Origin of the sequence: Wolbachia endosymbiont (group A) of Beris morrisii (genome assembly GCF_964028185.1) — a bacterium.
Lineage (GTDB): Bacteria > Pseudomonadota > Alphaproteobacteria > Rickettsiales > Anaplasmataceae > Wolbachia.
The window spans coordinates 516,867-632,209 of sequence record NZ_OZ034760.1 but is presented as its reverse complement, the minus strand read 5'-3'; the positions used below and the strand labels follow the sequence as shown (position 1 = coordinate 632,209).

Here is a 115,343-nt window from a genome sequence, read left to right as displayed (position 1 = left end):
AAAATTGTTGATTTTGGCGAATCATTATTTTCAACAAGTGGAGTTGACGAAACAATAGACTGTAAAGGGCTTGTTCTAATGCCAGGCCTTATTGACATTCACGTACATTTTCGTGAACCAGGTCAGGAGCATAAAGAGACTATATATACAGGCAGCAAATCTGCAGTTGCGGGGGGAGTTACAACTGTAGTTTGTCAGCCGAACACTGCTCCAGCAATTGATAGCGTTGTTTTGGCTAAATATTTGAAATATAGAGCACTTGAAACTTCACATGTAAACGTTGAATTTTACGCTAAAATCACCACTTCGGAAGAAAAGTTGACTGAAATGGCACTTTTAAAGGAAGCAGGTGCGGTTGGGTTCACCGATGATGGCATGCCAGTTATGAACCCAATGATTATGAGACAGGCGCTGCTTTATTCAAGCATGCTGGGTGTTCCTATTGCTCAACATGCAGAAGATTTAAATTTATCAGCAGGTGGTGCAATCAACGAAGGTAAAATTTCTGAAGAATTGGGAGTAAAGGGGATCTTAAGTGCGTCAGAATCGGTCATGGTAAGTCGCGATATACTGCTCATGAAAGATATGGAGAATGTGCACTACCATATTTTACATGTCTCTTCAAAAGATTCACTTGATGCTATTAAACGTGCAAAAGATTTGGGATTAAATGTTACGTGCGAAGTAACCCCTCATCACTTCACTTTGACTGAAGATATAGTAAAACAACATGGGGCAATTGCAAAAATGAACCCGCCACTTCGCACTGAAGAAGATCGTTTAGCTATGGTTGAAGGTTTAAAGACAGGTGTGATTGATTGCATTGCAACCGATCACGCTCCGCATGATCGTAGTTCTAAAGATCTGCCACTTGAAAATGCTGCATTTGGTATTGTTGGCCTTGAAACAATGCTACCCCTTTCACTTGAACTCTATCACAGTGGGCAAATGGGTCTACTTGATGTGCTTGCAAAATTGACATATAAGCCTGCAGATATAATACACATACCACGTGGTCGTATACAAAAAAACCTTGCTGCAGACTTAATTTTAGTTGACCTCAATCATGAATGGGAAATTAAAACTGACAACTTTGCTAGTAAATCAAAGAATTCTCCTTTCGATGGTCGCAAAGTAAAAGGACACGTAGTACGCACTGTTGTGTCTGGCAAAACTATATACTCACAGAAAAGTTAGTTATCATATCTTATCCATCCCAATTTGTTATCACCAGAATGGGCTAAGTGCACCTAAATTTAAATTAAGAAATCTCAGTCAATTCCACTGTCTTCGAATAAATGCATCCTCTTACTTTTTCAACTATCGGTTCTATGATGCAGTGATTTACTTTCGCAGCTATAGGCATTATTACATAATTCGTTGTAGAGAAGCTTATAACTGGTACTATACCCCCCTAGCATTAAAGCTCCTGACACCATTGCATCAGGCGAAATAGCATTTGTAGATGCACTAAGACCAACTCTGATTCCAGCGCTAGCAGCCCAGAAGCTCAAAAAAAACAAAATTGCTCCACAGTAGCCATCACCAAATTTAGATAACATTTCTTCGTGCACTTACCCCCATATTCAGTTGCAAGTTAAGTATTAACATTTTGCCTAAATTGCAAGATTTTTTATATCAACCTGATTCCAAAACAGCAAAATTGTTGTATAATGTTACTTTGAAGTTTTATTTTCAATGCACAAGTTTGCAATACTCTTTTCTATACTGCTTGCAATAGTTGCTTACTATTTAAACAGTGAGATTATATTTGAAATAGCAAAGCTGTTTAGTGACATATTTGTTAGTTTGTTGAAATTAATAAGTTTACCTTTAGTTTTTCTATCAATAGTTTCCACAATTTCAGGACTCAAAGACTCAATTGAAATTAAAACCTTAGTTAAGAAAACACTATTTTATACGCTGCTTACAACTATTATAGCTGCGTTTGTTGCATTATCGTTTTACCTGCTAATAGATCCAGCAAGAAAAAATTTCATAAGTAATACGATAGGGAGTATTAACAGCAATAACCACAGTTATTTTTCATATTTAAAATCACTCATTCCTTCGAATTTTGTGCAAGTTTTTCTTGAAAATAATATGATTGGTAGCATATTAATCGCTTTTTTGATGGGTGGAGCTATTGTTTCACTTTCAAAAGAAAAGCAGGACATATTACATCAAATATTCTCTGCACTTTTCGATACGTTACTTAAAATTGCTCAAGGGTTATTGAGATTTATTCCGCTTGCTGTGTGGTCTTTTATTACATGTTTTTTGCACGAATTAAAAGGTGGTAGCGAGTTCTACAGTCTTTTATGGTATTTTGTTTGCATAATGTCTGCAAATTTTGTGCAGGCATTTCTGATTTTACCGCTACTTATGTGGTATAAAGGCATATCACCAATTCAAACGCTAAGGGGGGTTATGCCAGCGTTGACGCTCGCATTTTTCTCTAAGTCATCCAGTGCAACGCTGCCCACAACCATAGATTGTGTGCAAAATAAGCTAAAGGTGCCAAAGAAATTGTCGTCTTTTATTTTACCAATATGCACAACAATTAATATGAATGCATGTGCTGCATTTATACTAATCACTGTAATGTTTGTTGCAGAAATGAACGGATACGTATTTTCCTTGAGCGAAATGTTTATATGGATTTTTTTAGCTACAGGGGCTGCAATTGGCAATGCTGGAGTGCCGATGGGGTGCTATTTTATGGCAACCAGTTATCTCATGTCGATGAATGTTCCTCTGCATATTATGGGACTGATTTTGCCTATTTATACAATCATCGATATGTTTGAAACTGCAATAAACGTGTGGTCTGATATTTGTATCACTCAGATAATTAATAAAGAATGTAATAGTGAAACTTAAAAAATGATATTAGACGAAAATAATCTAATAATAAAAGAATTTAAAAAAGCAGAAGCAATTTTGCATGGGCATTTTGTTTTATCATCCGGACTGCATAGTGACACATACATACAGTGTGCGAAGATTTTTGAAAATCCAAGCAGAGCCATGAAAGTTTGCGCATTATTAGCAGATAAAATAAAAAAAGAATTAAATAGCTCCATAGATTTAATATTATCTCCTGCAATTGGTGGAATAATTGTGGGTTATGAGATTGGCAGGCAGCTTGGAATAAAGACAATGTTTTGCGAGCGCGTTAACGGCAAGTTTGAATTACGCCGTGGATTTAAGATCAAAAAGGGTGAGAAAATATTACTTATCGAGGATGTAATAACCACAGGCAAATCTTCACTTGAAGCAGTGGAATGTGCAGAAGGGAAAGGAGGTAAAGTTGTTGCTGAAGCTTCTTTGATAAAGAGAAATAGTGAAACGAAACTGCCTTTTCCTGTCATATCTTTGATTGAACTGAACATCAAAAACTACAGCGAGGAAGAACTTCCAAGTGAATTAAAACAACTACCCATAACAAAACCTGGGAGTAGAGAATATTTAACAAAGTAATCCTATAATATCTTGGAAACACAGCATTTATACACAGCTTTAGTTATTTACTCTAAGTGTATTTTATGTATACTTATTACTAAATTAATTTTGAAATGATAGAAAATGAACGAATTTAAATCGATCCGAAATATAGCAATAATCGCACACGTTGACCACGGTAAAACTACTTTACTTGATAACATGTTAAAACAAAGTGGCACGTTCCGCGAGAATCAAGAAGTTCAAGAACGAGTGATGGATAGTGGTGACCAAGAGCGTGAACGCGGAATTACAATACTTGCAAAATGTACATCAATAATGTGGGGCGATGAAAAGATCAATATTATTGATACGCCAGGGCACGCGGACTTTGGTGGAGAAGTAGAAAGGGTATTGTGCATGGCAGATGGTGTGTTGCTGCTGGTTGATGCTGCAGAAGGTCCCATGCCACAAACTAAGTTTGTGTTGTCAAAAGCACTAAAAGCAAATTTGAAGCCAATTGTGATAATCAATAAGGTCGACCGACCAGACAGCAGAATTGACGAAGTATTAAATGAAATATATGAGTTATTTTTTAACCTTGATGCAACCAACGAGCAGCTAGATTTTCCAGTGTTGTATGCTTCAGGTAGAAATGGCTGGTGTGCTAAGGAGCTTTCTGATGAAAGAAAAGATTTAAGCCCATTATTTTCAACGGTTATAGATTATATAAAACCTTCTGTTTATGATCAAAATGCACCTTTTGCTATGTTGGTCACTCTACTTGAGTCTGATAAGTTTCTTGGCAGAATATTGACAGGAAAGGTTTATCAGGGTGTTGCAAAAGTCAATTCAGATCTTAAGGTGCTTGACCTCGATGGCAAAGTAATTGAACGAGGAAGATTAACTAAATTGCTCTCATTTTCTGGCTTGAAACGCATTCCAGTAGAGCAGGCTGTAGCGGGAGACATAATTGCAATTGCAGGGCTTGAAAAAGCTTCGGTTTCAGATACCATTTCTGTGCCAGAAATGACAACTGCAGTAAGCTCAACTCCAGTTGATCCGCCAACAATGGCGATTACTCTGAGCGTTAATGATTCGCCTTTTGCTGGACAAGAAGGTACAAAGCTTACTTCAACTGCTATAAAGGATCGCTTATATGCGGAGGCAGAAACAAATGTTGCAATTACTGTGACTTTGGCACCAAGCGGTGAAGCGTTTGAAGTAGGTGGACGCGGTGAGTTGCAGCTTGGAGTGTTAATTGAAAATATGAGAAGGGAGGGTTTTGAGCTTTCGGTATCACGCCCTCGCGTGTTATTTAAAGAAGAAGGCGGTAAAAAACTTGAACCTATAGAGGAAGTAGTAATTGATGTAGATGATGAATATAGTGGAATCATCATGGAAAAACTCAGCTTCCGAAAAGGTGAAGTGACTGACATGAGACCTTCTGGTAATGGCAGGACAAGATTAACGTTTTTAGTGCCATCAAGAGGATTAATTGGTTATCAAGGAGAGTTTTTAACTGATTCTCGGGGCACAGGCATAATTAACCGTTTATTTCACAGTTATGCTCCACATAAAGGTCCAATTTCTGGAAGGCGCAATGGAGTTTTAATTTCTACAGATAAGGGTGAGGCTGTGGCGTATGCAATTTTCAATTTGCAAGACAGGGGAATTATGTTTATTAAGCCACAGGATAAGGTATATTGTGGCATGGTTGTCGGCCAGCATAGCCGTGACAATGATTTGGAGATAAACGTGCTAAAAGGTAAGCAATTAACAAACGTAAGAGCTTCAGGTAGTGATGAAGCCATAAAACTCACTCCTCCAAAGATGATGACACTGGAGGATATGATAGCGTATATAGACGATGATGAATTGGTGGAAGTAACTCCAAAATCTATACGTTTACGCAAGAAATTCCTTGATCCAAATGAACGTAAGCGTGCAGGAAGGGCGAAGAATAAGGAGTAGAGGTTTCTTTTTGCAGGTAGCAGATTCCAGCGCATGATGCACAATTGTACAAACATTGTAGCCAAGTAGCCCGCAGAAACGAAAAAACTTGCTTGACACCCTTTGCCAGCCCTCTTATCATGAAACTGAAGCTATTGTATTTGCTTTCGCCAATCTGCAGATTAAAAGGTAAGGATTACTTAATGTATCGGCGTCTTATGTTCAATTTTTTGCAGTATATAGATACTGTATGTCTTTACAAAACTTCATCTACATCTAGATTTTTATCTAAATAAGCTGAACGCGCTTATAAAGCGTTACAAGACATCAAAAAATGCCAATACTCGACAGAGATAGTAAAAGACTAGCTAACTCGGGGATTCTTTGTCTTTTTTTCTGCTTGGTAAATTTCTTAAACATTTGCAGCGTAAGTTAGTTGCAATTAAAAGCAGCTGAATTTCGCTTGTCAAGCGTTTAAAACATAAAAAACGCCAATATTTTAAAGCGGATAATAACCACGGGGCTTCTTTTGCCTTTTTTTTTATTTGGTAAATTTCTTAACGTTTGTAGCTAACATGAAGCTAAGTACGAACTTTGTTAAACACAACAAATGGTGTCATCCCAGTGCTCCTTTTTTTGTCATCCCAGTGTCTGGGCACTGGGATGACACCCTGACAATCGTCATCCCGCTGCTTGTTAGCAGGATCTAGAGATACCGCGGCGGTATGACGTAGATTGCTGTCATTCCAGTGCTTGGCACTGGAATCCAGCCTTTATTATGCAGCCACTTGGTTGAAATTAAGTCTTCTGGATTCCAGTGTCAAGCACTGGAATGACACCGAAGGAGCTACTGGGATGACAGGGGAAGCTGACAACCGTCATCCCGCTGCTTGTTAGCGGGATCTAGAGATACCGCGGCGGTATGACGTAGATTGCTGTCATTCCAGTGCTTGGCACTGGAATCCAGCCTTTATTATGCAGCCACTTGGTTGAAATTAAGTCTTCTGGATCCCAGTGTCAAGCACTGGAATGACACCGAAGGAGCTACTGGGATGACAGGGGAAGCTGACAACCGTCATCCCGCTGCTTGTTAGCGGGATCTAGAGATACCGCGGCGGTATGACGTAGATTGCTGTCATTCCAGTGCTTGGCACTGGAATCCAGCCTTTATTATGCAGCCACTTGGTTGAAATTAAGTCTTCTGGATCCCAGTGTCAAGCACTGGGATGACAAGAAGAGGGCACTGGGATGACATCTTTCAACATTATATCATGAACAAAATCAACTTTCTCAAATTCATTGAGTTATGCTTTCAAACGGTGGTGCCGGGGTGTGAGTATAATGATTATCAGTACACTAGCAACTTTAGCGTCTGCACTACCTGGGCAAAAACAGACAACAAATTCTATTTACTTGATGTATATCGCGCAAAGCTTGAGTATCCAAAGCTTAAAGAGCAAGTTTTGTCCTTAGCAGCAAGATGGACACCACACGCAATTTTAATCGAAGCAAAAACAAGTGGTCAGCAATTGGTGCAAGAGCTAAAAACAAACAGTGATTTACCAATTATCGAAATAGTACCACATGATGACAAACTCACTCGATTTTATCAAATTGTTCCGATTATAGAGTCTGGTAAGGTTTTTCTGCCGCACCAAGCAGTATGGCTCAGCGATTTTGAGTATGAGATTTTAATGTTCCCAGAAACGCGCCACGACGACCAAGTGGATAGTACCGTGCAATATTTGCAGTGGATGAGAAAAACTAACACCAGCGTTTTCAGGGTCAGGGATTTTACCTCCGACCCTGTTTAAGTGTCACGCTACTTGGCTTGTGTTCTAGGCAAAACCTGCTATAACATTTAACATACTGTTTTCGAAACAAATGTTCCGCACTGGGATCTGCTATGTAAGAGGTCTAATGATCAACGAAGAAATTGTAAAAGAGAGCTTAAAAAAAGTCATAGAGCAAAAAAGCGGTAAAGATGTGATCGCTCTTGGCATAATATCCTCAATCATTATTAAAGGCGGGGACATTGGTTTTGTGCTTGAAGTTGCCGGTAACACGCAAGCAAACGAAGAATTAAGAAGAAATTGTGAGCAAGCTGTTAAAGCTATACCGGGGGTGACAAAAGTGATCGTGGTTGCTACTGGTCAAAAACAAACTGGGCAACAAAAAGCTAAATTACATATCGAAGGAGTGAAAAATATAATCGTTGTGGCCTCTGGTAAAGGCGGTGTGGGCAAGTCCACAGTTGCGCTAAATCTTGCTCTCTCATTAGCAAAGTTGAAACATAAAGTTGCGCTGGTTGATGCAGATATATATGGTCCTTCAATTCCTCAAATGCTTGGCACTGAAAAATTAAAGCCAGAAATACAGGGTGGAAAAGCAATACCTATAGAAAAGTATGGACTGCATACTATTTCAATCGGCTATTTTGTTGACAAGGATCGTGCAGCAATATGGCGCGGACCTATGATCACAAAAGCACTTTATAATCTGCTCATGGGAACAAAATGGTCCGATATAGAGTATTTGATAGTTGATACACCACCTGGAACTGGCGATGTGCATTTAAGTCTTATGGAAAATTTTAACTTAACCGGGGCGATAATAGTTTCAACTCCACAGGAGCTCTCTTTAATCGATGCTCGCAAAATTTATGATATGCTTAAAAAGCTCAGCGTACCGGTTATTGGAATTGTGGAAAATATGAGTTATTTCATTCAAAATGACTCAGAAATATACATATTTGGAAAAGACGGCGCAAAAAAAATGTCTGAGGAGCTGGGCATCAAACTCCTAGGCAGGATTCCTCTAGATCCACAAATATGTCATGCTTCTGATTGCGGAAATCCTTTAATGTTAAGTGAAGATTTAGCAGAGATTTATGAAGACATTGCTCAAAGTATAGTTAAACAATAGAATAAGCGTGAGAAACATGCGAATCAAAGTCCTCTTTTGTTAGTTACAAAATAGACTGCTTGCATAACCATTACTTACATGAAAAATTAGCAGCTTTTGTCATTCCAGCGCGTGACGCTGGAATCCAGAAAAAAAGAAGAATGGATCCCAGTGTCAAGCACTGGGATGACACCTTTGTGTTTGAGGCAAAACCGGCCATAGCATTTAACACACTGCCTTCGCAAAATGTTCGTACAGTTGTTCGTTACGTGCTGGAATGACAAGGTGGAGTGTCTTTAGATGTCATCCAAGTAGCTGACACTGGGATCTAAAAAATTTAATTTATATATAAAGTTTGTTTAAACTATTTTTAAAATAGATAGAATATAATTTTAGATAAATAAAATGAATTACGATGTAATCATTTCAGGTGGTGGGTTGCTTGGTCTTATTACTGCCATTGGCCTCAGTTGTGACTCTGTGTCTGTAGCTGTGATTGAAAAAAATAGTCTACCACGTGTAGTAGATGACAACCGAGCATTTGCTATTTCTCAAGGTTCGAAAAAAATATTGGAAAAGTTAGGGATTTGGCAGTTTGTGGAGAGTGAAGCTGAGCCAATACTTGATATATGCATATTAGATGCGGTTACTGTGCATTACAATCATAAAATGGTTAGCGAAGAGCCAATGGGTTATGTTATCAACAATTCTACTATATGGAATGCAATCAACAATAATTTTCTGAATAAACTAAATATATACTCCCCACATTCCTATAAAACAATTGCTTGTGATTCAGGATATGTGGAAGTTATTCTTGATAATAACCAGGAATTAATATCATCGCTACTTATCTGCGCTGAAGGCAAAAACTCTAAACTACCAGAGTTATTTTCTATACCGACAGTGAAATTTGATTATAAACAAAGTAGCATAGTATTTAATGTAAAGCATGAACTGCATCACCAAAACTTAGCTGTGGAGCGTTTTTTTCCTGGCGGTCCATTTGCAATTCTACCGATGAAGGGTGGCTATACTTCTTCGATAGTTTGGACAGAAAAATCTGAAATTTCAAAAATGCTAATGGATCTGTCTGAAGAAGAATTTATTATAGAGCTTAAAAAAAGATTTGGTTCTTATTTAGGAGAGATAAAATTAGAGGGTGAAAGAAAACTTTATCCTTTAAGTTTTGCTTTCGCAAAAAAGTTATATAAGGATAGAATTTTGCTTATCGGCGATGCAGCACATTCAATTCATCCTGTTGCAGGTCAAGGGCTTAATCTTGGAATTAGAGATGTAGAAAGTGTTATAAAGCACGTAGTTGCCGCAAAAGCGGCTGGTATTGATGTTGGCAGTAGTTATTTATTAAAGAAAATTTCACGTAATAGATACTTTGATAATTTTACAATGGCGCTTGCAACTGATGGATTAAATAGGATGTTCTCCAACAGAATATTCTGCGCTAAAGCACTAAGAAATCTTGGCTTGATTGCAGTTGAAAATTCAAATTTTCTCAAAAAAAGCTTCATTCGGCATGCTATGGGATTTATATAAACCACTATTTTATAGCTAATGCAAGTCATACCGCCACGAACCGTCATACCGCCGCGGTATCTCTTAGCCGCTAACACGTAGCGGGATGACGAATGTATCTGTTCAGGGAAGTGGCTAATGTGCAAATATTGAAGCAAAAATTCCAGTGCTCCCTTTCTTGTCATCCCAGTGCTTGACACTGGGATCCAGATTGGGCACTAAGTTGGTAAACACGAAAGCCTTTACAACGTTTTTGATGGAACTGCGCGAAAAGACTGGATGCCAGTGTCACGCACTGGCATGACACCCATTTGTTCCTATAGTTGTCTTTTCTCGTCTACCTTATTTTGCCACTCTGCTGAACGGATACATATAAACCACTATTTTAGCATTAAGCACGATAAAGAAAATCATTTATAATCGCTATAGCAACTAGTGTAGACACTTGACGTTCCTTGTGATTTGATAAATAGAGGTTTTTATCTGACTTCACAACAAGGGCTTCTGGATGACTTTGAAAGTGAACATTACCATGCTTATCTTCAATAGCCTCTATTACCCCATCACTGGAAAATGCTGCAACTTTATATCCAAGTAACTCCAATTTTCTTCTATTTTCTGGTGTATTACTTACTGCTCCTGAATGAGCATCTGGAAAATATGTTGAAAACCAGCCATTTTCATTAGGTATTAAGAATTTAGCTACTAATTCCGCTAAACGACTGTTTGGAATGATCTTTATCTGCTGGAGAGGTGCATAATCTTTATGTGGATCAGGTGCTGATTCTAAATGAGATCTTTGCTTCTCTTCATCGCTCACAAGATCTGCCACACTCACTACTTCAATTCCCTTTGCATTCATTATGCCTTGCAAACCACCACATATGCCAAGTAAATGAATTGCAGGGTTATCATCAACTATTTTTACAATTGCTTCAGTAACAAGCTGGCGATAAGGGGTGGGGGGAAAAGGTTCTGAGTGTAAATTATAATAGTTCCCAGGAATAAATATTCTATTTATTTTGTGCTCTTTAATAAACTTTGCAACTTCAACTTTTATTCGGTCTAATGTCAGCTTCTTTGCCAATGTTTCATCTTGTTTTGCGAGATTAAGTGACTCTGTCTGAATTTTTTTAAGGCTAGTTATCTTATTATAATCAATCAGTATAGTCTTAACCCCAAAGTTATTAAACATCTCGTAAATATTTTGAGATAGCCCAAACTCATGTGGGTATGTCTCTTCTTCCGTTTTCAACAAACCAACAACCACGTCATTATTTACTGTATTTTCTACTGTCAAGACAGTTGACGCTGGTTCTTCTTTTCTGGTTACATGTTGAGATGCCGGTTTTTCACTAACGCCAGCATAAGTAATATTGCTTAATAATAGAACTATAATTAATAAGATATTAAATATTCTGCTATAATATCTATACATATAGTTTACCCTCTCAACACTTATATCAATATCATAACATATTATAGAACGTTTTACAACAAAAAGGTAAATTTGGTAAGAAAGAGAAGGTGGCCTGAGCAGGAATCGAACCAGCGACACAAGGATTTTCAGTCCTTTGCTCTACCAACTGAGCTATCAGGCCAACTGTATACTTTTATTTTTAGATAAAAAATGTTATTATGTCTATCAAAAGTTTTTAAAGTAGTTTATATAAAAATAAAGGATGAACATTAATGACAGAATAGGAATCTACCCTGGCACATTTGACCCTATAACTTTTGGGCATCTTGACATAATCAAAAGGGCGTGTAAACTAGTCGATAAATTAATAATAGGAGTTGCAGAAAACGTTAATAAGCATGTTGCCTTTGACACAAAGCTACGCACAAGCATGGCTGAAAATGAAATTAAAGGACTAGGAATTGATGCAGATGTTATATCTTTTAATGGGTTGCTAGTGAAGTTTGCCAAAGAGCAGAATGCTTCTGTTATTATTAGAGGATTAAGAGCAGTATCGGATTTTGATTACGAGTTTCAAATGAGTTGGGTAAATTATAAACTTCTTCCTGAAATCGAAACCATATTTCTTCCTGCTTCTGAAGATACTCAATTTATCTCATCAAGTTTTGTAAAGGAAATAGCAAGATTAGGAGAAGATGTTAGCAAATTTGTATCAAAAGGCGTTCAAAACGAATTGATTAACCTGAATAGGATAAAAAATGGAGAATAGCGTGTGTTGTTTTTTATTTATAAATGGGTATATTTAATATAGAAAATGTTATAAGCTAAAGGAGTAGCATGTCAAAAGTGAGGGTTAATAAAAGAAAAGTTTGTTGTCATGGTGATGAGAATGATGAGGGTTCTGGCCATCCATTAATATATTTAGATATGGGAGAAGAAGAGGAAATAGCCTGCCCTTATTGTGAAAAGACGTTTGTCCATGACTGTACTGTAGAAGCGGTTGGGGAGCTGACTAGGGATGACCTCTAATGGCACTTTATTTCTTCTGCAGACTTAGCCTATGTAAATAGCAATAAGAGGGGCAGTAAAAATGAAACTATCCATACGATCGAGCACTCCCCCATGGCCAGGTATCATACTTCCACTATCTTTAACACCGTAAGCTCTTTTAACAAGCGACTCAGTGAAATCGCCAAGTTGCGCTAGAATAGCAATTGCAAGGCCAATGATTGGAGAATAAAAAATTGAAAATAGACCAAAAAATATTGATCCAAAAATTGTGCACACTACTCCAGCTAAAATCGCACCAAGAAGTCCTGTCCAAGTTTTTCCAGGGCTAAGAATTGGGCAAATTTTAGCTCCACCAAAATTCTTACCAAATAGGTAGGCAGTAATGTCAATTCCCCAAATGGTTAAGACGAACCATACTAATGCGTATTTTCCCTGTGGTAGATTATATAAATATATTAATGAGGCGCTTGGTAGTGCAATCAATAATAATGCAAAAATGTATAAAATTTTGTTTCCTTGGGTTAGATTATACCATTCAAAAGAAGATAAAACTGCTATTGAAAAAATCAATAGGTAAAACGATAAATCACTGAAATATGTAGCAAAGGAAAATATGAATAATATTACTATTGAGGACAACATTCTAATTATAAAATTATTATCTACCATATTTTTTCTCTCTTTTTGTATAATCTTCTAATGCTTTACTCAAATCTTGACAAGAAAAATCAGGCCATAAAGTATCACAAAAATACAATTCAGCATAAGCTGCTTGCCATAATAAAAAGTTGCTTAACCTTTTTTCGCCGCCAGTGCGAATTAATAAATCCAATTTTGGCAGATCTTTAGTATACAGAAATTTTTCAAATTCCTCTTCTGATACATAAGCAATATTTTCTTTTATAATATTGCTTATAGCTTGTGTAATTTCTTGCTTTGCTCCGTAACTGACTGCCACAGTGAGTAATAAACCATCGTTCTTATGTGTCATTTCTTCTGCTTTTTTAATTTGATCCAATATTTTACTGGGTAACAGACTTAAATTGCCAATAAAATTCAACTTAATGTTACAGTTGCAAATGAAATTGACTTTATCTTCATTAGTTAAAACGGAGTAAAATAAATCAAATAGACAGTCAGTTTCGTTTTTGGGTCTAAGCCAATTCTCCATAGAGAATGCATACAAAGTTAAGTAGGGTATGGTTAGGTCCGTACAATACTTGGCAATATCGTATGCAACTTCACTGCCCTTTTTATAACCATCAATTTTTACTCTTCCTTGATTGTTTGCCCATCTACCATTACCATCCATAATAATTGCTAAATGTTTCGGTAAAGATTCTTGATTCAACATTTAAAGTTCACCCGATGTCATAAAAGTAACTGACACACAGCTATACGAACATTGTGCTACCAGGAGGGTGTCATTCCAGTGTCCCAACACTGGAATCCAGAAATTTGATTGCAAGTGAGCACACTGAGCTGATAAGCATAAAAATAGCTGTCTTATGCTAAAACAAACGTTTTTGACGAGATTGTATGAAAAGCTGGATCCCAGTGTCACGCACTGGGATGACAGGGAAAAAAGGCACTGGGATGACAAAAAAGAGGGCACTGGAATGACATCATTTACTGTATAATACTGTGCAATATTGCAACGTTCATACAGCTGTGTGTCGACTACCTCCATGGCACCCTTGCATGTAATTTTTTCTTTTTCACTACTGAAGGCTTCTTTCATATTACCTTAGTGATGCAATATATCCTTTTCTTTGATGGACAATTCACCATCAATCTTTTTTATATTATCATTAGTAATTTTTTGTACTTCATCGTGAAGGTTATGGTAATCATCTTCCGAAATTTCTTTATTTTTTTCCATATTTTTTAATTCTTCTATTATATCCCTGCGTATATTCCGAATTGCAATTCGTGCATTTTCAGCAAATTGGTGTAATAGCTTCACTAATTTTTCACGGGTTTCTTGTGTTAAGTCCGGAAGAGCTATACGTATGGTATTGCCCTCAACAACAGGATTTAAATTCAAGTTGGCATTTAATATAGCATTTTTCACTTCACCTACAACATTAATATCCCAAACTTTAATTGATAGGGTTTTGTTATCTATAACCGAAACGCCTGCAACCTGATTTAACTTTTGATGTCCACCATAGATATTTACAACTATACCATCAAGCAACGATGCGCTAGCTCTACCAGTGCGTACGCCTTTAATATCATCATGAAAGGACTGAATAGTTTTTAGCATTCTTTCTTTTGTTTTAGCTTTTATTTCATTTAACATAAATTACCTAATGTTTACAATCTGAAACTATAGTATAAGTACCTTGACCCTTAATAATATTGACTATTTTTTCTCCCTTCAAAGAAAAAACTATAATTGGAATAGAATTCTCACGAGCAAGTGAAATTGCTGATGCATCCATAACTTTTAAATCACGAGTCAATAAATCCGTGTAAGAAAGCCTATCATATATTACAGCATCCTCATTTTTTTTCGGATCAGCGGAGTATACACCATTTACTTGCGTACCCTTTAGAATAACATCACAATTCATTTCAACAGCACGTAAAGCTGCAGCTGTATCTGTAGTAAAAAATGGATTGCCTGTGCCTGCTGCAAAAATTACCACTCTACCTTTTTCTAAATGACGAATAGCTTTCCTTCTGATGTAAGGTTCGCATACAGTGGCCATGGGTATTGCAGATAATACCCTAGAAGCTACTAAATTTTTTTCTAAAAAGTTTTGTAAAATTAAAGCATTGATTATAGTTGCAAGCATTCCAATATAATCACTGCTTGCTCTTTCACAACCACTTAAAGACGCAGATGTGCCACGAAAGACATTACCACCACCAACAACAATACATACCTGAACTCCAAGATTACAAACTTCAACTATGCCTTTAGATAACTCACCTATAGTCTCCATATCGTGACCAAATTGCTTTGATCCCATCAAAGCCTCACCAGAGATTTTAAATAACACCCTGGAATATTTTATTTCGCTTTTTTCATTTGTTGAGGGAAACATTTTTTACCATTTAGTTTGCACCACCCAAAACAAGTAACTTGTAATTAGAGAGTTTAACAGCACTCAACTCGCTTGATTTTATAAAATCAGAAACCTTCATTTTATCATCCTTTATGAACTTTTGTTCTAGCAAAACAACTTCTTCATAGTACTTAGCCATTCGTCCATCTACTATTTTTTTTGCTACTTCTTCAGGTTTATTTAAGCTCCTTACTTGCTCTTCAATTATAGAACGTTCATTTTTCAACTTCATTTGATCTAAATCATCTATAGACAAAGCTTCAGGCTTCATAGCAACTACATGCATAGCTATTTGTTTCCCAATCTCTTGTAGCTTCGCCTTATCACCAGATGATTGCAATGCAATTAAAGCACCAATCTTACCTAAGCCACACACATCACCATGTACGTAGCCAGCAATAACTCCATCCTTAGCTTCTAAGTAACAAAGCTTGCTTAACTCTAGCTTCTCACCAAGAACTGATGTACCATTCATAATAGCTTCCTGCACTGTGCCAATGCTTTCATACTTGGCATTTTTTAACTCATCAACGCTAGTACAGCGTTCTTGATGAGCAATTGATGCTAAATTTGAAACTAACTCTATAAATTTCTCATTTCTTGCAACAAAATCTGTTTCGCAATTGAGTTCAACCAATGCACCATAATTTTCAGTCAAACACATAGCAACGAGCCCATCTGAAGCTACTCTATCAGATTTTTTGTCAGCTTTAGCAAGCCCTATTGTACGTAACTTATTAACGGCTTTCTTAATGTCACCATCACATTCTTCTAATGCTTTTTTACAGTCACTTAAGCCAAGCCCTGTTCTATCACGTAATTCTCTTATATCATCTGGATTCATCTTCATTTGTTACTACCTCCCTTTCTTCTTCTTTGTAAACTTTACTACGTCTCCTTTTAGTTTGCACAATACCATCTTCTTTTTCTTGAATAAACTCATCACCCCTTATATCATCAATCTTAACTCCAGATCTTGCTAGACTAGACTCTATTCCAGCTAATATAGAGTCGGTAGCTAATTTACAATAGAGCTCTATTGATTTTCTTGAGTCATCATTTCCAGGTATTAGATAAGTAATACCATCTGGATCAGAATTAGTATCAAGTATTGCAACTATTGGAATTCCTAACTTCTTAGCTTCCTTAACCGCTATATGCTCTTTATTAGTATCAATGATGAATAATATATCAGGAATTGCTCCCATTTCTCTAATACCGCCTAACACCTTATCAAGCTTTTGCTTTTTCTTTTCAATGTTCCCCAATTCTTTCTTTGTTAAAATGCTATCTTCATCATTTAATATTTTCTCATATTGCATCAAGGTTTTTATCGAAGAAGAAACAGTGCCCCAATTAGTAAGCATACCACCGAGCCATCGATGATTCACATAATATTGACCACAACGAATCGCTTCACTTGCAATAATATCAAAAGCTTGAAACTTTGTACCAACAAATAGAATGCGACCACCTTGAGATGCAACGTCATATAAAGCCTTCATGGCCACCTGTAGCAATGGTAATGTTTTTCGCAAGTCAATTATATGTATACGATTTTCTTGATGCACTCCATATATGTATGGAGCCATTTTTGCGTTCCAGCGACTAATTTTGTGACCAAAATGTACACCAGATTCGGCTAAATCACGTACAGTGACTTCAGGCAAATTTGTCATATATCATTCCTCCAAATAGTTTATCTTCCATGGCATAACCCTAATGGGACTACTTGTACAAGCCATGTGTGAAATTAAATTATTTACATAGTAATAGAAAAGACAGCAAAGTGCAAACAAAAAATATTGACAAAGGGCAACATGTTTATTAGCTTTAAAGTCGAAGCTCGAAAACGCTAAAAAGAAATTAGGGGGGTGTAGCTCAGTTGGTTAGAGCGCATGCCTGTCACGCATGAGGTCGTGAGTTCAAGTCTCATCACTCCCGCCATATTAGTTTTAGCATGACCTAAAATCCGCAACCGGTATTTAGAAACGCTTTCACCAAACTTGACATGGTATGGTATTGTAATTAATACTTAAATAGGTTTATTTTTATCATTAACAATTAGGATTAAATATGTTCATTTCTGAAGTTTTTGCAGCAGATGCAACTAACAATGCATCAAGTATCGGCGCATCTTTTACTAGTTTTATTCCATTGATTTTAATATCTGCAGTAATTTATTTTCTTATAATTCGCCCACAACAAAAAAAACTAAAAGAACATAGAAAAATTATAGATCAAATAAAGCGTGGTGATACAGTCGTTACTTCTGGCGGGATAATAGGTGAAGTTAACAAAGTTGATGGAGCAAATGCACAATTTATAATAGAAATAGCACCAAAAGTTGAGATAAAAGTCCTAAAGTCCGCTATATCTGAAGTTTTAAACAAAGAAGCTCAGAAAGTAGCAGCTAAACCAATTGAAAAAGGCAAAATCGAAAAGAGTGATAAAAAGAATAAAAATCAACCACCAGAGGAAAGTAAAAAGGGAAAAGATGATAAAGGCAAAAATGCTGCATAACTTTAAAAGAAAGTTCATTTGGTGATCCATTTGTGTGCGGAATATTTGGTGTAGTAAGTAGCGGTGATTCAGTAATACCAACTTTACTAACTGGGTTGCAAAAATTGGAATATAGGGGATATGATTCCTCAGGTATAGCAATCATAAATAACGAAGGTAAGATAGAAGTCAAAAAATCAGAAGGTAAAGTCGAAAGGTTATGTGAAGTTGTTGATGACAGCAAGATGTCTAGCAGTACAATTGGCATAGCACATACTCGCTGGGCTACACATGGAGCTCCAGACCTTAAAAATGCTCATCCCATTCATACAAATAACGTTGTTGTTGCTCATAACGGCATAATTGAGAATTACAATCTGCTAAAAAAGGGTCTAGAAGAAAGGGGAATATCGTTCCATACTGACACTGACACAGAGATCATACCAAATATGCTAACCTTATATCTTGATGAAGGATTGTCGCCAGTTGATTCTCTATTTAAGTGTTTAAACAACTTACATGGCTCATTTGCCTTGGTCTTATTATTTGCAGAATATCCAGACGCCTTATTTGTTGCGAAGAGAAATTTGCCTTTAGCAATAGGCTATAACTGTAACACAGTGTTTGCTGCATCTGACTCTAATGCTTTAAGTGCATTTGTGGAAAGAATATCGCATTTAGAAGATGATGACATTGCAGTGATAAAATCTAGTGGAGTTAGTATATACAACAATGGTACACAAGTTAAACGCAGTATAGAAAATAGTAGTCCAAGTGATTTTCTAATTAGCAAAAATGGTTACCCTAGCTTCATGTTAAAAGAGATTTTTGAGCAACCGCGTGCATTAAACAAAACAATAAATCAATTTTACAAGCAATATAAAGAGGTCAACAAAAAACTCTTCTCTGAACTGAATCACATTACTATAGTTGGATGCGGATCATCTTATTTTGCTGGGCTAATAGCGAAGTATTGGCTGGAAAGTATTGCTCAAGTTCGAGTATATCTAGAAATCTCATCAGAATTTAGGTATAGCAACGTCAAGCTGGAAGAAGGCAGTATTGGGTTATTCATCTCCCAATCTGGCGAAACTGCAGATACCATAGAAGCGCTGCGTTATGCGAAATCACAGAAGCAAACAATCATTAGTATAACTAACACATTTAGCAGCAGCATCGAAAAGATCTCAGATATTATGTTACATACTCTTGCTGGGCCAGAAATTGGTGTTGCTTCAACAAAAACCTTCTCTGCGCAACTTGCAACTTTAGCATGCTTTGCCGTGGAGCTTGGAAAAATAAAAGGTATACTGGGTGGAGAGAGAATAAAGCAGCTAAGTAGTGCTATCAACTCTATCCCCAAGTATATTGAGCATGTTTTAAATGTGATGAAAATACAACATATATCAGGTAGTATATTAGAGCACAATAACGTTATTTTAATTGGCAGAGGAAGTTCATACGGAGTTGCAATGGAAGGTGCATTGAAGATAAAAGAGCTTTCATACATCAATACAATTGGTATTGCAGCGGGAGAAATGAAGCACGGTTCTATTGCTTTAATAGACTCTACTGTGCTTGTTATAGCAATTATCCCTTATGATAGTTTATTCTTTAAAACGCTATCTAATATACAAGAGATTATTGCAAGAAAAGGCAAAGTAATTGCCTTCAGTGATAAGCAAGGAGCGCCATTCCTAAGGGAAGTTTGCATAGATGTGGTGCAACTTCCAGACGCTGATAATTTTATCTCTCCAATCATCTACAGTGTTGCTATGCAATTCCTTGCTTACTTTACTGCAGCAAAAAAAGGGTTAGACGTGGATTGTCCGAGAAATTTAGCTAAGTCTGTCACGGTTGAGTAGTCCATTTAAAGTTAAACTTCTAATTAAGAACTTTAATTATTAACTATAAGTCACTGAATTTCACTAGTAAATTTACTGCCATCATCCATATTGTACAATTGTATATAAGATATAGTATAACAATAGTGTCCGTTCAGCTAATACCAATTCCCACTGCACAACAAACGGATAGACAAGAATGGAAAAAAAGCCATACCATTGCCTCTCTTTCTCACTCCATAATTAAAAAACTCTGCAATCCCTCTTATTTGATTCACTAATAATGAGAATTGGTATAACTTTGCTATTTTTCTCTCTATAGCTAACCCAAGAAAGGTTTTCCTACGTCATACCGCCGCAGCGCTAACAAGTAGCGGAATGACAAATTTGTCGTTTTTCAAATTGTCGGTAAATCTAAGTCAGTTTAGCTATATAAAATATAGTATAAAAAGAGCTATTTCAGCAAAATTTTAAACAAATAAAGTTCATTAGCTTCACAATTGGCACTTTATGAGAAAAGTACACTTGATATATAAATTTAAAATACAAGTTAACGAATTATTATGATTTTTACCAAGATAATAATATAGTAAGGTTTGGTAGTGAGGTATCAAAATGGGAAAATACACTAACGCATGGTTTTATAAGAAGACTAACCCAAATCATCATGATTGTGCAAATGATGGCACTTGTGGACAATCTATACAAAATTGCAAAATTGGTAATACAGACATTTCTTTTTTTGATAGTAACAAAAACTTAATTGCCAAAGTACCTAAACTGCCAAAGTATTCTAGTGATAAATATGGGCATCAATTGTATAAGGAAGCTGAGTCAAAGCAGTTCAATTATTTTTCCACAAATATACATGATGTTTTGTCTAACAGCTTTACCGTTAAATACGGGTATATAAATTGTACTATAAAATACGACAACTTATCTGAGCAGGAACAAAACCAAATAGAAACAGACATTAAAACTGCCTATGAAGCATTTAAAGAAAAGTTTTGCTTGAAAAATAGTAATGCAAGTTACGATATAACGGTTTACATTTTTAATAATAGAAGCGATTATACAAAGTATAATGATCTTCTCGGCATAGATGAAGATGGTAGTCCAGGATATATTATACGAGGAGTAACAGATAGTCAGAATATTCTGACATATAAGCAAAGTGCCATGGATTTTGTTCTAGGTCATGAGCTAGGCCACATATTTCAATTGTGTTTTTCACCATCGGCAACAGTCAAAGCTTTGTATAATCTGGATACTGAACTCATAGCAAATGTTGTTGGACGAGAAGTGGAGGAAAAAAATTATAAAGCTATTTGCAAGCAGATGGGTGTAGATGAATATAAAAACCGTGGATCGGAGTTTATATTTAAATACAAAGGTATAACTGGTAGTATATACCGCGAGGACCTTTCAGAAGATGAAAAATTTCAAATTATACAACGTGTCAAGAATTCTGGACTGGATGAATATGAAGACCGTGGATGGATGTTTAAATTTAAATACAAAGGTACAACTGGTAGTATATACCGCAAGGACCTTTCAGAAGCAGAGAAATTTCAAATTATACAACGTGTCAAGAATTCTGGACTAGATGAATATGAAGATCGTGGATCGATGTTTAAATTTAAATATAAAGATACAACTAGTAGTATATACTTCAAGGATCTTTCAGAAGCAGAGAAATTTCAAATTATACAACGTGTCAAGAATTCTGGACTAGATGAATATGAAGACCGTGGATGGATATTTAGTTTTAAATACAAAGGCACCACTTATAACGTAAGATGCAAGGACTTTTCAGAAGATGAAAAATTTCAACTTATCAAAGACATTAAGAACTCTCATGAATCGCTCGTTAGTGAATGTGATGGATTGGGGAATGAGAACACAGCTTTATCGATTTACTTTGATGAAAATAAGGAGATAAGTCTAATGCTTTTTCGTAATCCAGACAAGAATATATCAAAATGGTTAGATAAGACACTCATAAGCAGAAGTAAGCCTGAACAAGATGTGGATGACACAGTAGGAAAAGAACCTGAACCAGAATCAGCCGAAGAGGATACTCAGCAACCCAGTAATTTCTTATCCAATATTTTTTCAACAATTAAATTCATTATTGGTTCTATCTCATCACTCTTTTCATGGTTATTTGGGTCTAAAGAGGAAGAACAATCTGATAACAACCTTTCTTCGCTTAACTTATCAGAAGAACAATCCGATGACAATCTTTCTTTGCTTAAACCTGATGTTAATCACGATGCTGAAGAAAACTACGTAGGCAATTACTCACTATGTAATCATGATTATCACCAACATGATGACCTAATATAGTAAAATAACGAACTTTTATCCCCTACCCTTCTAGTTGACTTTGCAGATATGGGGAGGCGATAAAGGGTACTTAAACAACTAGATAAAAAATTAGGCAGATCATTCTGAAATTCTTGCATTTTTGTCCACAATTTTGTTAAACAACTTCTCTTTTGGTCATATCGAACCAAATTTCTTTTTCACGCCACCTTTTAAGCCACTTTTGTTAGTTTTTGTCATAATGCGGTCAAACACTCCCAATAACCTCTTTAATAGGTTTGGAGTTAGCGAAGAGATAAGATCAACAGATACGTTATTGTTTTTGTCATCACCACTTGCTTTATAGTCTATTGAAACGATTCCCCTACTTTTCCCGCCAGTAAGAAGTTTCCCAATTATAGGAATTTTTAACAAAGATTTATTAATTGAATATGCCGGTATTACCTGCCCTTCAACCTGGAATTTATAATCTTTAATATCGAGCTTACCACCAGTGCTAATGCCTAATTCCGCTCCTTCAAGCCAAGATTCTTCAATTTCGACAGAGCCGTCTTTGTATGAGAAAGGTGCATTACATTTATAAAAGTATACACCTTCGTTCTTTATGGCATTTACGATACCAGGCAATGAAGACATCGACAATAAAGTAGTAAGTAGTGGAGCATCTTTGATGTAGAAATTGCTAATGGATAACGTACCATAATGTTCTCCACTTTCTCTCTGAGGAGAGAGATAAAAAGACAATTTGCCGTTTTTAATTGATTTACTAATGCCTAAGGAACGCGAAAGTATACCTGCATTATCCGCATATATTTCGAGCCCTATTCCACTGTATTCCGCTAGTATGTTGCTGCTATCTTCTAGAAACTGTCCTGTAAATTGACTTCCATTGCAATTACCTTTAGTACAGGTTACATTCAGCTTAGCATTTTTGATAACGATGCCTTCTTTCATAATTACATTGTCAACATTCATACTAATCTCTATATCTTTGTTTAATCCATTACTGTTTTTGCCAAGCAAGCCTAAAATATCACTTAAGTTAATTTCCTTACCATAAATAGTTATGGCATTTTTTTCCTTACCTGATTCAATTTCTATACTAAAATCATTATCAGGCAATTTAAAGCTACTAGAATTTAAATATAAATTTCCATTTTCTACTCTTCCGCTGAATTTTATATCTAGGTCATTTCCTACAACATCTAATTTGTCTATTAACAATTCACCTGCTCCTTTTAACCTTGTAGAAAACAAAATTTTATTGTGATCTTCAAAACGATTTTTCCACCCAAAATAACTTGAACGTGATTCAAGCTCTGATAAATCCATATTACCATTAACATGCCCCGTCTTATCTTGATTTATCACCGATTCTATATTTGTATTGACATAGCCACCTATATTTTCATCAAAATTAAGTATTTGAGCGGGTAAATCTCCGGTCAAATTCCAGGCGAAACTTTCATTCCTATTGCTACTTTTCAGGTCAAATAATAGCTGTGTGTTATTCACCATACCACTACCATTTAAATCTATAAAGTCACTGCCAAAACTAAGCTTAATGTCATATTTACCAAGACTTGCATTATAGACGGCCAAATTGTCAATTTCAGAATGAAAATTTGCTGAGAAGTCTACTTTTTTGTCATCAGCATTTAGATTAAAAATGCGAAAATTAAATACAGATTTTGCCATTCCACTTACTTTATCCCTTTCAACCTTCACCACATCATCCAGCTTAAATTTTATAGGCTCATATAAACCATAAGCATCACTTACAGCTTGGCCATTAATGGTTAGAACTGAATTTTCCTTATTGAGAGATTTCATTTCAATATCACCGCCATTAATAGTGAAATTCTGAAACTTAGCGCTATTTGCAGTAATTTTGAGATTGTTATTCTTGAAGGTTAAGTCACCGTTTAATTCCCTTGCTTGCTCAAAATCTTCATCAAATTTTACGCTACCGTTTTCTATATCAGCAACAACTACAATGTCTGACAGATCGTCATCAACCAAATTTTTAATTTTGCCATTGAAACTTACAATGGTATTTAAAACATCCCCATCAATATTATCACAATACCAGCTTTTAAATTTACTATTTACTACACTATCTGGTACATAAGTACATAAATCCTTTGCAGCAAACTTACTAATATTAATTCTAAGCAAAGCATGGCTTGTACTAAAGTTCATTTTGCCTATTAAAGAAAGATACATACCATTTAACTTAAAATGGAAGTTTTTTACACTAATAATTCCATCACTATATGTTAAATTTATATTTACATTAGTTAAGGCCAAATTTTTGTCCAAATAATTTTCTGTATTCAATACGTATATATTTCCATCTACAATTTCATCCTTTTTATTAATTTTCACTGAGAAGCTTCCTTTGAATCCTATATTTTTGTCCAAATTGTAGCTTTTAACTAATGTAGAAAACTCGCTCAATAGTCCCAATTTTAGATCATAAAATGTCCCGTACACATTTAGCAAATTGTTGCGATTTTTTATCGTAATTGATAAATCATCCAAAAATCCCTTTCCATCTTTTGTATTCACATGAATATCTAAAACATTAAAATCTTCCCCCTTCCCTATATATAATTTATCAATAAAAAATTCATCTTCTGTGCTTTTATCAATAGCGATGTTAGTAAATTCAATTTTTGAATCCGCATTTAAGTCAAAAAAAAATTCCCTTATTGTTTTTAATAGATTTTTTGCACTGCTTTCTGTCATCTTGAAATTCTTCCCTGTCATCCCAGTATCTTTTTTTCCTGTCATCCCAGTGCTTGACACTGGGATCCAGGTTTCTTTTTTTCTAGATTCCAGCGTCACGCGCTGGAATGACACCGAAGGAAGGCGGTTATTACTTAAATAATGATTATCCAAAAGGTCTAATGAGTTTTGCGGATTAACATTAGTTTCTTCTCTCTTGATATATACATGCACATTATCAGCTGAAACCTGAGAGAGATTTGTGCTAGCTTTAAATAAGGAACTTAACTTAAAATGTACAAAAAGCTCAGGAACTTTTATAGTAAAATTAGGATTTGCTATTGCTAAATCTGTAATGACTAAATACGCATCTTTCTGCCAAACAACTGAGGTATTCTCCATATTAACGCTTGAGCCAACAAATATTTTTGATATTTTATGTTTAACATAAAAATTAATATAATTAATATTGATTTCTAAAGGACTCTCACCCTTAAAAAAGACAAATAAGCAGAATACAAACAATAGAACTATGGAAAGTGATATAGTAATTTTTTTAAGCATTGATTATTGCTTTTCTTGCTAAACTATCAGCCTCCTCATTATACTTATCGCCACTGTGTGCTTTAACCCACTTCCAATCAATTTCGTGTTGTGAAGCAACGTTGTCTAGCTCTTTCCACAATTCCATATTTTTTACTGATTTTTTATTACTTGTTTTCCAGCCATTCATTTTCCACTTATTTATCCATTCTGTTATGCCATGCTTAACATAAAGACTATCCGTATATAGATTAATATTACAAGAAAATTTCAATACTTTCAGCCCATTGATCACCGCTGTTAACTCCATTTTATTGTTTGTGGTATTTTCTTCTCTACCATAAATGTCTTTTCTATAATCTTGAAATAATATGATAGCTGCCCATCCTCCCGCTCCAGGATTACCAGAACACGCCCCATCCGTGTATATTATCACTTCTTTTTTACTCATCTTTAACTGTAATGAATTAATAAAGTATATAGTTGCTTTTATGAAAGCACAATTTCTAAAGGTAGTTTAAGCTGCACCTTTAAATTTTATTATAGAAACAAAAAAAAGTGTGACAACGAGCATTACCAAAAGGAAAAGTAAAAAATAGTTTTTATGCTTCTGCCGTTCTTTCATAACTAAAATAAATCAATAGAACAAAAAATAATACTGGCGAATAGGGAAAATAGATAAGAAATTGAATAAGAAAACATTTTTTTCTGTGAGCTGTGATTCTTGAACTTCATAACAGATACAGCGTACCAAATAAAAACGCAACCTTCAAAGGTTGCCATGCTTAGATAAAGTAAAGCCTTTTTCAAAAATAGAGCCGGAAGCAAGCTAGTTAGCACCAGCAAAACACTATAAATTAATATATATTTTCTTGTTTTTTCCGGACCATAAACAATATTGAACATTGGAATTGATGCCTTTGCATAGTCTTCAGACTTATTTAAAGATAGGGCCCAAAAGTGTGGTGGAGTCCACATAAAAATTACTAAAAATAAAATGAAACTTTCCCAACTGACAGAATTAGTCACAGCTGCCCAGCCAATCATTGGAGGAAAAGCACCTGCTGCACCACCGATAACGATATTCTGCGGAGTACGCCTTTTTAGCCAAATTGTATATACGAAAACGTAAAACAATATGCTAACTGCAAGCAAAGCAGCAGAAATATAGTTTACTGCTATTGCCATGATAAATACTGATAATATTCCAAGAATTATACCAAATTCAAGCGCGCTTTCTGCAGAAATTCTACCTGAGGGTATAGGGCGGTTTTTTGTCCTTTCCATGAGCAGATCTATGTCTCTGTCATACCACATATTTATAGCACCTGCAGATCCTGAGCCAAGAGCAACACATATAAGAGATATTAGTGCTAGAAAAGGGTGCATACTACCTGGTGCAGTAACCATACCAGCAACTGCAGTAAATACCACAAGATACATTATCCTTGGCTTCAGCAAACGCCAAAAATCCAGTATTGTTGATTCAACATTTAGCAAAATACTTGTGTACATTCTATTTTACCACTGGTGGTTTTTCGAAAGTATGAAAAGGCGGTGGTGAAGATACCGTCCATTCCAAGGTGTCACCTTCCCAAGGATTATCTCCAGCTTTCTTGCCCCATTTAAAGAGATGTATAACTATAAACACAAAAAACATAACTGAAACAAAGGACATATATGAGCCAATTGAGGATATATAATTCCAAGGGATAAACGCATCAGGATAATCAGGTATACGCCTTGGCATACCAGCTAATCCTAAGAAATGTTGAGGTAAAAAAGTGATATTGGTGCTAATAAAAGTAAGCCAAAAGTGGATTTGACCTAAGCGCTCATTATATTGCCTACCCGACATTTTACCAATCCAATAATAAAAGCCAGCAAAAGTTCCAAACAATGCAGCAAGTGACATGACATAATGGAAGTGAGCAACAACATAATAGGTGTCGTGCAGGAGCTTATCTATTCCACCATGAGAGAGAATTATTCCCGTTATGCCACCGCCAACAAACATAAAAATAAAACCTAGTGCAAATAGCATAGGGGTTTTAAACTCAATCGCTCCGCCCCACATAGTTGCAATCCAGCTAAAGACTTTTACACCAGTTATAACACCGATAAAAATTGTGGTAGTACTAAAAAATGCAGCAGCGTCAGCACTAAGCCCAACAGTGAACATATGATGAGCCCAAACCATAAAGCCAAATACTGCTATACCTATCATTGCATAAACCATCCCTATGTAACCAAATACAGGTCTGTGAGAAAAAGTTGATACAACCTGACTTATGATGCCAAATGCAGGAAAAATAATTACGTAAACTTCTGGATGACCAAAAAACCAAAATAGATGTTGAAATAACACAGGATCGCCACCACCGGCAGGATCAAAAAAGGAAGTACCAACATTGCGATCAGTAAGAAGCATAGTTATAGCACCGGCAAGCACTGGTAAGGCAACAATCAACATAAATGCTGTTAACAAGACAGACCAAACAAACAGTGGCATCTTAGTTAATGACATTCCTTTTGCGCGCATGTTAAATATAGTAACTATAAAGTTGATCGCCCCAATAATTGACGACATACCAGCAACATGAAGTGCAAGTATAGCAAGGTCAACTCCTGCACTCGGGTGGGACATAATTTGTGATAAAGGCGGATATAAAGTCCAACCCGTACCTGGACCTTCACCAATAAACACTGAGAGAATGAGCAAAATAAAAGATGACACTAATAACCAAAAACTTAAATTATTCATACGAGGAAATGCCATATCTGGTGCGCCAATCATGAGAGGTACAAACCAGTTACCAAATCCTCCCATGAGGGCTGGCATTATCATAAAAAACACCATTATCAACGCATGCCCTGTAACCATTACGTTATATAATTGATAATTATTGTTAAGTATATTAATGTGCATTAGCTGAGTGCGAATAATCACCGATAATAATCCACCAATAATTCCAGCTAATATGGAAAAAATAATGTACAGTGTCCCTATGTCTTTATGATTAGTGGAAAACAACCAACGCTTTATGCCCTTTGGTACATCACTCATATCTATACTCCAAATTTAACTCACTAATTTTCTATTTTCGATCCACTTATTAAAATCTTCTTTGCTTACTGCTTCAACAACAATTGGCATAAATCCATGGCCTAGACCACACAATTCGTAGCACTGCCCATAATAAACACCTGGCTTTTTGACATTAAACCACGCCTCATTCAGCCTACCTGGTATCGCATCAATTTTTACACCGAAAGCTGGTACTCCCCAGCTGTGTATCACATCTCCTGCTGTAACTTGTAAACGAACGTTAGCATTAACGGGTAAAACGATGTTATTATCAACAGAGAATAGCTTTAAATCTCCTTCGATAAAGTCTTTTTCTCCCTTAATATAACTATCAAACGACACGCCTTGATATTCTGGATATTGGTAGCTCCAATACCATTGATGGCCAATAATTTTCAGTGTTATATCAGCTTTCGGTATTTCTTCCTGTAGCTTCAGTAATTTAGCGTTTTCAAAGGCTAATATTCCAACAATAATCGTTGGTATAACAAACCAAACAATTTCTAAAAGGACATTGTGATTAGTTTGGCTTACGTTTGCCACTTTGCTTTTACGAAAGCGAAATACTACATAAGCAAGCAGCGCCCACACAAAAAGCATTATTGCAACCATCACAACCATCACAAACGAATGTGACCTAACTACAGCCTCCATTACTTCAGTTGCAGGAGCAGGAAATCCAAATTGCCAGGAAGTAGGAGCAGAGGCAACAGATATATTTGAGTAAAATATTATCAATAGTGCAAGTAACTTCACCATATCTTTTGTTTGTTTGCTATAAAACTAAATGATATACTGTATAATAGTATATATAAACTTACTATGCAAATAGAGATTAGTGATGGTTAATAATTTTTTAGCATTCAACAAGTATAATAGTACAATACTAATTTGAGGAAAAAAGCATTTACATAAATCTATTGTAAGTAAAAATATTATAATATTTTAAATTAAGTATTTACTTTAAGTAAATTCTATAATAAGTTTAATAGTGTCTGTTACTGCTAATAACCCTCTAGCCTCACACCTAAAAGCAGTAACAGACACTATTAAACTTTATGACAAGTTTATAATCTGTAAGATCAAAATCTTACAAGTGTCTTTATCTCATTATACATTGCAGTTTGTTAATTAACTTTTAATGCCTATGGTAGCATTTACTGGACCAAAGGTTTATGCATTATAGAAAATAATTATAAAAAACACACTATTTGTATACCATACAAACTTTTTTCATTCTGCATAGCTGAGTTACTAGATTTTGTAAACGAAATCTTTAGAGAAGCCAAATGGGCAAAGTTTCATGAAGGTCTTTCGCCAAAACAAGGCAAAATACGCTAAAATTCCTGATTTCACCCAAAATCTTAGCATAGATCCCGCTAACAAGTAGCGGGATGACGAAGTTATCGTCATGCCGCCGCGAACCGTCATACCGTCACGGTATCTCTCAGCCGCTAACAAGCAGCGGGATGACGATTGTCAGGGTGTCATCCAAGTAGCCTCTTTCTTGTCATCCCAGTGCCCAGACACTGGGATCCAGAAAACTTAATTTTAACCAAGTGGCTGCATAATAAAGACTGGATCCCAGACTGGAATGACACCCTACTTAACCGTCATACCGCGATTCATTCGCGGTATCTCAGCCGCTAACAAGAGATCCCGCTAACAAGCAGCGGGATTGACGGTTGTCGTTTAGCCATAAATATTAAGAAATTTACCAAACAAAAAAAAGGCAAAAGAAGCCCCGTGGTGGTTGGCTATTTACTATGTACTAAAATATCGGCGTTTTTTTTATTCTAAAACGCTTGATTAAGAGCGATTTAGCTGCTTTTAACTTGCAACTAACCTACACCGCAAGTGTTTAAGAAATTTACTAAGCAGGAAAAAAGGCAAAGAAACCCCGTAGTAGCTAGCATTCAAATTCTCCCTTGTCAATTTGACGTTTTTTGCTGTCTTAAACGCTTTGTAAGCGCGTTTCGGCTTGTATAGGTAAAAACCCAGAAATTTTTAAAGACATGCGATGCACGTAGTGCGAAAAATTAAACATGAGACGCCAAATACCCTAAGTTTTTTGTCATTAACCTGCACAGATTGCGAAGATAAATAAATAGCTTCAGTTTCATGATAAGGGGGCTGGCGGAGTTTGTAAAGCAATTTTTCGTTTCTATTGAATGACACTGGGAGGTAGTGCAAGAAGCCTATTGTCTAACTATATACCTAAATTTTATTACGGCACTTTCACTACTACTTTAACGAGTGAGCTACCTTTCTATAAAAGACCTATCGACTGTTGCAATTATAGGCGTAAACAAGAATGATAAAAGAGTACGGGATTGAGTAACTATGTACACTTCTGCTGGCATACCAGGGTATAGGTATACATTTTTAAACTGAGCAAGCTCTGACTTTGGTATCACCACGCGCACTGAATAATAACGCCCTAGTCTTGGATCATCAAGAGCGTCAGGAGAAATATGGCTTACTATACCACTAATTAAACTTAAACGACGTGCACTGTAAGCACTTAACCGGACTTTAACCTTTAGTCCTTCTAGCCCATCAATAGAGACTATGTTGCTATCTTTCTTTTGTGCTGACAGTACCTCTTCTATGTTTCTGGTCTGAATTTTAGCATCTATTATTAAGTCATCATCCGATGGCACTACGCTCATGATCGGAACTCCAGATTGTATAACACCACCTTCAGTATGGTATCTTATATCTGTAACTATCCCATCTTGAGGGGATTTAATTATTGTACGTGCCAGTGAATCTTCAGCAACCATCAGCCTCTCTTTCAAGTCTGCAATAGACGTACTAACTTCCTTAAGTTCAGCGTTTGCTCTTTCTTGAGAATCATTTTTTACGTTTATAATTTCTAATTCGTTCTCTCCAATTTTTTGCTGCACTTGAGATATTGCAGAACGGTAATGTCCAACTCTGCCTTCAATTTCAGCAAACTGTTTTTCTAAAGCTAAAATGTGTGGTTTGCTTATATGGCCACTATCAAGTAATTGTCTTTTTGTTTCCAACTCCTCAGTTACCAAGTCATATTGCTTATGAGCTGCATTTAGTTGAAAGTTTAGCCCCGCTAATTCATCATTTAACTGCTTTATACGTTGTTGCAGTATGTCTGTTTTTCCCAATATGCTCTTTCTCTGAGAGTTGAACAACTTTACTTGATTCTTTATCGCTTTATTTACAAGTTCATCGTGAGATAATTTTTTAACCTCATCAGGAAACTCGAGCGTGTCCAAATCTACTCTGATTGCAAGAAGCCTTGCTTCTGTTGCTAAAAATGATAAGAGCTTCTCTTTGATAATACTTAAATTCGCCTTCTCGTTAACATCACTCAACAAAACTAGAGGCTCATCTTTTTTAACTGCTTGGCTCTCTTTTACTAAAATTTTGCTTATTATTCCTCCGCCCAAGTGTTGAACTATTTTCCTATTTGAAGATACAATAACTTCTCCACTTGCATGCACCGCACCGTCAATTGGAGCTATAGCCGACCAAATACCGCCTATTCCAAAAAAGATGAGTATCACTATCAGACCAAAAGATAGTGGCCCCCATGTTACTTTCAGGACTTCATTTACGTTATTACTTTCGCGTTTTAAAATAAAATTTATCACTGCATCAATCAATGCAAACGTCTTATCCAAAAATTTTGGGTACTTCTTCTTTTTATTTTTTGCTCCTTGCATATTTATATTATCACTATGGCCAATCAAGCCTGTCAAAGAAAATCCAGCGCTAAGCTTTTTTAACTTACTTATCATAATACTACTGTGAATTTGTGTTAACTCAAGATAACACACAAAAACAAAGAATCTATAATTTAAGCATTCCATTTAGACTGTAGAGCACCAGAATAAACTATTTAGTAACAATTCCTGCAACTATGTTTTTAAAATTTTTTGACGTTTAACTTTATTATAACTTTTTCTTTATTTTGTGAATATCTGAGTTACTTATATTATGTAAGAAATCTATTGCCAACCAGTCAATATTCTGTTAGGAATTAAGATAATATAAAGTTATTATGTTTAAATTGGAAAGCAGAAAGTTCCTGATCACTGGCGCATCAGGCGGAATAGGGCAAGCAATTGTAAAAATTATGCACAAAGCCGGAGCAACTTTATGTATTTCTGGCACAAAAAAAGAAGTGCTCGAAGAAGTTGCTAAACAATATGAAAAAAATATGCATATACTCCCTTGTGACTTATCAAATGCTGAGGAAGTAAATCAACTAGTAAATAGAGCAAGTGAGTTGATGGAAGGCTTTGACGGGCTTGTATGCAATGCGGGCATTACGCGAGACAGTTTATTATTGAGGATGACAGATGAAGCATGGCAAAAAGTAATTGATATTAACTTGAGCTCTACATTTAAGCTGAGTAGAGAAGCATGCAGGAAACTAATTAAGAATAATTGGGGAAGAATTATAAATATTTCCTCAATAATAGGGCTGACAGGAAACGCCGGGCAAGCAAATTATGCAGCGTCTAAAGCTGGAATAATAGCTATGAGCAAATCTATAGCAAAAGAAGTTGCAAGTCGTAATATAACAGTAAATTGTATTGCTCCTGGGTTTATAGATACTAAAATGACTGAAGTTTTAAATGAAGTACAAAAGGGAAAAATATTAGATAATATTCCAATGAAAAGAATGGGAACAGGGGAAGAAATAGCAGCAGGGGTCTTATTTTTAGCAAGTGATGAAGCAAAATATATAACAGGGCATGTGCTTAACATTAATGGTGGGTTATTTATGTAGCAACACTTATGTATGGACAAATTATAATTTTTACTTTAAAATAAAAATATGTGTAGGTTTAGGTTTGCGTTAGTTTATTATTTAGAGGCAAAAAATGAGCTCTATAATGGAATTTTTTAGTGTTTTTTGTGTAGTATTGCTTTTCTCTTTCTCAGGTTATGCAGCTGACCCTGATATGGATGATACAACTGAAGTAATATGCAATATTATTGGTTATGTTTGGGGAATAGGCGGTCCACTTATGACGGTAGTAATAATTGGTGCAGCTTTGCTTGCAATATTTGGCAGGATGCCGTGGCCAGCTCTCTTTGCTCTAGGCATGTTCTGTGGTGTATTTTTTGGCGCTAAGACGATTATAATGAAAGTTATGCCCAACGTAAGCAATGAAGCAAAAGCTATGTTGGAAAAGTGTGGACAAAAATAACCCATAAAAGTGCAGAAATGCTTTTTTGTTATCCATTAAATCGTTTCATATCTTCAACTTGCAACAAATAAGGGCTATCTTTTGGTAGAGTTTTAACAGCTAGCTCAGCATATTTTGTAAATTGCTTTAAATCACCTTCAATACAAGCCTTTTTTGTCAAGGCAAAATAATGCATTGCCGTATCAGCTTCACATTTATATGCAATGCTTAAATATTTCCAGACAAAGGCGTTATTTGGTTCTACATTCAAAATCTGCTCCAGGTAAAAAATCGCCTTTTTTGCATCACCGTGTAATAATAAAGTATGAGATAATGCGAGTTTTACTAAATAACTATTCTTCTCAGATAAATACCTAAGCGATTCTTCATACATTTTTATTGCTTCACTTAAATTTCCAGCCTTGTATAGCATTTCTGCTTTTAATTCATATAGGTATGAGTCATTGCGTGATTCTTGAATCAATGAATTAACTTTAGCTATAGCCTCTTCTATCTTTCCTTGCCTATAGTAAACTATAGCATTTACATACTCAGAATTACCTTCATATTTATTAGATAACACATGAATAGGAGTAAAGAAAGAGTCTAGCTTTGCAACCACACGCTCAAACTTTAGTAATTTATCCGCAAAAATTGGTTTTACATTGTTTTTAACCTTATAATTTTGCACAGCAAATATGCGTTTATCACTAAGTGGGTGAGTGCGGAAATATTCCTCGGTGTTCTCATGCTCAATACTTTTAAAATAGTCAAAAATCTCTTTCATACCTGAATTATCATAGCCAGATTCATCAAGATATCTTAAAGCATAGCTATCTGCTACACTTTCTTGCTCTTGAGAATAGTTAAAAAACAGCCTTGAACTAAGCGCTACACCACTAAGCAAAATTGCACCAGCAATCTGAGGATTAATGATAATACTAGAAACTAATCCTACCATATAACTAATCATTGCTATTGATTGAAAATAACCCATAGCACCACTCATTTGCAATATATGACCAGCAGATATATGAGCAATTTCATGTGCTAATATACCAAGCAGAACATAAGGTTTAGCCGAATATTGTAAAAGCCCTAAATGAATGAAAATACTATTATTGTTAATTACGAAAGCGTTAATCGAATTATCATTAATTATAAAAACCTTCATTCGGTCACTATCAACATCCGCAGCAGAAAATAAAGGTTGCGCTAGCTCTTTCACTATTGCTTCCACTTCACTATCTCTAATAATGTTAATAGAGTAAGCATTATTATAATATGCAAAAAAGAACAATAAAGTCAAAAACTTAGCAATTTTAAACATGAAAATTCTGTATTTGTACAACTTACAGGAATTTTATATTTTAACACTTAAATTATACAAATTTATAAACGCTAGTTTGATTTTTTGACGTAACTGATAAGTTTGTCGATGGTGGTTAACTTAATTTTATGATGTTCAGCAAATTCAAGCAGCTCAGGTAAGCGCATCATAGAGCCATCATCATTCACTAATTCACACCCTACAGCTGCATGATTAAAGCCAACTAACTTTGCTATTTCAACACTTGCTTCAGTATGACCATTGCGTGCTAAAACCCCACCATCATTTGCAATAATAGGAAAAACATGCCCAGGAGTAATAATATCATCTTTAGTACTCTTTTCATCAATAGCGGTAAGTATCGTATGCGTTCTATCATGAGCAGAAACACCTGTTGTAATGCCATAACGCGCATCAATTGACGTAGTAAATGCAGTATGAGGAGTAAGCTTTTCATCCACATTACTTCTTCTCATAAACTCAAGATTTAGTTTATTCATATGAAGCTTTGTCATAGCTAAAAACACAATGCCAGTACCGTACCTAACCATAAAAGCCATATGTTCTGGTTTTACTTTTTCAGCTAAGACAACCAAATCACCTTCATTCTCTCTATTTTCATCATCAACTAAAATGAATAATTTACCGGAACGAGCATCCTCTAATACATCTTCCACAGAAGAAATGCCGGGTAGACTCATTGAAGCATAAGTGGCCTGTACCATAATAATTTACTTAAATTCAATCTTAACTATTTTATACAATTTCTCTCCATTTGGCACTGTCACTTCCACATATTCACCGACTTTTTTGCCGATTAAGGCACTCCCGAGTGGTGAACTAGTAGATATTAACTGCTTTGAAACATCAGCTTCATATTCGCCTACAACCTTATAAACATATTCCACTTCACCGTTATTATCACTTAACATGCTTAATGTCACAGTTGCACCAAACATTACTGAATCACCAGACAAATTTTTTACTTCTATTACTTCCGCATGTGAGAGCTTACTTTCTATCTCCATTATACGGCCTTCAATAAAACCTAACCTTTCCCGTGCTGCATGATACTCTGCGTTTTCAGACAAATCACCTTGATCACGAGCATCAGAAATAGCCTGTATCACAGAAGGTTTTTCTTCCTTTAATTTTTCAAGTTCGGCTTGCATATTCTCAAAACCTTTACTCGTTATAGGAAATTTATTAATAATGGATGAAGCCATAATCACCACCTAAACGCAATTAAATTGAGTAACGAAATTACTCACAATGTTAAAAATATCACCTTTTATATCATCACTCATGTCATTTGACAACTTTTTTAAAACCCCAGGATGCACAGTATGAAAATAATTAATAAGATCATGTTCAAATTTATTAATGTAACTTATTTGTATTTTACTTAACTGATTATACAGGTTAGAAAAAATATACATCAGCACTACTTGCTCTTCTATTGACATAGGTAAATGTTGTTTTTGCTTTAATAACTCGACAAGATATTTACCCTTATTCAAGGATAATTGAACACTAGCATCAAGATCAGAACCAAATTTTGCGAAATCTTCCAATTCTCTATACTGAGCTAAGCTTAGCTTAATAGAACCAGCAACTTTCTTCACAGACTTTAGTTGTGCAGCAGAACCAACCCGTGAAACTGACAAACCTATATTTACTGCAGGTCGAAATCCTTTATAAAATAATTCAGACTCAAGAAAGATCTGCCCATCGGTAATTGAAATAACATTTGTTGGCACATATGCAGATACATCACCAGCTTGAGTTTCGACAATTGGCAAAGCAGTTAAAGACCCCTGCCCTTTTTTATCAGACATTTTAGCAGCTCTTTCAAGCAAGCGAGAATGTACATAGAATATATCTCCAGGGTAAGCTTCACGACCAGGAGGACGTCTGAGCAATAAAGACATCTGCCTATATGCCACAGCATGCTTAGATAAATCATCATATACAATCAAACAATGCATTCCATTGTCACGGAAAAATTCCCCAATAGTGCAACCAGCATAAGGTGCTAAAAATTGCATAGGCGCGCAGTCAGATGCACTAGCCACAACTACAGTTGTATACTCTAATGCTCCGCTTTCTTTCAGCTTATTTACCACTTTTGCTACTGTTGAAATTTTTTGTCCAATAGCAACATAAACACAGTAAACTTTTTGATTTTCGTTTACCTCATCGTTAATCTTTTTCTGATTGATAATAGTATCAAGCGCAATAGTAGTTTTACCAATTTGTCTATCACCAATAATTAATTCACGCTGCCCTCTACCTATTGGAATTAGCAAATCTATAATTTTAATTCCTGTTTGCAGTGGCTCATGCACAGACTTACGATCAATAATGCCTGGCGCTTTAGATTCTATATCCATTCTGTTTTTGGCTCTAATTTCCCCACCGTCGTCTATAGGATGGCCCAACGCATTTACAACTCTCCCTAACAATTCATGCCCTATAGGCACCTGCACAACATCACCACTACATTTTACAACGTCCCCTTCTTTCACATCACGGTCATTACCAAGTACAACTATTCCAGCCGTATCATGATCTAAATCAAGAACTATTCCTTCTACACCGCTTGCAAAAAATACCTTTTCACCGAATTTTGCTTTTTCCAGTCCATAAACCAATGCGATACCATCTGTTACTGAAATTACTTCACCTATATTTTCCCGCTTTATAGGATTATCAAACGTCTCAACCTTTTCTCTTATTATACTTGCTATCTCAGAGACATTCATACTGTTCTTCATACAAAATTCCTTACTTTTAATATTTCCATTTTACTTAATTCAACTAACCTATCCAAGCAACTTTTTAGCGAAGCATCGATCAAATTAAAACCATACCTAACTACGAAGCCACCTAGTATAGAAGGGTCAACCACATTGCTTACTTTTATTATTTTACCAAGAAAGCTCAAAGATTCAGTAATTATTTTTATATCAGATTCCTTTAAAGTTTCTGCTGACTTTATAGTAATCTCGAATTCATTTTCATTTTCTCTTGCAAGACTTAAGAATTTTTCTAATATAAGGATCAATAAACTAGAGCGTTTATTTGCAAATATAACCATAATAAATTTTACTAAATTCTCACTCAAGTGCTCATTTATAGAAAGCATCACTTCTTTTTTGTGTGCAAAAGAAATCATAGGATGAGATAGGTACACAAAAACATCACGTTGATCCTTAAAAAAAGCCAACAAAAATTCTACTTCTTTCCTTATAATACCTAACCTGCTTCCTGAGACATGAAACAGCACTCTAGCGTAAGATGAAACTAAATTATTGTATTGGGTCTTTTTCATATTAAATCCAGTAAATCTAAATTAATTCAGCTACAAATCTTTCATTCTTCAATCCAAGCATTTTTTATATAAACAGGTCTTCTCTTTAAGGAAAGAAAATATAAATCATATCTGACTGAATAATCTAAAAAACTAAGGTTTTTACTTAAGAAATACTTAGAAGAATTTATAATAGAATGACATTGAAGATGAGATATCGGTATTTCTTTTCCAAGTAAACTTGTTTTAACTTCTATAAAAATCAGCTCCTTTTTTTTAGATACAATTAAGTCAATTTCACCGAACTTACAACGGTAACGGCGTTTTATAACATTATACCATTTCAGTTTTAAATATACTAAAACTAATAACTCGCCAAAGTAACCTACAAAGTAGCGTAACCTACTTACCATAAGAAGAACAATTATGATAACAATTAACTTTGTGTAACTACTTTGCCTCCTTCTTTATTTTTACTATAAACCTTACCTCTTGCTGCAATATCCCTATCAACCAGTTCTATCACTGCCATTGAAGCGCAATCACCCTTTCGAGTGCTAAATTTTATTATTCTAGAATACCCACCTTTACGATCTTGATAACGGCTGGCTAAGACGTTTAATAACTTATCAACTGCTAACTTACTATTATGAAGGCGTGAAAGCAAAAGTCTTCTACCATGTAAAGTATTCTTATTCTTAGCAATTGTAATAAACTTTTCGACATATGGACGAAGTTCCTTAGCTTTTGGTAAAGTAGTTACAATCTGCTCATGGTTAATTAATGAGATAGATAGATTCTTTAACGTCGATAATCTATGTTCAGTGCAACGAGATAGTTTACGTTTTTTTATTCCATGTTTCATATATCACCTAATCTTCATCAGTATGTTGTTTAGCCAACTCATCTATATCCTTAGGCGGCCAATTTAGCACATTCATACCCAAAGACAAGCCAAAATTAGCCAAAACTGCCTTAATCTCATTCAAAGACTTTCTGCCAAAATTAGCAGTTCTTAACATTTCACCTTCTGTCTTTTGCACAAGATCACCTATATAAGTGATATTTTCGTTTTTCAGACAGTTATGAGATCTGACAGATAATTCCATTTCATCTACCTTACGCAATAAGACAGGGTCATAACCCAAATCTTTAGCACCACTAGACGAAGAAACCTGCGATTTTTTATAACTTACATCAGAACTAATAAAGGGCTGAAGTTGCTCCTGCAATATTCTTGCAGCAGAGTCAACAGCTTGACTCGGAGAGATTGTACCATCAGTTTCAATTGACAATATCAGCTTATCCTTATCAGTCACTTGGCCAACACGACTGTTCTCTACCCTGTACGAAACCCTGTTGACAGGGCTATACAAAGCATTAACTGGAATAAAGCCAATTAAATCCTGTTCACTCATAAGCTTCAAAAGTTCATTTTCTTTATACTTAATTACAGGAAGATAACCTTTTCCGCTAGCCACATATATGGTCATGTTAAGCTCTACATTTTGCCCCAGCGTACATATTAATAAATCTTTATTAACAATAGAGCATTGATCATCAGTTTCTATCATCCCAGCTAATACCTGGCAAGGCCCTTTAGCGTTTAAATTTAAGCATTTATTAGAAGCACCATTTAATTTACACCTCAACATGCCCATATTTAATACTATATCAGTTACGTCTTCTCTCACCCCTTGAACTGAAGTAAACTCATGAGTTACACCTTCAATTTTTATTCCATAAACAGCACTACCTTTAAGAGAAGATAACATTACACGTCTTAATGCATTACCTAATGTTAAAGCAAAACCACTTTCCAACGGTTCTAGCACTATATCACTTTTTTCACTGGAATCATCTGATATTACCTTAACTGAACTAGGTTTAATCAATTTATCTAAATTGCTACAGAGAGAAACATCATTATTATAATACATAAAACAACCTTTTCAAATATCCTATACTCTTCTTTTTTTTCTTAACCTGCACCCATTATGAGGAATTGCGGTTTTATCTGCAATTGAAGTCACAGTCAACCCACAGCTCTGAAGTGCTTTAACCGCAGCTTCGGTACCAAAGCCAGGACCACGAATTATTACAGAGACAACCTTCATACCAAATCTCTCCATTGCCTTCTTCGCAGCAGCCTCCGCAGCCTTACCTGCAGCATAAGGTGTGGATTTTCTCGAACCTGAAAAACCACATGCACCCACAGAAGTTTGACATAGCGTATTACCATGAACATCAGTTACATTTACAAAAGTATTATTAAAAGTTGCACGAATATGAACAACACCAGTAATAAACTCTTTTGTACTCTTACCAACCGTTTTGACTTTTTTCATTAAAACTCACAATAATAATAAATTTTATTTTTTCCCAGCAATAGGCAACCGAGATCTACCTTTACGAGTCTTAGCATTAGTATGAGTCCTTTGCCCTCTCACAGGTAAACCTTTTCTATGTCTCACTCCTCTATAGCATCCCATTTCCACTAAAGATTTTATGTTCATAGCCACTTCTTTTCTGAGCTCACCTTCTATAACATAATTTTGTCTAATGAAACTGCTGATCTTTTCTATATCTTCATCTCGTAATTCTGAAACACGTTTGCGCTTATCAACTTCGCAAGCGTGACAAATTACATTCGCAGTAGCAATACCTATACCATATATATAAGTTAATGCAAAAGGAACACATTTCCTCACTGGAATATTTATGCCTGCAATACGTGCCACTGGTACCTCGATACTTTATTAATAACAACTCTTAATTTATACCATAAAACAACTCAGAGTCAAACCAAATTACAAGAAATTTTACGTTCAATCTCTTGCGTTACCTCATCAACACTCAAATTAGCGTCAATTGTTAATAATTTGCCTTTATAATACTCGCGTAAACCTTTCATTTGAAGGTGATATTCACTTATTCTCTTATTAATTGCAGACATATCAGCATCATCAATTCTTTTCTCTAACTTCGTACTTTTACACTTAGCACAAGTAGTACTCTTAAAAGAAGATATACTATATATACTTTTACAGTCCAAACACGCAAGACGATTTTTTAATCTATCGATTGCAATATTATCGTCAAGCTGCAGCTCAATTACAATATCAACATCTGTACTATATTTCTCCTGCAAAATTTGAGTCAAGAAATGAGCTTGGTTTAAATTTCTCGGAAACCCGTCTAACAAGCAATTACCATCCATTGATGCAAGCTGGTCACGCAATAATCCACATATAATTTCATCTTGAATTAAATTACCAGATTCTACGGTACCCTTTATTTTTTCACCTAACTCACTACTGCTAGATATAATATTCCTTAATAAATCCCCTACTGAAATTAATTTTAAATTATATTTTGCTATTAACAAGCTTGACTGAGTACCTTTACCAGAACCTGGAGGACCAAAAATCGTAATGATCATCTTACTTTCCTCGTTTTAGACTCATATTTCTTTATCCAGCTGTCGTACCTATTCGAAAAAATATAAGATTGTATTTGCACAATAGTATCAGTAATAACGTTCACTATAATCAGCAAGCTCGTTCCACCAAAAATAAATGGTATATCATAATAATATCTCATAACTTCAGGTACGGTACATATAACTACCAAATACGCAGAGCCAATGAATGTCAACTTAAAAACTATATCTTGAAGGTAATCAGAAGTATGTTTCCCAGGCCTTCTACCAGGTATAAAACCACCATTTTTTTTAAGAAAATCTGCGTTTTCCTCTGGATTAAATATAAAATTGGTATAGAAAAAATTAAAAAATACTATCAGCACCAAATAGGCTACAATATATACTACTTTATTTGCCATAAAGTAATTCAAAATAAAATCGGAAAAAGCGTGCCCCTTATAGAAATTTGCAATTGAAATAGGTGTCAATAAAATTGCATTAGCAAAAATGGTTGGTACTACACCAGATAAATTAATCTTCAATGGAATATAAGTAAAATCGTCATTATGTAATCTTTTAAATTGCTTTTTAGGATGTTGAACAATAACCTTTCTATAAGAAGACTCTACAAAAATGACTAAGAGTAGCAGTAAAAAAAACAATATCAAAACAAAAAGGATAATAAATAACGATACGCTACCGTTTTTATTTAACGTTAACAAAGATGACAAAGCGCTGTGTAACTCTGATATTATGCCCGTGAAAATGATTAATGAGATACCATTGCCTATACCGCTAGCGCTGATTCGTTCACCAAGCCATATTAAAAGCATAGTTCCACCTAAAAGGCTAAAAACACCTATTGTACGAAACATAACACCAGGTTCGATTACAACCAATACCCCTTCCCTATTCATCCCTTCCAATCCAACCAAAATTGGAATTGATTGAAATACACAAATTACTATGGTCAGGTAGCGTATATAAGAATTCATCTTTCTACGGCCTGACTCTCCATCATTCTTAACTTCCTTCATTCCTTTAATCGCAGAAGAAAGCAACTGAATAATGATAGAAGCCATTATATATGGCATAACGTTCAATGCTAGAATTGTCATTCTAGCCAATGCACCACCAGAAAATAAATTAAATACTCCAAAAACGCCTGAGCCCTCTTTGGGAAATATATCATTAATTACATCAAGATTAATTCCAGGGATAGGCACATAAGTACCCAAGCGATAGCAAATTAAAGCTATTAGCGTAAAAAATATACGTTTTAATAAATCGCCTTTATATAACAACGTAGGATCCAAGCTATTAAATGCGGATTTATTGCCCATGATTTACGATAGTATTTCCACACTACCACCAACTGAAGCTACAGATTTTTTTGCAGCTTCTGACGCAAAATCAACATGAAACACAAATTTTTCGCTCAACTTACCTTTATTAAGAAGTTTAATTTTATTCTTAATAGACTTTATAAAACCTAATTTATACAGCCTCTCCTTATCTATAACAGAGTCTTTCACTATTTTTTTAGCTTCCATTAAGCGCTGTATATCGCCAACATTAATTATAGAGTATATGTTCCTACGTATAGGCTTAAAACCTCTTTTAGGCAAACGAGTATATATAGACTGTTGTCCACCCTCAAAACCATTTATGGAAACTCCACTTCTAGCCTTTTGCCCTTTATGCCCTCTACCGGATGTTTTACCTTTACCACAACCGATACCTCTACCCAGCAACTTAGGCTTCTTTTTCTTAGATAATTTAGTAAATATAGAGTTTAATTTTACAGCATTATTCATACTTTACCTGTTTCCAACTATCTCGCTAATCTTTTTGCCTCTTTTGCTTGCCACCTGACGAGGAGACAACATACTATCAAAAGCCTTAAACACCGCACATATAACGTTATGAGGATTATTTGATCTAGTAGATTTAGCTACCACATCCTTTATACCTAACACCTCAAAAACTGACCTAACCGCTCCACCAGCAATAATACCTGTTCCGGCTCTTGCGGTTCTTAAAACTATCTCACCAGAACAAAATTTAGCTTTAATATCATGATGCAAAGTTCTACCTTCACGCAAGTACACTCTAATCATCGATTTCTTTGCAGCATTTACAGCTTTGACTCTTGCTTCAGCAACTTCTGCGTGCTTACCTATTCCACATCCTACCCTACCCTTCTCATCGCCAACAACAACCAAAATTGAAAATGAAAATCTTCTACCACCTTTGGTAACCGTTGTTACTCTTCGTACCGAAACTAAAAGCTCTGATAAATCATTATTATTTTGTAAATTCTTTATAGCCATATTCAAACCCTTCTAAAATTCAAATCCAGAACTTCTTAAAGCCTCAGCAAATTGAGAAACTAATCCTGTATATTTATACGCTCCACGATCAAACACTAGCTCTTGTTCTAATTTCAGACCAGATAAGCGCTCAATCATTAAAGAAGAAACCTGTTTTATAGTTTCAGCGTTGACTTTCCCTTTACATACATCCTTAATTTTAGCATCCAAAGTAGAAGCTGAAGTGAGAGTTACTCCTTTTACATCATTAATTAACTGGACATAAAAATGCCTATTAGATTTAAATATGGATATACGCAAACGTTCAGCGCTCTTGTCAAGCTTCGCTCTATTACGCAACTTCCTTTTTTCAGCATTACTTAAAAAATTATATAACCTTCTCATCTTAATTACTTCTTTTTACTTACAACTTTACGCAACATAAATTTACCCTTTATTACAACACCCTTACCTTTATAAGGATCATATTTTCTAATTTTGCATATATCAGACGCCACCATATAGACCTTCTGCTTATCCATACCACTAACTACTAAGTGAGTTGGCTTTATACACTTAATCTCAACATCTTTAGGCACTTTATATTTAACATTATGGCTATAACCAAGATACAAAGTCAAATACTTACCATCACACTCTGCCTTATATCCAACACCGTTAATCTCAAGATTAACAGAAAAACCATCAATCATGCCGTTAATGATATTATTAATATTACTCCTATAAGTGCCCCACATAGGCTTTATTTCATCATAATCATCTTTATCTTGATCAACAGAAAGCAATAGCTGATTATCAACAATCCGGCACACAACATCACTGATTAAGCTAACTTCTTTTTCAGCCTTAGCGCTCTTTATTAACACACTACCATTATTATATTCAACTGAAACACCAGCAGGAATATTGATAGGAGCAGCACCTATACGAGACATGAATTTCTCCTATTATTTAAAACACACGACACAAAACTTCTCCACCAACCTTTAACTTATGTGCATTATAATCAGTCATCACTCCTTTGGGTGTCGATATAATAAAAACACCAAGACCATTATATGCTTTAGAAATGTCCTTATACTTAGAATAACGACGACAACCAGGCTTTGACACCCTAACTATGTCACTAATTACAGGTGACTTCTCATAATACTTCAATTTTACAATGAAAGAAGGTAAATTATCTACAACTTGCTTTTCATAATCAAGGATATACCCTTCATCTTTTAAAATCTTCAGTATAGAAGAATTCACTTTAGAAAACAACACTCTTGTTGTTCTATGCATTGCTAATTGAGCATTACGTATCCTTGTTAAAAAATCACCAATACTATCAGATAACGCCACAATATACTCCTTATATTATATTCACCAACTAGACTTTGTAACTCCTGGAACTTGCCCAAAAGAACATAAATCACGCAAAACAATTCTACATAAACCAAATTTTCTATATACTCCTCTTGGTCTCCCAGTTAAAGCACACCTATTTCTAATTTTGGTTTTAGAAGAATTTCTAGGCAATTTTTTAATTAATTTATTTTGAGCTGTAAACCTTTCTACAATAGACAAATTCTTATCATTTATTATAGATTTCAATTTTTCTCTTTTTTCTTTATATTGATCGCACAGCTTTATTCTGCGAAGATTTCTTTCTATCATAGATTTTTTTGCCATATATTTCTCCTCTCAATTAATCAAAAAAAGGAAATTTAAGAGCCAGTAATAATTCCTTTGCTTCCTTATCACTAACTGCACTTGTTATAATATTAATATCCATACCTCTAATTTTACTTATTTTATCATAGTCTATTTCTAAAAACGAGATATGTTCCTTTATACCAAAGGAAAAATTACCATTACCGTCAAATTGCTTCACACTAAATCCTCTAAAATCTTTTTCCCTTGGCAAAGCAATATATATCAATCTTTCTAAAAACTCATACATTTTATCTCTACGCAAAGTTACTTTGCAACCTACTGTAGCACCTTTTCTGATCTTGAAGCCAGAAATAGATTTTTTTGCAAAAGTTGATAAAGGCTTCTGCCCAGCAATCAAATATAGGCTATCAAGTGGTTCATTTATTGCTTTACTATCTGTAGCAGCATCTCCAACGCCCATATTGATACACACCTTGACAAGTTTAGGCACTTGCATTATATTGCCGTAATTAAACTTATCCTTTAAGGACTTTACTATGCTATCTTTATACAATTCTTTAAACATATCAACCTAATCTATCACTTCTCCAGAAACTTTTGCAAAACGCACTTTTCTACCGTCTATAACCTTAAACCCCACTCTAGTTGGAGTTTTATATTTAGGGTCCAATGTTGCAACGTTGGATATATCAATAGCTGACTCTTTATTTAATATACCACCACTACTACCAGCTTTTGGTTTAGTGTGTCTCTTATGTACATTTACCCCAGAAACAATTACCTTTCTTTTAGCATCACATGCCACAACTTTAATCACTTTACCAATTTTTCCCTTATCTCTACCAGTTAAAACTATAACGTCGTCACCACTTTTTATTTTAGCACTCATTATAAAACCTCAACAGCTAATGACATTATCTTCATAAAAGAACCAGATGATAACTTTTTTACCGGACCAAATACCCGAGTGCCAAGTGGTTCACCTTGATCGTTAATCAAAACTACAGCATTGCTAGAAAAACGAATTACAGAACCATCAGATTTTCTAATAGGGCTTTTCACCCTCACCACAACTGCTCTATATACTTTTCCCTTCTCAACCTTCCCTCTTGGAGTAATAGATTTAGTAGATACAATAACTGTGTCACCTATAGATGCAGACTTTCTACCACCCAATAAACCAATACAAAGCACTGCACGCGCACCAGAATTATCAGCTACTTCCAACAATGTATTTTTTTGAATCATATAAATATCCTATTCAATGTGAGCTATTAACAACAACCCATTTTTTAGTAATAGAAATAGGCTTGTGTTCTTGTATTAAAACCTTGTCCCCTTCTTTACAACTATTATTCTCATCATGTGCTGTATACTTCTTGTATTTTTTTATAACCTTTTTATACAGCTCATCCTTATACACTTGTAATACCGAAACCTTTACAGTTTTATCACATTTAGTCTTAATTACAGTACCACAAAAAACCTTCTTAGGCATTCTTTTCCTCTCCTTTTCTTTCATTTAATGCAGTTAGAATACGAGCTATGCTCTTTTTTATCAAACCAAAACGCGAAATATTGTTGCACTGGCCTAACTTTTTTTGAAAAACCAAATTAACAAACTCTTTTCTCAAATTTACAAGAATTTCATGCAATTCTTGTGAGGATTTTGACCTAATGTCAGCTATATCCATTGCAACTCCATTTAATTATGATTAGATACAAATTTACACTTCATAGGAAGCTTAGCGGTTGCCTTTTCAAGCGCCAATTTTGCTAAATGCATGGGAACATCACTGCTAATTTCAAACAACATTCTACCGGGCTTAGCTTTAAATACCCAAAATTCAACACTACCTTTCCCTTTACCCATACGCACATCTGCCGGCTTTTTACTAACAGGGGTATCAGGAAAAATTCTTATCCACACTTTACCAGAGCGTTTTAATGTTCTAGATATTACACGCCTTGCAGTTTCAATATGCTTAGACTGAACCCTACCAGCTTCCATAGCCTTTAGACCATAATCTCCAAAAGATAGCGTACTACCACCTTTCGTGTTACCCTTAATTCGTCCTTTAAATACTTTTTTATATTTACTTTTTTTGGGAACAAACATTTCAATATACCTAATTAGTTACCAATATAAACCCAGACCTTAACTCCTATGATGCCATATATAGTTTTTGCTTCACAAAAAGCATAATCTATATTAGCACGTAAAGTATGCAAAGGCAAACGACCTTCTTTATACCATTCAGTACGAGCTATCTCAGCTCCGCCAAGGCGCCCAGAACAACTTACTTTAATACCTCTAGCACCCATCCTCAAACAACTTTGAATAGCTTTTTTCATCGCTCTTCTAAATGAAACCCTTTTTTCTAACTGTTGTGCAATGCTGCTTGATATTAAAACTGCATCTATTTCAGACCTTTTAACCCCTACTACATTCACTTCTACATTATTTTTTACTTTTTCAGCTATTTTTTGCTTTATCTTCTCAATATCTGAGCCTTTCTTACCTATTATCACTCCAGGTCTAGAAGAATGTATTATTACAGACACCAAATCGATCGTACGCTCTATAATTACTTTAGAAACACCAGCATGCTTAAAAGATTCATTTATATAACTGCGAATAGATAAATCTTGATGCAACCCTTGTTTATAACCCTTCTCAGCATACCAAATAGATGACCAAGTATTAATTATTTTTAACCTAAATCCTTTAGGATTAACGTTTCCCATACTTTTGCACTTTCCTTATTAATTTTCTATTTTTATGAATCATATAATTTCCCCCAATTTTACAGTTATATTACTATAACGTTTACTAACTCTATTAGCTCTACCCATAGCTTTTGGACATACCCTACGCAAAGTAAGAGACTTACCTATTAAAATTTCTTTTATATATAAATTATCGATATCCAATCCATAATTATATTGAGCATTAGCAATCGCAGAATTTAATACCTTCCTTATAAGACCCGCAGCTTTCTTTTCACAAAATCTTAATTGCACAGTGGCAAAAGAAACTTTTTTATTACGTACTAAACCAGCAACCAAATTCAATTTACGAGGAGTTGATTTTAAAACCCTAGAACCAGCTTTAACTATTACATCTCTGTTTTTCATATCAATTACCTTCTTGTCGCCTTTTTATCACCACTATGCCCAGTAAATTTACGAGTGGGCGAAAATTCACCAAATTTATGACCTATCATATTCTGATCATTAACATTAACAGGAATGTAATCCTTACCATTATAAACAGCAAACTTTAAACCTAAACAATTAGGAAGAATTACAGAAGCCCTGGAATGAACTTTTATAGCCATGTTAACAAACCCCTTGTTTAAAGCATTATTCACCGACTTTAATATAGAAGGATGACAAAAAGGAGGCTTCCACGCAGATCTACTCATAAACTAACCTTTCAATTGTTTTATATACTTATCACTAGATTTATTTTTCCTCCGAGTTTTCTTTCCTTTTGTTGCAACACCCCAAGGAGTAACAGGATGACGACCACCAGAGGTTTTTCCTTCCCCACCTCCATGAGGATGGTCAACCGGATTCATCGCAACCCCACGCACAGTAGGTCTAATTCCAAGCCACCTACTTCTTCCAGCTTTACCCAGCTTTCTATTCTTATGGTCAGGGTTAGATACTACACCAATAGTAGCCTTGCAAGAAGATAAAATCAACCTAATTTGACCAGACCTGAGTCGTAATAAAACATATTGGCCATCACGACCAACGATTTGCGCATAACAACCAGCAGCTCTAGCAATCGCAGCACCATTACCTGGTTTCAGCTCAACATTATGAACGAAAGAACCAACAGGTATATACTTGAGTAGCAAACAATTCCCTGGTAAAATATCAGCATCATTTCCAGCTGTAACAACATCACCAGGCTTCATACCTTGAGGAGCTAATATATAAGACTTAATATCATCTTCCTTATATGATATTAACGCTAAAAACCCACTTCTATTTGGATCATACTCTATTTTTTCAACTATACCCTGACCACTTCTATTACGCTTAAAATCTATAACTCTATACTTCTTTTTGTGACCACCACCCCTATGACGAGTTGTAATTCTACCATAATTATTTCTTCCACCACTGGACTTTTTACCGGATGTAAGAGACTTTTCTGGCTCATCTTTTGATAAACCAACTTTACTTACTAACACAGTCCCACGAGAAGACGGAGTAACAGGATTAAAAAATTTCATACCCATATTAAACGCTCATTATATCTAATTTTTGACCATCTATCAAAGAAAAATAAACTTTCTTTTTCTGTTTTTCACAACCAATCACACCCCTGAAACGCCTATATTTAGGCTTAATTCTAACAACATTTATAGAAGAAATTTTAACATCAAATAGAGACTCTATTGCCAACTTTATTTGACGCTTATTTACATTTACAAAAACATACAAAGAATATTTATTAAACTTCTCCCTCAAAAAAGAGGCCTTTTCTGTAATTATAGGAGATTTTATTATATCATTATATTTGATCATAACAATCTACCTTCAAGATGCTTTAAAGTATCCTTTGTCAACATCACGCATTCGTGATTCAATATATCAAAGACATTTAACCCAATAGGTTTGATTAAGTCTACATAATGCAAGTTTCTAACAGCACGCAACAAATCATCTCCATAATCACCAACTATCAAAAAGGAAGAAAATTTAAAATTTTTAATACATTTACACATTTCAGACGTTTTCTTCACATCAATATTTAAATTATCCAGAATAATCACTTGATTATTTAAATACTTTAGAGATAAAGCAATTTTTAAACCAAATTTGCGTACCTTCTTATTAAGAGAATAACTATGACTCCTCACAACAGGGCCGAAAATAATCCCACCACCTCTAAATTGAGGAGATCGCAAGCTCCCTTGTCTTGCCCTACCGGTACGTTTTTGACCATAAGGTTTAGCTGTTGTACCAGAGACATCACTGATACCTTTTGTTTTATGAGTACCAGCTCTTCTCTTCGCTAATTGCCATCTCACTATATCATGCAAAATACTCAATTTTTGCTTAGCAGAAAATATCAAAGGATTGAGCTGAGCAGTACCTACATTATTATTAGATAGATTAACTAAATTACATTCCATAACTAACTCACCAAATTACTAGCATCATCATTTACATCTAACAGTAGACCTATCGGAAAAGGAACATCTTTATGTAAAGATTTTTTAACTGCATCTCTTACAAAAACATAGGAATTTTTAAACCCAGGAACATTATTACCCTTCACAGCAATTATACTATTTTCATGATCAATGGATAATATCTTCATATTTTGTGCAGTTATTCTGCTGTTACCTAAATGACCAGCCATTTTCTTTCCTTTAAATACTCTACCAGGATCCTGACATTGACCAGTAGAACCTTGTGATCTGTGAGCAATAGAAACACCATGAGATGCCCTAAGCCCACTGAAGTTATGCCGCTTCATCACACCAGCAAATCCTTTACCTATAGAATAACCCGTAATATCAAGATATTGACCAACCACAAAATGATTGATTCCCACTTTTTTACCACATTCTATTCCCGACAGGTCATTTAATCTACTTTCGTATAACTTACATTTATTATTTATACCCTTTTTCTTTAAATATTCCAACTGAGGTTTTGCTATATTTTTAAAATCTCCTGTGCCTAAAATGACTGAATTATAGCCACATTTATCTTGTCCTTTTATATCAATAATATAAGTTTCGCTGAGATGCAATAAAGTTACAGCCATGCGACTATTGTCAGAATACATAGCAGTATGACCAATATTCATCATTAGTAAACCAATTCTCCTCAGCGAATTTATTCTCTTCATTTCCTTCTCCTAAACCTTAACTTCCTTGACTTTTAAATCCACTTCTACGCCAGCAGAAAAAGATAAACCTGTAAGCATCTGCATCATAGTAGGAGTAAGATCATGTAAAACAATCAAACGCCTAGAAGTTCTTATTTCAAACTGTTCACGAGATTTTTTATCAACATGAGGAGATCTATTAACAATAAATTTAGAATCTTTTCTTGGCAACGCAATCGGACCAGATAATTTTGCACTGGACCGCTTTAATTCATCAACAAATTTTCGAACACACTCCTCCAATAAAGAACAATCGAAAGCCTTAATGTTAATATATATATCTTGCTTCATCTTAGTTACTACACTCACTCCAAAATCTCAGAAACAACACCAGAACCAACAGTTCTACCGCCTTCTCTTATCGCAAAACGCAATCCCTTATCCATTGCTATCGGTACTTGCAATTCTACTTCTACACTCACATTATCTCCTGGCATTACCATCTCCTTCCCATCTAGCAATTTTATGCTCCCAGTTACATCCGTTGTCCTTAAATAAAACTGTGGCTGGTAATTCGCAAAAAATGGTGTATGCCTTCCTCCTTCCTCTTTCTTTAATATATAAACCTCCGCCTTAAACTTTCTATGCGGCGTTATCGTCCCCGGTTTTGCTAATACTTGCCCTCTCTCCACTTCTTCTCTTTTTGTTCCTCTTAACAATATTCCTACATTGAGTCCTGCACTTCCCTTATCCAGCAACTTCTTAAACATTTCTACACCTGTGCATATCGTCTTTTGCGTCTCCTTCAGACCTATTATCTCTATCTCTTCTCCCGTCTTTATCTCTCCCTTCTCTATTCTTCCTGTTACCACCGTCCCTCGCCCCGATATCGAAAATACATCTTCGATTGGCAATAAAAATGGTAAATCCACAGGCCTTGGTGGAACCGCCACATATTCATCTAACTTTTCCATCAATTTGTCTATTGATTTCTTTCCATATTCGCCGCTGTCATCCTCCAGCGCCTTGAGTGCTGACCCAACTACCACAGGCACTTCATCCCCTGGAAATCCGTATTTACTCAGCAATTCCCTCACTTCCATTTCTACTAAATCTATCATATCAGCATCAGCAACATCAGCTTTATTTATATACACCACGATATATCCAACACCTACCTGCTTCGCCAGCAATATATGCTCTCTCGTTTGTGGCATTGGCCCATCAACTCCCGACACTACCAATATCGCTGCATCCATCTGTGCTGCACCTACTATCATATTCTTTACATAGTCAGCATGTCCAGGACAATCAACGTGTGCATAATGCCTTTTTTCCGTCTGATACTCAACATGCGCTGTTGCTATCGTTATCCCCCTCTTCCTTTCTTCTGGCGCTTTATCTATCTGATCGTACGCTACAAAATTTCCATAATGCTTTGTTATCGCCGCTGTTAACGTTGTCTTCCCATGATCCACATGTCCTATTGTTCCCACATTTACATGCGGCTTTCCAAATGCTTCCACTACTGCTGTCATAATTTAAACTTTTCTACCTAAAATACAAATACATCAATAAATAATATGTTGATTTTATAAAAATACAACAAAAAAAAGAGCGGATAGTGGGAATCGAACCCACGTCACTAGCTTGGAAGGCTAGAGCTCTACCATTGAGCTATACCCGCACAATGGAGGAGGTAGGATTCGAACCTACGTACGCAATGCGGACAGATTTACAGTCTGTTACCTTTAACCACTCGGTCACTCCTCCACAAAAATTTGTTAAGAGAACGCTATTTTAGTACCTTAACTCAAGCTTTTATTGTATTTAATACTAAACGCCTAAAATTAAAAAATCAAGCAATAAAACCTACCCTGATTAAAATCATGCAGATTTCATTTTATACAACACAATATTGTCAATAAAACGTCTAAACAAATAATGCGAATCATGCGTACCTGGCGCTTCTTCTGGATGATATTGCACAGAAAAGACTAGGTAATCCTTCATCATTATTCCCTCTACACTATTATCAAATAGAGAAATGTGAGTAATTTTAACATTACTTGGAAGAGAAGCTGAATCAACAACGAAACCATGATTTTGGCTAGTGATCTCAACTTTTCCACTACTTACATCATAAACTGGATGGTTACTCCCTCGGTGACCAATATCCATCTTGATGGTCTTTGCCCCCAAAGTAATCGCAAGTAATTGATGGCCCATGCATATGCCAAAAATTGGTATTTTAGATTTTATAATAATGTCTATTTCTGAAACTACACTTTCTCCTATTTCTTGCGGATCACCAGGACCATTTGAAAGCACTATACCATCTGGATTCATACTCAACACTTTTTGAGCAAAACCTGTGCTTGGTCTGATTAATTCAACTGTACAACCAAGTTCTATTAAGCGTGAAACTATACTGATTTTTACGCCAAAATCAACGATTACAACCCTATATTTTGCATTAAGGTCACTTTTAAAATTACTATGCAAGCTAACTTTATTGGTTATTTCCATCCCATTTACAGGTTTGTATTTCTTCAATTCATCCAACACATACGTCTCGCTTGACGGGCATATCATTCCATTTTGAGATCCATGTTCTCTCAAATGTCTCGTTAAAGCTCTAGTATCAACTCCTGATATCCCAATCACGTTATTTTTCTCTAACCAATCATTTAAACTGATATATGAAGAAGGGTGGGACATAGAAGAAAGTTCACGCATAACCACACCACTTGCAAAAATTTTCTTTCCTTCATTATCTTTATGGTTTATTCCAATGTTACCAATATGAGGAAAAGTGAACGTTATAATTTGATCAGCAAAAGAAGGATCAGTTATAGTATGCTGATAACCGGTCATACCAGTGGTAAAACAGACCTCACCTATGCACTTGCCTTTTTTACCTACTGATTTTCCCCAAAAGCACTTGCCATCTTGTAAAATTAAAACTGCGTCCTGCACTTCATTATCTATTTAACTGATTCAAAACAGTATACAAGAATTTTAAATAATACGTAACTCTTTCTAAAATTCCAAATTTAACCACGAGGCGGCGAAGAACAATATGAAAAAAATTTTTAACGCGCCCTTTCATAAAATATGTTGACTATCTCCGTATTTTATATTAGGTATACTCCGGCAGTTATGAAATGGAGGTTTATTATGTCAAATGAAATCCAACCTAAAAATAAGTTACTAATTGTAGGAGCTGGCTTACTATTCTTTGCAATGGTGTTCCCATCATTTTTTCTCTTAGCAAAAATAGCCATAGGATTAGCTATGATCGCAATTGCAACAATCGTGGTAAAAATTTTCTCAAAAACAATATCAAACGTTCTTGAAAAAGAAAAAGTAGATCAGAATCAGGCAGCACAACAAACAACACAAAGTAAAATTATAAACCTAGCTATTGGATTAACATTTATATTTGCAGGAGGATTATCAATGCTCATTATAGCAAAAACTGGCTTAATTGCAGCATGTGCAGCTATAACTGCTTTAGCTCTACACGAATATGTTAAAAATGAAGAAATAGGAAAAAAGATAAATGATAAATTCGATAAGGTAGCTGACGATACAATCAATTTTATTGTTAGCAGTGTTGAAAAACTTATTCCAACAAAGCCGCCAGGCATAACAGCCTAAACTGTCTCCGTTCAGCAGAGTGGTTTAAGAAACAATAGATAGAAGGTTTTGAAAAGGGGCTAGCTTCCTTTTTATGTCCATCTTGAGGAACTTCTTGTACAATTAATTTTCTTGCGAAATATTCTGTGATGAATCTAACATTATACCCCCTTTAATTTTTAGATAAAAATAACATATTTTAATATCAGTGTATTGTAAAGCTAAAATTTAGGTGTATTGAAAAATAATTAACCTAACTTATAACTTGCACCTTTATCAGCTTGTTAGGTAGAATTATTAAAGAACTAGTTGAACAGACGTTATCAACTCCATCCACAAGTTCTCCGTTTGTTACTCCAGTTGCAATGAACACTGATTCACCTCTTGCCATATCTTTTATGGTGTAGATTTTTTCTGGATCGTGAATGTTCAAATTTTTTGCTCTTTCTCTTAACTGATCCGTGTCAAGTACTAATCTTCCCTCCATCTGTCCGCCGATTGAGCTTAGCGCTGCAGCCGCAAGCACCCCTTCTGGTGCTCCTCCTATACCGATATACATATCGTGATTGCCATTTACTAGTGAAACTACGGCCGCAACATCACCATCATCTATTAGTTTAACTTTTGCTCCTAACTTCCTGATTTTCAATATTAATTCATCATGCCTTTCACGTTTAAGTACAGTTACCACGAGATCATTTACTTTGCATTTTTTTGCCTTGGCTAAATTGTCTAGATTCTTTTCAATGCTATTTTTTAGTGAGACTACACCCTCTGGAAGATTTTTTCCTACTGCTATCTTTTCCATATAAACATCAGGTGCATGTAAAAAATTACCTTTTTTCGTTGCAGCAAGAACGGACATTGCCCCCTGTTTGTAGTGAGCGCAAATTGTGGTACCCTCAAGTGGGTCAACAGCAATGTCGATTTCAGGACCATTTCCAGTGCCAACCTTCTCGCCAATATATAGCATCGGCGCTTCATCTCTCTCACCTTCACCAATTACGATAGTACCATTTATTTCCATTGAATTTAACACTGTTCGCATTGCATCAACTGCAACCTGATCAGCCTTTTTTTCATCCCCAAAGCCTGCTAGTTTATATGCAGCAAGCGCCGCAGCTTCGGTCACTTTAACTAATTTACAGGCTAAATCTTCCATCATTTGCTTCAAGAACTATAAATAAAGCATTCAATATATATCATGCTGCTTAAAACTGCAATATGTCTTGACTGATTTTGATGGAATTGGTATAATAAGTTATATTTATAGTAGTGGGATTGTAGTTATGTCATACAGTAAGGAAGGTATCAGGGAATTGTGTCTAGATGTAGATAGGATTTTGATAGATGGTGATAAGTACAACGATAAAGTTACCAGCATTGAAGATTTGCAAAATAGATTAAGAAGAAAAGCTAAATTTAAAGAAATTGATTTTCAAAGTAAGTGCGAAGGGGACAACTCGTTAGGAGATCTACTTCTAAAACATGCAACCGAAAATAACAACCCACGCGTTAAGGATTTTCTCCTCCAAAATGGGTATGAACCCCTTCAACAGGAGCAAATAACCGCAGCAATAAACAAGGAAGAAGAGGGGCAAAACACACCTGATGTGGAAGAGAATAGAGCAGACAGTAATGAAGTAGATTCTAGTAACTTCATAAACCTTGGTATGACTGCTGAAATGCGTTACGAACAGCTAATACAAGGAAAAGAAACAAGTCGGGCAATTTTTGACTCGTTTGCAAATGCTGTAAGAGAGTCCAATATTACTGGCGATCGTGGCGTATTTCTAGATGTTGTAAAATTGTTTACAGATTTAGATGCTGTAATCCATCTTACAGATACTGCTTCCAGAACTATATTGGGCATAGCTGCAATAACAAAACAAGCTGACGTTGTTAAGGTACTTTTGGGTAGTGGTAAGTTTAGTGAAGAAGAAAAATTTAACGCTCTGCGTTCTGCTATTGTTCAAGGTAATGTTCAAGAAGTTGAAGCATTTTTAGGTTATGTAAATGATGAAAGCAGACAAGCAGCTTTAGAGTTGGCTATGGATAATGCACAAGAAGAAATTACTCAGGTACTTTTAAACTTTATTACACCAGAAACACCCAATGCAGAAGAAAATATAGTACCAGCACCTCCTATAGTAACAGAAGCAAATGCTAACCAACCTGTGTCAAGTAGTGTTAATGGCCAATCAAATCATAATAACAAAAATAAAACGCCTGTAATACCAGAGACTAAGCAAACTGCCACACCAAATAATGATAATAAAGCTAACGGCTTTGTAGATGCTCAATTTTCTATGCCAAATGAAAAAGAAACTAAATATAAGGAAAATTTTCACAACTCATTAAAGAGAGATGTTGTTGGAGTTGTTGTTACAGGATTATTCATTGCTGCTGCTGTGATGGTTCCATCTGTGGCTGGTGCGGTGGTTTGCGGTATTGTAGATGCTTTAGTTGCAATAGTTACCGGGTGGCATATAAAAAGTTCTACGTTACCAAGTTATAGAGAAATGGAAGAAAATAAAGTTGAACACGTGAGTTCACAAGTTGTAAAAATATAGGATGTCATGCCAGTGCGTGACACTGGCATCCAGAAATTTTATTGTAAGAAGCACACTGAACTGGTGAGCGTAAAAGTAGTTGTCTTATACTCAAACAAATGTCTTTGCGAGATTGCATGGAAAACTGGATCCCAGTGTCTGGGCACGTATCCGTTCAGGATAGCGGCAAGGTAGTATAACCATAGAGTAAAAGTGAGTTTACAACAAATGGGTGTCATCCCAGTGCTTGACACTGGGATCCAGCTTTTGATCGAAAATGTTGTATAGTGCGTTTGTTTACAATCAATTTTTCTGGATCCCAGTGTCTGGGCACTGGGATGACACCTTTGTGTTTGAGGCAAAATCGGCTATAACACTTAACATACTGCCTTTGCAAACAAATGTTCGTACAGCTGTGTGTCACGCACTTTGCTTCAATATTTGCACATTAGCCACTCCCCTGAACAGATACCTGGGCACTGGGATGACATCCTCCCTTATGAAGATTGCTCTCAAATCACGATGTTCGTACAATTGTGATCTGGGCACTTGAATGACAGAGCTCCGCAAGGCGGTCCAATGTTTTTCGCTTACCTAACACACTTAGATTTTATGCTAAATTGTGCTGCTACTAACTTTGCAACCGGTACTCTATAGGGTGAGCATGAAACATAATCCACCCCTGATTCGATGAGAAACTCTATAGATTTTGGGTCTGCACCATGTTCTCCACATATACCCAGTTTTATTTCTTTTCGGGTTTTTTTGCCTCTTTCAATGGCTATCTTGATTAACTCCCCTACCCCTTCGATGTCCAGCACTTCAAACGGGTCGTTTTCGAATATGTTGCTTTCCTTATAAGAATCGAGGAAATTAACTGAATCATCTCTTGAAAGTCCCATGGTTGTTTGCGTTAAATCATTAGTGCCAAAACTAAAAAACTCTGCATGTTTTGCTAACTTATCAGCAATCAGTGCCGCTCGTGGCAGTTCTATCATAGTGCCGATTGAATAAGCCTTGTCTGATGTCATTCCAGCGCGTGACGCTGGAATCTGCATCTGGATCCCAGCTGAGATGACAGAGGATTCTTTCTTTGCTAGCTCGCATATCAGAACAAACTCTTTCTCACTCATGATAAAAGGAATCATGATTTCAGGCTCCACTTCTATCTTCTTTTCTTTCTTTAATTCACTTGCAGCACTAAGTATTGCCCTAATCTGCATGCTATATATTTCAGGATGAGAAATGGCAAGTCTACAACCTCGATGGCCAAGCATTGGGTTCTTTTCTGATAACTGTGCTATTTTATTTTTTACTGACTCAACTGACTTACTAAGTGATTTGGCGATTTTTTCTATAGTAGACTGATTATTGGGTAAAAATTCATGCAAAGGCGGATCAAGCAACCGTATAGTGACCTCCCTGCCCTCCATAATAGAAAATATTTCTTTGAAATCAGACTTTTGCATTCCTTCCAGTTTAATGAGCGCATCTGCCCTTTCATTTTCATCGTCAGCTATTATCAACTTTTGAATGAATTCGATTCTATCACTAGCGAAAAACATATGTTCTGTGCGACATAAGCCTATACCTTCTGCACCGAATTCTTTTGCAATTTTTGCATCTTTTGGAGTATCAGCGTTCGCTCTCACTTTGATCGTTTTGATTTCATCTATCCAGTTAATTATCGTTTTGAATTCTTGCGATAATTCAGGTAAAATTGTAGGGAGAATGCCAAGCATAACCTCCCCTGTTCCTCCGTTGATGGTAATTGGTTCACCTTTATTTACTTTTGTATCCCCTACAGAAAAGAAAATTCCATCTTTATCGATATAAAGTCCACTCACACTGCAAATGCATGGCTTACCCATTCCACGGGTTACAACAGCAGCATGCGAGGTCATCCCTCCCCGTGCTGTTACTATGCCACTTGCAGCATTCATTCCATTAATATCTTCAGGACTCGTTTCTGACCTTACTAAAATCACTTTTTTGCCCTGCTCTGCAGCTTTTTCAGCATCACTTGCACTAAACACTACATATCCAGAAGCAACCCCTGGAGAAGCCGGCAGTCCCTTCCCTATTACTTTTTGGTCACTCTTAACGTCAAGAACTGGATGCAATAAATTGTCAAAAGTTTTTGGATCAATTCTCAATATTCCTTCTTCTTTTGTAATCGTTCCTTCGTTTACCATATCAACTATTATGCGAATAGCAGCTTCAGCCGTGCGCTTGCCAGACCTAGTCTGCAAAATCCATAACTTACCGTCCTGTACAGTAAATTCGATATCCTGCATGTCTTTATAATGCCTTTCAAGTTTTTCACATACCACGCATAATTCTCGGTAGACACTTGGCAGCAACTTCTCCATGGTGTTTTTTTGCTCTCCGTCAATTGGCATAGGAGTATAAACACCAGAAACCACATCCTCACCCTGAGCATTAACCAAAAACTCACCAAAAAGCTTTTTTTCTCCAGTTGAAGGGTTTCGTGTAAATATCACACCAGTTGCAGAATTATCATTTAAATTACCAAAAACCATTGCTTGCACGTTGACTGCTGTTCCAAGGTTTTCAGAAATATTATGTATTCTTCTATAGGAAACAGCCCTATCATTTTTCCAAGAGGCAAATACTGCATTAACTGAGTTTAACAATTGCTCTTCAACGTTCTGCGGAAAATGTTTTCCTGTTTTTTCATGTACTATCCTTTTGAAATTGCTAACAATTCTCTTTAAAACATCAACATCAAGATCAGCTAAGCTTTTTGCTCCACTCTTTTGCTGTTCATTATCAACAACATCTTGAAATAGGTAATGGTCAAGCTGTAGTACAACATTGGAGTACATCATAATGAAACGGCAGTAGCTATCGTAAGCAAAACGTTCGCCACTTTTTTTTGCAAGCCCAACAACGGTTTCATCATTTAGACCAACATTTAAAATAGTATCAAGCATGCCCGGCATTGAGTTGACACTACCAGAGCGTATGGAAACTAATAAGGGGTTATTTAAATCCCCGAATTTACAACCGATGTCATTTTCGAGCATCGTCATGTAGTTTTTGATCTCGTTACGTAGGTCGTTAGACAATTCATTATCCTGACAGTAGGCCTGACAAACAGAGGTGGAAATTGTGAAACCAGGTGGAACAGGAATGCCAACATTGCACATTTCTGCTAAATTTGCTCCCTTCCCTCCCAGCAGATTTTTCATTTCTGCATTGCCTTCGCACTTGTTCTGGCTGAAGTAATGTATTAACTTTTCCCCCATCATTTTCTCCGGATTTTCACTGATAAACACATTGTACATATAGTTCCAATAAACCTGTGAGGACTTGAAACCTTAGGATAATAAATTTTACAAAATTTGGCAACAACGTTCCTTCTGGCAACATCAGTAAAGTTAACAAAAAAGATGACAAATTATTATCAATAAGAATATATAATATAAAGATACATTTAAAAATTTTTTTATGGCTCTTTATTTAAGAGATAGGGTCAATTTTTCTATGAGTAGCTACAATTTAAAGACCTTGCTTCATCAATGTAATGGAACAAAACCTTTTTAGTAAGTTCAAAACCTTCTAAAGTCTCTCCTTCGCATCTTGCTGTAATGCAGTTTTGCGTATTTGATACCCTAAGAAGCCACCAACCTTTATTATCGGTTACCTTAACACCATCAAGATCTGAAAATACAATATTTTGCTGCTCCAGTGTTTTCTTTATTGATTCAATTATTTGAAATTTTTTCTCATCTTTCACTATAATCTTTACTTCATGAGTGATATATAACTTCGGTAAATCCTCAATTACTTGAGATAGGCTTTGGTTTTTCTTAAGCAAAATGTCAACTGCTTTAACAGCAGAATATAGCCCATCATCAAAACCTAGCTCAGAAAAGAAGAAGTGCCCGCTTAATTCACCAGCAAACTTTGCCTCTTCCTCTACCATCTTCTTCTTAACTAGTGAGTGTCCAGTAGCGCAGGTAATAACTTGCCCTCCTAACTTACTAACAAAATCATGCACTTTCATACTCATTTTTACGTTGGCAATAACTTTGCTTTCTGGATATTCCTCCAACACTTCACGTGCAAAAATTATAAATAAATGGTCATTGGAAACAACGTTGCCTTTATTATCAATTAAGCGCACCCTATCGCTATCGCCATCTAGCGCAATGCCAAGATCACATCCATATTCCTTCACAATGTCAATTAATTGAGCGAGATTTTTTTCCTCTATGGGATCTGGATCATGCAGTGGAAATGCCCCATCTATAGAGTTATTGGTTACGATATGCGTATGACCAGGCAAGATCTTTTCAATATACCTTATAATTCCACTTGCTGGACTATTTCCACAATCCCAGGCTATTTTTAATTTCTGTGTAGCATTATTCTTCACTGCACCTTTTAATATGCGAATGTACTCACCATATATATTTATGTTAATTAAGCTTCCAATTCTTGTACTGTTTTTAATTGGACTGCTTATAATTTCCTTCATTTCTTGATCTGAGAAGACTTTTTTATTACTAAAAAATTTAAAGCCATTATATTCGCTGGGGTTATGAGAGGCAGTTATTATGATACCAAGATCCGCCTGCGTGATTTGTGTTGCAGCGTAGAGCATAGGTGAAGAGCATAGTCCAACGCGTATAACATTTGCACCGGATAAAGTTAAGCCCCTAATTAATTCTCTTTCTATACCTGGTGAATCTATTCTGCTGTCGTAGCCGACACAAACACTAGCTACGGTTTGGCCAAACTTTCTACCTATCTCGTACCCATCATTAATCTGCAAATCTTTGCCTACTATACCTCTAATATCGTATTTTCTTATAATGGTATTGTCCATACTGCACTGCTTAAGGAGTAACTACTATATAACATAATGGACAAGTGTTCAAATTTCTTCTTTATTTACCCACATAATTAGTTGATTTTTTAATTAAAATTGTTAGTATTATAGTATATTTTCTAAAAATGTAAAATTATGCCATGGGAGAACGAAAATGTATTTATAGCTGAGGGTCAAAGTTTAAATGTAGATGAACAGCAGAAAAAGGATATTTTAGATGTGATTGAATCTTGTAGCAGCTTTCAAGAGACTATAAAACAATTGGAGGAAAAAAATTTAATCTGGTATTTTATTGGCCCTTTACGCAAAGATGAGAACATTACAGGACAGATAAATTTAAAGTGGGAAAAGGAGTTCCAAAAATTTGAGCAATCAATAAATGAAACACATAGAGAATTTGAAGCATCTTTACCAAATCAAAATTTCTTAGTGTATTCAACAAAAGATAATGACTTCAAAATTAGATTTGAAAATGAAGAAAAACCAATAGAAATTAGCAATATTTTAAGGGCCAGCAGTGAAGGTAAGGTTTATAACATATCTTTGGGGGAAGGTAGTCAAATAACCGCAAGCAAGAAAAATGGCAATGAGAGGCACTATGATTTTACTGGTTCAAGCTCATGTGAAATGACCATTAATTGGCAGGCTAAGGATTCTGAAGGTAACAGCATAGACTGTAGCATGACCGTAAAATTGGATTCTGGTGGTATACAGAGTGTTATTGGTAAGCCAAAATTTGGTGATTTAAAGTTCACACCAGAGGAAACAAAAGATAAAATATTAAAATTAGTTGAGCAGAATAAAGAAGTTTTTATCAATGGAAAAACTCTGCATCAAGCTTTTACTAAGAGTGTGGACGATCAGCAAATACCTGAGAAAGAAACATTTACAAAAGATCCACATATATCACCACAGTCACCTACACCAAGCAGCAGTGGGTATTCCTCTCCTAGAACACCTTCTTCACGTAGAAGTTCTATATCCACTAGCAGTGAATTTAGTGATGAAGATGAAATATTTGAGGATGATATGTCTGGTGATGAAGAAGAGTATGAGCAAGAAGGATTAAAAGATAAAGTAGATGAAATTATAAACGAAATTGAGGAATTAAAGGAAGGAAAAGAAACATTTGCTCAATATTTTGCAGCGCAGGCAAAGCAGTTTGAGGATCTAAGATTAGAACGTGACTCCTTAAAATCCACACTTGCGGAATTTGAAGAGAGTTATAAAGAAAAGGAAGACATGTTACAAGAAGAGTTGAAGTCTGTTAAAGAGAGTCTAGAGCAACTACAGAACATATTACAGCAGGAAAAAGGTCAGGCAACTCAAACTGAAGTTGAATATGAAAGTAGAGGAACAAGCATGCAGCAGCAAGACCAAGGTATACAAGCTGTAAACAACAACTCAAGCAGAACAGCTAGTGGGTTAAGACAAGAAAACAAAAAATTGACTAGAGACAAACTAACTATATCTGAACAATTAAAACAAAAAATAAGAGAGATTGACGAGTTAAAGAAAAATTTAAAGCAATTACAAGAAGAAAATAAACAACTAAAACAAGAAGTTACTAAAAATGCAGGAGTTGATGCATCATCTTCAACAGACCAAAGAGAGGCTAAAGAAGCAGAAGCTATACCGCAAAACATTATGGATTGGCCTGTTCCAATTCCAGACGATAAACCGGAAGAGCAGAAAACTCCATTAGAGCCAATCAAGGTAAATACAGAATTATCAGATCCAAAATCAATCCCTGCTGAGGTTTCGGAAAAATCTCCTCCTCTTCCAAAAGGATGAGTTTTTGCTTCTATTGTTAACTATAGCTAAGACGTCATACCGCCGCAGCCACTAACGAGTAGCGGAATGACGGTTGTCAGCCAAGTGACCTTACCCAGAAAAAGTGGAGAGAAAGTTGAGAATGTTTTTTTATAAAAAGAATGATGAATCAAAAAGTTCAGGAATGCAATAGTTATAGCTCTTTTCATAGAAGTCCGGATGTGATAAGATAAGGATAGATGATGATAAGGAGGTTGAGTGCCAGCAGCATATAGTTATGACTTAAGGAAAAAAGCAATGGAAGCGCTAGACGAGGGAGAAAGCAGAGAAACAGTGGCAGCAAGATTTAAAATTGGACGAACTACTTTATGGGAGTGGCAGCAAAGAAGAAAAGAAACAGGAGACTTTCAATCAAAAAAACTTGGAAATGGAGGTTACAATCACAAAATTACCGACTGGGATGCCTTTGCTAAATTTGCTAGAGAAAACGGAGGAAAGACTCTGTCGGAAATGGCTAGACTTTGGGGCAACGTTAGTATCCAAACGATCCACCGAGCTCTCAGAAAAATTGGATTTACGCGCAAAAAAAGACATATGGATACAAGGAAAGGAACGAAGAAAAACGTGCTGAATTCTTAAAAATTATAGCAACAAAAGAACCAGAAAACTTAGTTTATATAGATGAGTCTGGCATTGATAACACAGAGGACTATCCATATCCAGAAAGGACAGCGGTTTTATGCCCTAAAATCTGGAAAGAAAACTCAACGAATCAGTATGGTTGCAACCTTAAGTAGAAGAAAGATAGTTAACCTTTGAAGGCCACTGTAATATGGATGTTTTTAATGGATGGTTTGAGCAATTTTTGACACCGATCTTGGAACCTGGACAGACTGTCATTCTTGACAATGCTACTTTTCATAAGTCTGGTAAGATTATCGAGCTTGCTAGAGGAGTTGGTGCAGAAATTCTGTATCTGCCGCCGTATTCTCCAGATTTCAACAAAATTGAGCATCATTGGTTTGCTATAAAAAACAGAGCTAGGAAAAACATTCCTCTATTCAAATCTTTTCGTCATGCTGTTGATTCTGCTTTCCTATGATACGTTCGGACTATTATGAAATATGCTATAACTTTAAAATCATAGAAAATACTGTCGTAAAAGGAAGTTTTCTTGTTCGTGTGAAACTCAACACAATGGATTCTCTGAAAAGCTTTCGAGTATATTATATTTTTAATTTGTAGAATAAGATTTTTTCCTTTCTGCATGTTTCGTCTAAAAAGGACACATTTTAAACTTTTTTATAGAAACAACAGCGTTTTTTTTCACTCTTTAGATAATTTAATGCGAAAAAATTTAGAGAGAAATTTTACACACTATCGCTTATATTTTTCCTTAAGTTGACGCCATTGCGTGAACGGTTACGTTTTAACAGAGTAGCTTCTCAATGAAGAGATTCTGAGGAAAAGTGTATGAATATCTGCTTTAACAATAAAACGGGTTTGGTGTCATTCCAGTACTCCTCTCTTATAATTCACGTATTTAAGAATGACTTCTGCTAAACCTTTACTAATTCCATGTACGTTTTGAATTTCAGCCAGAGAAGCTTTGCTTATATTTTTCACTGAACCAAAATAAGACATCAACGCTTTTTTTCTTTTGTTGCCAATGCCGGGTATTTTGCTTAATTGTGAAACTATAAACTGTTTATCGCGTTTTTTTCTATGTGAAGTTATCGCAAAGCGGTGGGCTTCATTACGCAGCGATTGTAAGTAAAGCATGACTTTGCTGTCATTTACCAGACTGAATTCTTCCCTGCCCAGCATATAAAATCTTTCATTCCCTGCGTTACGATCAGGACCTTTTGCCATACAAGCAAAAGGAACGTTTATATTCAATACTTCCAGTACATTCTGTACTATGGAAACATGTCCTGGTCCACCATCAATCAGTAAAAAATCAGGTATTATGCCTTTTATATTGCCGGAGAAACGTCTGGTTAGCACTTCCCTCATCATTTTATAGTCATCACCTGAAAATTTTTCCTTTATAGTAAATTTTCTGTACTCACTCTTTAAAAAACCCTCCTGCCCTGCAACAATCATCACACCAATTTGCTGGCTTCCAGAAATATGGCTATTATCATAAACCTCGATACGCTTTGGAATACTTGGTAACAAGAAAACTTTGCTAAGCTCCTCAAGCTTTTCTAGGTTATTTCTATAATCGATAAGCTTCTGCTCTAAGCTATGCTGAGAGTTATCATAAACAAATTTCAATAAATCACGCTCTTTTTTATTCTTTGCATGCAGAACTTTTACTGGCTTTTGAGCAACCTTATATAGTGCTTGTTCTATAATTTCCTTATCCACAATAGAATCTGGAACGTAAATTTGTATTGGAGGTATGTTAGCTGAATTATAAAAATTGACCAAAAAGGTGGATAAAATTTCATCATTTGAGTGATCACCACAGTTCTCGGCAAAGTAAGGAGTGCTGCCGTAGTTGTCTTTATTTCTGAACGATAACACACTAATACATGCTAGATCCTCTTCACGTACAATACTGAAGAAATCTGCATCTTTTTCAAAAGAAAAATCCGTGTGCTGTATTTGAATTTGCTCAAGAAACTTTACCCGATCTCTATATATAGCAGCAAGCTCATAGTTTTCTTCACTGCTGCACTTTCTCATTGTGAAAAGTAACTGTTCTTTCACTTCCTTATTTCTTCCAAGCAATGTATTTCGTGCCTGTTTTACTGATTGGCAGTAGTCGTCTTTTGTGATTTTGTTTATGCATGGTGCTGAGCAGCGCTTAATTTGATACTCAATACATGGTCTTTTTGTTGAGGAAAAGTATTGATCTGAACATACTCTCAAGAGAAAAGCTCTTTGCAATGATAATATAGTTTGCTTAACAGCAGCGGCAGATGTAAAGGGACCATAATAATGAAACTCATTCTTCTTAAATTTGCCTCTATATTTCGCTATTCTTGGATAATCGTGCTTGGAAATTGTTATATAAGGATAATATTTTCCATCCTTAAGCACAATATTATAAGGTGGCTTCAACGATTTTATTAACTGTGCTTCAAGAAGCAGTGCTTCGATTTCATTCTCAGTGATGAATATTTCAACCTTAATAACCTGTGAGAGCATAACTCTAATTCGTTCAGAAAGGTTTTCGAATTGAAGGTAGTCGGATAACCTCGACTTCAAGTTTTTTGCTTTACCAATGTATAAAATCTTATTCTTATCTCCAACCATCTTATACACGCCACAGGACTGTGGAGATGATTTGATTTGTTCTTTATATTGCCTGAGCATTTATCCATTGCTTAACCTGTATGAGGTTAAAATCTGCTACTAAATGAAAGACGGAAACTACATTTTCAAGCAAAGATAATCTGTTTCTTCTCAGCTTATCAGAATCACAGTTAATCTTTACACTGTCCATAAACTGATTGATAAACGGAGCAAAACCAGCAAGTTCATCAAGCGCTGCATTAAAGTGGTTATTTTTTATTGCTTGTTTTATGTTTTTACAAGCAGTTATAGCACAATTTGATAGCGCAATTTCTTCATTTTCAATCAAAAATCTCTTACCGTAAGATGCACTATAAGTAGTGCCATCACTTTTCCTTACTTTGCTCATCATGTTACTGACTCTTTTGTAAGTGCTTAGAATCTGTTCACCTTCTGGCGTACTAAGATAACGATCCAATATAACAGTTTGCTTTTCTGCTGTCAGCAGATCATTAATATCGATTTTATATAGTATTGAATCTACGACATCTTGCCTTATATCTCTATTTTTTAAAATAACCTTGAATCTTTCTAAGCAGAATCTAAATACTAGTTCTGAAATTTGTTTTCTATTTGGCTTATCAACTGACGTTGTATTTTTATTAAATAGAAGCCTTGAATATAAAGATACTGACTTGTCTATCATTAGCCTAATTGGAATATGCAAATTATTTTCAAGTATTGTCCTAATTATACCAATTGTCATTCTCCGCAAACCAAACTGATCATACGAACCAGAGATTTTCTCACCTGCTGCAATTAAACCAACTAAGCTATCCACTTTGTCTGCAATTGACACAGCAATTGCTGAAGGGGATTTAGGACATTCCTGCTCTGGCCCGATTGGCTTATAGTGTTCAGTTATAGCTTCCACTATTTCTTTATCTTCGTGAAAATAAGAAGCATAATATCCACCCATTACTCCTTGTAATTCTGGAAACTCTCTTACTATCGATGTTGCCAAATCAGCTTTTGCCAAATATGCAGCACGTTCAACTTTTATCAGCGAAGCATGTGGAATAAATATAGCTATATACTTTGACAGAGCCGTAATACGCTTTACCTTTTCCCCCACGCTGCCAAGTGAAGCATGAAATAATATCGAACCTAATTTTTTGACATAATAATCTAGATTTTCCTTTTTATCTTGAGATATTAAAAATTGGGCATCAGCAAGACGTGCTTCTAATATTCTTTCGTGCCCTTTAACAACTTCACCATTGTTGACGTTGACAACAGTGACAAAGTGTGAAATTCTCTTTCCATTACTTAAAGCAAGGTATTTTTGCTGCGTATTAATTATACTAAGAATTACTTCCTTCGGTAATCCAAATGACTTTTCTTGATTCACTTCACCAAACAGTACGATTGGCCACTCTATAAGCCCTGTCAATTCATTTAGTAAATAATCATTTTTCTCAAGTTGTAAATTCTGCTCTTTTGTGAATTTATTAATCTGATCTAGTATAAATTGCTTTCTTTTGTCCATTTGGAGAATTACACTGTTTTTTTCTAGCAATTCAAAATAGTCTTTAGGTGCTTTAACAGTTAACGCTGTACCACTTGAGAGAAATCGATGGCCATATGTTGTGTTAGATGCTGTGATCCCTGCAAAAGACACAGGTATTATTTCATCATTTAAAATGCATAAAATGTTTTTAATTGGCCTAACCCACCTTTCTTTTCCTTCGCCCCATCTCATACTTTTTGGCCAAGAGAAATTTTTTAATATTTCTCCTAGTTGATTTTTAAGAAACTCTTGAATGTTAAATGAGCAGCTTTCTCTTTTAATGAAGTAAAAATCCTCATTATTTACTTTTCGAACGAGCAAATCTTCTTCATTTTTCTGATATTTTCTTAAAAAACCTTCGATAGCACTTTTTGGTGCGTTAATGTTTGGTCCCTTAACTTCGTTATTGGAATCCTTTAGCTCCAAAGCATTTATGTTGTCGACAAATAGGGTAATGCGACGTGCCGTTACAAAAACCTCTATAGATGCAAATCTTAAATTGTTTTTATTAAAAGCACTGGTAATATAACTCTTAACTTGAACTGCAGCTGAATTCTGCATTCTCGGTGGTATTTCTTCTGAAAGGCACTCAAATAACAACTGCAACGACATACGCTATTTACTCATGTACAATTCGCAACATTTTTTTGTCAGCTCTCTAACTCTACCAATATGCGCTGTACGTTCATTTACACCAAGCACACCTCTTGCATCAAGCAGATTAAGTAGGTGACTAGTTTTAATACATTGGTCATAAGCTGCCATTGGTAGCTCCTTTTCAATAAGGAACTTACACAATTTTTCCGTATCTTCGAATTGCTGCTGTACCACTTTAGTATCATAATAATCTAACGCTAGATAAGAAAATTCATATTCTCTTTGTTTAAAAATATCTCCGTAAGTTACACCATTATCGTTCCAAATTATATCGTAAACATTATCTACACCTTGTATGCACATTGCTAAACGTTCCAACCCATATGCCACCTCACCAGGAATCATCTTGCAGTCAATCCCTCCAACTTGCTGTATATAAGTAAGCTGTGTTACTTCCATTCCATTGCATGTAACTTCCCATCCAAGTCCTGATGCACCAACACTTGGATTTTCCCAATCATCTTCAACAAACTTAATATCATATTTTTCTGTAGATATGCCAAGAGCTTTTAAGCTATCTAAATAGACGTCTTGTAAATTATTACCAGACGGTTTTATTATAACTTGGTATTGATGATGTTGATACAAGCGATTAGGGTTATCGCCATAGCGACCATCTGCTGGCCTAATTACTGGTTGTAGATATGCAATTTTTGTCGGTTTTGTATCAATTGCAGACATAATTGTTGCAGGATGTAATGTGCCAGCACCAACTTCAGATGTGTATGAGTGAAGTATAACACATCCTTCACTAGCCCAAAAATCTTGTAACTCTTTTATTATACTTTGTAAGTTCACACAAATTGCACACTTTTTATACTAAATATATAAATAAATAAGTACTATTCAATATTTATTTTTTTTGCAGCACTATGTAAATAATCACCTAAAACTGCTGAACTTTCCCTCACATACTGAATTATGCTTTTATTTAGGACAATTGCATCATGCATAGTTAAATCGCAGAATATAAATGCTGTTAAATACAGTAAGATCACCGCATAAAATGTGTGAAAAATCCCCTCAAATGTAATTGACATTGCATTATTATAGCTGAGCTGTATTGAACTTATTGGCCATGGTTTTATCACTTCTACGACATTAAAAAATACGTAAGGTATCATAAGAAAAAAGAAAAAGTGCATAAAATCATTAAACCAAAATGGGCATTGAAACATCTGCTTACATATACTCCCATAGAGTTTACTTACAGCATAATAAATTGACATTATTGCTGGCATTGAAAGTGCTACAGTCAGTACTTGCCCTGACGCTATTTGTATTACTATGTCTTCACCACTGTTTGCTGAAGGGTCCTGAGCATGAAAAATAAATATTCCAATTAATTGCATTACTAACATAACTATTGCCAATTTTGTAAAAATAGCAGCTACAACTATTCCTGAATTTGGCATTTTATATAGTAAATATTCGCCTCCATATGTAAAAATCAATATAACATCGACAATAAATAATATTAAAAAAGAAGACCAATAGTTCTGCCAACCTGGTAAATATCCTATTCCCAAAAAAGAGCTTACTGTTTTGGCAGGAAAAACCTTGCCCAGCATCTTTCCCAAAAATTCAAAAAAAATCCCCATGCCCTAAGTAACACTTGGTTTATATCATTTATAATACTGTATTGTAACGGACTTATCAATAACTTAAAACATGTATTGGAAAATTTTAAGTAATATGCAGCAACAGTAGAAGAACATGCGCCAAAAATCTAGTAATTTTATAGGGCTTGTGCACTTAAATTTTTTGCAATATCAAGTGCAGCGTAAGTGAATATTGCACTTGCACCCGCACGTTTGAAACCAATCAAAGACTCATAAATCACCTTGTCATAATCTAGCCAGCCATTATTTGCAGCAACTTTTATCATTGCGTACTCACCGCTTACTTGGTAAGCAAAAATCGGAAAATTAAACTTATCACTTGCTGTTTTGATAATATCTAAATATGGCATACCTGGTTTAATCATAATAAAATCTGCACCTTCATTTATATCCATTTCAATTTCGCACATTGCTTCGCGCGCATTTTTATAATCCATTTGATAACCACTTTTGTCTATAGAATGTGATAGCCCACATGAACCAACGACTTGCCTGAATGGAGCATAGAAGCTAGAGCAGTATTTCACCGCATAAGATAATATTAATACGTCTTGAAAGTTGTTATCATCTAATGATTTTCTGATTCTTCCTATTCTACCATCCATCATGTCAGAAGGAGCAACTATATCACATCCTGCCTTCGCTAAAGCAAGTGCTTGCTTACACAGTACTGATATAGTTTCATCGTTTTCTACATCCACCTGATTATCTTTTAAAATGCCGTCATGGCCATGAATAGTGTATGGATCCAGTGCAACATCTGCAATAACACCAATTTCCGGTACCTTTAATTTTACAGCACAAATTGCTTTGCAGATTAAATTGTCAGAATTATACGCTTCCTCAGCGTTTTCAGATTTTAGTTTACTACCAACTACAGGAAAAATTGCAACAGCATTAATTCCTAAATCTTTAGCTTCCTTAACTATGGACACTAATCCATCTATTGAATAACACTTTACGCCTGGTAAGCCAGAAATTGGTTCAGTTGTTTCTTCTCTGTTATGAACAAACAGAGGAAGAACCAGATCATTTACTGATAAACTATTTTCACTTGTTAAATTGCGAACCCATTTGCTCGAGCGCCTGCGCCTTAACCGTGTGTTTGGAAAATTAAACATTGGATCCAGGCAAATTCCCAGTAAAGAGCAACACCCCTGAAATGAGTATCACCCAAAGCACCGATATTGGTAAAAACACTTTCCAACCAAGGCGCATTAGCTGATCATATCGGTAACGAGGTATTGTTGCTCTAATCCAAATAAATATAAACAAAAGTATAACTATTTTCAAAATGAACCAAATTAAACCTGGAATTTTATAAAGCAAACCAAGTTCTAATGGAGGATACCACCCTCCTAGAAAGAATATCGTCATCATAGCACTTGCTAGAATCATATTTGCATATTCTCCAAGAAAAAAGAGGGCAAAAGGCATGGATGAATATTCAACGTTATATCCAGAGACAAGCTCTGCTTCAGCTTCTGGTAAATCAAATGGGTGACGATTAGTTTCTGCAAGCAAAGAAATAAAAAATATTATTCCTATAGGCATTAGTAGTAAATCAACCCAAAATGGCATATTATGTTTTGCCACTACCATTTCTCCAAGATTTAATGTTCCAGTGGTAATAACGACTGTAGCAACTATTAAGCCTATTGAAACTTCATATGAAATCATCTGAGCAGCCGACCGTATAGCGCCAAGAAATGCATAATTAGAATTGCTTGACCAGCCTGCAATAATTACGCCGTATACTCCCAGCGACGATATAGCTAGCACATAAAGCACTCCAACATTAATATTTGCTATAACCTTAGGAATAACTACTTGCTGGCCATTTTCTACAATTACTTCAGCACCAAACGGTATAACTGCCCAGGCAATTAATGCCAAAATAAAGGTAAGCATTGGAGCCATAATGAACAGTATAGTGCTCGCTCTAAATGGTATTATCGGCTCTTTAATTATCAATTTGATAGCATCTGCGAACGGCTGCAATAACCCAAATGGCCCGACTACACTTGGGCCGTGCCTTAGTTGAATTGCAGCAATAACCTTACGCTCAAAGTATACCAAGTATGCAACTGAAAGTAGTAGCGGTACTAAAACAAATAAAATATTAACTAGCGTGTTCATAAAAAGCCTTAGTACAATCCGCCATTATTTTTGAAGCGCGACTTATTGAATCCGTCATATAAAAATTACACTCCTTTAAAGTAAAAGGTGTATTACTTAAGCTTATTTCACCGCTGCTGATTGGAATCCATTTATTTTTTATCACTTGATCAGCATTTCTAAACTGTGGACCGATAGTATCTAATTTTTTTCTCACGTCAAATAAACTATCATATGGTAAGGAGAGATCCAAATATTGCGAGAGATTTTTAATAATTAACCAATCCTCCTTTGCTTCACCTGGAGGAAATACAGCTAAATTTGTTCTTTGCGCTCGACCTTCAGTGTTTACATAAGTTGCATATTTTTCTGTATATGCAGCACCAGGCAAGATAACATCTGCTACATGTGCACTTTTATCACCATGATGACCTTGATAAATTACAAATGTATTTTCTAATTTTGATGTATCAATTTCATCTGCACCAAGAAGATAAACCACTTCTATTTCACCACTTTCTGCATGTTCCAATATTTGATTAATATCCCTTTCGCCTTTTTTAGAAGCAAACCCAATATCTAGCCCACCAACTCTTGCTGCAGCTTTATGCAGCACATTAAAGCCATTCCAGTCGTCTCTGACCATGTTAAATTTTTCTGCAATTTTGCCAGCTAGAACTAGAACTGATTCAGAATCGTCTCTTATCAACGCATCTTGACCGATAATCAGCATAGGGTTTTGAGCAGCTACCAGCAGCTCACAGAACTTATGATTTCCATTTGCTATTTCACTCAAAATATCAGGATTATCGCCCAATTTCTCAACATGATATAAATATTCAATGTTAGGACCAACACTTGCAACAGGAAAGTTGCCCTGTAAATATCTCTTTCTCAATCTTACGTTAATGATCGGTGCTTCTATCCTTGGATTTGTATTTATAAGCAGACATAAATCTGCATTTTCTATACCTTCAATAGTGGTATTGAACACATATGACCCACGATTACTTGGTATAAGCTTTGCACCATCTTGCCTGCAGTCTATATTTCCCGAGCCGAGCTTCTGCATCACTTCTTTGAGTAGAAGCATAGACTCACAATCTGCTAAATCACCTGCAATTGCAGCTATTTTATTTGATTTTGTATTCTTTAATTTTTTTGCAGCAATAGTCAATGCTTCATTCCAATCAACTGGGGCTAATTTACCATCTTTTTTTACATAAGGTCGATCAAGACGCTGAACTTTTAGTCCATCATAGGCAAAGCGGGTTTTATCTGATATCCATTCTTCATTTACCTCTTCGCTCAGTCTTGGTAATATTCGCATAACTTCCAGGCCACGATAATCAACTCTAATGCTACTTCCCACAGCATCTAGCACATCTATAGTCTCACAATGTGATAGCTCCCATGGACGCGCTGTAAAGGAGTAAGGCTTTGAAGTTAAAGCCCCTACCGGGCAGAGATCTATGATATTTCCAGATAATTCAGAACTAATATGCCTTTTTATGTAAGTGCTAATCTCTACATTTTCTCCCCTTCCGATTCCTCCAAGTTCATTTGTACCTGCAACATCAGACAAAAATCTAACACACCGAGTGCAATGAATGCATCGATTCATCGCAGTCTCAATCAGTGGTCCGAAGTGTTTTTTTGGCACAGCCCTCTTATGCTCATCAAGTCTGCTGTTTCCTTTCCCATAAGCCATCGTGATATCTTGCAAATCGCATTCACCACCTTGATCGCAAATTGGGCAATCAAGCGGGTGGTTGATTAGCAAAAACTCAAGCACACCTTCACGTGCTTTTTTAACCTTAGGGGTATCAGTGTGAATAACCATCCCTTCTGCAACTGGCATTGCACAAGAGGCTACTGGTTTTGGAGGTCCACCCTCCACTTCAACCAAACACATTCTGCAGTTACCAGCAATTGCTAAACGCTCATGATAACAAAAACGTGGAATTTCAACGCCCACAATTTCACAAGCTTGAATTATAGTGAGCCCATGCTCTACTTCACATTCCTTAGAATTAATAGTAACTTTAACCACAACTATTGTACAGCTTCCCACTTTATAGGATTGCCGCTTACCTCATCTTCAACCAGATTGCCGTTGTCATATTGAGCAGACATATAATTCATGCGCGAGTCACGATCTATATATCTAACAGGTTTTACCGGTTTATCTTTATACATTTTTTGCTCGGCTTTCTTACGCTGAGTAGGGTTGTTTTTACTAGCTGTCTTTGCTTTCCCACCTACTGCCATATAAACTCCTAAAAACTTTTCATTCTATTTTAACACTTAAGTATATAGCGTCAATATTTAATAACTTTAAAATTTCAATAGATCTCTTATTATAATCATTGTTTAAATAAAAAGTTACTCCTTGATATCATTCCAGTGCTTGACCAGAAAAAAAGAAATATGTATCAGCTACTTTCATTTGCTGCGCCTCGAAAATAAATGTTCATGTAGCTAAGCCATAAATCCAGTATAAAGACCTTTAATCATTGGCTTCGTAGTACTTTTTAACCAACTTATTAAGTAACCTTACACCAAAACCTACTGCTCCTCTTGGACAAATGTCAGTACCTTTTTCGTGCCAAGCAGTGCCTGCGATATCTAAATGTGCCCAGCAAGTTTCATTCACAAAACGCTGTAAAAACTGTGCAGCCATTATGCTATCTCCACCAGAGCCTGCAGGAGCGATGTTTTGAACATCAGCAATCGGTGAATCAATAATTTTGTCATAAGTTTCATTCATAGGAAAACGCCATAACTTCTCATTTACTTCATTTCCTGCATCAATCAGACGGTTTGCTAATTCATCATTATTTGCAAAAAGACCAGCATATTCGTTATTTCCAAGTGCAACCACTATAGCACCAGTTAAAGTTGCAAGATCAATCATAAATTTTGGTGAGAATCTGTCTTGCGTATACCATAAAGCATCTGCAAGTATGAGCCTTCCTTCTGCATCGGTGTTCAACACTTCTATTGTCTGTCCAGACATTGAAGTTACTACATCACTCGGTCTTTGAGCATTACCACCCACTGCATTTTCTGCAAGTGCGACCACGCCGATTGCATTTACTTTTGCTTTTCGTCCTGCTAAAGCATGCATCACCCCAACCACAGTAGCAGAGCCTGCCATGTCATATTTCATTGACTCCATACCACGTGAAGGTTTGAGTGATACTCCACCAGTGTCAAACGTTATACCTTTACCAACAAAAGCTATTGGCTTTTGTTCTTTAGCAGCCCCATTCCATTTTATCACTACTAATTTTGGTTCTTTACTACTTCCTTGTGCGACTCCAAGCAAGGCTCCCATTTTTTTCTCTTCCATCTGCTTTTTATCAAGCACTTCGATTTCAAGGCCAAGCTTAGTAAGTTCTTTTTTTATATGATCAGCATAGGATTCTGGATATAGAATGTTAGGAGGCTCTGTTATAAAAGAGCGCGCAAGGAATATACTCTCACCTTCTTGCCTTAAGTGCTCAAATGATCTTTCAGCATTACTTAATTGCTCATCTTTTACTAATACGGTAATTTCCTCTACCTCTGTAATTTTCTCATCCTTTTTAGTTTTATACTTATCAAACTTAAAACTACGCAGAAACGCACCATATGCAACATTTGCTGCACTACCTTCGATTAAAATCGCTGCTTTCTTAATTTTTAATCTGCTTAGCTCACAATATATTTTACCACCAATATTTAATTCTTTATTTTCATTCCATTCATCCTTCTTACCAAGTCCAACAACTATGACATTTTTTTCTTCTGGCAAAGTAGTAGAGAAAAATTCACCAAAACTTCCATTGAAATCGCTAAATTGCTTTATATTATCTATGATCTGTTTTCTTTGCAAAACTCCGCCATCATTTACGGTTTCGTTGTCCTCAAATAAACCCGTTACTATTGTTTTAAAATCGGGCGAAATTTTAGAAATTGTTATTTTCATTGCTGGCATCTCCGTTGCAAATAATTGTAAACTGTACATAAAACATAGCAAAAACATCAGTAAGATATTTTTCATATACATCCTAAGTACAATAACACTTAAGTTTACTATGGACTACCTTACATGCAAGGGTTTTTATCTTTTATTAGAGAACTTATTATATCCGCCCAAGGTAATGTTAAACGTATAGGTTTTTATGACCTGATCACTGTAAGTAAATGGTGTTATGAGAAGGCTTGCAAGCCCATTACTAACAAAATCTCCAAGAACAGGATCAGCACAATTATCGCAATTATGGTCAGCAAAAAACATTTGCGTTGTGAATTCTGGAAAATCTGGATGTTGAACTAGAAAGTTGATATGTGGAGCTCTATCACCAATTTTGCCAGGTGCTATCGTAATAAAATTATAATAGCCAAGGTTATTCACTACAAACCTTCCTGATCCAGCAAAATTCGGATCATCCTCTATATTCTTATCGTAATGGTTCACGCCGCGTGAATTCGCGTGCCATATAGAAACTACAGCATTTTGTATTGGTAAACAGTTTATATCAGTAATTCTACCCACTATGTGTATTAATTCTCCCGTTGCACTATTTGGAGAACCAGGTTTCCTTCTTAAATTGTTTGAAGAGCTAAAATTTTTTGGCCTTGCATCAAGGTCATAAATCTCTGGAGTTTCAATGCAGTTAAGCAAAACAGGATCAGCTGCAAATAGCGGCAAACTGAATACCGTTTGTACTAAAAACGCTAATAAGATATTTTTCACATTCATTTCATTCACAATAGACTTCTTGCATAACCATATAACAAACTTTTATTGGGAATAGAAACGAAAAAATTACTTTACAAGCTTCGCCAGTCCCCTTATCATGAAACTGAAGCTATTTATTTATCTTCGCAATCTGTGCAGGTTAATGACAAAAAACTTAGGGTATTTGGCGTCTCATGTTTAATTTTTTGCACTATGTGCACCTTATGTCTTTATCAAATTTCTGGGTTTTTACCTACACAAGCTGAAATACGCTTATAAAGCATTTAAAACATCAAAAAACGCCAACTTAAAAAATGGATAGTGAATAACTAGCTACCCTAGGGTTTCTTTTGCCTTTTTTTCTGTTTAGTAAATTTCTTAACGTTTATAATTTAGATTAGTTGCGGTTTAAAAGCAGCTGAATCGCGGTTATTAAGCGTTTAGAATAAAAAAACGCCATACTTGAAAGTATAATGTAAGTAATTAGCCAACCACGGGGCTTCTTTTGCCTTTTTTTTCATTTGGTAAATTTCTTAATGTTTATAGCTAAACGACAACCGTCATTCCAGTACCTTCTCTTGTCATCCCAGTGCCCAGACACTGGGATCCAGTTCTTATTACCTGGTATAAAGTTAAGTTTTCTGGATTCCAGTGTCTGGGCACTGGAATGACACCGTCTTGGATGGAAGGGCTGGATGACAGGAGAAGGAGGCTACTTTCATGACATTATCATAAAGTAAAATGAGATCCCAGTGTCTGGACACTGGGATGACAAGAGGGGGGTATTGGGATGACAAAAAAAGGAGGCTACTGGGATGACGAGAAAGGAGCACTGGAATGACATCATAGGGGCTACTTTCATGACATCATTCTTTTTCCTGGATCCAAGTAGTCAGGGCACTGGGATGACATCATAGAGGCACTGAGATGAAACCGAAGGGGCTACTCGGATGACACCTTTTTTCTGCTTAGTTTAGGTTATGCAAGAAGTCTAGTGCATGAACTGGTCCTTTTCGGATTTTAGCGCTGTCTGCACGAACGTCTAGTTTAGGGGTAAGATAGGAGAAAAATTAGGGCCCGCAAATTAATCCAAACACATAAGTGTAGTGTTACCACCGAATGCTGTAGTGTTAACACTTACAACTTTTTCTGTAGAAAAACGCTGTAAATAATGAGGACCACCAGCTTTTGGCCCAGTGCCAGATAGTCCTCTACCACCAAATGGTTGTATCCCAACTGCTGCACCTATCTGGTTACGGTTGATGTAGACATTTCCAACTGATATTTTTTTACTTATAGTGTCAATTTGACTTTGTATCCGACTCTGCAAAGAAAACGTGAGCCCATATCCTGTATTGTTTATATCATTTATAACTTCATTCAAATTTGACTTATTAAAACGTATGATATGTAAAACAGGACCAAATACTTCTTGCTTTAATTGCGAAATTTTTTGTATCTCATAAATATATGGAGGAAAGAAATAACCATTATGAGAATTTGTATCCATGGGTACTTTAAATAACAGATTTGAATCTTTATCCTCTGACATTTTTTGCGTATGTTGAGTGAGCATATCGATAGATGCTTTATCAATTATTGGACCAATATCAGTACTAAGTTGTATTGGGTCACCAATCTTTAGTTCTTGCGCTGCACCACATATCATTCTTATCTGTTTTTCTGCTATATCTTCTTGAATAAATAGCACTCTAAGCGCAGAACAGCGTTGGCCAGCGCTGCGAAACGCAGAAAGCAAAACATCCGTAGTCACTTGCTCTAAGAGAGCAGAGCTATCAACAATCATAGCATTTAATCCGCCAGTTTCAGCAATAAATGGCACAATAGGACCATCCCTATTTGCAAGCATTTTATTGATTATTTGAGCGGTTTGCGTTGAGCCAGTAAAAGCTACTCCGGCAATTCTATTATCTGGAACTAATATTTTGCCTAAATATCCACCATCCCCAGGAATGAGGTGTAACACATTCTTTGGTATCCCAGCTTCATGTAGTATCTTAACAGCTTCGTAGGCAATAATCGGCGTTTGCTCTGCCGGTTTTGCCAGCACTGCATTACCTGCTGCAAGTGCAGCTGAGACCTGCCCGAGAAAAATAGCAAGTGGAAAATTCCATGGTGATATACACAGGAAAACTCCCCTGCCTTCAAAAAAGATGAAGTTATCTTCACCTGTTGGACCTGGCAATTTTTTCCAGTCGCTCAGTTCATTCTTTGCTATCATTGCATAATAACGCAGAAAGTCGACTGCTTCTCGTACTTCTGCTATTGCATCAGATAAAATTTTTCCTGCTTCCACAATCAGAATGTAAATTAACTCTTTCATTCTTTCTTCAAGTAAGTCAGCAGCTTTTTTCAAGTGTTTAGCACGTTCTTCCGCTGGAGTGCTCTGCCATGCAGAAAACGCATTATGGGCTACTTCAAGAGCATTTAAAGCTTGATCACTTGTTGCGTTCGACACTTCTCCTATTACATGCTCCAAATGTGCAGGATTCACCACTTCAGTAAATTTGGCATCATCAAAAAGTGACTGTCCGTCAATTATTGGTCCAACTTGCCATTTCTTTTCACTAAAACCCTTTATATCATCTGCAAATTGTGAGACTATCACAGAATCACTAATATCCATTCCTAAGGAATTTTTTCTTTCTTCTTTCAAAATATCTTGTGGCAATGGAATATTTGGATGAGGTTCATGCTCCAAGCTTTTAGCTTTTTCTGATGGATCCGAAACTAATTCTTCAATTTTAACGTTAGGATCATTTATTTGATTGACGAACGAACTATTAGCTCCATTTTCAAGAAGACGTCTAACAAGGTATGGTAATAAATCACTACGTTTACCAACTGGTGCATATATACGGCAACTGATGCTTGTTGCAAGTTCTGACATTGCATAATCATATAAGTCTTTTGCCATTCCATGTAAGCGTTGAAATTCAAATCCATGGTGGTTTTTATCAGCAAGTTCCATGATAGAAGCAAAAGTATAGGCGTTATGAGTTCCAAAGCATGGGTAAAAGCTGTTTGGTTTACTCAAAAGTTTCTGTGCGCACGCGAGGTAAGATACGTCAGTATAGCTTTTTCTTGTAAATACTGAGTAATCATTTAATCCCAATTCTTGCGTACGCTTGATCTCTGAATCCCAATATGCACCTTTTACAAGCCTCACCATAATTTTGTGCTTTGATCGGATAGCAACATCTTCAACAAAGTCAAGAACAGATAAAGCGCGCTTTTGATATGCTTGTACAGCCAAGCCGAGCCCTTCCCACTCAGAGAGTGAGTCATCAAGACGCAATTGCTCGAATAAAACTAATGACATCTCAAGTCTTTCTGATTCTTCTGCATCTATGCATAATGAAATATTGTACTTTTTTGCTTCATGACAAAGCTCTAGCAGTTTAGCTCTCAACTCTTCAGCTATATTATCGAATTGGCTGAATTCATAACGTGGGTGTAAAGCAGAAAGTTTGATTGAAATTCCATGCGATTTAAAACAATCATTTATTTCAGTGGATTCACCTATAGCTTTTATTGAGTGCATGTATGAATCAAAATACTCTTCTGCATCTTCAGCTGTGTGAGCAGCTTCGCCAAGCATATCAAAAGAGCATAAGAACTTGCTATTATCATTTGGTTTTACATTTTCCAGTGCTTTCTCTATAGTCTCTCCAATAACAAAATGCTTACCAAGCATAGACATTGCTTGTTTTACTGCTTTGCGAATAATCGGCTCTCCTAAATTTTTAAGTAATTTAGAAATTGCGTAATAGAACTTCGAATCGCCTTCATTATCTCTCAATATACTACTTCCTATCATTAAACTCCATGTGGAAGCATTGACAAACAATGAGGAAGAATGTCCTAAATATTTACTCCATTCTTGATTGGCAATTTTATCTTTGATTAGCTCGTCTATTGTATAATCATCTGGTATTCTAAGTAGTGACTCAGCAAGACACATAAGCGCTATTCCTTCGTCATTGGAAAGCGAGTATTGCTGCATGAAAGAATCTATGACATCTAATTTGTTGCCTTTAATCTTTTCAATAACTTGTTTTGCTATATTATAAATTCTATTTTTTGAATCAGCCGAAAGCTCTGTTTTTTCTACAAGGCGGCGTACATAACTTTTCTCATCAGTACGATAAAACCCTTGTAAACGTTTTCTCAACTCGTTAGGTTCTTGTATAGGACTAATCATATATAATTATCTGCAAAACACTCTGTTACCATATGTAAGGTAAAATTATATCATAACTTTGCATAGAACAAATCATTATTTAAAAAGGGATCAGGGCTGGCTAGAAGAAGTCCATGCAATAACTTTAAAAGGATTGTGCAAGTATGTAGCTTAACACTCCGCCATGCATTAAGTATTTAATCTCAGTTGCGGTTTGTACACAGCATTTGAGTTGAATTGATTGCTTTGAATTATCCTTTCTTTTGATGATACATTCTAGATTTCCACCTGGCACTATTTCACCTTTTATGCTTATTACCTCACTACCATCAAATATCTTTCTGGTTATTCCATTTTGGAATATAAGTGGAAGAACACCCATGCCGACCAAGTTGGACCTATGTATACGCTCAAAGCTTTCTGCAATTACAACTTTAATCCCCAACAATAAAGTACCCTTTGCTGCCCAATCCCTACTTGAACCTGTGCCATACTCCTTTCCTGCCACAATGATGAGAGCTTCCTTGTAGCGCATTGCTGCATCAAAAATCGACATAGTTTCTTGAGAAGGAATATATTTTGTATAGCCGCCTTCGATGCTTACCATTTCATTTTTTATTCTAATGTTAGCAAAAGTCCCACGCATCATTACATTGTGGTTACCACGACGAGACCCATATGAATTAAAGTCCTGTGGCTCAATTCCAAGATTTTTTAAATATATACCTGCAGGACTACTTGAGGCAATATTTCCAGCAGGGGAAATGTGATCAGTGGTTATGCTATCGCCAAACATTGCCAATATTTGTGCACCTTTTATATCGATTTTATTATTTTTAGGTGATAAATTATCAAAATAAGGCGGATTTTGTATGTAAGTGCTGTTTGCATCCCAATTATAGATTTCACTTTTTTCACACTTTATCTTTCGCCAATGTTCATCACCAGAAAAAACATCCTTATACTTTTGTATGAACATCTCACGTGTTACCACACTTTTAACACAATCTTCGATTTCATTGTTTGTTGGCCATATATCTTTGAGATAGACATCATTTCCATTCTTATCTTTGCATATTGAATCTTTTGTCAAATCAATTTGCACAGTGCCTGCAAGTGCATATGCAACAATAAGTGGCGGAGATGCCAAGTAATTAGCTTTGACTAACGGATGAATTCTTCCTTCAAAGTTACGATTGCCAGATAAAACTGCAGCAACGGTTAAGTTTTTGTTTTTAATGCCATCTTCTATATCTTTATTAAGTGGACCAGAATTCCCAATGCAAGTTGTGCAACCATATCCAACTAAATTAAAGCCCAAAGCATTCAGATCTACCTGCAACCCTGACTTTTCTAAATATTCTGTTACAACTTGTGACCCTGGAGCAAGAGAAGTTTTAACCCAAGGCTTTGATTTTAATCCAAGTTTAATTGCATTACGAGCTACAAGACCTGCAGCAATCATCACACTTGGATTTGAGGTGTTAGTGCAGCTTGTTATTGCTGCAATAACTACACTTCCATCTTGGAGTTTATCGCTTTCCTTTGACTCATTAACTGAAAATGATTTAGAAAAAGACTCTGCCACTTGTGAAAGAAAAACCTTATCTTGTGGTCTTTTGGGACCAGCCATTACTGGCTTCACGCTTGATAAATCAAGCTCTAGTGTGTCAAAAAACGCTAACTCGTCACTGCTACGCCACAGTCCTTGCTCTTTCGCATAAGCCTCAACTAATTTAATCAGCTCTTTTGGCCTTCCGGTCAAGTTTAAATAATCTAGCGTTTTCTGATCAATTGGAAAAAATCCACAAGTTGCACCATACTCTGGGGCCATGTTTGCTATAGTGGCTCTATCTGCCAAAGATAAATAATCTAAACCATCACCATAAAACTCTACAAATTTACCAACAACACCTTTCGTTCTTAGGATATTGGTAACCGTCAGCACTAAATCAGTCGCAGTTACTCCTTCCGGCAGTCTGCCAATTAATTTAAATCCAACTACTTCTGGAATCACCATACTAATTGGTTGACCAAGCATCACAGACTCAGCTTCTATACCTCCAACACCCCAACCAAGGACTGATAACCCGTTAACCATTGTAGTATGGCTGTCAGTACCAACTAAAGTGTCAGGATACAAAACCCCATCCTTATTACATACAACTTGCGCTAAATATTCAAGATTCACTTGGTGGCAAATTCCAGTACCTGGCGGTACTACTCTAAAATTTGTGAAGGACGATTCCCCCCACTTTAAGAATTGATATCTCTCCAAATTTCTTTTTACTTCTAGCTCAACATTCTTACTGAATGCGGAAACACTCCCATAACTATCTACTTGAACAGAATGGTCAATCACAAGATCAACCGGTACAGATGGATTTATGTTGCTCGGGTTTCCTCCATTTTTCTTAACATAGTCCCGCATTGAAGCTAGATCAACAACAGCAGGAACCCCTGTAAAATCTTGCATCAACACCCTTGCTGGTTTGTAGCTAATCTCATGATTAGTGTGTTTATTGACGCAGTCTGCTAGTACTCTTATGTCATCTAGCTTTACGTTTACTCCATCTTCATTGCGCAATAAATTTTCAAGCAGAACCTTAAGTGAGCAAGGCAATTTAGTCACATCTATTCCTAAAAATTCACTAGCACTACTTAGGCTAAAATAGTTGTATGACTTCCCGTCAATGTTTAAAGTCGTTTTTGCGTTTAAAGAATTATTCATTCTGCATAACCATTTTTAAGTGAAAAATCAACTAATGATGTCATTCCAGTGCATGACACACAACTGTACGAACGTCCCGTGTTGCAGTAGAGTAAGCATAACTACCAATGTCATCCCAGTGCCCAGACACTGGGATCCAGAAAATTTGACTGCAAATAAGCACGCTATACAACACTTTTGATGAAATTGAACAACGAAACTGGATCCACAACTGTACGAACATTGTGATTTGAGAATAATCTCCGCCAGGAAGGGTGTCATCCCAGTGCTTTGGCACTGAGATCCAGAAAACTTAATTTTAAATAAGTACACCAGATAGCTGTATAATAAGAACTGGATTCCAGTGTCACGCACTGGAATGACATCATTTATTATGCAACATCGTGTCACATTGCAACGTTCGTACAGTTGTGAACTAGATCCCAGTGTCACGCACTGGGATGACAAGAATAATTTGCACCTGGATGACAAGGATGAAGTACATTTGGATGACAACTGGATATATAGATCACATTCAAAATCATTACGCATATTCTGCTTCATTTCAGATATTTCCTCCTTTGGTACCTCAGTAGCACAGCTATTTTCAGCTATATATTATACTATATTAGTTAAAATTGGAATTACTACCGTTACTTTTTTGTTGTTGACTTTGCTGCTCGTACATAGTTTCGAAATCTATAGGATCTAGCATCAGTGGGGGAAATCCACCACTACTTGTAACTCTTGCAATTATTTCTCTTGCAAAAGGGAAAAGAAAAGTAGGTCCGCCAATAAACAAAGCTTGTCTTACCTCTTCCTCACTCAACTCTTTTAAATTTTCTATTGAAAAAATGCCACAATATTTCGTCTCACAAATGAAAGCTACGCCATCTTTTATATCTGCATCTTTTATCGTTGCTCTGACTTCTATATGCAAAGTAACTTCATGGAAAGATTTTTCTTCATTTACTCCTTCTTTGTTTTCCATTCCTTCTAATTTTGCTGAATTGATATTAACCATTACATTAATATCTGGAGCTTTACTAGAAGAAAGGAATGGCGAATTCGGATTCTCAAATGATAGATCTTTAACATATTGACCGTGAATTCTCATTTTTTGTTGTGGCATTTCTTACGTCTCCTTTAATTAAGTTGAGATATTTAATACTTTCTTATATAATATATTCATTTACAAATGAATAGCAAACCTGATTATAAGTTGATATGAAAAACATATTTTCATTAATAATTAATAATGTTCGGATACTTTATATGCCAAGGAGTTGAGTTACTATGATAGAGCTTGTAATATATGCTTTATTAGCGGCGTTCATTTTTTCACGTTTGTATAATTCTTTAGGAAGGTCAGCCAATCTCAACCTAAAAAAGCTAACTAATGTATTGGATGTAAGTCGAAGTAAAGAAGATGTAGTAGAAAACATTGAGGATTACATTGATAGCAATGATAAAAATTCAATAAAAGTTACTTATGAACAAATATTAAAAAAAAACAAAGATTTTTCTATTTCCCACTTTATAGAAGGTTCAAGCATAGCTTTTGAATTAATAATAAAGTATTTCAATCAAGGAAATCTGTCCCAGTTAGAATCTCTCTTGGATAAAGATTTATATAACAACTTCGCAAAAAAGATTAAACATCGTAAAGAGATGCACGAGTCTATAATTGTTTCTATCGTTTCACAAAAGATTTTAGAAATAAAGCTAATAAAAAATGTAGTGTTTATTGCAGTATATTTCCTTTCAGAGCAAATTAACTTCGTTAAGAACAATGAAGGGGATATCATATCAGGTAGTACATCCACCATTAATAAAGTTGAGGATGTATGGCAATTCAAAAAAAATGTTAATTCATCAGACCCAAGCTGGTTGCTTGTTTCTATTCACTATAATAAAGATAAGTAACGATAAGACAAATGACAAGTAAGATTAGTTTTATTTAGAGTTAACCATGGAAAGCAAGCTACGCGAAATAGTACTTGACACTGAAACGACAGGTCTTGACACTAAATCTGGTCATCGAATTATCGAAATAGGGTGTGTGGAATTAATTAACCGCATTCCAACAGGTAAAGTATTCCATCGGTACCTTAACCCAGAAAGAGATATACCTTATCACTCGTTTAAGATTCACGGTATTAGTGAAGAATTTTTAGAAGATAAACCATTATTTTTAGATGTTGCACTTGAATTTCTTGACTTTATATCTAATGATATTTTGGTAATTCACAACGCTGAATTCGATGTTAAGTTCCTTAACATGGAGTTAAGCAAGCTGAATGCTGGGTTAATTTCCTCAGATAGAGTGCTAGATACATTACCTCTTGCGAGGAAAAAATTCGCAGGATCACCTGCTTCTTTGAATGCATTATGTAAGCGTTTTGATATATCGCTAGAGAATAGAGAATTGCACGGAGCACTAGTTGATGCTCAATTGCTTGCAAAGGTATATGTTGAACTTACAGGAGGGTTACAAACCTTTCTGTTTGATAATGAATGCAATCAGGACAGTAACTCTACATTCGTTCAGCATAAAGTGCGTAATCTAACTCCCAGAGAACATTCACCAAATAGTGAAGAAATTGATGAACATAAGAAACTGTTAGACAAAATTAACAATACACTTTGGAATAAATATATTGAATAGGTCAACTAATAAAGATACAATTTAATTTTACTGAGAGCACCCTAATGGTAAGGTTTATAAGATTGTTATCTAATATGCTAGTAGCATTAGCAGTTGTTTTTTTAGGTTATTGTTATTTCACCAAAAAAGGCATATTTGCCCCAGTAGCGATTCACAACGCAGAAGTTAAGATAGGCGGAGATTTTTCTTTAATTAATCAGGACGGACAGATCTTACGCAGTAGTGATTTTAAAGATAAATACATGATGATTTTCTTTGGGTTTTCCTCATGCAAAAGAATTTGCCCTATGAACCTTGGGATAATTTCAGAAACACTTGCAAAGTTAGATGAGAAAACTAACAACAAGCTAAAAACATTTTTTATTACAGTTGATCCTGAGCGCGATAGCACGGAAAGACTTAAAGAATTTCAGCAGCAATTTGACCATAGAATACAAATGTTAACTGGTGAAAGAGAAAAAATAGACGAAGTAGTTGCAAAATATAAAGTATATGCAAGCAAAGTAGACGGAGAAGAAGAAATCAACCATTCTTCGATAATATATCTTATTGGCCCTGGAGGAAAATATGTTACACACTTTGCAGCTGATTTAAATTCAGACGAAAGTCAATCTGATAAGATTTTGGCTGAGATAAAAAAATACGTAAACTGAATTATAGATTTTTCTGTTGCACAGTAAATTAATCGAGCACGCAACTGCATGAGCATTATAATTTTGAGAGCAATCTCCATGGGAAGACACACACAACTGTACGAACGTTGTAGTTTGGGCCACCAGTGGGCCAGTGCCCAGACACTGGGATCCAGCCTTTCCATAATCATTAAAACGTTGTGTTTTAACATAAAACAGCTATTTTTATGCTTGCCAACTTAATAAAATTCCTGGATCCCAGTGTCAAGCACTGGGATGACACCCTCCTGATGGGCCAAAATCACAATGTTCGTACAGTTGTGTGTCAAGCACTGGAATGACATCATCTGTTGTGCAATTTACCTTCAAAAATGAATGTTCGTACAGTTATGGAGACACATTGGAATGACACTATTTGCTGTCTTCAAAAATAAACGTTCGTAAAGGTATCTGTTCAGCAGAGTGGCAAAATAAGGTAGGCGAGAAAAGACAACTATAGGAACAAATGGGTGTCATGCCAGTGCGTGACACTGGCATCCAGTCCTTTTGCACAGTTTCATCAAAAACGTTGTAAAGGATTAACCGCTTTCGTGTTTACCAACTTAGTGCCCAATCTGGATCCCAGTGTCAAGCACTGGGATGACACCCTCCTGATGGGCCAAAATCACAATGTTCGTACAGTTGTGTGTCAAGCACTGGAATGACATCATCTGTTGTGCAATTTACCTTCAAAAATGAATGTTCGTACAGTTATGGAAGACACATTGGAATGACACTATTTGCTGTCTTCAAAAATAAATATTCGTAAAGGTATCTGTTCAGCAGAGTGGCAAAATAAGGTAGGCGAGAAAAGACAACTATAGGAACAAATGGGTGTCATGCCAGTGCGTGACACTGGCATCCAGTCCTTTTGCACAGTTTCATCAAAAACGTTGTAAAGGATTAACCGCTTTCGTGTTTACCAACTTAGTGCCCAATCTGGATCCCAGTGTCAAGCACTGGGATGACAAGAAAGGGAGCACTGGAATTTTTGTTTCAGTATTTGTACATTAGCCATGCGTCTGAACAGATACTCGTAAAGTTGTGCTTTTAATATGGGTTATCAGTTTAAAAATGTTGCTAATCAGCATATATGAATGTAATATTAATTAACATTCATAAACGAAGCAATACCATGGAAAATAGTTATAATGCCGATGCAATAAAAATCTTAAGGGGTCTTGATGCTGTAAGGAAACGTCCAGGTATGTACATTGGTGACACTGACGATGGATCTGGCTTGCACCACATGGTATATGAGGTTATTGACAACGCAATAGATGAATCTTTAGCTGGATATTGTGATAAAATTGAAGTTAGCATAAATAAAGATGGTTCAGTATCTGTAACTGATAATGGTCGTGGCATTCCAACTGACATTCATGAAGAAGAAGGAATATCAGCAGCAGAAGTAATAATGACTCAACTCCATGCTGGTGGTAAATTTGACAATAATACCTATAAAGTTTCTGGGGGATTACATGGTGTTGGAATCTCAGTTGTGAATGCATTATCAAGCTGGTTGGAATTAATTATTTGGCGCAATAAGAAAGAACACTTTATGCGTTTTGAAGATGGTGAGTCTATTGAACCTTTAAAGGTAGTCAACGAAAATACAAACAAAAGAGGAACTAAAGTCACGTTCATGCCATCAACAGAGACTTTTAATGGCATTAATTTCAGTTACTCAACGCTTGAAAGTCGTATAAGAGAATTAGCATTTTTAAATTCAAATATCGACATTACTTTACGTGATTTGCGCAATGAACCATATACAGAATCTCATTTCAATCAGAGCAATCAATCTAAAGACAATTTTGGTACAGCAAATTTTGTGCAGTATTTAGATAAGAATAAGACACATGTAACTAAAATTGCCAGTATGAAAGGAGATGCAGAAGATCTTGGCATCAGCTTGGAAATATCGATGGAATGGAATGATTCCTACTATGAACATATGTTATGCTTCACGAATAATATAAGGCAACGAGATGGTGGTACGCATTTGGCAGGGTTTAGGTCCGCCTTAACTAGGTGCATCAATACCTATGCAACTAATGAAGGGTTCTTAAAGAAAGCAAAAGTAAATTTAACTGGAGAGGACGTTAGAGAAGGTTTAACTTGTGTTTTATCTCTTAAGATGCCTGATCCTAAATTTTCTTCACAAACAAAAGACAAGCTAGTTAGTTCTGAAGCACGTGCAGTTGTAGAAAGTATAGTTTCTGATAAATTGAGCACAATCCTTGAAACTGATCCCAAATTGGCGGCAAGCATAGTAGAAAGAGCAATTAGGTCAGCAAAAGGAAGAGAAGCTGCTCGAAAGGCACGTGAACTAGTTAAGAATAAGAACAGTATTGATATTGCAACTCTGCCAGGAAAACTTGCTGATTGCCAGGAAAAAGCTCCCGAATTGTCAGAATTATTTATAGTAGAAGGTAATTCAGCAGGTGGTTCTGCAAAACAAGGTCGTAATCGAAAAACACAAGCTGTACTTGCTTTAAAAGGAAAAATCCTGAATGTGGAACGTGTAAGTTTAGATCGTATTTTTTCATCTGCAGAAATAGGCTCTTTAATTACTGCAATTGGTGCTGGAATAGGAAGTGAGCATTTTAATGTTGAGAAAGTTAGATATCATAAGATTATCATTATGACAGATGCAGACGTTGATGGATCACATATCAGGACTTTGATTCTAACCTTTTTCTTTCGACATATGCGTGAAGTAATTGATAAGGGATATTTATATATAGCACAGCCACCCCTCTATAAAGTTACAAAGAATGCTAAAGACACTTATATTAAAGATGACGAAACTTTTGAAGAGTATATAATAAACTCAGCAGTTAAAAGATTAACACTAAGTGGTACAACTACAGAATTTAACGACTTGCGCCTTATTTTGAATAAATGTGTTAGCATTTCTAATATTAGCAAAAATTATGATAGAGAAATACCACAAAATCTCTTAGAGTCATTGCTAATTTTAAGCAAAAAGAATGCTCTATCATCGGCTGATGAGATATTAAAGTATTTAAAATTAATGTACAGCGAATACACTTGGGAAGTAGAAATAAAAGATGAAGAAAAAGAAATTCACATCTCTAAATTATTTCAAGGATTGGCAGACAAATATATATTTGCACTTAGTATGCTTGAAGGCAAAGATATGCAAAACATATTAAGTTTGCTTGATGGTATAAGTAACTTATTTAATGGCGATTCATTTTTAAAATCACAAGAAACTGAAATAAGAATCACTTCTCCAAGTGCACTTGCAAAAATAATAATGGACTATGGTAAAAAGGGTTTAACTCTGCAGAGATTTAAAGGTCTTGGTGAAATGAATGCTGATCAGCTATGGGATACTACGTTAAATCCTGAGGCTAGAACTTTATTGAAGGTTGAAATAAAAGATTGTGAAGAAGCTGATTCCATATTTTCAATACTAATGGGTGATATAGTTGAACCACGCCGTGACTTTATTAATAGCAATGCACTCAACGTGCATGATGTTGATATTTAAACTTTTAGCAAAATGTACGAACGTTACGGGTTTAAGCAAAAACTGTGTCATTCAAGTAGCTGACACTGATTCCTTTATGACGGTGTCATTTCAGTGCCCCTTTTTGTCATCCGAGTAGCTCTTCGTTGTCATCCGAGTAGCCCCTTCTCCTGTCATCCCAGTGCTCCTTTCTTGTCATCCCAGTGCTCCTTTCTTGTCATCCCAGTGCTCCTTTCTTGTCATCCCAGTGCCCAGACACTGGGATCCAGGAAAAAGAATGATGTCATGCAAGTAGCTGACACTGGTTCCTTTATGACGGTGTCATCCGAGTAGCCCCTTTTTTGTCATCCCAGTGCTCCTTTCTTGTCATCCCAGTGCCCAGACACTGGGATCCAGGAAAAAGAATGGTGTCATGCAAGTAGCTGACACTGGTTCCTTTATGACGGTGTCATCCGAGTAGCCCCTTTTTTGTCATCCCAGTGTCACGCACTGGGATGACACCCTACTAGCGGAAGTTACTCTCAAATGTTTGTTCATGTTGCTATAAATATTAAGAAATTTACCAAATGAAAAAAAAGGCAAAAGAAGCCCCGTGGTTATTATCCGCTTTAAAATATTGGCGTTTTTTATGTTTTAAACGCTTGACAAGCAAGATTTAGCTGCTTTTAATTGCAACTAACTTACGCTGCAAATGTTTAAGAAATTTACTAAGCAGAAAAAAAGACAAAGAATCCCCGAGTTAGCTAGTCTTTTACTATCTCTGTCGAGTATTGGCATTTTTTGATGTCTTGTAACGCTTTATAAGCGCGTTCAGCTTATTTAGATAAAAATCTAGATGTAGATGAAGTTTTGTAAAGACATACAGTATCTATATACTGCAAAAAATTGAACATAAGACGCCGATACATTAAGTAATCCTTACCTTTTAATCTGCAGATTGGCGAAAGCAAATACAATAGCTTCAGTCTCATGATAAGGGGGCTGGCGGAGTTTGTCAAGTAAGTTTTTTCGTTTCTATGTTGTCAGCTACCTGAATATTGATCATACGGGTTCCATCTGTTATATATAATCTTTTTGAATACGAAGAAAACTGATGAATGAGTATGATATTACGGTTATAGGTAGCGGTCCTGGTGGTTATATAGCAGCAATTAGAGCGGCACAGCTTGGATTTAAAACTGCAATTGTGGAAAAAGAAAAAAATTTAGGCGGTATATGCTTAAATTGGGGATGTATACCAACAAAATCACTGCTTAGAGCATCTGAGGTTTATAGGCTAATAAAAAGATCAAAAGAGTTTGGTATAGAAGTAAAAGGAGCGAGTTTTGATATACAATCAATAGTGAAATATTCAAGAAGCGTTGTTGATAAATTATCAAGTGGCGTTGCATATTTGATGAAAAAAAATAACATCAAAGTTCATCAAGGCTTTGGTAAACTTGCAGGCAATAGTACTATAAAAGTTGTTAGCGATAAGGAAGAACAAGAAATTGTTTCCAAGCATATTATTTTAGCAACAGGCGTGAGGGCACGGAATCTGCCTGGAATAGAGGCAGATGGAGATTTAATATGGAATGCGCAGCATGCTATGATGCCGGGCAAATTACCAAAATCACTACTAATTATAGGGTCTGGCGCAATTGGAATAGAATTTGCAAGTTTTTATAGTACTTTGGGAGTTGATGTAACAATCATAGAGATAAAGAGCACTATTTTGCCGCTGGAGGATAAAGACATTTCAGATTTAGCACAAGAAATATTCACAAAACAGGGGATAAAAATATATACAAATAGTAGCGTAAAAGCTCTTACTAAAAGTAAAGACTCTGCTCAAGTGCAACTGAGTAATGGTGAAAGCAAAGAATTTGATAAGGTGATTGTTGCGGTTGGAATTCAAGCAAATATTGAAAATATAGGTTTAGAAAATACAAAAATTAAATTAAGCCCTTCTGGTTTTATTGAAATGAATGAATGGTATGAAACTAGTGAATCAAATGTGTATGCAATAGGTGATGTAGCTGGCCCACCATGTTTAGCACATAAAGCGAGCCATGAAGCTGTGATCTGCGTTGAAAAGATTGCTGGTAAAAGTGCTCATGCGTTAAAAAAAGAATGCATACCAAATTGCACTTATTCTCATCCACAAATAGCGAGCATCGGCCTTACTGAGGAACAGGCAATAAAAGGTGGGTATGATGTAAAAATAGGAAAATTTCACTCTAACTTTAATGGTAAGTCTATTGCACTCAGTGAAACTGAAGGGTTAGTGAAAACAATTATAGACAAAAAGACAGGCAAACTTCTGGGTAGCCACATGATAGGTGCAGAAGTAACGGAGTTAATTAGCAATTTTGCTCTTGCAAAGCAACTAGAAGGAACAGACTTCGACATAAAATCTACGATTTTTCCTCATCCAACCATTTCAGAGATGATACACGAATCAGTGCTTGCTGCAGATGATGAGTCGTTAAATAGTTGAACTAACGTTCCATCGTTTTAGAGTTGTCAATGTCTTGAGTAGTAGTTTGATTAGGCACTTTAGTTTCAATAGATTGATTACCACCAGCATCAGAATTCTGTAACTCTTCTTTCAATCCCTTAGCTGCTTCTTTAACTTTAAGCTTTGCCTTTGGATGAAGATCTTCTGGGCCTTTTCCTTTAGTATCCAAACCTTGTTGTAGATTAGTGCTTTTCATTTTATTATGCTGCTCGTGCTCAGGTAGGTCAACAACCGAATTGAAAAGAATTTTTATTATATTTTTTAGCAGTTCTAAAAAACCTCCGCTTCTGCCTTCTCTTTGTTCTTGAGGCTTATTTTTCACGTTAGATTCTTTTTTACTGTTACTACTTTTAGGCATTTTTAACTCAACTATCATAAAGCTTAATAAAATTCTACGTGCAAATTATTAAATAACAGTTAACAATCTAGGATTCATTATTTACAGATGGATATTATTTTAGCAACAGGTGGCACAGGCGGACACATTTTTCCAGCTATAACTTTAGCAAGAGCACTAAAGGCACAAGGATACAATTGCATATTATTCACTGATAAAAAAACAAATAAAAATACCGACATAGAAAACTACACCTTACCATTACGTAAACCGAGCGGCAACAAATTTAAGTTTTTCCTTTTATTAATGTATAGTTGTGTGCTAGCAATATATAAAATCAGAAAATTGAAGCCAAGATTAGTAATTGGGTTTGGTAGCTACGCTTCTTTTCCAACTCTTCTTGCAGCAAGAGTTCTTTCTATACCTATAATTTTACATGAACAAAACACAGTTTTAGGGAGAGTAAATAGATTCTTTTTCAAGAGTGCAAAATTAATTGCAACCAGCTTTCCGGAGACTAAATATGCAGAAGGCAATAAATGTATTTTTACAGGAAATTTTGTTGATATAAAAGCACAGAGCCATTCTAGCACTGAGAAAGTCCTAAACATATTGGTCATAGCAGGCAGCCAAGGTGCAAATTTTTTTGATGATGTGGTAAGCAGCGTAATTTGTAATTTGCCTATTAAAATGAAAAAGAAAATTAGAGTGATGCAGCAATGTACGAAGAAAAATGTAAACAAGGTCAAGAGTCTATACAAAAGTGAAAAGATCGATTGTGAATTAAGTGAATTTTTTGATGATATGGGAAATAGACTAGCCAATGCTCACTTGGTAATTAGCAGAGCAGGAGCAACTTCAATAGCAGAGATCACTCTTGCTAGGCGTTCCACTATATATATTCCTTACCCTTACTCAAAAGATAATCACCAATTTTATAACGCAAAATATATTGAAGATTCGGGAGCAGCTGTAATAGTTGAGCAGAATAGTGAAGCAAAAAAAAATCTAACAGAGTTACTATTTGATCTACTCAGTAATTCTCAAAAATTGCGTGATATGACCAGTAATACAAAAAAAACAGGGATAAAGAATGGGACTACTGAGTTTGTTAAAATAATTGTTCACAGGTTTAGTTGATGGCTGCTTGCTTTTTCTTCAAACACATCCCAAAGATCTTTTTCTAGCGATATATTATACAATTTATTGATATGAACTACTCCCGTGGGTGAAGTTGTGTTAATTTCGAGCAGGAAGTCATCTATAATATCAATACCAACAAATATTAGCCCTCTTTTCTTTAATTCAGGACCAATTTTGTTACATATTTCATTGTCCCTATCGTTTATTTGAGCGGGCTCAAAACTTGCTCCGAGCCGCACATTTGTCCTAATCTCTCCACTAATCTTTGGAACTCGTTTCATTACACCAATTGGTTGACCATAAAGTAGCAATATTCTTTTATCTTTATCTATGTTTTTACAAAATGATTGCGCAATTACAGGACATTCATATTTTGCTATCATGAGATCCACTACTACTTGAATACTATTCTCGTCTTGTATTCTTATCACATCGTTTCCTCCATAACTATACAATGGCTTCAGAATAATATCTTTATAGTTGCGGTAAAAATCTCTAATCATTGATATATTTTCAGTAATCAAAGTCGGCGGAATTAACTCTGGAAATAATGAAGTTATCAATTTTTCAGGACAATTTCTTATTTCTGTTGGATTGTTAATTACCAATGCGCTAGTTTTTTCTAAGATATATGTTGTTGTAATATAACGCATATCAAAGGGTGGATCCTGTCTGATAAATATGATGTCCATTTCATTCAAGTTGATAGCTACATCCTCTTTAGAGATAAAACTAAAATCATCAACACTGACTTTCTGAGCCAGAGCAATTGGATGGTTTAGCTTTAGTGCTAAATTGTTAGGAGCATAGACAAAAACTTCGTGCTTCCTCCTTTGTGCTTCCTTTATTAGCACGAATGTAGTGTCAGTTTCAAAATTTATATTTTCATCCATCTGAAAGGCAACTTTCATTTATGTTCTCTACCTATTGTCACAATTGTACAAATGTTATAATTTGAAGGCGATTTTTGCCTAATGGCGTAACTTACTGTACCTATATCGTACATAACTTACAACTTGTTTTACTCCCTTTACTTTTCTTGCAATTGCTATTACAGCTTTTAATTCCGCTTTATTTTGGGCTATACCCATCAAATAAACAACTCTATCAACCGTATTAACGCTATAATTAATTGACTTAATATTTCTTTTTCCCAGGAGTCTTGTTCTTATTTCCGCTGTTATCATGCCATCTACAGTGGTGTCTAGCATGGAAGCCATTTGAATTGGTATTACTCTTATTTCATTTATCACTTCTTTAATTTCTTTTTGCTGCCAAGCTATTTTTTCTGCTGTAAGTTGTTTTTCAGGAGTGTCAACACTTCCAATGAGCAATACTCTTCCTTCACTTACTTTAACCTTTATGGATGAAAATAGTCCATGCTTTAAGAGTCCCTTATTAATTCTGATGACCATAGTCGTATCATCAATGATATTTCCCAAGGATTTATCCTGCATTGTTATTGCTGTTGCTGTCGCTGTAGCCACCACACCACCTATTATAAGGGTTGTGCAACCACTTTGTGTAATCAAAAAAATTGCGAGTAAGAAGCTTGTTATTAATCTCATTATTGATTTTCAGGGTTTAGAGCTTTCATTAAGAAATGTTAATAAGCTTTTTTGATTGTGTAAACACCATAAATTAAGTAAGACTTTAAACCTTGAATATTTTTAATGGAATACCTATAATAGGGTACTGAAAATTTCTTGCGGATATGGCGGAATTGGTAGACGTGCCAGGTTTAGGTCCTGGTGAGCTTGCTCGTGGGGGTTCAAGTCCCTCTATCCGCACTTTAAAGTCATGTAACTTAGGTTTTAAGGGAAAATTTATAATCACTAAATACACTTTTATTTGTATAAAAACCTGTTCTTAAGGATTGTGTTTAACTTAAATTCTGGTAAAATGACTCTATTAAGATATGAATTAAAATATTAATAAATGAATTATGATGTCTAATAATATACCTCAAAATACAGTCGAAGTAAGTAGCGTATATACCTACAAAGAGCTTAGTATAGATAAACTAAAGCATGAGTATGAAATCACAGTTAGTAGTGATTATATAAAACAAAAGGTAGATTCCAGGTTGCAGGAGATAGCAGAAAATGCAAAATTACCTGGATTTAGGGCTGGAAAGATGCCCTATGACCTTGTTGTTGCAAATTATAAAAACGAAGCTTTGGAATATGTGATAAATAATACAATTGATTATTGCTCAAGTGATTTGATGAAAAAAATTGAAGTCAAGTCTCACATTTATCCTAAGGTTGATGTTATATCATTACCAGATCTGGGCAAAGAAAATGAGGAGGGCAATTTTGTATACAAGCTATCTTTTGAGTCGATGCCTGAAGTACCGGCGATAGATCTTGACAAAATAAACTTAAAGAAAATTGAGGCAAAGATTGAAGAGGAAGATATAAAAGAATTTATTGATTCTATCAAAACAAAATTCCCCAATTTTGCCTCTGTTGATGATGCTTCTTATCAAGCGAAAGATGGGGATAAATTGATAATTGATTTTGAAGGGCGGATTAGGAATAAGCTCTTTCAAGGTGGAAGTAGCAAAAATTTTGCCGTTAATTTAGGGTCTGGCACATTTATTAATGGTTTTGAAGATCAATTAACTGGTATGAAAAAGGGAGAAACAAAGGACTTTAAGTTGAAATTTCCTGAAAATTACCAAGCCATTTCCCTTGCAGGACAGGAAGCTGATTTTTCTGTGCGAGTTAATGAGATTCAAATTGCCAAAGATTTTGAAAATGATGATGAAATAGCTAAGAGTATTGGTTTTAAAGATTATTCTTTGCTAATAAATCATGCAAAAAAAATGATTGGTGATCAGTGTACCGAAATGAGAAATCTCTTAATTAAAAAGGAGCTGTTTGATTATTTGGATGCTAATTATAGTTTTGATTTACCCACAGACATAGTAAAACAGGAGCAACAAAGAATGGAAGGAGAACTGGGTGCTCAAAATGATTCTCGTAAAGAAGCTGAAAAACGTGTAAAGCTTGCTATGTTATTTATGAAATTTAGTGCAGAACATAAAATATCATTAACTCAAAATGATGTTTTGAATGTTATTGTAAATCAATATGTCAGTAAGGATGTACCGTTTGACAGAGTACTTAAGCATTTTGAATCAAATAAACAATTTCAAGAATTAGTTAGAGGGCAAGCGCTTGAGTATAAAGTGACAGATTATATAATAGAAAAAGTTAGTAAAGAAGAGCAGATTATTTCTGTGAAAGAATTAAAGGAATTGTTTGGTAATATTTAATAGGAAAAGGTATGACTCTTATACCAATTGTAGTTGAACAAACTAGTCGCGGTGAGCGCGCTTATGACATATATTCAAGACTAGTGAAAGAAAGAATAATTTTCGTAACAGGTCCTATTGAGGACAACATGGCTAGCGTAATAGTAGCACAGCTTTTATTTTTAGAATCGGAAAATCCCGATAAAGACATTTGTATGTACATCAACTCACCAGGTGGTGTTGTAACTGCTGGTTTGTCGATCTACGATACAATGCAGTATATAAACCCAGACGTTTCAACTTTATGTATAGGTCAAGCTGCATCTATGGGTTCTTTATTGCTTGCAGCTGGTACAAAAGGTAAGCGCTACTCTCTACCTCATTCAAGAATTATGATACATCAGCCATCTGGTGGTTATCATGGTCAAGCAACTGATATAGAAATACATGCTAATGAGATTTTGCGAGTTAAGAAAAAACTAAATCAAATTTATGAAAAACATACTGGAAATTCACTGAAGAAAATTGAAGGAATGATGGAAAGAGATAAGTTCATGGATCCTGAAGAAGCAAGGAAAATTGGCTTAATTGACAAGGTGATAGCTGAGCGTACAGATATTGAAATTGAAAATACTAAAGTTAAACAAAAGGTGGGTTAATGGATAACAATAATGATTTACACTACTGTTCTTTTTGCAACAAGGCGCAAGATGAAGTAGATAAATTGATTACTAACTCTTCGGATGGTTTAAAGGTGTTTATTTGTAATGAGTGCATAGAATTATCCCATAAAGCAATAAGTCAAAAGAAAGATAGATCTTTTAATTCAGATCGTATATCTGATATGAAGCTATTACTAAAGAAACCTGAGGATATAAAAAATTTTCTTAGCAAGCATGTTGTAGGTCAAGAACATGCGCAACATGTCTTATCTGTAGCTATGTATAACCATTGTCAATCCATGGCACAATTTCATGCTATAAGTGATATCGAAATCGAGAAGTCAAATATAATGCTTATTGGTCCCACTGGTTCTGGTAAGACTTTGCTGGCCAAAACACTTGCTAAAGTTTCAGATGTGCCATTTGCTATGGCTGATGCGACAACTTTAACTGAGGCAGGTTATGTGGGTGATGATGTAGAAAGCGTGTTGTCGCGTTTATTACAAGCTGCAAATTATGACGTTGCAAAAGCACAGCGTGGTATAGTGTTTATAGATGAAATAGACAAGATCACAAGAAAATCTGAAAGCACTTCAATAACCCGTGACGTTTCAGGTGAGGGGGTCCAGCAAGCTCTGCTTAAGATTATGGAGGGTACAGTTGCTTATGTTCCGCCACAAGGAGGGCGAAAACATCCACAACAAGAGTTTATACAAGTGGATACTAGTAACATACTGTTTATTTGTGGAGGAGCTTTTGAAGGCCTCGATAAAATTATTGAAGCGAGAAAAAAGGGAACATCAGTTGGCTTTGGAGCAGATATAAGTCAGTCTAAAGAGCAAAAGAAAAAAAATGCTTTACATGATGTTCAACCTGAAGATTTAATCAAATTCGGTTTAATACCCGAATTTGTAGGGCGGGTTCCAATAACTGCTGTTTTAGATGAGCTGGATCATGAAGATTTAATACATGTTTTGACAGAACCAAGAAATGCGCTAATAAAACAGTACAAAGCATTGCTTGCGTTTAGCAAAGTAAACCTTGAGTTTTCAGATGAAGCAATATCAGCTATTGCTAAAAAGGCTATAAGTTATAAAACAGGTGCAAGAATGTTACGTGCTATTTTAGAGTCACTTTTGCTTGACATTATGTATACATCTGGAAACGGAGGCTTTGAAGGTAGCACTATAGTAATCACTAAGAAAATGGTAGAGTTAGGAAAAGCAACGGTTAATCATAATAATAATGGCAATGTTATAACGGTTAATGATTAATTTGAGGCATATATTATGAACATTGAACGTGCTGTGAGCTCTGGTTTTGCTGCATTGTCAGTATTACCTTTAAGAGATGTAGTAATTTTTCCAAATATAATGGTGCCTTTATTCATAGGCAGAGAAAAATCTGTTAATGCACTAGAGTATGCAATAAGTAGTAGTAGTCACCAAAATGAGATTTTTCTTGTAGCACAGAAAGATGGCTCTGTTGATAATCCAGAGCCAGAAGATCTTTATGAAGTAGGTGTGTTAGCAAACATTATACAACCATTAATAAAATTGCCTGACAATGCAGTAAAAGTTATAATCCGGGGGATAAGAAGGGGAAGAGTTGTAGAATATATTAGCTCTCATACTTTATTACAAGCCAGGGTAGAGTTAGACAATCATTATAAAGAAGATGAAGACAATATTGACTTAGAAGCTTTAAGGCGATCTGTTATAGACGCGTTCGATAGCTGGTGTAAGCTAAACAAGAAAAATCAGCCTGAAGTTGCCATTAACCCCATTGATCAAATCAAAGAAGTTGATCAACTTGTAGACACGGTAGCTTCACATTTAAATATAAAAGTATCGGATAAACAAAGCATACTTGAGGCTTATGACCCAAAAGAGCGTTTAAAAAAAGCTTTTGTTTTTATTGAGAGAGAAATAAGTATTTTGAACGCACAAAACCGTTTATATAAGACAATTAAATCGCAAGTTGAAAGCACTCAGAAAGTTTACTACCTTAACGAACAATTGAAAGCTATACAGAAAGAATTAGGTGAATTTGAGAATGGTGATGAAGGGAATATACTCAATGAATTTGAAAAAAAGATAAATGAAACAAAGCTTTCTCAGGAAGCAAGAGAGAAAGCTATAACTGATTTGAAGAGATACAAGAAAATGAATCCCATTTCTCCTGAAGCTACAGTTATATCTAGTTACTTGCATTGGTTACTTGATTTGCCGTGGGGAAAGTACAAAGATGCAAAAATTAACTTAAATGCAGCTAAAAAAATCTTAGATGAAAATCATTATGGCATAGAGAAAGTAAAAGATAGAATAATAGAATTTTTAGCAGTATTAAAAAGAGTAAAAGAGATAAAAGGTCCTATACTTTGCTTAGTTGGACCGCCAGGTGTTGGTAAAACTTCTTTAGCTAAGTCTATGGCAAGAGCAGTAGGAAGAGATTTTGTTCGCATAGCTCTTGGTGGTGTGCGTGATGAGTCCGAGATACGAGGGCATAGGAAAACTTATATTGGCTCAATGCCTGGTAAAATCATTCAACACATGAAAAAAGCTAATTCATGCAACCCGCTTTTTCTGCTTGATGAAATAGATAAGATGGGTTCTGATTCGCGTGGCGATCCTGCATCTGCATTACTTGAGGTTTTAGATACTGAGCACAATAAACACTTTACGGATCATTACTTGGAAGTTGAGTTTGATCTTTCAAGTGTAATGTTTGTAGCTACGGCAAACAGCTTAAATTTGCCACATCCTTTGCGTGATAGGATGGAAATTATACAATTGTCCGGGTATACTGAAGATGAAAAAATCAGTATTGCTACACACCACCTTATTCCGAAGTTAAAGAAGGAGCATGGTTTGTATCAGAAGGAATGGGACATAACTAATGAGGCGTTATACGAGTTGATACGTTTATATACACGTGAAAGTGGTGTGCGGAGTATGGAAAGGGAGCTTGCAAAGCTCATGAGAAAGGCAGTTAAAGAAATATTGACTGATAAAAATAAGAAAATATCCGTAGGAGTTGACAATTTACAAGATTATTTAGGGGTACGTAAATATACCTTTGGTATTGCAGAAAATGAGAGTTTGGTGGGAATAGTAACTGGGCTTGCCTATACTGAAACAGGTGGTGATATTTTGATGATAGAATCAGTCCTAATTCCGGGCAAGGGAGAAATAAAATACACAGGAAAGCTTGGAGAGGTTATGCAAGAATCTATAAAAGCTGCGTATAGTTATATTCGATCAAATTGTTTATTTTTTGGTATAAAGCCCGAAAAATTCCAAAATAATGATATACATTTGCATGTACCTGAGGGTGCTGTACCAAAAGATGGCCCTTCTGCTGGCGGCGCAGTATGTACGTCTATTGTTTCTCTTATGACAAATATACCAGTTAACAAAAATGTTGCTATGACAGGCGAAGTGACATTGCGTGGTAGAGTTTTAGCTATCGGGGGCTTGAGAGAAAAATTGCTTGCAGCGCTCAGAGGATCAATCAAAACTGTGATTATACCAAGTGAAAATGAGAAAGATATGCAAGAGATTCCTGCAAGCATCAAAGAGGGGATCAACGTAGTTTTTGCTAAGAATATTGATGAAGTTATGAAAGTTGCTTTAATGCACCCTACTACTCCAATTGATGGTGATGATAATCAAAATAGTGTGCCTTCCTCTATAGAAAATAAAGATGATACTTTTCCTATGTCGGAAACATTGAAGCATTAGATTAAGAAGATATTATACAATCTCCATTTCTCTTTTATCCGGCAAAAATCCACCAACTTGCGCATTCCATAGGGTCTTATACATTCCGTTTTTATCAAGAAGTTCCTGATGCATGCCATCTTCCACAATCTTGCCTTGATCAAGAACCAAAATACGATCCATATGCAAAAGCGTAGATAGGCGGTGGGCTATTACTATTGTAGTTTTATCTTGCATTAACTCCCATAGAGATTCTTGAATATTACTTTCAGTCACAGAATCAAGTTGTGAAGTTGCTTCATCCAGAATTAATATAGGAGCATTTTTTAAAATAGCTCTTGCGATTGCAATACGCTGCCTCTGTCCTCCTGAAAGTTTTACACCTCTTTCTCCAACAAGTGACTCATAACCTTGGGGTAATTTTGAAATAAACTCATGAGCATGTGCTTTTTTTGCCGCTTCAATTACTTCATCATCGCTAGCATCTGTTTTTCCATAGCGAATATTCTCCATCAAAGTCCTATGAAAAAGCGATGGATCCTGCGGAATCATGCCAATATTTTTGTGTAAAGAATCCTGGGTTACATTGCGAATATCTTGCCCGTCAATTGAAATTTTTCCAGATTGTACGTCATAAAGCCTAAGAATCAGGTTTACAAATGTTGATTTACCAGCACCTGAATAACCAACGAGTCCTACTTTTTGACCAGATTCAATTGTTATGGATTTGTTTTCAAATATTGGTTCTGCATCTTTATAATGAAAATGAACTTTATCAAAACTCATTTTCCCCTTTTTAACGACCAGATCTGCTGCGTTTGGCTGATCTTGGATTTCAGGGATTGAAGTAATTGTTCTCAAAGCCTGAGTAATCTTTCCCCATGATTTAGAGAATTGTGAGAAGTCTTTGGCTATCATCCAAAGAAAATTAGCTATTGCTATATTAATAGTCATAACAAAAGCAAAATCTCCAGCAGTAATTAATTCTTGTTCTCTTCCTTTAACTAAGAAATATAAATTAAGCATTTGCATGATTACAAATGAGAAACCATAGAAAGTGAAAATCCATGTATATACCCACTGAAGTTTTTGCTCTGCTTTAACAGCTTCACTATGAGTGGATTGCAAAGATAATTTCTCCTGGTATTGGCTTGCAAATAACCTTACAGACATGATGTTTGAGAATATATCTACCATTTTACCAGTAATGCTTGAACCAAGCTCTGACCATACACCTGCAAGATGTGTTATCTTTTTTGCAAGAAACAAGGAAGACAAAACAAATAATGCCGACCAAGTTAACATCAACAAGGCAAAGTAAATATTCACTTGCCATAAAAAATAAATCCCAATACCAAGCGCTAATGAGCGGCTTATGAACCTATCAACCGTAATTTGTACAATATCCGGAATATAATTTGTCAAATCATTAACCTTGTTGGCAAGGCTGCCGGAGAAGTTATTTTGGTAATAGCTATTATCCTGATTTAATAACATGGCAAGGCTTGATTCGGCAATATTTTTACGAAGATTGGGCAATCATTTTTATTTCAACGAAGTAGTTGTATAACCTGGCAATACACTCAAGTAAAAGTAATATTAGTACATAGGATATGGCAGGATTTGCTATATCTTGAGAAGATTGTTTGTGGCTGATACGATCTATAATGACTTTTATTAAATATGGACTAAAGGAAACATCAATAGCCCAGACTAATGCTGCTAATAACACTATAATAATGGGAAATGGGAATGGACGTAGCGTTTTCAGGATGAAGGATATGACTTGCTTTGTTGTTATGTCATTCATATTTTTTACTTATTCTATCTCCCAGTTTAATTCAAGTAGATGATAACAATCATATTATAATAGTCCTTTTCATGGAAACCTTTTCTGGTAGATTGCTTTCTAGAAAAACATTGGTCAAGGTGCCAACTGTGGTTTATAATAATATAAATCATGTCACAGTTAATTTGTGCTTATCAGAGCTGGAATAGAAGTATGTTTTATTTTATAAATTTTTTGCCTATTTTACTGTTCCTATTTCTTTTTGTAGGGAGTGGTATATATTTTACTGTTCTTGGCGTGTCAAATGCTTTTTATCAGTTATCTCCACTGGTAGCCATTGCTCCTGCCATAGCTCTGGGCTGGGTTTTATACAAGGGCAATACTGAAGAAAAAATGTATGCCTTTCTAGATGGGGTAAGAGATCGTAATATTATCACTATGTGCATCATTTTTTTACTTGCAGGTGCATTCAGTGAAGTAACTAAAGCAATCGGTAGTGCTGATGCCACAGTTAATTTGGCTCTTTCATTTATACCAACACAATTTTTACTCATAGGATTATTTTTTGTAGCAGCTTTCATCTCCACTGCTATTGGTACATCGATGGGTACCATTGCAACAATTGCTCCTATTGCAGTTGAACTGACACAAGCTGGGATTTCTCCTTCCTTAGGAGTTGCAACTGTTGTAGGAGGAGCAATGTTTGGCGACAATTTATCTATTATCTCTGATACTACAATTGCATCTGTGATGTCTCAAAAGGCTGATATAAAGAAAAAATTAAAACTGAATGCAAAAGTGGCACTAATTGCTTCTATATTCACAATAATTATATTATTTTATAGCTCAAGCAATAGTGCTGCTATTTCAGTTAAGGAGTATTCTTTATTGCTTGTGGCTCCTTACATCATACTTATATTGCTTGCAAACTTTGGAATCAATGTATTTACGGCATTGGTTTTAAGCATAACTTTTGCTGGAATTATTGGATTTATAAATAACAACAATCATGGTTTATTGTTTTTAAGCCAAAACATCACCAAAGGGTTTATGAGTATGCATGAAATTATGCTACTGTCATTGATGGTTGGCGGACTTTCAGGACTAGTAGGTAAAAATTCTAAGGAGCTTGCAGATAAACTTTCATCTTGGGTTATGATACAACGTGGTGGACAAAAAACTGCGCAATTATTTATTGCAAAAATAGTCAGCATATTTGATATTTTACTTGCAAATAACACCATCGCTATAATTTTTAGTGGTGAAATTGCTAGAGATATTGCTAAGAAATATGAAATACCGCCTCACTATAGTGCAGCATGGCTAGGCATATTTTCTTGTGTATTTCAAGGATTAATACCGTATGGCGCTCAATTGCTTTTGGCTAGCACTATTGCTGGAGTTTCACCTTTGGCAGTCATGCCACACGTATACTATTGCTATGTTTTAGGTATTATTGCAGTGTTATATATTGTATTGAACAAAATTGAGAAAAAAGATTGTGCTTAACATACAAGACAACGCTCCGCTCTGTAGAAAATGGATGTTCTTGGCAGTATGTGCCCTTGCTTGCTCTGGGTTACTGTCAATAATTGTTATTTTTTTACGACTGCCTTTTATCTCCTCTCTCATTCCTTCTGCACAATATATTTTTGATAATGCGCTGGTGATACACGTAAACCTGTCAATTTTGGTGTGGATGTGCTCTATAATATCTCTACTTCTTATCATAAACCTACAAAATACCAATAGTTGGTTTAACTTTTCATGGGTTCTATCAACCCTTTCGATGCTGCTGATGTTTATATCCGCATTCGTTCCAAATACTGAAGTTATTAAAAGCAATTATATTCCCGTATTACAAAACAAATTATTCTTATTTGGTCTTGGTTTGTTTACCACCAGTATATTAGTAAATGCAATGCTAGCATACACATCAAAAAAAGAGGTTTCATTTCTCTCTGTTGGGCAAATTGGACTGGTTATTATACTTGTTTCATCATTTCTTTGCTTTGTTTTAGCGTATCAAAATATGCCTCCAGGTCTATATCACTCGGATAAGAATTTGTTTTACGAATATCTCTTTTGGGGAGGCGGACATTTGCTGCAATTTGCTTTTGCTCAAGCAATGTTTTTAGTGTATTTAATGATGCTGAGTTTCAGTGATGTTAGTTTAGCTTCAAACAGTAAAATTACTATTTTACCACTATTTATAAACACAATTTTGGCTATGGGTGCACTGTTTGTATATTTTGTTTATCCAGTTGATAGTGCCAAGTTAATACAGTTTTTTACTTGGCATATGAGGATTGCTGGAGCAGTTTTGCCGTGCTTTTTGATAATATTAGTGTGCTGCAACATCAGAACTTTTATTAATGATAAAAGCAACTATTTATTACATTCATTTTTGTTATTCACTTATGGAGATGTGCTTGGAGTGCTGACTATTGAAGGAAATGTCACGATTCCCGCTCATTATCATGGTTCTGTAGTTGGGATCACTATAGCTTTTATGAATTTCATTTATTGGCTGTTACCTAAATTAAACTTTAAAGAGGTAAAAAACTCTATCGTAAAATTGCAGATTTATGCGTACAGTGTGGGACATTTTCTCCATATTACTGGACTTGTATGGCTTGGTGGATATGGTGCCTTAAGAAAAGTTGCAGATCTGCCAAGTATTTCATCAATGTTAGCACGCACGTGCTTCATTATAGGTGGCGCTATATCAGTTATTGGTGGAATGTTGTTCGTAATAATTGTGCTTTCACATCTGTTAAAAGGCAAAGCGCGTACCAACTGACCCATAGAAACGAAAAACTTACTTGACACCCTTTGCCAGCCCCCTTATCATGAAACTGAAGGTATTCAGTTATCTTCATCTGTGCAGATTAAACAGCAAGAAAACAACGTAGTTGGCGTCTTATTTTTAATTTTTTGCACTATGTGCACCTTATGTCTTCACAATATTTCTAGGTTTTTACCTATATAAGCTGAAACGCGCTTATAAGTCGTTTAAGACAGTATGTACGCCAATTTGCAGGATTAGAGAGTGAACACTAATTACCACGGGGTTTCTTTGCCTTTTTTTCTGCTTAGTAAATTTCTTAAACATTTAAACAAAGGTGAGTTGCATTTAAAAGCAGCTAAATTGCAGTGTTTAAGACTTAAAAAACGCCAATACTGAAAATAGACAATGACTAGGGCTTCTTTTGCCTTTTTTTTCATTTGGTAAATTTCTTAATGTTTATAGCTAAAAGAGCCCAAGAGAGGTGTCATTCCAGTGCCCCTGTGATGTCATTCCAGTGCTTGACACTGGAATCCAGTTTTCCATATAATCTCATCGAAAACGTTGTAACCACTTTCTATGCTAGTTTTCTTGTTTACAAGCAAACTTTCCTGGATCCCAGTGTCTGGGCACTGGGATGACACCATTCTTTTTCCTGGATTCCAAACTGGGATGACAGCTAGCCTGACAATCGTCATCCCGCTACTTGTTAGCGGGATCTAGAGATACCGTGACGGTATGACGGTTCGCGGCGGTATAGTAATTCGTCATCCCGCTGCTTATTAGCGGGATCTAGAGATACCGTGACGGTATGACGGTTCGTGGCGGTATAGTAATTCGTCATTCCGCTACCCGTTAGCGCCGCGGCGGTATAGCTATAGAATGACAAAAAAAGGGCACTGTGACGGACTTAAATCACAATTATCAGTTAATGCTAATCGCGGGTATCCGTTCAGCCAATGGCGTCAACTTAAGAGCTTTCATTAGCAAACTCTCCTAAAGACATGATGGCGTTTGGGCTTATCTACCTTGTTGCGGCTATATAATCGCCCTGGTCGGATCTTAACTTTAGCACGTATACTTGCTCTATCAAAAAGGGCTTGAAAGTTTTTTGGCGAACAATTTCCAACAAGCACTTGATAAAGTTTCTGTCTCATCACACCAAATAAAACTGAAAAATTTAAACGATACTCAGCAATTTGATCTGGGTTCCAAGGCCCTTGTGCATCACACATATGAAGCGATAATATATTGCACATGACCAAGTTTGCCCAAAATTCTTGTAATACAGCCTCTAAATTCACCCCAGAAAAATTCTCTAACTCTGCTCCTACTTTGAGTCGTTTATAGCACTCCTCTATGTGCCACCTTAATACATAAGCTTTACTGATATCTTCCAAAGTAAATTTTTCTCGATCAAAAAGTGAAGTCCTCTGTTTCTCCGTTGGCTAATGTCAGCACTATAACTCTTACTTTCTGTCCTTTCATTTTATTTTTTAGCTTTTCATTTTCTAATATAAAATCGAAATCTAATTCGCCAGATGCAATTCGTTCCCATAGCTTGCTATAATTTCTTTTTTGCAAGCGAAAAATAAAATCTACTTCCAAATCATAATGCTGCTGAATGAATTTTACTGAAGGATAACCACGATCATAGATAAATAATAATTTCTTTTGATTTAATGAACGCATTTGAGTGATAACTTCGGGTAATTGCTCTTCCGCCAACGTTTGTTCGCCTATATTCCAAGCCGCAAAGCGAGCACTGCAAATCAGTGAAGTACATAAATCAACAAACAAATTGCAAATGGTGGCATTGTGCCTGTTGTTCCATTTGGTTTAAAACGGCCAAACTCGGATACAATTTCCTCAGAGCTGGGTAATCTCATACCAGAACCATCTGCTGCAATAAGTCTATAGCCTCTCCAGCTCAGGTTCATCTTGATAGGCTGTTTGGATGCTTAGCTCCAATAACTCTTTAAAACCTGTATGATAAATCTTATATCTTGCTTTAGAAAAAGCTTGCTTTGAGGGTGGAACTTTACAAGTTAGTGGATCCATAAGTTCACATTCTATTCCCAAACTTTTTTTAACTAACTTTAAAATCATAGAAAATACTGTCGTAAAAGGGAGTTTTCTTGTTCGCGTGAAACTCAACACAATGGATTCTCTGAAAAGCTTTCGAGTATATTATATTTTTAATTTGTAGAATAAAATTTTTTCCTTTTTGCATGTTTCACCTAAAAAGGACACATTTTAAACTTCTTTGTTGAAATAAAATAGAAACAAAAGTGCTGTTTCCTGCGGCTTCTGGATAATTTAATGGTAAAAAATTTAGAGAGAAATTTTACACACTATCGCTTATATTTTTCCTTAAGTTGACGCCATTGCCTGAACGGATACGTTCTGTCGTATAGCTCTAACTGTTTTTAGGGGATAGAAAGGCTATATGGTTGCTAATATATTTTATTGCAAAATAAGCATTCTACATTATTTGCCAGCAAACAAAACTGCTCAATAGTTAAGTTTTCTGGACGTTCGTTTCCACTCAATTTAGCGTTTTCAAGGACAGTTTCAGCGTGGTTCGTTATATTTTGCAAGCTATTTCTCAGCATCTTTCTTCTTTGAGAAAAAACGACACGTGTTAATCTTGTTAAGGTTTCCAAATTTACTGCAAACTTTGGGGTAGGCAAAGGATTTACTGTAATTACTGAAGAATGTATTTTTGGTCTTGGAAAAAACTCTTTAGGTTCAATATCAAATTCCTTTTTTATATCACATAGCAACTGGCTTAGCACTGATAAGGAACCATAATCTTTAGAATTGGGTCTTGCCGTAATGCGATCTGCTACCTCTTTTTGAAACATTAATGTCAAACTCGTAAAAAATTTTATATTATTTAACCACTTTAAAAATAACACTACCGAGATATTGTAAGGCAAGTTAGCAATAACTTTGACTGGGCGCTCTATCAGCTCTTCTTCTATAACATGCAGTGCATCCGCTTCTATAATTCTATACTTTCCTTGATGCTCATTTAGCAGTTGGTCATGGTGTTTTACTAAATCTCTATCTTTTTCTATAGAAAGTAGAGACTTTGGATTATGCACCAATATTTCTCTTGTTAATGCACCATATCCAGGACCAATTTCAATGACATTAAAATTTTCCAGACTATCAGCTAAAGCGACGATTTTTTTTGTTATCTCACTCGATAAAATAAAATTTTGCCCTAGACTCTTTTTTGGCTTCAGTAAAAATTTTCTCATATTATTTTCATTATACAGTATTTTAAAAATCAGTTGACTAAAATCCATTGATAATTGTATATTATTAATGTGTTTAACGCCGGCTTAGCTCAATTGGTAGAGCAACTGACTTGTAATCAGTAGGTTGTCAGTTCAAGTCCGACAGCCGGCACTCTCGCCCATATAAGTAAAGTTGATGTCCTTTTTAATAGTAGCAAATTGGAAAATGAATGGAATGCGTTCTTCATTTGTTGACTTTATAGGCAAACTTAACAACAAGAGCAACGAAATTACCTCTAAATTAGTAATTTGCCCTCCTTTTACATCATTTCCAAGCAGTATAGAGTTGAACAATAATATTAATATAGGAGCACAGAATTGCCATCATAAAAAGTTCGGTTCTTACACAGGTGAAATTAGCGCAGAAATGTTAAAAGAACTAGGGTGTACTTACGTAATACTTGGGCATTCTGAAAGGGCCAATGAAAAAGATAGTGAAATAAAACTTAAGTCAGAAATAGCAATAGAATCAGGCTTACACCCAATTATCTGTGTAGGTGAAAATTCAGAAGATTATAAGAATGAAAAAACAAAAGAAGTAATAGAATATCAATGCAAAAACCGCTTGCCAACACACGGTGAATATACCGTAGCATATGAGCCAATATGGGCAATAGGTACAGGATGTGTACCAAGCAATGACGCAATTGCTGAGGTGATAGAGGTAATAAAATTGTGTACTGGTAAAAAACACATTATATATGGTGGTTCAGTCAGCTCAGAAAATATAGAAAACTTGCTCAGTATCTCAAATTTATCAGGAGTTTTAATTGGCAGTGCAAGCTTAGATTTCAATCACTTTTATAAAATTATACAACAAGTTGAAAAAAAGTTTTCTCTTATTAATTCTAAAAGTAGATAAAAGGGAATTACTCACTATAGGAATAGGGCTATCACGGGCGTCTCAGCAGATTCCGCTAACGCGTACTCCCTCGTCATAACGTCACGGTATCCGCTAACACGTAGCGAGATGACGGTTGTCAGAGTGACACTGGTTTCCATACAAAAGTGGTGTCATCTAAGTAGCTGACACTGATTTCCATCCAAGACGGTGTCATCCCAGTGCCCTGACTACTTGGATCCAGAAGACTTAATTTCAACCAAGTGGCTGCATAATAAAGGCTGGATTCCAGCGTCACGCGCTGGAATGACATCTTTCTTGGTGGACTCAAATCACAATGTTCGTACGGTTGTGGGCTTATAGCTAAAGTAATCTAGAAAATTAACGATATTTTATTCCCCGGTGAACGCTCTATTCTGTTTTCCAACTCTAGTTCTAAAAGAGCCATTAGAGCTATGTTGGTAGAAAGTCCGCTTGCTAATATAAGTTCATCTATATCAACAGGTACAGAGTTAATATGATCAACTATAACAGATTTTGCCTGCTGTAATTTTTCTTGTTTTTGGTTAACAGAATAGTGCTCAACATCAAATAGGTTTTTTTGCTGCGGAGGTAAACTAAACCTAACACTCTCTATTATGTCATCAGCGGATTCGATAAGCTTAGCACCGTTTTTAATTAAATAATTACTACCACTACAGCGTGAATCTAAAGGGAAACCAGAAACTGCAAACACCTCTCTCCCTTGATTTAAAGCAAAATCTGCTGTTATTAGAGAGCCAGAACGTTTCGATGCTTCAATCACTACAACACCCAGCGATAGACCAGATATAATTCGATTCCTCTGAGGAAAATATTGAGGCTTTGGTTTAGTAGCAAATGGAAGCTCAGTAATTACTAAACCACCATTCCCAGTGATTTTTTTGTATAGATCAAAATTCTCTTTTGGATACACCACATCAATTCCGCTTGCTGTAACAGCAATAGTGGGATGATTTTTGTATATTACACTGTTTGCTGCAGTATCGATTCCTTTTGCAAGTCCAGAAACAATAACAAAACCAGCTTCGCTTAAATCAAGTGCCAACTTATTGGCAAAATTTCTTCCATTCATTGAAGAGTTACGCCCACCGATTATTGCAATTATCTCACGGCTTAATAATGATATATCACCAAGTGCAGTTATTACAGGAGGACAACTAGAGATATTTCTTAAAAGATCAGGGTAATCTGGGTCACATGTGGGTATAATTTTAGCTCCAATTCTTTCTGCATTATTGATTTCTTCTCGTGCATCTTGAATGCCATACACCTTATTATTAGCCACCCTATTGAGATATTTTAACACCTCATCTAGCGATCCATGTGTTCTTAGTATACTAAAAAACTTTATTGGTCCTATAGTTCTAGCCAAGCTTAACCATACTTCTAATTCTTTGTTGTTCAATTTATTTATCTTCATAAAAGGCTTGAATTTCTTATCAATTTAGTGTACCCAAGATAATGCAAATATACAGTATTTTATGACGCATTTTGTTACAGATAAATGCATAAAATGTAAATATACGGACTGTGTGGAAGTATGTCCCGTTGACTGCTTCTATGAAGGTAAAAACATGCTCGTGATTAACCCAGATGAATGTATTGATTGCGGAGTGTGCATACCTGAGTGTCCAGTAGATGCAATTGTAACTGATGATTCCATAAAAGATATTTTAGAACTAGATGAAGAGTTACTGAACAGTGAACAAAAAACTTTCAAGTTATTTTACGATATAAATGTAGAATACTCACAAAAATGGCCAAATATCACAGCTAAGAAGCAACCCCTCTATACCGCAGAAGAGTATAAGGAAAAAAAGGATAAAACAGCTTATTTTGACGAAAATTTAGAATAATACTGCTGAAGAGGAAGAAATTTCTTTTATATCTTATGCTGCTTGTCTTTGGTTATTGAAAATGGTTGCATTATTTAGGTTTTTAATAATATTTAATATTAGATTAATAATAATCTACTTGGAAACAACGAAAGATTATGTTAAATATAGAATTAACGAATTATTATATAACTTTTAGTAGGATGACAGTATTATAAAATTTAGAGGCATCAAAATGGAAGATCACGCTAAAGAGAGTATAAACCCAACAAAGCATAAAGTAGTGTTACCAAATTCAAAAACAATCAATATTGAAGGAACAAACTTCAAGTATGAAATACATTACGATCAATTAGATGATAAAGATCTTCTTAGAATTGAAAAATACGCTAATCATATTTTTCATGCCTACCAAGAGAGATATGGTTTAGATATGAACACAGATCATACTGTTAAAGGCTTTATATATAACAGCTTAACAGATTTGCGTAATGCACATCTAAGGTCTAACATAGCTCATGCAAGCGCATCTTTTCACCACTACCCTCATAAAAGTGGGTCTGTAGCTCATGATTTGACAGAAATGATTTATTTTACTCTAAGTTTGTATAATAAGGAAAAGCACGGTATTCCTCCCAACGAAAACCACTTTATAGGAAATGTAACAAAAGAATTGAAAGCCATTAAATTAGATGATAATCAAGGAGAGTCAAAAAAAGTGGAACCTTCAGGCCCAGAAGAGGAAGGAAAAATCAAGCTAGATGAGGAAAAAAGTAGCCAAGAAGAAATCAGTCCAAAAACAGTGTTGCCAGATTTGAATAACTCGGACAATAATCAAGAAGAGTCAACTACAGAGGAGAAATCTAAAACAATAATTAATCAGGAAAAACAAGAAGAGTCAAAGAAAGTGGAATCTTCAGGCTCAGAAGAAGAAGAAAAAATCAAGCTAGATGAGGAAAAAAGTAGCCAAGAAGAAATCAGTCCAAAAACAGTGTTGCCACATTCAAAAACAATCAATATTGAGGGAACAAACTTTAAGTATGAAATACATTACGACCAACTAGACGAGAAAGATCTCCTTACGATTGAAAAATACGCTAATTATAT

General features: G+C 35.6%; 123 protein-coding genes, 6 tRNA genes and 4 pseudogenes (2 of these 133 cut by a window edge). 47 read left to right on the top strand and 86 right to left on the bottom strand.

Going from position 1 to position 115,343, the window contains the following annotated elements; all coding sequences use genetic code 11:
• A protein-coding gene (locus ABWU69_RS03270; protein ID WP_265035508.1) for a dihydroorotase crosses the window boundary here: on the top strand, positions 1-1,197 show its 3' portion. Its footprint begins 129 nt before the window's first position; only the last 1,197 of its 1,326 coding nucleotides appear in the window; the start codon falls outside the window, past its left edge; its stop codon occupies positions 1,195-1,197.
• A gap of 119 nt (positions 1,198-1,316) precedes the next feature.
• On the opposite strand, the gene ABWU69_RS03265 is transcribed toward ABWU69_RS03270, so the two are convergent.
• Positions 1,317-1,574 (bottom strand): hypothetical protein, encoded by a 258-nt coding sequence (locus ABWU69_RS03265; RefSeq protein ID WP_265025617.1) that lies wholly within the window; start codon positions 1,572-1,574, stop codon positions 1,317-1,319.
• A gap of 124 nt (positions 1,575-1,698) precedes the next feature.
• Here ABWU69_RS03265 and ABWU69_RS03260 point away from each other — a divergent pair, with 124 nt between their 5' ends.
• The 11 genes and pseudogenes from ABWU69_RS03260 to ABWU69_RS03195 all read left to right on the top strand — a co-directional run bounded on the left by ABWU69_RS03260 (position 1,699) and on the right by ABWU69_RS03195 (position 10,138).
• Positions 1,699-2,883, top strand: a complete 1,185-nt coding sequence (locus tag ABWU69_RS03260) for a dicarboxylate/amino acid:cation symporter (RefSeq protein ID WP_353285385.1) — start codon at positions 1,699-1,701, stop codon at positions 2,881-2,883.
• Between the two features lie 3 nt (positions 2,884-2,886).
• Positions 2,887-3,483 (top strand): orotate phosphoribosyltransferase, encoded by a 597-nt coding sequence (pyrE, locus tag ABWU69_RS03255; protein WP_265025619.1) that lies wholly within the window; start codon positions 2,887-2,889, stop codon positions 3,481-3,483.
• 105 nt (positions 3,484-3,588) lie between these two features.
• A complete protein-coding gene (gene typA, locus ABWU69_RS03250; RefSeq protein WP_265035504.1) occupies positions 3,589-5,418 on the top strand; it encodes a translational GTPase TypA in 1,830 nt (609 codons plus the stop codon).
• A 554-nt stretch (positions 5,419-5,972) separates the two neighbouring features.
• A complete protein-coding gene (locus ABWU69_RS03245; protein WP_353285384.1) occupies positions 5,973-6,107 on the top strand; it encodes a hypothetical protein in 135 nt (44 codons plus the stop codon).
• 43 nt (positions 6,108-6,150) lie between these two features.
• Positions 6,151-6,294: a hypothetical protein gene (locus ABWU69_RS03235; RefSeq protein ID WP_353285383.1), complete on the top strand. Its 144-nt coding sequence runs from the start codon at positions 6,151-6,153 to the stop codon at positions 6,292-6,294.
• Positions 6,295-6,347: 53 nt separating this feature from the next.
• Entirely contained in the window at positions 6,348-6,491 is a 144-nt protein-coding gene (locus ABWU69_RS03225; RefSeq protein ID WP_353285382.1) for a hypothetical protein, read from the top strand.
• Between the two features lie 261 nt (positions 6,492-6,752).
• Positions 6,753-7,211 (top strand): annotated as a pseudogene (terL, locus tag ABWU69_RS03215) (phage terminase large subunit); the annotation flags it as partial.
• Between the two features lie 106 nt (positions 7,212-7,317).
• The gene (locus tag ABWU69_RS03210) at positions 7,318-8,322 is read left to right on the top strand and encodes an Mrp/NBP35 family ATP-binding protein (RefSeq protein ID WP_265035500.1); all 1,005 of its coding nucleotides are present in this window, start codon (positions 7,318-7,320) and stop codon (positions 8,320-8,322) included.
• A 59-nt stretch (positions 8,323-8,381) separates the two neighbouring features.
• Complete coding sequence (locus ABWU69_RS03205; RefSeq protein ID WP_353285381.1) at positions 8,382-8,582, top strand: hypothetical protein; 201 nt, start codon at positions 8,382-8,384, stop codon at positions 8,580-8,582.
• A gap of 124 nt (positions 8,583-8,706) precedes the next feature.
• The gene (gene ubiH / locus ABWU69_RS03200) at positions 8,707-9,855 is read left to right on the top strand and encodes a 2-octaprenyl-6-methoxyphenyl hydroxylase (protein ID WP_353285380.1); all 1,149 of its coding nucleotides are present in this window, start codon (positions 8,707-8,709) and stop codon (positions 9,853-9,855) included.
• A gap of 145 nt (positions 9,856-10,000) precedes the next feature.
• Positions 10,001-10,138, top strand: a complete 138-nt coding sequence (locus ABWU69_RS03195) for a hypothetical protein (RefSeq protein ID WP_265035494.1) — start codon at positions 10,001-10,003, stop codon at positions 10,136-10,138.
• A gap of 87 nt (positions 10,139-10,225) precedes the next feature.
• Here the strand turns inward: ABWU69_RS03195 and ABWU69_RS03190 are convergent, their stop codons facing one another.
• Positions 10,226-11,272 carry a gamma-glutamyl-gamma-aminobutyrate hydrolase family protein gene (locus ABWU69_RS03190; protein WP_353285379.1) on the bottom strand — a complete coding sequence of 349 codons (1,047 nt, stop codon included), beginning with the start codon at positions 11,270-11,272 and terminating at the stop codon, positions 10,226-10,228.
• Positions 11,273-11,362: 90 nt separating this feature from the next.
• Positions 11,363-11,435: transfer RNA gene (locus tag ABWU69_RS03185), tRNA-Phe, on the bottom strand.
• A gap of 81 nt (positions 11,436-11,516) precedes the next feature.
• Here ABWU69_RS03185 and coaD point away from each other — a divergent pair.
• Positions 11,517-12,023, top strand: a complete 507-nt coding sequence (coaD, locus tag ABWU69_RS03180) for a pantetheine-phosphate adenylyltransferase (protein WP_353285378.1) — start codon at positions 11,517-11,519, stop codon at positions 12,021-12,023.
• A gap of 68 nt (positions 12,024-12,091) precedes the next feature.
• Positions 12,092-12,283 carry a zinc-finger domain-containing protein gene (locus ABWU69_RS03175; protein ID WP_065094665.1) on the top strand — a complete coding sequence of 64 codons (192 nt, stop codon included), beginning with the start codon at positions 12,092-12,094 and terminating at the stop codon, positions 12,281-12,283.
• Between the two features lie 24 nt (positions 12,284-12,307).
• Here ABWU69_RS03175 and ABWU69_RS03170 read toward each other — a convergent pair whose 3' ends face one another.
• Genes ABWU69_RS03170 through rpsB form a run of 7 tightly spaced genes read right to left on the bottom strand, consistent with a single transcriptional unit; the run spans position 12,308 to position 17,021 of the window.
• A complete protein-coding gene (locus ABWU69_RS03170) occupies positions 12,308-12,934 on the bottom strand; it encodes a phosphatidate cytidylyltransferase (RefSeq protein ID WP_265025628.1) in 627 nt (208 codons plus the stop codon).
• Complete coding sequence (gene uppS, locus ABWU69_RS03165) at positions 12,924-13,619, bottom strand: polyprenyl diphosphate synthase (RefSeq protein ID WP_006280511.1); 696 nt, start codon at positions 13,617-13,619, stop codon at positions 12,924-12,926. The genes ABWU69_RS03170 and uppS overlap by 11 nt, the downstream gene beginning before the upstream one ends.
• Positions 13,620-13,955, bottom strand: a complete 336-nt coding sequence (locus ABWU69_RS03160; RefSeq protein WP_353285377.1) for a hypothetical protein — start codon at positions 13,953-13,955, stop codon at positions 13,620-13,622.
• Positions 13,956-14,012: 57 nt separating this feature from the next.
• On the bottom strand, positions 14,013-14,570 hold the full coding sequence (gene frr / locus ABWU69_RS03155; RefSeq protein ID WP_265025631.1) for a ribosome recycling factor: 558 nt from the start codon (positions 14,568-14,570) through the stop codon (positions 14,013-14,015).
• Positions 14,571-14,577: 7 nt separating this feature from the next.
• Positions 14,578-15,321, bottom strand: coding sequence for a UMP kinase (gene pyrH, locus ABWU69_RS03150; protein WP_353285376.1), 744 nt, complete (start codon positions 15,319-15,321; stop codon positions 14,578-14,580).
• 10 nt (positions 15,322-15,331) lie between these two features.
• A complete protein-coding gene (gene tsf, locus ABWU69_RS03145) occupies positions 15,332-16,192 on the bottom strand; it encodes a translation elongation factor Ts (protein ID WP_265035490.1) in 861 nt (286 codons plus the stop codon).
• Entirely contained in the window at positions 16,173-17,021 is an 849-nt protein-coding gene (gene rpsB, locus ABWU69_RS03140) for a 30S ribosomal protein S2 (protein WP_265035489.1), read from the bottom strand. The genes tsf and rpsB overlap by 20 nt, the downstream gene beginning before the upstream one ends.
• A 191-nt stretch (positions 17,022-17,212) precedes the next feature.
• On the opposite strand from rpsB, the gene ABWU69_RS03135 reads away from it, so the two are divergent.
• From ABWU69_RS03135 to ABWU69_RS03120, 4 genes are all read left to right on the top strand, one after another.
• Positions 17,213-17,289, top strand: a tRNA-Asp gene (locus tag ABWU69_RS03135).
• 129 nt (positions 17,290-17,418) lie between these two features.
• Entirely contained in the window at positions 17,419-17,865 is a 447-nt protein-coding gene (gene yajC, locus ABWU69_RS03130; protein WP_265025635.1) for a preprotein translocase subunit YajC, read from the top strand.
• 32 nt (positions 17,866-17,897) lie between these two features.
• Entirely contained in the window at positions 17,898-19,709 is a 1,812-nt protein-coding gene (gene glmS, locus ABWU69_RS03125; RefSeq protein WP_353285375.1) for a glutamine--fructose-6-phosphate transaminase (isomerizing), read from the top strand.
• A gap of 594 nt (positions 19,710-20,303) precedes the next feature.
• Positions 20,304-22,037 (top strand): hypothetical protein, encoded by a 1,734-nt coding sequence (locus ABWU69_RS03120; RefSeq protein ID WP_353285374.1) that lies wholly within the window; start codon positions 20,304-20,306, stop codon positions 22,035-22,037.
• Positions 22,038-22,193: 156 nt separating this feature from the next.
• Here the strand turns inward: ABWU69_RS03120 and ABWU69_RS03115 are convergent, their stop codons facing one another.
• From ABWU69_RS03115 to ABWU69_RS03090, 6 genes are all read right to left on the bottom strand, one after another.
• Positions 22,194-25,310: a DUF3971 domain-containing protein gene (locus ABWU69_RS03115; RefSeq protein WP_265035486.1), complete on the bottom strand. Its 3,117-nt coding sequence runs from the start codon at positions 25,308-25,310 to the stop codon at positions 22,194-22,196.
• Complete coding sequence (gene rnhA, locus ABWU69_RS03110) at positions 25,303-25,740, bottom strand: ribonuclease HI (protein ID WP_265035485.1); 438 nt, start codon at positions 25,738-25,740, stop codon at positions 25,303-25,305. The genes ABWU69_RS03115 and rnhA overlap by 8 nt, the downstream gene beginning before the upstream one ends.
• A gap of 176 nt (positions 25,741-25,916) precedes the next feature.
• Positions 25,917-26,804 carry a heme o synthase gene (locus ABWU69_RS03105; protein WP_353285373.1) on the bottom strand — a complete coding sequence of 296 codons (888 nt, stop codon included), beginning with the start codon at positions 26,802-26,804 and terminating at the stop codon, positions 25,917-25,919.
• Between the two features lies 1 nt (position 26,805).
• Entirely contained in the window at positions 26,806-28,356 is a 1,551-nt protein-coding gene (gene ctaD, locus ABWU69_RS03100) for a cytochrome c oxidase subunit I (protein ID WP_265035482.1), read from the bottom strand.
• A 15-nt stretch (positions 28,357-28,371) separates the two neighbouring features.
• Positions 28,372-29,136 carry a cytochrome c oxidase subunit II gene (coxB, locus tag ABWU69_RS03095; protein ID WP_265035481.1) on the bottom strand — a complete coding sequence of 255 codons (765 nt, stop codon included), beginning with the start codon at positions 29,134-29,136 and terminating at the stop codon, positions 28,372-28,374.
• A gap of 495 nt (positions 29,137-29,631) precedes the next feature.
• On the bottom strand, positions 29,632-29,763 hold the full coding sequence (locus ABWU69_RS03090) for a hypothetical protein (RefSeq protein WP_341812787.1): 132 nt from the start codon (positions 29,761-29,763) through the stop codon (positions 29,632-29,634).
• Between the two features lie 90 nt (positions 29,764-29,853).
• Between ABWU69_RS03090 and ABWU69_RS03085 the strand changes: the two genes are divergently transcribed.
• A complete protein-coding gene (locus ABWU69_RS03085) occupies positions 29,854-30,027 on the top strand; it encodes a WPE palindromic element domain-containing protein (protein ID WP_265035480.1) in 174 nt (57 codons plus the stop codon).
• Positions 30,028-30,638: 611 nt separating this feature from the next.
• On the opposite strand, the gene ABWU69_RS03080 is transcribed toward ABWU69_RS03085, so the two are convergent.
• Positions 30,639-32,159, bottom strand: coding sequence for an HlyD family type I secretion periplasmic adaptor subunit (locus ABWU69_RS03080; protein ID WP_265035479.1), 1,521 nt, complete (start codon positions 32,157-32,159; stop codon positions 30,639-30,641).
• 263 nt (positions 32,160-32,422) lie between these two features.
• Between ABWU69_RS03080 and fabG the strand changes: the two genes are divergently transcribed.
• Positions 32,423-33,157, top strand: a complete 735-nt coding sequence (gene fabG, locus ABWU69_RS03075; RefSeq protein ID WP_265035477.1) for a 3-oxoacyl-[acyl-carrier-protein] reductase — start codon at positions 32,423-32,425, stop codon at positions 33,155-33,157.
• A gap of 94 nt (positions 33,158-33,251) precedes the next feature.
• Positions 33,252-33,581: a TrbC/VirB2 family protein gene (locus ABWU69_RS03070; protein ID WP_265035475.1), complete on the top strand. Its 330-nt coding sequence runs from the start codon at positions 33,252-33,254 to the stop codon at positions 33,579-33,581.
• Positions 33,582-33,609: 28 nt separating this feature from the next.
• Here the strand turns inward: ABWU69_RS03070 and ABWU69_RS03065 are convergent, their stop codons facing one another.
• The 36 genes from ABWU69_RS03065 to carA form a co-directional block, all read right to left on the bottom strand.
• Entirely contained in the window at positions 33,610-34,890 is a 1,281-nt protein-coding gene (locus ABWU69_RS03065; protein ID WP_265035473.1) for a M48 family metalloprotease, read from the bottom strand.
• 71 nt (positions 34,891-34,961) lie between these two features.
• Complete coding sequence (gene ribB, locus ABWU69_RS03060; RefSeq protein WP_265035471.1) at positions 34,962-35,615, bottom strand: 3,4-dihydroxy-2-butanone-4-phosphate synthase; 654 nt, start codon at positions 35,613-35,615, stop codon at positions 34,962-34,964.
• A gap of 6 nt (positions 35,616-35,621) precedes the next feature.
• Positions 35,622-36,116, bottom strand: coding sequence for a transcription elongation factor GreA (gene greA / locus ABWU69_RS03055; RefSeq protein ID WP_265025652.1), 495 nt, complete (start codon positions 36,114-36,116; stop codon positions 35,622-35,624).
• 9 nt (positions 36,117-36,125) lie between these two features.
• Positions 36,126-37,667 carry a F0F1 ATP synthase subunit alpha gene (gene atpA, locus ABWU69_RS03050; RefSeq protein ID WP_265035469.1) on the bottom strand — a complete coding sequence of 514 codons (1,542 nt, stop codon included), beginning with the start codon at positions 37,665-37,667 and terminating at the stop codon, positions 36,126-36,128.
• Positions 37,664-38,224, bottom strand: a complete 561-nt coding sequence (atpH, locus tag ABWU69_RS03045) for an ATP synthase F1 subunit delta (RefSeq protein ID WP_265025655.1) — start codon at positions 38,222-38,224, stop codon at positions 37,664-37,666. Before atpH ends, atpA begins: the two co-directional genes overlap by 4 nt.
• A gap of 41 nt (positions 38,225-38,265) precedes the next feature.
• On the bottom strand, positions 38,266-38,616 hold the full coding sequence (locus ABWU69_RS03040) for a YraN family protein (protein WP_265035468.1): 351 nt from the start codon (positions 38,614-38,616) through the stop codon (positions 38,266-38,268).
• A 23-nt stretch (positions 38,617-38,639) separates the two neighbouring features.
• A complete protein-coding gene (rplQ, locus tag ABWU69_RS03035; RefSeq protein ID WP_007550873.1) occupies positions 38,640-39,068 on the bottom strand; it encodes a 50S ribosomal protein L17 in 429 nt (142 codons plus the stop codon).
• Between the two features lie 7 nt (positions 39,069-39,075).
• The gene (locus ABWU69_RS03030; protein WP_265035466.1) at positions 39,076-40,143 is read right to left on the bottom strand and encodes a DNA-directed RNA polymerase subunit alpha; all 1,068 of its coding nucleotides are present in this window, start codon (positions 40,141-40,143) and stop codon (positions 39,076-39,078) included.
• 21 nt (positions 40,144-40,164) lie between these two features.
• The gene (rpsK, locus tag ABWU69_RS03025; RefSeq protein ID WP_265025658.1) at positions 40,165-40,551 is read right to left on the bottom strand and encodes a 30S ribosomal protein S11; all 387 of its coding nucleotides are present in this window, start codon (positions 40,549-40,551) and stop codon (positions 40,165-40,167) included.
• A 24-nt stretch (positions 40,552-40,575) separates the two neighbouring features.
• Positions 40,576-40,944, bottom strand: coding sequence for a 30S ribosomal protein S13 (rpsM, locus tag ABWU69_RS03020; protein WP_007550179.1), 369 nt, complete (start codon positions 40,942-40,944; stop codon positions 40,576-40,578).
• A 59-nt stretch (positions 40,945-41,003) separates the two neighbouring features.
• Positions 41,004-41,645 (bottom strand): adenylate kinase family protein, encoded by a 642-nt coding sequence (locus ABWU69_RS03015; RefSeq protein ID WP_353285372.1) that lies wholly within the window; start codon positions 41,643-41,645, stop codon positions 41,004-41,006.
• Entirely contained in the window at positions 41,642-42,970 is a 1,329-nt protein-coding gene (gene secY / locus ABWU69_RS03010) for a preprotein translocase subunit SecY (RefSeq protein ID WP_265035465.1), read from the bottom strand. The genes ABWU69_RS03015 and secY overlap by 4 nt, the downstream gene beginning before the upstream one ends.
• A gap of 3 nt (positions 42,971-42,973) precedes the next feature.
• A complete protein-coding gene (gene rplO, locus ABWU69_RS03005) occupies positions 42,974-43,444 on the bottom strand; it encodes a 50S ribosomal protein L15 (protein ID WP_265025661.1) in 471 nt (156 codons plus the stop codon).
• A gap of 3 nt (positions 43,445-43,447) precedes the next feature.
• On the bottom strand, positions 43,448-43,960 hold the full coding sequence (rpsE, locus tag ABWU69_RS03000) for a 30S ribosomal protein S5 (protein ID WP_265035464.1): 513 nt from the start codon (positions 43,958-43,960) through the stop codon (positions 43,448-43,450).
• A 12-nt stretch (positions 43,961-43,972) separates the two neighbouring features.
• Positions 43,973-44,344 carry a 50S ribosomal protein L18 gene (rplR, locus tag ABWU69_RS02995; protein WP_265035463.1) on the bottom strand — a complete coding sequence of 124 codons (372 nt, stop codon included), beginning with the start codon at positions 44,342-44,344 and terminating at the stop codon, positions 43,973-43,975.
• Between the two features lie 5 nt (positions 44,345-44,349).
• Positions 44,350-44,895, bottom strand: coding sequence for a 50S ribosomal protein L6 (gene rplF, locus ABWU69_RS02990; RefSeq protein WP_265025664.1), 546 nt, complete (start codon positions 44,893-44,895; stop codon positions 44,350-44,352).
• A 16-nt stretch (positions 44,896-44,911) separates the two neighbouring features.
• The gene (gene rpsH / locus ABWU69_RS02985; protein ID WP_353285371.1) at positions 44,912-45,307 is read right to left on the bottom strand and encodes a 30S ribosomal protein S8; all 396 of its coding nucleotides are present in this window, start codon (positions 45,305-45,307) and stop codon (positions 44,912-44,914) included.
• Positions 45,308-45,328: 21 nt separating this feature from the next.
• Positions 45,329-45,637, bottom strand: coding sequence for a 30S ribosomal protein S14 (rpsN, locus tag ABWU69_RS02980; RefSeq protein ID WP_265025667.1), 309 nt, complete (start codon positions 45,635-45,637; stop codon positions 45,329-45,331).
• A 16-nt stretch (positions 45,638-45,653) separates the two neighbouring features.
• A complete protein-coding gene (gene rplE, locus ABWU69_RS02975) occupies positions 45,654-46,187 on the bottom strand; it encodes a 50S ribosomal protein L5 (protein ID WP_010962750.1) in 534 nt (177 codons plus the stop codon).
• Positions 46,188-46,193: 6 nt separating this feature from the next.
• Positions 46,194-46,511, bottom strand: a complete 318-nt coding sequence (rplX, locus tag ABWU69_RS02970; RefSeq protein WP_410541784.1) for a 50S ribosomal protein L24 — start codon at positions 46,509-46,511, stop codon at positions 46,194-46,196.
• Positions 46,511-46,870, bottom strand: coding sequence for a 50S ribosomal protein L14 (rplN, locus tag ABWU69_RS02965; protein WP_006279348.1), 360 nt, complete (start codon positions 46,868-46,870; stop codon positions 46,511-46,513). The genes rplX and rplN overlap by 1 nt, the downstream gene beginning before the upstream one ends.
• A 13-nt stretch (positions 46,871-46,883) precedes the next feature.
• On the bottom strand, positions 46,884-47,120 hold the full coding sequence (gene rpsQ / locus ABWU69_RS02960) for a 30S ribosomal protein S17 (protein WP_265035462.1): 237 nt from the start codon (positions 47,118-47,120) through the stop codon (positions 46,884-46,886).
• Positions 47,113-47,316: a 50S ribosomal protein L29 gene (rpmC, locus tag ABWU69_RS02955; RefSeq protein WP_264329102.1), complete on the bottom strand. Its 204-nt coding sequence runs from the start codon at positions 47,314-47,316 to the stop codon at positions 47,113-47,115. Before rpmC ends, rpsQ begins: the two co-directional genes overlap by 8 nt.
• Positions 47,317-47,327: 11 nt before the next feature.
• On the bottom strand, positions 47,328-47,741 hold the full coding sequence (gene rplP / locus ABWU69_RS02950; RefSeq protein WP_265035460.1) for a 50S ribosomal protein L16: 414 nt from the start codon (positions 47,739-47,741) through the stop codon (positions 47,328-47,330).
• A 14-nt stretch (positions 47,742-47,755) separates the two neighbouring features.
• Positions 47,756-48,370 carry a 30S ribosomal protein S3 gene (rpsC, locus tag ABWU69_RS02945; protein WP_265025672.1) on the bottom strand — a complete coding sequence of 205 codons (615 nt, stop codon included), beginning with the start codon at positions 48,368-48,370 and terminating at the stop codon, positions 47,756-47,758.
• A gap of 39 nt (positions 48,371-48,409) precedes the next feature.
• Positions 48,410-48,760, bottom strand: coding sequence for a 50S ribosomal protein L22 (rplV, locus tag ABWU69_RS02940; RefSeq protein WP_164224758.1), 351 nt, complete (start codon positions 48,758-48,760; stop codon positions 48,410-48,412).
• Between the two features lie 5 nt (positions 48,761-48,765).
• Positions 48,766-49,050 (bottom strand): 30S ribosomal protein S19, encoded by a 285-nt coding sequence (gene rpsS / locus ABWU69_RS02935; RefSeq protein ID WP_006279181.1) that lies wholly within the window; start codon positions 49,048-49,050, stop codon positions 48,766-48,768.
• Positions 49,051-49,053: 3 nt separating this feature from the next.
• Complete coding sequence (rplB, locus tag ABWU69_RS02930; protein ID WP_265035458.1) at positions 49,054-49,878, bottom strand: 50S ribosomal protein L2; 825 nt, start codon at positions 49,876-49,878, stop codon at positions 49,054-49,056.
• Position 49,879: 1 nt separating this feature from the next.
• Positions 49,880-50,167 carry a 50S ribosomal protein L23 gene (locus tag ABWU69_RS02925; protein WP_265025675.1) on the bottom strand — a complete coding sequence of 96 codons (288 nt, stop codon included), beginning with the start codon at positions 50,165-50,167 and terminating at the stop codon, positions 49,880-49,882.
• On the bottom strand, positions 50,164-50,778 hold the full coding sequence (gene rplD / locus ABWU69_RS02920) for a 50S ribosomal protein L4 (protein ID WP_265035456.1): 615 nt from the start codon (positions 50,776-50,778) through the stop codon (positions 50,164-50,166). Before rplD ends, ABWU69_RS02925 begins: the two co-directional genes overlap by 4 nt.
• Positions 50,779-50,780: 2 nt before the next feature.
• Positions 50,781-51,503: a 50S ribosomal protein L3 gene (rplC, locus tag ABWU69_RS02915; protein ID WP_265035454.1), complete on the bottom strand. Its 723-nt coding sequence runs from the start codon at positions 51,501-51,503 to the stop codon at positions 50,781-50,783.
• Between the two features lie 9 nt (positions 51,504-51,512).
• A complete protein-coding gene (gene rpsJ / locus ABWU69_RS02910) occupies positions 51,513-51,833 on the bottom strand; it encodes a 30S ribosomal protein S10 (RefSeq protein ID WP_065094535.1) in 321 nt (106 codons plus the stop codon).
• Positions 51,834-51,847: 14 nt separating this feature from the next.
• A complete protein-coding gene (gene tuf, locus ABWU69_RS02905; protein ID WP_265025679.1) occupies positions 51,848-53,020 on the bottom strand; it encodes an elongation factor Tu in 1,173 nt (390 codons plus the stop codon).
• Between the two features lie 78 nt (positions 53,021-53,098).
• Positions 53,099-53,169, bottom strand: a tRNA-Gly gene (locus ABWU69_RS02900).
• A 4-nt stretch (positions 53,170-53,173) separates the two neighbouring features.
• Positions 53,174-53,255: transfer RNA gene (locus ABWU69_RS02895), tRNA-Tyr, on the bottom strand.
• A gap of 114 nt (positions 53,256-53,369) precedes the next feature.
• Positions 53,370-54,461, bottom strand: a complete 1,092-nt coding sequence (gene carA / locus ABWU69_RS02890; protein ID WP_265035452.1) for a glutamine-hydrolyzing carbamoyl-phosphate synthase small subunit — start codon at positions 54,459-54,461, stop codon at positions 53,370-53,372.
• A 201-nt stretch (positions 54,462-54,662) separates the two neighbouring features.
• On the opposite strand from carA, the gene ABWU69_RS02885 reads away from it, so the two are divergent.
• Complete coding sequence (locus tag ABWU69_RS02885) at positions 54,663-55,145, top strand: hypothetical protein (protein ID WP_265035450.1); 483 nt, start codon at positions 54,663-54,665, stop codon at positions 55,143-55,145.
• 232 nt (positions 55,146-55,377) lie between these two features.
• Here the strand turns inward: ABWU69_RS02885 and glpX are convergent, their stop codons facing one another.
• Positions 55,378-56,286: a class II fructose-bisphosphatase gene (gene glpX, locus ABWU69_RS02880; RefSeq protein WP_265035644.1), complete on the bottom strand. Its 909-nt coding sequence runs from the start codon at positions 56,284-56,286 to the stop codon at positions 55,378-55,380.
• Positions 56,287-56,413: 127 nt separating this feature from the next.
• Here glpX and ABWU69_RS02875 point away from each other — a divergent pair, with 127 nt between their 5' ends.
• Complete coding sequence (locus tag ABWU69_RS02875; RefSeq protein WP_353285370.1) at positions 56,414-57,697, top strand: ankyrin repeat domain-containing protein; 1,284 nt, start codon at positions 56,414-56,416, stop codon at positions 57,695-57,697.
• Positions 57,698-57,735: 38 nt separating this feature from the next.
• On the opposite strand, the gene ABWU69_RS02870 is transcribed toward ABWU69_RS02875, so the two are convergent.
• From ABWU69_RS02870 to ABWU69_RS02850, 5 genes are all read right to left on the bottom strand, one after another.
• A complete protein-coding gene (locus tag ABWU69_RS02870; RefSeq protein ID WP_353285369.1) occupies positions 57,736-57,915 on the bottom strand; it encodes a hypothetical protein in 180 nt (59 codons plus the stop codon).
• Positions 57,912-58,073, bottom strand: coding sequence for a WPE palindromic element domain-containing protein (locus tag ABWU69_RS02865; protein WP_353285368.1), 162 nt, complete (start codon positions 58,071-58,073; stop codon positions 57,912-57,914). The genes ABWU69_RS02870 and ABWU69_RS02865 overlap by 4 nt, the downstream gene beginning before the upstream one ends.
• Positions 58,074-58,096: 23 nt before the next feature.
• Entirely contained in the window at positions 58,097-58,246 is a 150-nt protein-coding gene (locus ABWU69_RS02860; protein WP_265035444.1) for a hypothetical protein, read from the bottom strand.
• 20 nt (positions 58,247-58,266) lie between these two features.
• The gene (gene ppdK, locus ABWU69_RS02855; RefSeq protein WP_265035642.1) at positions 58,267-60,948 is read right to left on the bottom strand and encodes a pyruvate, phosphate dikinase; all 2,682 of its coding nucleotides are present in this window, start codon (positions 60,946-60,948) and stop codon (positions 58,267-58,269) included.
• 236 nt (positions 60,949-61,184) lie between these two features.
• A complete protein-coding gene (locus ABWU69_RS02850) occupies positions 61,185-62,534 on the bottom strand; it encodes a phosphomannomutase/phosphoglucomutase (RefSeq protein ID WP_265035442.1) in 1,350 nt (449 codons plus the stop codon).
• Positions 62,535-62,672: 138 nt separating this feature from the next.
• On the opposite strand from ABWU69_RS02850, the gene ABWU69_RS02845 reads away from it, so the two are divergent.
• Together ABWU69_RS02845 and ABWU69_RS02840 are read left to right on the top strand one after the other, a co-directional pair.
• On the top strand, positions 62,673-64,331 hold the full coding sequence (locus ABWU69_RS02845; protein WP_265035439.1) for a hypothetical protein: 1,659 nt from the start codon (positions 62,673-62,675) through the stop codon (positions 64,329-64,331).
• A 237-nt stretch (positions 64,332-64,568) separates the two neighbouring features.
• Positions 64,569-65,412, top strand: a pseudogene (locus ABWU69_RS02840) (IS630 family transposase).
• A 28-nt stretch (positions 65,413-65,440) separates the two neighbouring features.
• Here ABWU69_RS02840 and ABWU69_RS02835 read toward each other — a convergent pair.
• The 11 genes and pseudogenes from ABWU69_RS02835 to ABWU69_RS02785 all read right to left on the bottom strand — a co-directional run.
• A pseudogene (locus tag ABWU69_RS02835) lies at positions 65,441-65,579 on the bottom strand (IS4 family transposase); the annotation flags it as partial.
• Between the two features lie 240 nt (positions 65,580-65,819).
• Positions 65,820-67,637 carry an excinuclease ABC subunit UvrC gene (gene uvrC, locus ABWU69_RS02830; RefSeq protein WP_265035438.1) on the bottom strand — a complete coding sequence of 606 codons (1,818 nt, stop codon included), beginning with the start codon at positions 67,635-67,637 and terminating at the stop codon, positions 65,820-65,822.
• Positions 67,621-69,738 carry a glycine--tRNA ligase subunit beta gene (glyS, locus tag ABWU69_RS02825; RefSeq protein WP_265035437.1) on the bottom strand — a complete coding sequence of 706 codons (2,118 nt, stop codon included), beginning with the start codon at positions 69,736-69,738 and terminating at the stop codon, positions 67,621-67,623. The genes uvrC and glyS overlap by 17 nt, the downstream gene beginning before the upstream one ends.
• Positions 69,739-69,741: 3 nt before the next feature.
• Positions 69,742-70,581 carry a glycine--tRNA ligase subunit alpha gene (locus tag ABWU69_RS02820; protein ID WP_265035436.1) on the bottom strand — a complete coding sequence of 280 codons (840 nt, stop codon included), beginning with the start codon at positions 70,579-70,581 and terminating at the stop codon, positions 69,742-69,744.
• Positions 70,582-70,625: 44 nt separating this feature from the next.
• Positions 70,626-71,384, bottom strand: a complete 759-nt coding sequence (locus tag ABWU69_RS02815; RefSeq protein WP_265035435.1) for a phosphatidylglycerophosphatase — start codon at positions 71,382-71,384, stop codon at positions 70,626-70,628.
• Between the two features lie 137 nt (positions 71,385-71,521).
• Positions 71,522-72,526, bottom strand: a complete 1,005-nt coding sequence (gene hemB / locus ABWU69_RS02810) for a porphobilinogen synthase (protein ID WP_265035432.1) — start codon at positions 72,524-72,526, stop codon at positions 71,522-71,524.
• Positions 72,519-73,544 (bottom strand): NADH-quinone oxidoreductase subunit NuoH, encoded by a 1,026-nt coding sequence (gene nuoH / locus ABWU69_RS02805; RefSeq protein ID WP_265025691.1) that lies wholly within the window; start codon positions 73,542-73,544, stop codon positions 72,519-72,521. Before nuoH ends, hemB begins: the two co-directional genes overlap by 8 nt.
• The gene (nuoG, locus tag ABWU69_RS02800; protein WP_265035430.1) at positions 73,528-75,597 is read right to left on the bottom strand and encodes an NADH-quinone oxidoreductase subunit NuoG; all 2,070 of its coding nucleotides are present in this window, start codon (positions 75,595-75,597) and stop codon (positions 73,528-73,530) included. The genes nuoH and nuoG overlap by 17 nt, the downstream gene beginning before the upstream one ends.
• Positions 75,579-75,794 carry a hypothetical protein gene (locus tag ABWU69_RS02795; RefSeq protein ID WP_265025693.1) on the bottom strand — a complete coding sequence of 72 codons (216 nt, stop codon included), beginning with the start codon at positions 75,792-75,794 and terminating at the stop codon, positions 75,579-75,581. Before ABWU69_RS02795 ends, nuoG begins: the two co-directional genes overlap by 19 nt.
• A gap of 238 nt (positions 75,795-76,032) precedes the next feature.
• Complete coding sequence (locus tag ABWU69_RS02790) at positions 76,033-77,535, bottom strand: leucyl aminopeptidase (protein ID WP_265035429.1); 1,503 nt, start codon at positions 77,533-77,535, stop codon at positions 76,033-76,035.
• 96 nt (positions 77,536-77,631) lie between these two features.
• Complete coding sequence (locus tag ABWU69_RS02785; protein ID WP_265035640.1) at positions 77,632-78,273, bottom strand: protocatechuate 3,4-dioxygenase; 642 nt, start codon at positions 78,271-78,273, stop codon at positions 77,632-77,634.
• A gap of 515 nt (positions 78,274-78,788) precedes the next feature.
• Between ABWU69_RS02785 and ABWU69_RS02780 the strand changes: the two genes are divergently transcribed.
• Positions 78,789-78,923 (top strand): hypothetical protein, encoded by a 135-nt coding sequence (locus tag ABWU69_RS02780; RefSeq protein WP_265035428.1) that lies wholly within the window; start codon positions 78,789-78,791, stop codon positions 78,921-78,923.
• Positions 78,924-78,970: 47 nt separating this feature from the next.
• Here the strand turns inward: ABWU69_RS02780 and ABWU69_RS02775 are convergent, their stop codons facing one another.
• From ABWU69_RS02775 to secB, 5 genes are all read right to left on the bottom strand, one after another.
• Positions 78,971-79,114: a hypothetical protein gene (locus ABWU69_RS02775; RefSeq protein WP_353285367.1), complete on the bottom strand. Its 144-nt coding sequence runs from the start codon at positions 79,112-79,114 to the stop codon at positions 78,971-78,973.
• Between the two features lie 222 nt (positions 79,115-79,336).
• A complete protein-coding gene (putA, locus tag ABWU69_RS02770) occupies positions 79,337-82,477 on the bottom strand; it encodes a bifunctional proline dehydrogenase/L-glutamate gamma-semialdehyde dehydrogenase PutA (RefSeq protein WP_353285366.1) in 3,141 nt (1,046 codons plus the stop codon).
• 124 nt (positions 82,478-82,601) lie between these two features.
• Positions 82,602-85,187, bottom strand: a complete 2,586-nt coding sequence (acnA, locus tag ABWU69_RS02765) for an aconitate hydratase AcnA (RefSeq protein ID WP_353285365.1) — start codon at positions 85,185-85,187, stop codon at positions 82,602-82,604.
• A 27-nt stretch (positions 85,188-85,214) separates the two neighbouring features.
• Positions 85,215-85,730 (bottom strand): hypothetical protein, encoded by a 516-nt coding sequence (locus tag ABWU69_RS08025; protein ID WP_265035424.1) that lies wholly within the window; start codon positions 85,728-85,730, stop codon positions 85,215-85,217.
• A gap of 64 nt (positions 85,731-85,794) precedes the next feature.
• The gene (gene secB, locus ABWU69_RS02750) at positions 85,795-86,298 is read right to left on the bottom strand and encodes a protein-export chaperone SecB (RefSeq protein ID WP_265035423.1); all 504 of its coding nucleotides are present in this window, start codon (positions 86,296-86,298) and stop codon (positions 85,795-85,797) included.
• A 164-nt stretch (positions 86,299-86,462) separates the two neighbouring features.
• Between secB and ABWU69_RS02745 the strand changes: the two genes are divergently transcribed.
• The 9 genes from ABWU69_RS02745 to lpdA all read left to right on the top strand — a co-directional run bounded on the left by ABWU69_RS02745 (position 86,463) and on the right by lpdA (position 94,486).
• Positions 86,463-87,092, top strand: coding sequence for a Tim44/TimA family putative adaptor protein (locus ABWU69_RS02745; RefSeq protein ID WP_265035421.1), 630 nt, complete (start codon positions 86,463-86,465; stop codon positions 87,090-87,092).
• A 46-nt stretch (positions 87,093-87,138) separates the two neighbouring features.
• Positions 87,139-87,834: a DNA polymerase III subunit epsilon gene (gene dnaQ / locus ABWU69_RS02740; protein ID WP_353285363.1), complete on the top strand. Its 696-nt coding sequence runs from the start codon at positions 87,139-87,141 to the stop codon at positions 87,832-87,834.
• A 44-nt stretch (positions 87,835-87,878) separates the two neighbouring features.
• Entirely contained in the window at positions 87,879-88,487 is a 609-nt protein-coding gene (locus ABWU69_RS02735; protein WP_320157473.1) for an SCO family protein, read from the top strand.
• A gap of 48 nt (positions 88,488-88,535) precedes the next feature.
• Positions 88,536-88,709 carry a hypothetical protein gene (locus tag ABWU69_RS02730; RefSeq protein ID WP_265035416.1) on the top strand — a complete coding sequence of 58 codons (174 nt, stop codon included), beginning with the start codon at positions 88,536-88,538 and terminating at the stop codon, positions 88,707-88,709.
• Positions 88,710-88,975: 266 nt separating this feature from the next.
• The gene (locus ABWU69_RS02725) at positions 88,976-89,170 is read left to right on the top strand and encodes a hypothetical protein (protein ID WP_353285362.1); all 195 of its coding nucleotides are present in this window, start codon (positions 88,976-88,978) and stop codon (positions 89,168-89,170) included.
• A gap of 169 nt (positions 89,171-89,339) precedes the next feature.
• A complete protein-coding gene (locus tag ABWU69_RS02720) occupies positions 89,340-89,519 on the top strand; it encodes a hypothetical protein (RefSeq protein WP_353285361.1) in 180 nt (59 codons plus the stop codon).
• A gap of 121 nt (positions 89,520-89,640) precedes the next feature.
• Positions 89,641-92,028: a DNA topoisomerase (ATP-hydrolyzing) subunit B gene (gyrB, locus tag ABWU69_RS02715; protein WP_265035413.1), complete on the top strand. Its 2,388-nt coding sequence runs from the start codon at positions 89,641-89,643 to the stop codon at positions 92,026-92,028.
• Between the two features lie 93 nt (positions 92,029-92,121).
• The gene (locus tag ABWU69_RS02710) at positions 92,122-92,340 is read left to right on the top strand and encodes a hypothetical protein (RefSeq protein WP_353285360.1); all 219 of its coding nucleotides are present in this window, start codon (positions 92,122-92,124) and stop codon (positions 92,338-92,340) included.
• A gap of 760 nt (positions 92,341-93,100) precedes the next feature.
• Positions 93,101-94,486: a dihydrolipoyl dehydrogenase gene (lpdA, locus tag ABWU69_RS02705; RefSeq protein WP_353285359.1), complete on the top strand. Its 1,386-nt coding sequence runs from the start codon at positions 93,101-93,103 to the stop codon at positions 94,484-94,486.
• Between the two features lies 1 nt (position 94,487).
• Here lpdA and ABWU69_RS02700 read toward each other — a convergent pair whose 3' ends face one another.
• Positions 94,488-94,883, bottom strand: coding sequence for a hypothetical protein (locus tag ABWU69_RS02700; protein ID WP_265025707.1), 396 nt, complete (start codon positions 94,881-94,883; stop codon positions 94,488-94,490).
• A gap of 69 nt (positions 94,884-94,952) precedes the next feature.
• On the opposite strand from ABWU69_RS02700, the gene murG reads away from it, so the two are divergent.
• A complete protein-coding gene (murG, locus tag ABWU69_RS02695; protein ID WP_265035404.1) occupies positions 94,953-95,984 on the top strand; it encodes an undecaprenyldiphospho-muramoylpentapeptide beta-N-acetylglucosaminyltransferase in 1,032 nt (343 codons plus the stop codon).
• On the opposite strand, the gene gshB is transcribed toward murG, so the two are convergent.
• Positions 95,969-96,898, bottom strand: coding sequence for a glutathione synthase (gene gshB, locus ABWU69_RS02690; protein WP_353285358.1), 930 nt, complete (start codon positions 96,896-96,898; stop codon positions 95,969-95,971). The two genes, murG and gshB, sit on opposite strands and share 16 nt — an antisense overlap.
• A 60-nt stretch (positions 96,899-96,958) precedes the next feature.
• The gene (locus ABWU69_RS02685) at positions 96,959-97,555 is read right to left on the bottom strand and encodes a BON domain-containing protein (RefSeq protein ID WP_006279461.1); all 597 of its coding nucleotides are present in this window, start codon (positions 97,553-97,555) and stop codon (positions 96,959-96,961) included.
• Between the two features lie 140 nt (positions 97,556-97,695).
• On the opposite strand from ABWU69_RS02685, the gene ABWU69_RS02680 reads away from it, so the two are divergent.
• The 5 genes from ABWU69_RS02680 (at position 97,696) to lon (ending at position 103,654) form a co-directional block, all read left to right on the top strand.
• Positions 97,696-97,777 (top strand) — tRNA-Leu (locus ABWU69_RS02680).
• A 158-nt stretch (positions 97,778-97,935) separates the two neighbouring features.
• Complete coding sequence (tig, locus tag ABWU69_RS02675; protein ID WP_265026637.1) at positions 97,936-99,270, top strand: trigger factor; 1,335 nt, start codon at positions 97,936-97,938, stop codon at positions 99,268-99,270.
• 11 nt (positions 99,271-99,281) lie between these two features.
• Entirely contained in the window at positions 99,282-99,908 is a 627-nt protein-coding gene (gene clpP, locus ABWU69_RS02670) for an ATP-dependent Clp endopeptidase proteolytic subunit ClpP (protein ID WP_265035400.1), read from the top strand.
• Positions 99,908-101,185 (top strand): ATP-dependent Clp protease ATP-binding subunit ClpX, encoded by a 1,278-nt coding sequence (gene clpX, locus ABWU69_RS02665; RefSeq protein WP_265035398.1) that lies wholly within the window; start codon positions 99,908-99,910, stop codon positions 101,183-101,185. Before clpP ends, clpX begins: the two co-directional genes overlap by 1 nt.
• A gap of 15 nt (positions 101,186-101,200) precedes the next feature.
• The gene (lon, locus tag ABWU69_RS02660; protein WP_265035395.1) at positions 101,201-103,654 is read left to right on the top strand and encodes an endopeptidase La; all 2,454 of its coding nucleotides are present in this window, start codon (positions 101,201-101,203) and stop codon (positions 103,652-103,654) included.
• A gap of 12 nt (positions 103,655-103,666) precedes the next feature.
• Here the strand turns inward: lon and ABWU69_RS02655 are convergent, their stop codons facing one another.
• On the bottom strand, positions 103,667-105,172 hold the full coding sequence (locus ABWU69_RS02655) for an ABC transporter ATP-binding protein (RefSeq protein ID WP_265035394.1): 1,506 nt from the start codon (positions 105,170-105,172) through the stop codon (positions 103,667-103,669).
• Positions 105,156-105,443: a hypothetical protein gene (locus tag ABWU69_RS02650; RefSeq protein WP_341812790.1), complete on the bottom strand. Its 288-nt coding sequence runs from the start codon at positions 105,441-105,443 to the stop codon at positions 105,156-105,158. The genes ABWU69_RS02655 and ABWU69_RS02650 overlap by 17 nt, the downstream gene beginning before the upstream one ends.
• A gap of 150 nt (positions 105,444-105,593) precedes the next feature.
• Here ABWU69_RS02650 and ABWU69_RS02645 point away from each other — a divergent pair, with 150 nt between their 5' ends.
• Positions 105,594-106,931, top strand: a complete 1,338-nt coding sequence (locus ABWU69_RS02645) for a Na+/H+ antiporter NhaC family protein (RefSeq protein WP_265035390.1) — start codon at positions 105,594-105,596, stop codon at positions 106,929-106,931.
• On the top strand, positions 106,924-108,225 hold the full coding sequence (locus ABWU69_RS02640; protein ID WP_265025717.1) for a cbb3-type cytochrome c oxidase subunit I: 1,302 nt from the start codon (positions 106,924-106,926) through the stop codon (positions 108,223-108,225). The genes ABWU69_RS02645 and ABWU69_RS02640 overlap by 8 nt, the downstream gene beginning before the upstream one ends.
• A gap of 494 nt (positions 108,226-108,719) precedes the next feature.
• On the opposite strand, the gene ABWU69_RS02635 is transcribed toward ABWU69_RS02640, so the two are convergent.
• The 4 genes and pseudogenes from ABWU69_RS02635 to rsmA form a co-directional block, all read right to left on the bottom strand.
• Positions 108,720-108,908: a hypothetical protein gene (locus tag ABWU69_RS02635; protein ID WP_265035613.1), complete on the bottom strand. Its 189-nt coding sequence runs from the start codon at positions 108,906-108,908 to the stop codon at positions 108,720-108,722.
• An 11-nt stretch (positions 108,909-108,919) separates the two neighbouring features.
• Complete coding sequence (locus ABWU69_RS02630; protein WP_265035388.1) at positions 108,920-109,054, bottom strand: hypothetical protein; 135 nt, start codon at positions 109,052-109,054, stop codon at positions 108,920-108,922.
• A gap of 139 nt (positions 109,055-109,193) precedes the next feature.
• A pseudogene (locus ABWU69_RS02625) lies at positions 109,194-110,443 on the bottom strand (IS4 family transposase).
• A gap of 223 nt (positions 110,444-110,666) precedes the next feature.
• Positions 110,667-111,479 carry a 16S rRNA (adenine(1518)-N(6)/adenine(1519)-N(6))-dimethyltransferase RsmA gene (gene rsmA, locus ABWU69_RS02620; protein WP_265025718.1) on the bottom strand — a complete coding sequence of 271 codons (813 nt, stop codon included), beginning with the start codon at positions 111,477-111,479 and terminating at the stop codon, positions 110,667-110,669.
• 78 nt (positions 111,480-111,557) lie between these two features.
• On the opposite strand from rsmA, the gene ABWU69_RS02615 reads away from it, so the two are divergent.
• Both ABWU69_RS02615 and ABWU69_RS02610 read left to right on the top strand, forming a co-directional pair.
• A tRNA-Thr gene (locus ABWU69_RS02615) sits at positions 111,558-111,630 on the top strand.
• 24 nt (positions 111,631-111,654) lie between these two features.
• The gene (locus ABWU69_RS02610; protein WP_264723698.1) at positions 111,655-112,380 is read left to right on the top strand and encodes a triosephosphate isomerase; all 726 of its coding nucleotides are present in this window, start codon (positions 111,655-111,657) and stop codon (positions 112,378-112,380) included.
• 118 nt (positions 112,381-112,498) lie between these two features.
• Here the strand turns inward: ABWU69_RS02610 and ABWU69_RS08020 are convergent, their stop codons facing one another.
• Both ABWU69_RS08020 and dprA read right to left on the bottom strand, forming a co-directional pair.
• Complete coding sequence (locus ABWU69_RS08020) at positions 112,499-112,690, bottom strand: hypothetical protein (RefSeq protein ID WP_410541783.1); 192 nt, start codon at positions 112,688-112,690, stop codon at positions 112,499-112,501.
• A gap of 42 nt (positions 112,691-112,732) precedes the next feature.
• Positions 112,733-113,821: a DNA-processing protein DprA gene (gene dprA, locus ABWU69_RS02600; protein ID WP_353285357.1), complete on the bottom strand. Its 1,089-nt coding sequence runs from the start codon at positions 113,819-113,821 to the stop codon at positions 112,733-112,735.
• Positions 113,822-113,882: 61 nt separating this feature from the next.
• Here dprA and ABWU69_RS02595 point away from each other — a divergent pair, with 61 nt between their 5' ends.
• Both ABWU69_RS02595 and ABWU69_RS02590 read left to right on the top strand, forming a co-directional pair.
• On the top strand, positions 113,883-114,257 hold the full coding sequence (locus tag ABWU69_RS02595; protein ID WP_182366623.1) for a ferredoxin family protein: 375 nt from the start codon (positions 113,883-113,885) through the stop codon (positions 114,255-114,257).
• 214 nt (positions 114,258-114,471) lie between these two features.
• Positions 114,472-115,343, top strand: partial view of a hypothetical protein gene (locus ABWU69_RS02590; protein ID WP_265035384.1) — the 5' portion only. The gene runs 442 nt beyond the window's last position; only the first 872 of its 1,314 coding nucleotides appear in the window; its start codon is at positions 114,472-114,474; its stop codon lies beyond the right edge, outside the window.

Bases quoted from the DNA above. Each gene is read 5' to 3' on its own strand.
- dprA (WP_353285357.1), bottom strand. From the start codon at position 113,821: ATGAAGATAAATAAATTGAACAACAAAGAATTAGAAGTATGGTTAAGC.
- gshB (WP_353285358.1), bottom strand. From the start codon at position 96,898: ATGAAAGTTGCCTTTCAGATGGATGAAAATATAAATTTTGAAACTGAC.
- tig (WP_265026637.1), top strand. From the start codon at position 97,936: ATGTCTAATAATATACCTCAAAATACAGTCGAAGTAAGTAGCGTATAT.
- ABWU69_RS02845 (WP_265035439.1), top strand. From the start codon at position 62,673: ATGCCATGGGAGAACGAAAATGTATTTATAGCTGAGGGTCAAAGTTTA.
- greA (WP_265025652.1), bottom strand. From the start codon at position 36,116: ATGGCTTCATCCATTATTAATAAATTTCCTATAACGAGTAAAGGTTTT.
- ctaD (WP_265035482.1), bottom strand. From the start codon at position 28,356: ATGAGTGATGTACCAAAGGGCATAAAGCGTTGGTTGTTTTCCACTAAT.
- ABWU69_RS03175 (WP_065094665.1), top strand. From the start codon at position 12,092: ATGTCAAAAGTGAGGGTTAATAAAAGAAAAGTTTGTTGTCATGGTGAT.
- fabG (WP_265035477.1), top strand. From the start codon at position 32,423: ATGTTTAAATTGGAAAGCAGAAAGTTCCTGATCACTGGCGCATCAGGC.
- ABWU69_RS02795 (WP_265025693.1), bottom strand. From the start codon at position 75,794: ATGGCAGTAGGTGGGAAAGCAAAGACAGCTAGTAAAAACAACCCTACT.
- ABWU69_RS02790 (WP_265035429.1), bottom strand. From the start codon at position 77,535: ATGTACAGTTTACAATTATTTGCAACGGAGATGCCAGCAATGAAAATA.
- typA (WP_265035504.1), top strand. From the start codon at position 3,589: ATGAACGAATTTAAATCGATCCGAAATATAGCAATAATCGCACACGTT.
- ABWU69_RS02785 (WP_265035640.1), bottom strand. From the start codon at position 78,273: ATGAATGTGAAAAATATCTTATTAGCGTTTTTAGTACAAACGGTATTC.
- ABWU69_RS02775 (WP_353285367.1), bottom strand. From the start codon at position 79,114: ATGAAAGTAGCCCCTATGATGTCATTCCAGTGCTCCTTTCTCGTCATC.
- rpsE (WP_265035464.1), bottom strand. From the start codon at position 43,960: ATGGCTATAAAGAATTTACAAAATAATAATGATTTATCAGAGCTTTTA.
- ABWU69_RS03065 (WP_265035473.1), bottom strand. From the start codon at position 34,890: ATGTTTAAAATTGCTAAGTTTTTGACTTTATTGTTCTTTTTTGCATAT.
- frr (WP_265025631.1), bottom strand. From the start codon at position 14,570: ATGTTAAATGAAATAAAAGCTAAAACAAAAGAAAGAATGCTAAAAACT.
- pyrH (WP_353285376.1), bottom strand. From the start codon at position 15,321: ATGTTTCCCTCAACAAATGAAAAAAGCGAAATAAAATATTCCAGGGTG.
- rpsN (WP_265025667.1), bottom strand. From the start codon at position 45,637: ATGGCAAAAAAATCTATGATAGAAAGAAATCTTCGCAGAATAAAGCTG.
- rplC (WP_265035454.1), bottom strand. From the start codon at position 51,503: ATGAAGAGAATAAATTCGCTGAGGAGAATTGGTTTACTAATGATGAAT.
- glpX (WP_265035644.1), bottom strand. From the start codon at position 56,286: ATGGAAGATTTAGCCTGTAAATTAGTTAAAGTGACCGAAGCTGCGGCG.
- rplF (WP_265025664.1), bottom strand. From the start codon at position 44,895: ATGTCTCGTATAGGTGCTGCTCCTATCAATATTCCTGCTGGTGTTTCA.
- ABWU69_RS03210 (WP_265035500.1), top strand. From the start codon at position 7,318: ATGATCAACGAAGAAATTGTAAAAGAGAGCTTAAAAAAAGTCATAGAG.
- uvrC (WP_265035438.1), bottom strand. From the start codon at position 67,637: ATGCTCAGGCAATATAAAGAACAAATCAAATCATCTCCACAGTCCTGT.
- ABWU69_RS03040 (WP_265035468.1), bottom strand. From the start codon at position 38,616: ATGGTAAGTAGGTTACGCTACTTTGTAGGTTACTTTGGCGAGTTATTA.
- coxB (WP_265035481.1), bottom strand. From the start codon at position 29,136: ATGGTGAAGTTACTTGCACTATTGATAATATTTTACTCAAATATATCT.
- uppS (WP_006280511.1), bottom strand. From the start codon at position 13,619: ATGTTGAATCAAGAATCTTTACCGAAACATTTAGCAATTATTATGGAT.
- rplQ (WP_007550873.1), bottom strand. From the start codon at position 39,068: ATGAAACATGGAATAAAAAAACGTAAACTATCTCGTTGCACTGAACAT.
- ABWU69_RS02780 (WP_265035428.1), top strand. From the start codon at position 78,789: ATGTTTATAGCTAAACGACAACCGTCATTCCAGTACCTTCTCTTGTCA.
- tsf (WP_265035490.1), bottom strand. From the start codon at position 16,192: ATGAAGATGAATCCAGATGATATAAGAGAATTACGTGATAGAACAGGG.
- hemB (WP_265035432.1), bottom strand. From the start codon at position 72,526: ATGTTTAATTTTCCAAACACACGGTTAAGGCGCAGGCGCTCGAGCAAA.
- rpsB (WP_265035489.1), bottom strand. From the start codon at position 17,021: ATGACAAATTTGCCTGAAGTCACTGTACGTGATTTAGCCGAATCTGGT.
- ABWU69_RS02630 (WP_265035388.1), bottom strand. From the start codon at position 109,054: ATGACGAATTACTATACCGCCACGAACCGTCATACCGTCACGGTATCT.
- ABWU69_RS02730 (WP_265035416.1), top strand. From the start codon at position 88,536: ATGAGCATTATAATTTTGAGAGCAATCTCCATGGGAAGACACACACAA.
- ABWU69_RS03070 (WP_265035475.1), top strand. From the start codon at position 33,252: ATGAGCTCTATAATGGAATTTTTTAGTGTTTTTTGTGTAGTATTGCTT.
- rpsC (WP_265025672.1), bottom strand. From the start codon at position 48,370: ATGGGAAACGTTAATCCTAAAGGATTTAGGTTAAAAATAATTAATACT.
- ABWU69_RS02745 (WP_265035421.1), top strand. From the start codon at position 86,463: ATGATAGAGCTTGTAATATATGCTTTATTAGCGGCGTTCATTTTTTCA.
- ABWU69_RS02815 (WP_265035435.1), bottom strand. From the start codon at position 71,384: ATGGGGATTTTTTTTGAATTTTTGGGAAAGATGCTGGGCAAGGTTTTT.
- ABWU69_RS02875 (WP_353285370.1), top strand. From the start codon at position 56,414: ATGTCATACAGTAAGGAAGGTATCAGGGAATTGTGTCTAGATGTAGAT.
- ABWU69_RS02735 (WP_320157473.1), top strand. From the start codon at position 87,879: ATGGTAAGGTTTATAAGATTGTTATCTAATATGCTAGTAGCATTAGCA.
- ABWU69_RS03030 (WP_265035466.1), bottom strand. From the start codon at position 40,143: ATGTATTATAATAATGATGTTTCTCTCTGTAGCAATTTAGATAAATTG.
- ABWU69_RS02635 (WP_265035613.1), bottom strand. From the start codon at position 108,908: ATGACGATTGTCAGGCTAGCTGTCATCCCAGTTTGGAATCCAGGAAAA.
- tuf (WP_265025679.1), bottom strand. From the start codon at position 53,020: ATGACAGCAGTAGTGGAAGCATTTGGAAAGCCGCATGTAAATGTGGGA.
- rplX (WP_410541784.1), bottom strand. From the start codon at position 46,511: ATGAGTGCTAAAATAAAAAGTGGTGACGACGTTATAGTTTTAACTGGT.
- rpsQ (WP_265035462.1), bottom strand. From the start codon at position 47,120: ATGCCTAAGAAGGTTTTTTGTGGTACTGTAATTAAGACTAAATGTGAT.
- rsmA (WP_265025718.1), bottom strand. From the start codon at position 111,479: ATGAGAAAATTTTTACTGAAGCCAAAAAAGAGTCTAGGGCAAAATTTT.
- atpH (WP_265025655.1), bottom strand. From the start codon at position 38,224: ATGAAAAAGACCCAATACAATAATTTAGTTTCATCTTACGCTAGAGTG.
- rpmC (WP_264329102.1), bottom strand. From the start codon at position 47,316: ATGGATATAGCTGACATTAGGTCAAAATCCTCACAAGAATTGCATGAA.
- rplO (WP_265025661.1), bottom strand. From the start codon at position 43,444: ATGAATAATGCTGTAAAATTAAACTCTATATTTACTAAATTATCTAAG.
- rplP (WP_265035460.1), bottom strand. From the start codon at position 47,741: ATGTTTGTTCCCAAAAAAAGTAAATATAAAAAAGTATTTAAAGGACGA.
- rnhA (WP_265035485.1), bottom strand. From the start codon at position 25,740: ATGAGTAAAAAAGAAGTGATAATATACACGGATGGGGCGTGTTCTGGT.
- ABWU69_RS02610 (WP_264723698.1), top strand. From the start codon at position 111,655: ATGTCCTTTTTAATAGTAGCAAATTGGAAAATGAATGGAATGCGTTCT.
- ABWU69_RS03080 (WP_265035479.1), bottom strand. From the start codon at position 32,159: ATGATAAGTAAGTTAAAAAAGCTTAGCGCTGGATTTTCTTTGACAGGC.
- putA (WP_353285366.1), bottom strand. From the start codon at position 82,477: ATGATTAGTCCTATACAAGAACCTAACGAGTTGAGAAAACGTTTACAA.
- secB (WP_265035423.1), bottom strand. From the start codon at position 86,298: ATGCCACAACAAAAAATGAGAATTCACGGTCAATATGTTAAAGATCTA.
- lpdA (WP_353285359.1), top strand. From the start codon at position 93,101: ATGAATGAGTATGATATTACGGTTATAGGTAGCGGTCCTGGTGGTTAT.
- ABWU69_RS02925 (WP_265025675.1), bottom strand. From the start codon at position 50,167: ATGATCAAATATAATGATATAATAAAATCTCCTATAATTACAGAAAAG.
- yajC (WP_265025635.1), top strand. From the start codon at position 17,419: ATGTTCATTTCTGAAGTTTTTGCAGCAGATGCAACTAACAATGCATCA.
- rplV (WP_164224758.1), bottom strand. From the start codon at position 48,760: ATGAAAAACAGAGATGTAATAGTTAAAGCTGGTTCTAGGGTTTTAAAA.
- ABWU69_RS02650 (WP_341812790.1), bottom strand. From the start codon at position 105,443: ATGAATGACATAACAACAAAGCAAGTCATATCCTTCATCCTGAAAACG.
- rplD (WP_265035456.1), bottom strand. From the start codon at position 50,778: ATGGAATGTAATTTAGTTAATCTATCTAATAATAATGTAGGTACTGCT.
- pyrE (WP_265025619.1), top strand. From the start codon at position 2,887: ATGATATTAGACGAAAATAATCTAATAATAAAAGAATTTAAAAAAGCA.
- ABWU69_RS03245 (WP_353285384.1), top strand. From the start codon at position 5,973: ATGAAGCTAAGTACGAACTTTGTTAAACACAACAAATGGTGTCATCCC.
- ABWU69_RS02595 (WP_182366623.1), top strand. From the start codon at position 113,883: ATGACGCATTTTGTTACAGATAAATGCATAAAATGTAAATATACGGAC.
- ppdK (WP_265035642.1), bottom strand. From the start codon at position 60,948: ATGGGGGAAAAGTTAATACATTACTTCAGCCAGAACAAGTGCGAAGGC.
- ABWU69_RS08025 (WP_265035424.1), bottom strand. From the start codon at position 85,730: ATGAAGCAGAATATGCGTAATGATTTTGAATGTGATCTATATATCCAG.
- ABWU69_RS02700 (WP_265025707.1), bottom strand. From the start codon at position 94,883: ATGATAGTTGAGTTAAAAATGCCTAAAAGTAGTAACAGTAAAAAAGAA.
- acnA (WP_353285365.1), bottom strand. From the start codon at position 85,187: ATGAATAATTCTTTAAACGCAAAAACGACTTTAAACATTGACGGGAAG.
- ABWU69_RS03160 (WP_353285377.1), bottom strand. From the start codon at position 13,955: ATGGAGGTAGTCGACACACAGCTGTATGAACGTTGCAATATTGCACAG.
- ABWU69_RS03015 (WP_353285372.1), bottom strand. From the start codon at position 41,645: ATGATCATTACGATTTTTGGTCCTCCAGGTTCTGGTAAAGGTACTCAG.
- nuoH (WP_265025691.1), bottom strand. From the start codon at position 73,544: ATGAACACGCTAGTTAATATTTTATTTGTTTTAGTACCGCTACTACTT.
- clpP (WP_265035400.1), top strand. From the start codon at position 99,282: ATGACTCTTATACCAATTGTAGTTGAACAAACTAGTCGCGGTGAGCGC.
- gyrB (WP_265035413.1), top strand. From the start codon at position 89,641: ATGGAAAATAGTTATAATGCCGATGCAATAAAAATCTTAAGGGGTCTT.
- rplE (WP_010962750.1), bottom strand. From the start codon at position 46,187: ATGTTTAAAGAATTGTATAAAGATAGCATAGTAAAGTCCTTAAAGGAT.
- ABWU69_RS03260 (WP_353285385.1), top strand. From the start codon at position 1,699: ATGCACAAGTTTGCAATACTCTTTTCTATACTGCTTGCAATAGTTGCT.
- rpsK (WP_265025658.1), bottom strand. From the start codon at position 40,551: ATGAAAAAAGTCAAAACGGTTGGTAAGAGTACAAAAGAGTTTATTACT.
- ABWU69_RS02645 (WP_265035390.1), top strand. From the start codon at position 105,594: ATGTCACAGTTAATTTGTGCTTATCAGAGCTGGAATAGAAGTATGTTT.
- ABWU69_RS03170 (WP_265025628.1), bottom strand. From the start codon at position 12,934: ATGGTAGATAATAATTTTATAATTAGAATGTTGTCCTCAATAGTAATA.
- rplR (WP_265035463.1), bottom strand. From the start codon at position 44,344: ATGAGAAGGTTATATAATTTTTTAAGTAATGCTGAAAAAAGGAAGTTG.
- dnaQ (WP_353285363.1), top strand. From the start codon at position 87,139: ATGGAAAGCAAGCTACGCGAAATAGTACTTGACACTGAAACGACAGGT.
- ribB (WP_265035471.1), bottom strand. From the start codon at position 35,615: ATGGTACAGGCCACTTATGCTTCAATGAGTCTACCCGGCATTTCTTCT.
- ABWU69_RS03105 (WP_353285373.1), bottom strand. From the start codon at position 26,804: ATGTACACAAGTATTTTGCTAAATGTTGAATCAACAATACTGGATTTT.
- ABWU69_RS03190 (WP_353285379.1), bottom strand. From the start codon at position 11,272: ATGTATAGATATTATAGCAGAATATTTAATATCTTATTAATTATAGTT.
- ABWU69_RS02885 (WP_265035450.1), top strand. From the start codon at position 54,663: ATGTCAAATGAAATCCAACCTAAAAATAAGTTACTAATTGTAGGAGCT.
- coaD (WP_353285378.1), top strand. From the start codon at position 11,517: ATGAACATTAATGACAGAATAGGAATCTACCCTGGCACATTTGACCCT.
- ABWU69_RS02685 (WP_006279461.1), bottom strand. From the start codon at position 97,555: ATGAGATTAATAACAAGCTTCTTACTCGCAATTTTTTTGATTACACAA.
- rpsJ (WP_065094535.1), bottom strand. From the start codon at position 51,833: ATGAAGCAAGATATATATATTAACATTAAGGCTTTCGATTGTTCTTTA.
- glyS (WP_265035437.1), bottom strand. From the start codon at position 69,738: ATGTCGTTGCAGTTGTTATTTGAGTGCCTTTCAGAAGAAATACCACCG.
- rplN (WP_006279348.1), bottom strand. From the start codon at position 46,870: ATGATTCAAAAAAATACATTGTTGGAAGTAGCTGATAATTCTGGTGCG.
- atpA (WP_265035469.1), bottom strand. From the start codon at position 37,667: ATGAAGAACAGTATGAATGTCTCTGAGATAGCAAGTATAATAAGAGAA.
- ABWU69_RS03120 (WP_353285374.1), top strand. From the start codon at position 20,304: ATGGGAAAATACACTAACGCATGGTTTTATAAGAAGACTAACCCAAAT.
- ubiH (WP_353285380.1), top strand. From the start codon at position 8,707: ATGAATTACGATGTAATCATTTCAGGTGGTGGGTTGCTTGGTCTTATT.
- clpX (WP_265035398.1), top strand. From the start codon at position 99,908: ATGGATAACAATAATGATTTACACTACTGTTCTTTTTGCAACAAGGCG.
- secY (WP_265035465.1), bottom strand. From the start codon at position 42,970: ATGGGCAATAAATCCGCATTTAATAGCTTGGATCCTACGTTGTTATAT.
- ABWU69_RS03115 (WP_265035486.1), bottom strand. From the start codon at position 25,310: ATGCTTAAAAAAATTACTATATCACTTTCCATAGTTCTATTGTTTGTA.
- ABWU69_RS02870 (WP_353285369.1), bottom strand. From the start codon at position 57,915: ATGACACCCATTTGTTGTAAACTCACTTTTACTCTATGGTTATACTAC.
- rpsS (WP_006279181.1), bottom strand. From the start codon at position 49,050: ATGAGTAGATCTGCGTGGAAGCCTCCTTTTTGTCATCCTTCTATATTA.
- lon (WP_265035395.1), top strand. From the start codon at position 101,201: ATGAACATTGAACGTGCTGTGAGCTCTGGTTTTGCTGCATTGTCAGTA.
- rplB (WP_265035458.1), bottom strand. From the start codon at position 49,878: ATGGGTATGAAATTTTTTAATCCTGTTACTCCGTCTTCTCGTGGGACT.
- murG (WP_265035404.1), top strand. From the start codon at position 94,953: ATGGATATTATTTTAGCAACAGGTGGCACAGGCGGACACATTTTTCCA.
- ABWU69_RS02850 (WP_265035442.1), bottom strand. From the start codon at position 62,534: ATGGACAATACCATTATAAGAAAATACGATATTAGAGGTATAGTAGGC.